At 68.7% G+C, this 115,343-nt stretch carries 89 protein-coding genes and 1 riboswitch (2 of these 90 only partly in view); of the genes, 65 read left to right on the forward strand and 24 right to left on the reverse strand.

Translation table 11 applies throughout. The annotated features are described in order from the left end of the window. From IAE60_RS05335 to IAE60_RS05350, 4 genes are all read left to right on the forward strand, one after another. On the forward strand, positions 1–213 hold the 3' end of the coding sequence (locus tag IAE60_RS05335; RefSeq protein ID WP_187574141.1) for a DUF5916 domain-containing protein. 2,043 nt of this gene lie to the left of the window's left edge; only the last 213 of its 2,256 coding nucleotides appear in the window; its start codon lies off the left edge, out of view; the stop codon is at positions 211–213. 321 nt (positions 214–534) lie between these two features. After that, positions 535–1,539, forward strand: coding sequence for a glucokinase (locus tag IAE60_RS05340; RefSeq protein ID WP_187574142.1), 1,005 nt, complete (start codon positions 535–537; stop codon positions 1,537–1,539). After that, on the forward strand, positions 1,536–2,552 hold the full coding sequence (locus IAE60_RS05345; protein ID WP_187574143.1) for a glycosylasparaginase: 1,017 nt from the start codon (positions 1,536–1,538) through the stop codon (positions 2,550–2,552). The genes IAE60_RS05340 and IAE60_RS05345 overlap by 4 nt, the downstream gene beginning before the upstream one ends. Next, entirely contained in the window at positions 2,549–3,298 is a 750-nt protein-coding gene (locus IAE60_RS05350; protein ID WP_187574144.1) for a copper homeostasis protein CutC, read from the forward strand. The genes IAE60_RS05345 and IAE60_RS05350 overlap by 4 nt, the downstream gene beginning before the upstream one ends. Before the next feature lie 6 nt (positions 3,299–3,304). Here IAE60_RS05350 and IAE60_RS05355 read toward each other — a convergent pair whose 3' ends face one another. Next, the gene (locus IAE60_RS05355; RefSeq protein ID WP_244966663.1) at positions 3,305–5,656 is read right to left on the reverse strand and encodes a GH92 family glycosyl hydrolase; all 2,352 of its coding nucleotides are present in this window, start codon (positions 5,654–5,656) and stop codon (positions 3,305–3,307) included. 278 nt (positions 5,657–5,934) lie between these two features. On the opposite strand from IAE60_RS05355, the gene IAE60_RS05360 reads away from it, so the two are divergent. The 9 genes from IAE60_RS05360 to IAE60_RS05400 all read left to right on the forward strand — a co-directional run bounded on the left by IAE60_RS05360 (position 5,935) and on the right by IAE60_RS05400 (position 25,697). Beyond that, positions 5,935–8,625: a beta-mannosidase gene (locus IAE60_RS05360; protein WP_187574676.1), complete on the forward strand. Its 2,691-nt coding sequence runs from the start codon at positions 5,935–5,937 to the stop codon at positions 8,623–8,625. Continuing rightward, the gene (locus IAE60_RS05365) at positions 8,622–9,902 is read left to right on the forward strand and encodes an AGE family epimerase/isomerase (RefSeq protein ID WP_187574145.1); all 1,281 of its coding nucleotides are present in this window, start codon (positions 8,622–8,624) and stop codon (positions 9,900–9,902) included. The genes IAE60_RS05360 and IAE60_RS05365 overlap by 4 nt, the downstream gene beginning before the upstream one ends. Further along, positions 9,895–13,248, forward strand: coding sequence for a GH92 family glycosyl hydrolase (locus IAE60_RS05370; RefSeq protein ID WP_187574146.1), 3,354 nt, complete (start codon positions 9,895–9,897; stop codon positions 13,246–13,248). The genes IAE60_RS05365 and IAE60_RS05370 overlap by 8 nt, the downstream gene beginning before the upstream one ends. A 292-nt stretch (positions 13,249–13,540) precedes the next feature. Further along, positions 13,541–16,642: a TonB-dependent receptor gene (locus IAE60_RS05375; protein WP_187574147.1), complete on the forward strand. Its 3,102-nt coding sequence runs from the start codon at positions 13,541–13,543 to the stop codon at positions 16,640–16,642. Positions 16,643–16,794: 152 nt separating this feature from the next. Continuing rightward, positions 16,795–19,251, forward strand: coding sequence for a GH92 family glycosyl hydrolase (locus IAE60_RS05380; protein ID WP_187574148.1), 2,457 nt, complete (start codon positions 16,795–16,797; stop codon positions 19,249–19,251). A gap of 75 nt (positions 19,252–19,326) precedes the next feature. Continuing rightward, the gene (locus IAE60_RS05385) at positions 19,327–20,481 is read left to right on the forward strand and encodes a LacI family DNA-binding transcriptional regulator (protein WP_187574149.1); all 1,155 of its coding nucleotides are present in this window, start codon (positions 19,327–19,329) and stop codon (positions 20,479–20,481) included. A 174-nt stretch (positions 20,482–20,655) separates the two neighbouring features. Further along, complete coding sequence (locus IAE60_RS05390; RefSeq protein WP_187574150.1) at positions 20,656–21,639, forward strand: carbohydrate kinase family protein; 984 nt, start codon at positions 20,656–20,658, stop codon at positions 21,637–21,639. A gap of 73 nt (positions 21,640–21,712) precedes the next feature. Next, positions 21,713–23,236, forward strand: coding sequence for a tryptophan halogenase family protein (locus tag IAE60_RS05395; protein ID WP_187574151.1), 1,524 nt, complete (start codon positions 21,713–21,715; stop codon positions 23,234–23,236). 328 nt (positions 23,237–23,564) lie between these two features. Then, a complete protein-coding gene (locus IAE60_RS05400; protein ID WP_187574152.1) occupies positions 23,565–25,697 on the forward strand; it encodes a TonB-dependent receptor family protein in 2,133 nt (710 codons plus the stop codon). Positions 25,698–25,718: 21 nt separating this feature from the next. Here IAE60_RS05400 and IAE60_RS05405 read toward each other — a convergent pair whose 3' ends face one another. Next, the gene (locus tag IAE60_RS05405) at positions 25,719–27,185 is read right to left on the reverse strand and encodes a glycoside hydrolase family 30 protein (protein WP_425504457.1); all 1,467 of its coding nucleotides are present in this window, start codon (positions 27,183–27,185) and stop codon (positions 25,719–25,721) included. Positions 27,186–27,477: 292 nt separating this feature from the next. Here IAE60_RS05405 and IAE60_RS05410 point away from each other — a divergent pair, with 292 nt between their 5' ends. Together IAE60_RS05410 and IAE60_RS05415 are read left to right on the forward strand one after the other, a co-directional pair. Beyond that, positions 27,478–28,488, forward strand: a complete 1,011-nt coding sequence (locus IAE60_RS05410) for a LacI family DNA-binding transcriptional regulator (protein ID WP_187574153.1) — start codon at positions 27,478–27,480, stop codon at positions 28,486–28,488. A 61-nt stretch (positions 28,489–28,549) separates the two neighbouring features. Beyond that, on the forward strand, positions 28,550–29,404 hold the full coding sequence (locus IAE60_RS05415) for an NAD-dependent protein deacetylase (protein WP_222937209.1): 855 nt from the start codon (positions 28,550–28,552) through the stop codon (positions 29,402–29,404). Here the strand turns inward: IAE60_RS05415 and IAE60_RS05420 are convergent. Continuing rightward, positions 29,376–31,583 (reverse strand): sensor domain-containing protein, encoded by a 2,208-nt coding sequence (locus tag IAE60_RS05420; RefSeq protein ID WP_244966666.1) that lies wholly within the window; start codon positions 31,581–31,583, stop codon positions 29,376–29,378. The two genes, IAE60_RS05415 and IAE60_RS05420, sit on opposite strands and share 29 nt — an antisense overlap. A gap of 335 nt (positions 31,584–31,918) precedes the next feature. Here IAE60_RS05420 and IAE60_RS05425 point away from each other — a divergent pair, with 335 nt between their 5' ends. The 4 genes from IAE60_RS05425 to hemC all read left to right on the forward strand — a co-directional run bounded on the left by IAE60_RS05425 (position 31,919) and on the right by hemC (position 35,385). Beyond that, the gene (locus IAE60_RS05425; protein ID WP_187574155.1) at positions 31,919–32,890 is read left to right on the forward strand and encodes an energy transducer TonB; all 972 of its coding nucleotides are present in this window, start codon (positions 31,919–31,921) and stop codon (positions 32,888–32,890) included. 36 nt (positions 32,891–32,926) lie between these two features. Continuing rightward, positions 32,927–33,613: an alpha/beta hydrolase gene (locus tag IAE60_RS05430; RefSeq protein ID WP_187574156.1), complete on the forward strand. Its 687-nt coding sequence runs from the start codon at positions 32,927–32,929 to the stop codon at positions 33,611–33,613. Between the two features lie 94 nt (positions 33,614–33,707). Next, positions 33,708–34,439 carry a LytR/AlgR family response regulator transcription factor gene (locus tag IAE60_RS05435; RefSeq protein WP_162111465.1) on the forward strand — a complete coding sequence of 244 codons (732 nt, stop codon included), beginning with the start codon at positions 33,708–33,710 and terminating at the stop codon, positions 34,437–34,439. Positions 34,440–34,476: 37 nt separating this feature from the next. After that, a complete protein-coding gene (hemC, locus tag IAE60_RS05440) occupies positions 34,477–35,385 on the forward strand; it encodes a hydroxymethylbilane synthase (protein WP_187574157.1) in 909 nt (302 codons plus the stop codon). A gap of 16 nt (positions 35,386–35,401) precedes the next feature. On the opposite strand, the gene IAE60_RS05445 is transcribed toward hemC, so the two are convergent. Next, positions 35,402–36,139 carry a DUF481 domain-containing protein gene (locus IAE60_RS05445; RefSeq protein WP_187574679.1) on the reverse strand — a complete coding sequence of 246 codons (738 nt, stop codon included), beginning with the start codon at positions 36,137–36,139 and terminating at the stop codon, positions 35,402–35,404. A gap of 687 nt (positions 36,140–36,826) precedes the next feature. Between IAE60_RS05445 and IAE60_RS05450 the strand changes: the two genes are divergently transcribed. After that, complete coding sequence (locus IAE60_RS05450; protein ID WP_187574158.1) at positions 36,827–37,798, forward strand: helix-turn-helix transcriptional regulator; 972 nt, start codon at positions 36,827–36,829, stop codon at positions 37,796–37,798. A 104-nt stretch (positions 37,799–37,902) separates the two neighbouring features. Here the strand turns inward: IAE60_RS05450 and IAE60_RS05455 are convergent, their stop codons facing one another. Then, a complete protein-coding gene (locus IAE60_RS05455; protein ID WP_244966668.1) occupies positions 37,903–38,487 on the reverse strand; it encodes a lipocalin family protein in 585 nt (194 codons plus the stop codon). A gap of 142 nt (positions 38,488–38,629) precedes the next feature. Here IAE60_RS05455 and IAE60_RS05460 point away from each other — a divergent pair, with 142 nt between their 5' ends. The 11 genes from IAE60_RS05460 (at position 38,630) to IAE60_RS05510 (ending at position 49,473) form a co-directional block, all read left to right on the forward strand. Continuing rightward, complete coding sequence (locus IAE60_RS05460; RefSeq protein ID WP_187574159.1) at positions 38,630–38,947, forward strand: hypothetical protein; 318 nt, start codon at positions 38,630–38,632, stop codon at positions 38,945–38,947. Between the two features lie 76 nt (positions 38,948–39,023). Next, the gene (locus IAE60_RS05465; RefSeq protein WP_187574160.1) at positions 39,024–41,129 is read left to right on the forward strand and encodes a prolyl oligopeptidase family serine peptidase; all 2,106 of its coding nucleotides are present in this window, start codon (positions 39,024–39,026) and stop codon (positions 41,127–41,129) included. Between the two features lie 62 nt (positions 41,130–41,191). After that, positions 41,192–43,363, forward strand: coding sequence for a S9 family peptidase (locus IAE60_RS05470; protein ID WP_187574161.1), 2,172 nt, complete (start codon positions 41,192–41,194; stop codon positions 43,361–43,363). A 216-nt stretch (positions 43,364–43,579) separates the two neighbouring features. Next, on the forward strand, positions 43,580–44,014 hold the full coding sequence (locus IAE60_RS05475) for a YbaN family protein (RefSeq protein WP_244966708.1): 435 nt from the start codon (positions 43,580–43,582) through the stop codon (positions 44,012–44,014). Between the two features lie 40 nt (positions 44,015–44,054). Further along, positions 44,055–44,264 (forward strand): LPS translocon maturation chaperone LptM, encoded by a 210-nt coding sequence (lptM, locus tag IAE60_RS05480; RefSeq protein ID WP_185895027.1) that lies wholly within the window; start codon positions 44,055–44,057, stop codon positions 44,262–44,264. Then, entirely contained in the window at positions 44,257–45,120 is an 864-nt protein-coding gene (dapF, locus tag IAE60_RS05485; protein ID WP_244966669.1) for a diaminopimelate epimerase, read from the forward strand. The genes lptM and dapF overlap by 8 nt, the downstream gene beginning before the upstream one ends. Beyond that, positions 45,117–45,791 (forward strand): DUF484 family protein, encoded by a 675-nt coding sequence (locus IAE60_RS05490; protein WP_187574162.1) that lies wholly within the window; start codon positions 45,117–45,119, stop codon positions 45,789–45,791. The genes dapF and IAE60_RS05490 overlap by 4 nt, the downstream gene beginning before the upstream one ends. Positions 45,792–45,925: 134 nt before the next feature. Beyond that, positions 45,926–46,804: a tyrosine recombinase XerC gene (gene xerC / locus IAE60_RS05495; protein WP_187574682.1), complete on the forward strand. Its 879-nt coding sequence runs from the start codon at positions 45,926–45,928 to the stop codon at positions 46,802–46,804. 185 nt (positions 46,805–46,989) lie between these two features. Continuing rightward, positions 46,990–47,541, forward strand: a complete 552-nt coding sequence (gene hslV / locus IAE60_RS05500) for an ATP-dependent protease subunit HslV (RefSeq protein WP_162108025.1) — start codon at positions 46,990–46,992, stop codon at positions 47,539–47,541. A gap of 97 nt (positions 47,542–47,638) precedes the next feature. Further along, positions 47,639–49,027 carry an ATP-dependent protease ATPase subunit HslU gene (gene hslU, locus IAE60_RS05505; RefSeq protein ID WP_187574163.1) on the forward strand — a complete coding sequence of 463 codons (1,389 nt, stop codon included), beginning with the start codon at positions 47,639–47,641 and terminating at the stop codon, positions 49,025–49,027. 104 nt (positions 49,028–49,131) lie between these two features. Further along, complete coding sequence (locus tag IAE60_RS05510; protein ID WP_187574164.1) at positions 49,132–49,473, forward strand: zinc ribbon domain-containing protein YjdM; 342 nt, start codon at positions 49,132–49,134, stop codon at positions 49,471–49,473. A gap of 16 nt (positions 49,474–49,489) precedes the next feature. Here IAE60_RS05510 and IAE60_RS05515 read toward each other — a convergent pair whose 3' ends face one another. Then, entirely contained in the window at positions 49,490–49,936 is a 447-nt protein-coding gene (locus IAE60_RS05515) for a nucleoside deaminase (protein ID WP_187574165.1), read from the reverse strand. Between the two features lie 146 nt (positions 49,937–50,082). Between IAE60_RS05515 and IAE60_RS05520 the strand changes: the two genes are divergently transcribed. The 6 genes from IAE60_RS05520 to IAE60_RS05545 all read left to right on the forward strand — a co-directional run bounded on the left by IAE60_RS05520 (position 50,083) and on the right by IAE60_RS05545 (position 58,251). Further along, the gene (locus tag IAE60_RS05520; RefSeq protein ID WP_187574166.1) at positions 50,083–51,702 is read left to right on the forward strand and encodes a metallopeptidase domain-containing protein; all 1,620 of its coding nucleotides are present in this window, start codon (positions 50,083–50,085) and stop codon (positions 51,700–51,702) included. A 267-nt stretch (positions 51,703–51,969) separates the two neighbouring features. Continuing rightward, entirely contained in the window at positions 51,970–53,610 is a 1,641-nt protein-coding gene (locus IAE60_RS05525) for a metallopeptidase domain-containing protein (protein WP_187574167.1), read from the forward strand. Positions 53,611–53,674: 64 nt separating this feature from the next. Further along, on the forward strand, positions 53,675–54,436 hold the full coding sequence (gene ubiE / locus IAE60_RS05530) for a bifunctional demethylmenaquinone methyltransferase/2-methoxy-6-polyprenyl-1,4-benzoquinol methylase UbiE (protein ID WP_185895036.1): 762 nt from the start codon (positions 53,675–53,677) through the stop codon (positions 54,434–54,436). 189 nt (positions 54,437–54,625) lie between these two features. Further along, positions 54,626–56,539, forward strand: a complete 1,914-nt coding sequence (locus IAE60_RS05535; RefSeq protein ID WP_187574168.1) for a M1 family metallopeptidase — start codon at positions 54,626–54,628, stop codon at positions 56,537–56,539. Positions 56,540–56,542: 3 nt separating this feature from the next. Continuing rightward, the gene (locus IAE60_RS05540; RefSeq protein WP_187574169.1) at positions 56,543–57,520 is read left to right on the forward strand and encodes an alpha/beta fold hydrolase; all 978 of its coding nucleotides are present in this window, start codon (positions 56,543–56,545) and stop codon (positions 57,518–57,520) included. A gap of 8 nt (positions 57,521–57,528) precedes the next feature. Beyond that, positions 57,529–58,251 (forward strand): hypothetical protein, encoded by a 723-nt coding sequence (locus IAE60_RS05545; protein WP_425504464.1) that lies wholly within the window; start codon positions 57,529–57,531, stop codon positions 58,249–58,251. A gap of 32 nt (positions 58,252–58,283) precedes the next feature. On the opposite strand, the gene IAE60_RS05550 is transcribed toward IAE60_RS05545, so the two are convergent. After that, on the reverse strand, positions 58,284–58,694 hold the full coding sequence (locus tag IAE60_RS05550) for a hypothetical protein (protein WP_187574171.1): 411 nt from the start codon (positions 58,692–58,694) through the stop codon (positions 58,284–58,286). A 110-nt stretch (positions 58,695–58,804) separates the two neighbouring features. Between IAE60_RS05550 and IAE60_RS05555 the strand changes: the two genes are divergently transcribed. Further along, positions 58,805–59,590, forward strand: coding sequence for a helix-turn-helix transcriptional regulator (locus IAE60_RS05555; protein ID WP_187574172.1), 786 nt, complete (start codon positions 58,805–58,807; stop codon positions 59,588–59,590). 21 nt (positions 59,591–59,611) lie between these two features. Here IAE60_RS05555 and IAE60_RS05560 read toward each other — a convergent pair whose 3' ends face one another. Together IAE60_RS05560 and IAE60_RS05565 are read right to left on the reverse strand one after the other, a co-directional pair. Continuing rightward, positions 59,612–61,054, reverse strand: a complete 1,443-nt coding sequence (locus tag IAE60_RS05560; RefSeq protein WP_187574173.1) for a GGDEF domain-containing protein — start codon at positions 61,052–61,054, stop codon at positions 59,612–59,614. A 146-nt stretch (positions 61,055–61,200) separates the two neighbouring features. Further along, on the reverse strand, positions 61,201–62,133 hold the full coding sequence (locus tag IAE60_RS05565) for a carbohydrate kinase family protein (RefSeq protein ID WP_185895043.1): 933 nt from the start codon (positions 62,131–62,133) through the stop codon (positions 61,201–61,203). Positions 62,134–62,448: 315 nt separating this feature from the next. Here IAE60_RS05565 and IAE60_RS05570 point away from each other — a divergent pair, with 315 nt between their 5' ends. From IAE60_RS05570 to IAE60_RS05605, 8 genes are all read left to right on the forward strand, one after another. Next, on the forward strand, positions 62,449–63,495 hold the full coding sequence (locus tag IAE60_RS05570; RefSeq protein WP_055937350.1) for a rod shape-determining protein: 1,047 nt from the start codon (positions 62,449–62,451) through the stop codon (positions 63,493–63,495). Between the two features lie 118 nt (positions 63,496–63,613). Then, positions 63,614–64,807, forward strand: coding sequence for a rod shape-determining protein MreC (mreC, locus tag IAE60_RS05575; protein WP_187574174.1), 1,194 nt, complete (start codon positions 63,614–63,616; stop codon positions 64,805–64,807). Then, on the forward strand, positions 64,804–65,289 hold the full coding sequence (gene mreD / locus IAE60_RS05580; RefSeq protein WP_185895045.1) for a rod shape-determining protein MreD: 486 nt from the start codon (positions 64,804–64,806) through the stop codon (positions 65,287–65,289). The genes mreC and mreD overlap by 4 nt, the downstream gene beginning before the upstream one ends. A 3-nt stretch (positions 65,290–65,292) precedes the next feature. Next, positions 65,293–67,494 (forward strand): penicillin-binding protein 2, encoded by a 2,202-nt coding sequence (gene mrdA / locus IAE60_RS05585; protein WP_187574175.1) that lies wholly within the window; start codon positions 65,293–65,295, stop codon positions 67,492–67,494. Next, the gene (rodA, locus tag IAE60_RS05590; protein WP_187574176.1) at positions 67,491–68,627 is read left to right on the forward strand and encodes a rod shape-determining protein RodA; all 1,137 of its coding nucleotides are present in this window, start codon (positions 67,491–67,493) and stop codon (positions 68,625–68,627) included. The genes mrdA and rodA overlap by 4 nt, the downstream gene beginning before the upstream one ends. Before the next feature lie 61 nt (positions 68,628–68,688). Then, positions 68,689–69,828, forward strand: a complete 1,140-nt coding sequence (gene mltB, locus IAE60_RS05595) for a lytic murein transglycosylase B (RefSeq protein ID WP_187574177.1) — start codon at positions 68,689–68,691, stop codon at positions 69,826–69,828. Beyond that, positions 69,825–71,006: a septal ring lytic transglycosylase RlpA family protein gene (locus IAE60_RS05600; RefSeq protein ID WP_187574178.1), complete on the forward strand. Its 1,182-nt coding sequence runs from the start codon at positions 69,825–69,827 to the stop codon at positions 71,004–71,006. Before mltB ends, IAE60_RS05600 begins: the two co-directional genes overlap by 4 nt. A gap of 121 nt (positions 71,007–71,127) precedes the next feature. Continuing rightward, the gene (locus IAE60_RS05605) at positions 71,128–72,327 is read left to right on the forward strand and encodes a D-alanyl-D-alanine carboxypeptidase family protein (protein ID WP_187574179.1); all 1,200 of its coding nucleotides are present in this window, start codon (positions 71,128–71,130) and stop codon (positions 72,325–72,327) included. 65 nt (positions 72,328–72,392) lie between these two features. Here IAE60_RS05605 and IAE60_RS05610 read toward each other — a convergent pair whose 3' ends face one another. After that, complete coding sequence (locus IAE60_RS05610; protein WP_338052625.1) at positions 72,393–73,271, reverse strand: EamA family transporter; 879 nt, start codon at positions 73,269–73,271, stop codon at positions 72,393–72,395. A gap of 225 nt (positions 73,272–73,496) precedes the next feature. Between IAE60_RS05610 and IAE60_RS05615 the strand changes: the two genes are divergently transcribed. The 4 genes from IAE60_RS05615 (at position 73,497) to glnE (ending at position 78,483) form a co-directional block, all read left to right on the forward strand. Then, positions 73,497–74,444 carry a CsgG/HfaB family protein gene (locus tag IAE60_RS05615; RefSeq protein WP_185895051.1) on the forward strand — a complete coding sequence of 316 codons (948 nt, stop codon included), beginning with the start codon at positions 73,497–73,499 and terminating at the stop codon, positions 74,442–74,444. Positions 74,445–74,545: 101 nt separating this feature from the next. Further along, complete coding sequence (locus IAE60_RS05620; RefSeq protein ID WP_162108047.1) at positions 74,546–74,824, forward strand: DUF493 family protein; 279 nt, start codon at positions 74,546–74,548, stop codon at positions 74,822–74,824. After that, positions 74,812–75,480, forward strand: coding sequence for a lipoyl(octanoyl) transferase LipB (gene lipB, locus IAE60_RS05625; RefSeq protein ID WP_187574180.1), 669 nt, complete (start codon positions 74,812–74,814; stop codon positions 75,478–75,480). Before IAE60_RS05620 ends, lipB begins: the two co-directional genes overlap by 13 nt. Before the next feature lie 189 nt (positions 75,481–75,669). Next, positions 75,670–78,483 (forward strand): bifunctional [glutamate--ammonia ligase]-adenylyl-L-tyrosine phosphorylase/[glutamate--ammonia-ligase] adenylyltransferase, encoded by a 2,814-nt coding sequence (glnE, locus tag IAE60_RS05630; RefSeq protein ID WP_187574181.1) that lies wholly within the window; start codon positions 75,670–75,672, stop codon positions 78,481–78,483. 155 nt (positions 78,484–78,638) lie between these two features. Here glnE and IAE60_RS05635 read toward each other — a convergent pair whose 3' ends face one another. Next, positions 78,639–79,616 carry a mitochondrial fission ELM1 family protein gene (locus tag IAE60_RS05635; protein ID WP_187574182.1) on the reverse strand — a complete coding sequence of 326 codons (978 nt, stop codon included), beginning with the start codon at positions 79,614–79,616 and terminating at the stop codon, positions 78,639–78,641. A 120-nt stretch (positions 79,617–79,736) separates the two neighbouring features. On the opposite strand from IAE60_RS05635, the gene IAE60_RS05640 reads away from it, so the two are divergent. The 6 genes from IAE60_RS05640 (at position 79,737) to IAE60_RS05665 (ending at position 84,648) form a co-directional block, all read left to right on the forward strand. Then, a complete protein-coding gene (locus IAE60_RS05640; RefSeq protein ID WP_187574183.1) occupies positions 79,737–80,324 on the forward strand; it encodes a malonic semialdehyde reductase in 588 nt (195 codons plus the stop codon). A gap of 25 nt (positions 80,325–80,349) precedes the next feature. Continuing rightward, positions 80,350–80,928 (forward strand): YceI family protein, encoded by a 579-nt coding sequence (locus IAE60_RS05645; protein ID WP_187574184.1) that lies wholly within the window; start codon positions 80,350–80,352, stop codon positions 80,926–80,928. 157 nt (positions 80,929–81,085) lie between these two features. Beyond that, on the forward strand, positions 81,086–81,283 hold the full coding sequence (locus IAE60_RS05650; RefSeq protein ID WP_162108052.1) for a zinc-finger domain-containing protein: 198 nt from the start codon (positions 81,086–81,088) through the stop codon (positions 81,281–81,283). A 36-nt stretch (positions 81,284–81,319) separates the two neighbouring features. Further along, positions 81,320–82,459, forward strand: a complete 1,140-nt coding sequence (locus IAE60_RS05655) for a glycosyltransferase (RefSeq protein ID WP_187574185.1) — start codon at positions 81,320–81,322, stop codon at positions 82,457–82,459. Then, positions 82,431–83,753 (forward strand): O-antigen ligase family protein, encoded by a 1,323-nt coding sequence (locus IAE60_RS05660; RefSeq protein ID WP_187574186.1) that lies wholly within the window; start codon positions 82,431–82,433, stop codon positions 83,751–83,753. Before IAE60_RS05655 ends, IAE60_RS05660 begins: the two co-directional genes overlap by 29 nt. Continuing rightward, entirely contained in the window at positions 83,743–84,648 is a 906-nt protein-coding gene (locus IAE60_RS05665; protein WP_187574187.1) for a lysophospholipid acyltransferase family protein, read from the forward strand. The genes IAE60_RS05660 and IAE60_RS05665 overlap by 11 nt, the downstream gene beginning before the upstream one ends. On the opposite strand, the gene lpxL is transcribed toward IAE60_RS05665, so the two are convergent. Continuing rightward, positions 84,639–85,571 carry an LpxL/LpxP family Kdo(2)-lipid IV(A) lauroyl/palmitoleoyl acyltransferase gene (gene lpxL, locus IAE60_RS05670; protein ID WP_187574188.1) on the reverse strand — a complete coding sequence of 311 codons (933 nt, stop codon included), beginning with the start codon at positions 85,569–85,571 and terminating at the stop codon, positions 84,639–84,641. The two genes, IAE60_RS05665 and lpxL, sit on opposite strands and share 10 nt — an antisense overlap. Positions 85,572–85,610: 39 nt before the next feature. Here lpxL and waaA point away from each other — a divergent pair, with 39 nt between their 5' ends. Both waaA and IAE60_RS05680 read left to right on the forward strand, forming a co-directional pair. Further along, positions 85,611–86,912 carry a lipid IV(A) 3-deoxy-D-manno-octulosonic acid transferase gene (gene waaA, locus IAE60_RS05675; RefSeq protein WP_187574189.1) on the forward strand — a complete coding sequence of 434 codons (1,302 nt, stop codon included), beginning with the start codon at positions 85,611–85,613 and terminating at the stop codon, positions 86,910–86,912. Then, a complete protein-coding gene (locus IAE60_RS05680; protein ID WP_187574190.1) occupies positions 86,909–88,129 on the forward strand; it encodes a CaiB/BaiF CoA transferase family protein in 1,221 nt (406 codons plus the stop codon). Before waaA ends, IAE60_RS05680 begins: the two co-directional genes overlap by 4 nt. Before the next feature lie 176 nt (positions 88,130–88,305). Here the strand turns inward: IAE60_RS05680 and IAE60_RS05685 are convergent, their stop codons facing one another. The 3 genes from IAE60_RS05685 to IAE60_RS05695 form a co-directional block, all read right to left on the reverse strand. Then, entirely contained in the window at positions 88,306–89,652 is a 1,347-nt protein-coding gene (locus tag IAE60_RS05685) for a TolC family outer membrane protein (RefSeq protein WP_187574191.1), read from the reverse strand. Positions 89,653–89,673: 21 nt separating this feature from the next. Continuing rightward, complete coding sequence (locus IAE60_RS05690) at positions 89,674–90,330, reverse strand: protein-L-isoaspartate O-methyltransferase family protein (RefSeq protein ID WP_187574192.1); 657 nt, start codon at positions 90,328–90,330, stop codon at positions 89,674–89,676. A 147-nt stretch (positions 90,331–90,477) separates the two neighbouring features. Beyond that, positions 90,478–91,149, reverse strand: coding sequence for a TetR/AcrR family transcriptional regulator (locus tag IAE60_RS05695; protein ID WP_185895064.1), 672 nt, complete (start codon positions 91,147–91,149; stop codon positions 90,478–90,480). A 79-nt stretch (positions 91,150–91,228) separates the two neighbouring features. Here IAE60_RS05695 and IAE60_RS05700 point away from each other — a divergent pair, with 79 nt between their 5' ends. The 3 genes from IAE60_RS05700 (at position 91,229) to IAE60_RS05710 (ending at position 98,600) form a co-directional block, all read left to right on the forward strand. Continuing rightward, positions 91,229–92,368, forward strand: a complete 1,140-nt coding sequence (locus IAE60_RS05700) for an efflux RND transporter periplasmic adaptor subunit (protein ID WP_187574193.1) — start codon at positions 91,229–91,231, stop codon at positions 92,366–92,368. 4 nt (positions 92,369–92,372) lie between these two features. After that, on the forward strand, positions 92,373–95,549 hold the full coding sequence (locus IAE60_RS05705) for an efflux RND transporter permease subunit (protein ID WP_187574194.1): 3,177 nt from the start codon (positions 92,373–92,375) through the stop codon (positions 95,547–95,549). A gap of 84 nt (positions 95,550–95,633) precedes the next feature. Continuing rightward, the gene (locus IAE60_RS05710; RefSeq protein ID WP_187574195.1) at positions 95,634–98,600 is read left to right on the forward strand and encodes a ligand-binding sensor domain-containing diguanylate cyclase; all 2,967 of its coding nucleotides are present in this window, start codon (positions 95,634–95,636) and stop codon (positions 98,598–98,600) included. A 22-nt stretch (positions 98,601–98,622) separates the two neighbouring features. On the opposite strand, the gene leuB is transcribed toward IAE60_RS05710, so the two are convergent. From leuB to ilvC, 8 genes are all read right to left on the reverse strand, one after another. Continuing rightward, positions 98,623–99,711: a 3-isopropylmalate dehydrogenase gene (gene leuB, locus IAE60_RS05715; RefSeq protein WP_187574196.1), complete on the reverse strand. Its 1,089-nt coding sequence runs from the start codon at positions 99,709–99,711 to the stop codon at positions 98,623–98,625. After that, entirely contained in the window at positions 99,701–100,282 is a 582-nt protein-coding gene (gene leuD, locus IAE60_RS05720; RefSeq protein WP_185895069.1) for a 3-isopropylmalate dehydratase small subunit, read from the reverse strand. Before leuD ends, leuB begins: the two co-directional genes overlap by 11 nt. Then, the gene (gene leuC, locus IAE60_RS05725) at positions 100,282–101,703 is read right to left on the reverse strand and encodes a 3-isopropylmalate dehydratase large subunit (RefSeq protein ID WP_187574197.1); all 1,422 of its coding nucleotides are present in this window, start codon (positions 101,701–101,703) and stop codon (positions 100,282–100,284) included. The genes leuD and leuC overlap by 1 nt, the downstream gene beginning before the upstream one ends. Positions 101,704–101,824: 121 nt before the next feature. Next, on the reverse strand, positions 101,825–103,378 hold the full coding sequence (locus IAE60_RS05730) for a 2-isopropylmalate synthase (protein WP_187574198.1): 1,554 nt from the start codon (positions 103,376–103,378) through the stop codon (positions 101,825–101,827). Next, positions 103,375–104,508 (reverse strand): threonine dehydratase, encoded by a 1,134-nt coding sequence (locus IAE60_RS05735; protein WP_187574199.1) that lies wholly within the window; start codon positions 104,506–104,508, stop codon positions 103,375–103,377. The genes IAE60_RS05730 and IAE60_RS05735 overlap by 4 nt, the downstream gene beginning before the upstream one ends. Before the next feature lie 72 nt (positions 104,509–104,580). After that, the gene (locus IAE60_RS05740; protein WP_187574200.1) at positions 104,581–104,853 is read right to left on the reverse strand and encodes an ACT domain-containing protein; all 273 of its coding nucleotides are present in this window, start codon (positions 104,851–104,853) and stop codon (positions 104,581–104,583) included. Further along, positions 104,837–106,585, reverse strand: a complete 1,749-nt coding sequence (ilvG, locus tag IAE60_RS05745; RefSeq protein WP_187574201.1) for an acetolactate synthase 2 catalytic subunit — start codon at positions 106,583–106,585, stop codon at positions 104,837–104,839. Before ilvG ends, IAE60_RS05740 begins: the two co-directional genes overlap by 17 nt. Continuing rightward, positions 106,582–107,589 (reverse strand): ketol-acid reductoisomerase, encoded by a 1,008-nt coding sequence (gene ilvC, locus IAE60_RS05750; protein ID WP_187574202.1) that lies wholly within the window; start codon positions 107,587–107,589, stop codon positions 106,582–106,584. Before ilvC ends, ilvG begins: the two co-directional genes overlap by 4 nt. Before the next feature lie 366 nt (positions 107,590–107,955). Between ilvC and ilvD the strand changes: the two genes are divergently transcribed. Next, positions 107,956–109,797 carry a dihydroxy-acid dehydratase gene (gene ilvD, locus IAE60_RS05755; RefSeq protein ID WP_187574203.1) on the forward strand — a complete coding sequence of 614 codons (1,842 nt, stop codon included), beginning with the start codon at positions 107,956–107,958 and terminating at the stop codon, positions 109,795–109,797. A 7-nt stretch (positions 109,798–109,804) separates the two neighbouring features. Then, a complete protein-coding gene (locus IAE60_RS05760) occupies positions 109,805–110,656 on the forward strand; it encodes a phosphate/phosphite/phosphonate ABC transporter substrate-binding protein (protein WP_187574204.1) in 852 nt (283 codons plus the stop codon). Between the two features lie 24 nt (positions 110,657–110,680). Here the strand turns inward: IAE60_RS05760 and IAE60_RS05765 are convergent, their stop codons facing one another. Next, positions 110,681–112,624, reverse strand: coding sequence for a S9 family peptidase (locus IAE60_RS05765; protein WP_338052628.1), 1,944 nt, complete (start codon positions 112,622–112,624; stop codon positions 110,681–110,683). Between the two features lie 109 nt (positions 112,625–112,733). Continuing rightward, positions 112,734–112,834, forward strand: a riboswitch (TPP riboswitch). A gap of 128 nt (positions 112,835–112,962) precedes the next feature. On the opposite strand from IAE60_RS05765, the gene thiC reads away from it, so the two are divergent. Next, on the forward strand, positions 112,963–114,849 hold the full coding sequence (gene thiC, locus IAE60_RS05770; RefSeq protein ID WP_187574206.1) for a phosphomethylpyrimidine synthase ThiC: 1,887 nt from the start codon (positions 112,963–112,965) through the stop codon (positions 114,847–114,849). 100 nt (positions 114,850–114,949) lie between these two features. After that, positions 114,950–115,343: the 5' portion of a DUF4136 domain-containing protein gene (locus IAE60_RS05775; RefSeq protein ID WP_187574207.1), read on the forward strand. 206 nt of this gene lie beyond the right edge of the window; 394 of the gene's 600 nt are visible here — the first part of the coding sequence; its start codon is at positions 114,950–114,952; its stop codon lies off the right edge, out of view.

Raw genomic sequence — 115,343 nt, forward strand, 5'->3', positions numbered from 1 at the left:
GAGGCTCTCCCAGCGTTCGACATCAACCGCTTTGGCATCCAGCTACGCTACCGCTATCTGCTCGGACCGCAGTCGGACGTCTACCTCGCGTGGTCGCGCGGTGGCCTGGGTGAACACGAGCGCCGTCGCCCGGGTACTGCCCAGCTGTTCGAGGAGGCGCTTTCGCTGACCGATACCGATCAACTGGTAGCTAAGCTGCGCTATCGGTTCTGAAAGCAATCGAGACACCCCTCCACTAAAAACTTGATCTGAGTCGTACCGGGTCCAGTAGACATCTTCGAGCAGTACTGCAATCACGGAGGTGTGCATGTACACGGACGAGTTCCGGGCCGCCGAACGCGGCCCTGGCCTGGACCGATGACGCGTCGCCGTACAGGCCGCTCATGCGTGCATCAAGGTCCTGTCCCCGCGTCGGAAGACACGAGGCCGAGAGGGCGGCCGTCGTGACCTGGCACGATGTTGCGTTCGTGGAATAGATCGATTTAATGCGATGATTCTGGACGGGCTCGACTACGCTGCCCGGGAGGATCATTGATGGAGGTTGCGGCAAGCGCCCGTGCCTGTCTGGTGGCCGATGTCGGTGGCACGAACGCGCGCGTGGGTTGGACCCTTGACGGGCAGAGCGTGCAGGACGTGGTGGTGCTGCGCTGCAGCGACAACGCTTCGCTGGCCCACATCCTGGGCAGTTATGTTGAGCGGATGGCGCGAAGCCACCCGGGGATGGCGCTTCGCGAAGCCGTCGTGGCCATCGCCGGATATCTCCAGGGCGATCGTCTGGTCAACGCCAACCTTCCGTGGGAGGTCTCCGTGGCCCGGACCGCGGATGCCGCACGCCTTGAATCCCTCGTCCTGATCAACGACTTTGGCGCCGTGGCCCATGCCATTCCCGGGGTGCAGCGGCAGACGCTTGTTCCGTTGCTGCCAGGGCAGCGGGACCCTGGCATGCAGGTGCCGGCGTTGGTGCTGGGCCCGGGGACCGGCCTGGGAGCCGCCCTGTGCCTGGACCGCACGGGCGCGGAGGTGCTTCTGACCGAGTCCGGCCACGCCGCTCTGGCCGCAGGCAATCCGCTGGAACTGGCGGTGCTGCAGGACCTCGCCACGCGCTGGCATCACGTGGACAACGAACGGGTGCTGTCGGGCACCGGCATGATGCACCTCTACGAGAGCCTGGCCCGGATGAAGGGGGAGACGCCCCTGCATCGGCGGGCGGAACAGCTCGTCGCCGCGGCGGACGCCGGAGATGCGACCGCCCGACAGACGCTGGATGTCTTCAGTGGCTGGCTCGGCAGTCTGGTGGCAGACCTGTTACTGACATTGGGCGCGCGTGAGGTGTATCTGGCGGGCGGCGTGACCGCGCACATCGCGCCCTTCCTGCACGCCGGGCCGTTCCAGCAACGCTATGCCGCGAGATTCGGTTCGCCGCGGGTGCCACCCCCCGTCTGGCGCATCGATCATGGGCACCTGGGCCTGATAGGTGCCGCGATTCACTGGCGGAGCCGGACTTCCTGTTCCGTTCGATCCATCGAGGAGCACGCATGAAAGGCAGAAGAAGGTTCCTGGGGCACATGGCACTGTCCGCCGGTGCGATGTCGCTGGCCCGTGGCGTCATGGCGGGGCCGGCAGAGAGTGCTGTGGTCCGTGGGGGGCGCGTGGTGTCCACCTGGGATTTCGGTGTCGGGGCCAACCAGGCGGCGTGGCAGCGGCTGTCGACAGGAGCGAGCGCCCTTGACGCGGTCGAGCAGGGCGCGCGCTGGGCCGAGAGCGAGTTGTGCAATCCCACGGTCGGGCGTTGCGGCAATCCCGACAGGGAGGGAGTTCTGACGCTCGATGCCAGCATCATGGACGGGGACGGGCGCTGCGGCGCCGTGGCTGCGCTCGAGGACATCGACCACCCCATCAGCGTGGCGCGACGGGTGATGGAAGACACTCCTCATGTGATGCTGGTGGGCAAGGGAGCGCAGCAGTTCGCCATGGCGCAGGGTTTCCGCAGGCAGCGGCTGCTGACGCCGGAAGCCGAACAGGCGTGGCGGGAATGGCGCGAACGGGCGAAGTACGAACCGCAGATCAATGTCGAGCGGAACCTGACACCGGGCAACAAGGAAAACCACGACACGCTGGGGATGCTGGCGATCGACCGCGACGGCCGGCTGGCCGGGGCCTGCACCACCAGCGGCATGGCGTGGAAGATGCACGGTCGCGTGGGCGACAGTCCCCTCATCGGGGCGGGGTTGTACGTGGACAACGAAGTCGGCGCCGCAACGGCATCGGGTGTCGGCGAAGAGATGATCCGCAATGCCGCGAGTTTCCTGGTCGTGGAACTGATGCGGCAGGGGAGGACGCCGATGGAGGCCTGCCGAGAGGCCATCGCGCGCGTCGTCCGCAAACGTCCCGAGGCCAGCAGGTCGTTGCAGGTGTGCTTCCTGGCCATGAACAGACATGGAGAGGTCGGCGCCTTCGCCCTGAATCCGGGCTTCGTCTATGCCGTCTGCGATGCCGACAAGCAGGACACATTGCGCGCGGCCGATGCCGTCTACGACGGCGCGGCGGCATGAGTCGCCGCGCGTCCCTGTTGCTCGAGATCGCGGCCGGATCGCTGGTGTCCGCGCTCGCCGCGCAGCAGGGAGGGGCCGACCGCGTAGAGCTGTGCGAGGCACTCGAAACCGGAGGCACCACGCCCTCGTACGGAACGCTGGCGCTGGCCCGCGACCGCCTGCGCATCCCGCTGTTCGTCCTGATCCGCCCCCGTCCAGGGGATTTCCTCTACGACACGCTTGAAGCCGAGGTGATGCTGCGCGACATCGAAACCTGTGTGCGCCTGGGATGCGACGGGATCGTGGTCGGAGCACTGGATGCCGACGGCGATATCGACGAGCCCCTGTGCAGGCAGCTGGTGGCGGCGGCAGGGCCGCTGCCGGTGACGTTCCACCGGGCATTCGACGCGGTCCGCGAGCCTTCGGCGGCCCTGGAGCGGATCGTCGCGCTGGGATTCTCGCGGCTGTTGACTTCCGGAGGTCGCGCGACTGCCGAGGAAGGCAGCGCAGCCATCGCGGCATGCGTGCACCAGGCCCAGGGACGCCTGGAGGTCATGCCCGGCGCCGGCATCGACGCGGACAACATCGCGCGGGTCGCCTCGCGCACCCTCGCGCACGAATTCCACGCATCCGCGAAAGTGCAGCGCACGTCCGCGATGCGCGCGCCATCGTCTGCGCTGCCGGGCCTGTCCACGAGTTGGAACGAGACCGATCCAGCCCGCGTGCGCGCTCTGCGCGATGCATTGGATGCGCTGGGCGCAGCGTAGCGCTGCTCAGCGCGACATGGAGTACGGAAGCCCAAGAAGGTCGCCGGCCCGCGCCTTGTCCGGTGCGGCCTGCATCGTGAAGCGCAGTTCGCCACCGGCGAGAATCTCCTCGTGCTCCAGATAGGTGCGTTCCAGTGGCCGGCCATTGAGCGTGACGCTTCCCACATAGGCATGGGCTTCGTCCAGCGCGTCGGCGACGACGGTGAAGCGCTTGCCATTGGGGAGGTGAAGCGTGGCTCGGGGCAGGAACGGGCGGCCGAGCACGTACTGATTGCTGCCCGGCGTGACCGGGTAGAAGCCGAGCGTGGTGAACACGTACCACGCTGACATCTGCCCCAGATCGTCGTTGCCGGCCAGGCCATCCGGCCGCGGCGCGTACTGCGTATCCATGATCTGCTTCAACCGCGCCTGCGTGCGCCAGGGCTGACCCGCATACGCGTACAGGTAGGCGACATGGTGGCTGGGCTCGTTGCCGTGCGCGTACCAGCCGATCAGTCCGGTGATGTCTTCCATGTGCGCGAACACCGACGGATCCACGTTGGCGTCGAACACGGCGTCGAGCCGGTCCAGCAGCGCGGCGCTGCCGCCGTGCATCGTCGCCAGGCCGGCGACGTCCTGCGGCACGTACCAGGAGTACTGCCAGGCGTTGCCCTCGGTGTAATCCGTGCCGTAGCCGCTGGCGGCCGGGTCGAACGGCTCGCGGAACGCGCCGTCGCGCCTGCGCGCGCGCATGAAGCCGGTGGCGGGATCGAACGCATGCTTCCAGTGGCCCGCCCGCCGGGTGAACTCGGTAGCCACGTCGGTCTTCCCCATCGCCTGCGCCATCCGTGCGATGGCCCAGTCGTCGTAGGCATACTCCAGCGTCTTGCTCGCCGCCTCGCCTTCTTCGTCGATGGGCACGTAGCCCAGTTCGCGATAGGCGGCGATGCCGTCATAGGGGCCGTAGTTGGCGCTGGCCACCATGGCCTGCAGCGCCTCTTCGGCGTCATAGCCGCGTATCCCTTTCATGTAGGCATCGGCGATCACGGGCGCCGCGTGGTAGCCGATCATGCACCACGTCTCCAGGCCGTGGAACGACCATACCGGCAGCACGCCATATGGGCTTTCGCGACGCGAGGCGAGCAGCGAGTTGACGAAGTCGTTCGTGCGCTGTGGCGGCTGCACCAGCGTCGCCAGCGGATGCAGGGCACGGTAGGTGTCCCACAGGGAGAAGGTGGAGTAGTTCGTCCAGCCGTCGGCCTGGCGGACGGCATTGTCGGGTCCGCGATAACGGCCGTCGCTGTCCATGAACAGCGTGGGGCCGAGCAAGGTGTGGTACAGCGCCGTGTAGAAGCTGGTGAGTTGTGCCTGGTTCCCGTGCGCCTCCACCGCTCCCAGCGCGTCACGCCACTGCCGCTTCGCCGATGCACGCAGGCCATCGAAGTCCCAGCCCGGCGACTCCGCATCGAGGTTGGCGATGGCGTTGTCCTCGCTCACCGGCGAGATGGCGACTTTCACCAGCACCGGCTGTCCGGCGGCCGGGGCGACGTCGAAGGCGGCAACCAGCTGGCGTCCCTCGATCTGCGCGCGCTGTCGCGGATCTTTCTCGCCGGGAGGCGGAAATCCCCTGTAGGGAATGTCCTGCTCGGTGTTGTGCAACTGGTGACCCGTGAAGGGTCGGGAGAAGCGCACGGCGAAGTACAGCTGCCGGCCCGGCGCCCAGCCGCGCGTTTCGCGGAAGCCCGTGACCGTGCCATCGGGCCGCACGCGCAGCCGCGACCACGAAATCTTGCCGAGGTAGTCGTACATGCTGGTGCGCAGGTCAAGCACGATGTGGCCCGGCTTGCCTGCGGGAAAGGTGTAGCGGTGCATGCCTACGCGCGCGCTGGCGGTGAGCTCGGCGCGTACCTGGTGGTCGTCCAGGGTGACGGCGTAGTAGCCGGGCTGGGCCGTCTCGGTGGCGTGGCGGAAGCGCGAGGTGTATCCGCTGCGGGGTTGGTCGGGATCGCCCCGCTCGAGCTGCAGTTCGCCGGTGGTGGGCATCAGCAGCAGGTCGCCGAGATCGGAATGGCCGGTGCCGGAGAAGTGGGTGTGGGAGAAGCCGACGATCGTGGTGTCGTCGTAGCGATAGCCCGCTGCCCAGCCGTAGCCGTCCTTGCGTGGCTGGATGCGCGTATCCGGCGACAACTGGATCATGCCGTAGGGCACGGTGGCGCCCGGGAACGTGTGGCCTTCGCCACCGGTACCGATGAAGGGATCCACCGCGCGGAAAGCGGCTTCCCCGACGTCGGCAGGGGCGGCGATCACCCCATCCGGGACGGTGAAGCCTGCGCCTGCGATCCCCGCCAGCATGAGGACCTTCGTGCCGAGTCGCTTCATCCGCGCACCTTTTGGATCGGTTGAATGCGAGGAAAGCTAGCACACCGCCGGCATGGCCACGCGGGACGGCCGGGCGGGTGGGCGGGCGCGTCCGTTTTTTCCCGGAGGCACGGCGCCTGCTGCGGAGCAGCATGCAAGGCGGTGAGCGGCGTGATAAACCTGTCGCTATTGGATCGATCCAATTTTGCCCCTTCCCTGTCATGGAGCCGTGGCATGGAAGGAGCGATCGCCCGCGCTCGTCCGCCCCCGACACTGGAACCCACATGCATACCCGCGCCATGCCGGTCACGCCAGTCCAGGGAACGCGCAGCCTGTTCGTGTTGCGTGCGCTCTGCTTCATCGCGCTGTTCGCCGTGCTTGCCGGTGCGCAGGCGGTAGAACAGCGGCAGCTGGACCAGGGTTGGGAGTTCAGGCGGATATCCGCCGGGGCGGGTGACGAGGATCCTGCCGGCATCGGGTCTGCATGGCGTCCCGCCTCGATGCCGGGCACGGTGCATACCGACCTGCTGGCCCATGGCCTGATTCCGGACCCCTATGTCGGTGCGCCGGAAGCGGGCCTGCAGTGGATCGGCCTGGCGGACTGGGAATACCGCACCACATTCCAGGTCAGCGAGCGCGTGCACCGAGCTGCGCGCAGCGAACTGGCGTTCGAGGGGCTGGATACGTTCGCCGAGGTGTTCCTCAACGACGAGAAGGTGCTGGACGCCGACAACGCCTTCCGTACCTGGCGCATTCCCGTACAGGGGCGTCTGCGTGAAGGCGCCAACGAGCTGCGCGTGGTCCTGCGTTCGCCGATCAGGCGCCTGCTGCCGGGCGTGCAGGCCATGCCGCATCGCATCGCCGGCAACTACCCCTCGCCCTACGGCGACGAGCCGAAGGACGCCATGACGGCCAACTTCGCACGCAAGCCCGGTTACCACTATGGCTGGGACTGGGGCCCGCGCTATGTCACGGCCGGCATCTGGCGCGCGGTGCGACTGACCAGTTGGGATGTGGCCCGCGTACAGGACCTGCAGGTGCGCCAGGACCATGTGGCCGGAGACGTCGCCGAACTGACCGCCATCCCGACCGTGGACGTCGCCCGGCCCGGCCGCTACCGGGTGCGCGTGTGGCAGACCTCGCCCGACGGCCGCAGGACGCTTGCGAGCGAGCGTGAGCTCGCGCTGTCCCCGGGCATCGGGCGGGTACCGCTGTCTTTCCGCATCCGGCACCCGCAGCGCTGGTATCCGGTCGGGTACGGCGCCCAACCGCTGTATGCGTTCGCGGTGGAGCTGGCGCAGGGCGGGAAGGTCGTTGCTACGCGTAGCGTGCGCACGGGCCTGCGCAGCGTCGAGCTGCGCCGCGAGCGGGACGCTGCAGGGCGCAGTTTCGCGTTCGTCGTCAACGGCATTCCGGTTTTCGCCAAGGGTGCGAACGCGATCCCCTTCGACATGTTCCCGTCGCGTGTGACGCCAGCGCAGCTGCGGCGCGTCCTGCAGTCGGCGGTCGACGCCAACATGAACATGGTGCGCAGCTGGGGCGGGGGCTACTACGAAAGCGATGCGTTCTACGACATCGCCGACGAGCTCGGCCTGCTGGTGTGGCAGGACTTCATGTTCGGCGGCGGCATGCAGCCTGCCTACGATCCCGTGTTCCGGGCCAATGTGGTGGCCGAGGCGGAGGACCAGGTGCGGCGCCTGCGCAACCACCCGAGCATCGTGCTGTGGTGCGGGAACAACGAAGAAGAGATCGCGTGGAAGTACTGGGGCCATGGCAAGGCGCTGAAGGACGCCGATCCCGCCTTCGCCGCCCGGGTCTGGGACGGGTATGTCCAGCTGTTCGACCGCGACCTTCGCCGCGTCGTGGCCGAGGAGGCGGGCGGCATCGCCTACTGGCCCAGTTCGCCCAGCGACGACATGGCGGAAGCGGCCAACACGCCTGCCAGCGGCGACATGCACTACTGGGAGGTGTGGGGCAATCCGGCGCGCCCGCCCTCGGCCTACCTGGACGTCACGCCGCGCTTCATGTCCGAATATGGACTGCAGGCCTGGCCGGTGCGCAGGACGATAGACCGGGTGATCGGTCGCGACGAACAGCGCATCGATTCGCCGCAGGTCGAAGCGCACCAGAAGTTCCTGGCGGGCAAGGGCAACGAACGGCTGCTGCACTACATCCGCATGGAGTTCGGCGAGCCGCGCGACTTCGACGACTTCGTCTACCTCAGCCAGGTGATGCAGGCCGAAGGCATCGGCTTGGCCGCGCGGCATCACCGCGCCAGCCGGCCGCATACGATGGGCTCGCTCTACTGGCAGCTCAATGACGTATGGCCGGGCGCCTCGTGGTCGGGCGTCGACTGGTTCGGGCGCTGGAAGGCGCTGCAGTTCCATGCGCGCCGCTTCTTCGCGCCGGTCGCCGTAAGCGCGCTGCGAAAGGACGGAAGGACGACCGTCTCCGCGGTGTCGGACCGCACGGTGCCCCGCCGGGGCGAATGGCGATTGAGAGTGATGGACCTGCGTGGGCGCGTGTTGCGCGACGAGCGCAAGGCGATCGAGGTGGCGCCGCTGTCGTCCATGCGGCTGGCCGCCTACGACGATGCCGACCTGCTTGCCGGTGCCGATCCTGCCCGCACCGTGGCGGTGTTCGATCTGAGCGTGGAAGGCGAACCGCCTTCACGGCAGGTGGTCTATTTCACCGAGGCCCGGAACATCGCCTGGCCCGCGTCCGCCGTCCGCGCGGAGCTGCACGCCGACCGCCGTGGCGCGAGGCTCGAACTCACGGCCGATGCGGTGGCGCGCGCGGTCTGGATCGACTTCGGAGAGTTCGATGCCGAACCGGCCGACAATGAGCTGACGCTGCTTCCCGGCGAGCGCGTGGCGCTGCACGTTTCCTCGGACGCCGCACCTGATGCCCTGCGCCGAGCGCTTCGCATCACCACCCTGGCGGACGCCCTGTCCGAACCGTCATCTTCCCGGAGTACCGCGACCCCATGAGTTCCGCCCTTCCCCCGCATGCCGCTTTCCGCAGCGAGACCTTCCTGCGCGGCCACATCCGCCGCACGATGGCCTTCTACCACCCCCGCTGCATCGACCCGGCGGGCGGGTTCTTCCATTACTTCAAGGACGATGGGCGCATCTACGACGCGTCGCACCGCCATCTGGTCAGCAGTACGCGGTTCGTCTTCAATTACGCAACGGCGGCGTTGGAGTTCGGCGACGAGGATCCCGGGCTGCGCCAGGCCTACCTGGATGCGGTACACCATGGTTTGACGTTCCTGCGCGAGCGGCATCTCGATCCGGTGAGCGGAGGCTACTTCTGGACGCTGCGCGATGGCGCGCCGGAAGACACCACGCAGCATTGCTACGGTGCGGCCTTCGTGCTGCTGGCGTACGCCATCGCGTTGAAGGCCGGGGTCGAAAGCTGCCGTGGGTGGATGGACGCGCACTGGGACCTGCTGGAAACGCGCTACTGGGAGCCGGACTACGGCCTGTACCGCGACGAGGCCACGCGCGAGTGGCAATTCAGCGACTACCGCGGCCAGAACGCCAACATGCACATGTGCGAGGCAATGCTGGCCGCGTACGAAGCCAGCGGCGAGACGCGCTACCTGGAGCGCGCGCTGCTGCTGGCCGATCACATGACACGGCGTCAGGCCGCGCAGACCGAGGGACTGGTCTGGGAGCACTACGACGCGCAATGGCGTGTGGACACCGACTACCACCGCGACGATCCGAAGCACCTGTTCCGCCCCTGGGGGTTCCAGCCCGGGCACCAGACCGAATGGGCCAAGCTGCTGTTGATCCTGCAGGGACACCTGCGTGAAGCGGGACGGGGTGAGGCGTGGCTGGTGCCGCGTGCGCAGGAACTCTTCGATCGTTCGATGGAAGCGTCGTGGGATGGGGAGTACGGCGGACTGGTGTACGGCTTCGCACCCGAGTCATTGAGGAAGGACATCGCCGGGCCTTCTTTGCCGGATGGCCGGCACTTCATCTGCGACGACGACAAGTACTTCTGGGTGCAGGCCGAATCGCTGGCCTGCGCGGCCCGCCTGGCGCAGGCGACGGGCGACGATGTCTACTGGCAGTGGTACGACCGGCTGTGGGAGTACGCCTGGGCCCACATGATCGATCACGTCCACGGCGCGTGGTTCCGCATCCTCGACCGGCGCAACCGGAAGTACGACGAGGACAAGAGCCCGGCGGGCAAGACCGATTACCACACCATGGGAGCGTGCCATGACGTCCTGTCCGTCCTCCGCGCGCATGACTGAGCCAGCGCGCCACCGTCGGGCGTCCCTTGCCGCGACGCTGCTCCTGCTGGTCGGTGCACTGCCGGTGCAGGCACGCGATGCGGACTTCGCGACTTCGTTCGAGCGGGGCGAACCCGTACCCGCAGACGCGGAGCAGGCCGACATCAGCATCGCCGTGGGCGAGGGTCCGGAGCGTCCGTATGCCGCCAGGGCGAAGATGGGCTACACGGGGCAGCGGGCGCTGCGCTACCGCGCCGATGCGGCGGGCAGCGCGCCATTGTTCGCCGTCGATCTCGAAGTGCAGAAGGACACCGTCCTGTCGTGGAGGGTGCTTCCGGAAATCGTCGACGGCGATACTGCGGCCTCGACCGGCGTTTCGGTCGACCTGGTGTTCGATGACGGGCGCAGGCTGTCCCAGCTGGGGCTGACGGATCATCACGGTGCGCCGGCCACCGCCGCCGGACAGGCGGCATCGAAGACGCTGTATCCGCAGCAATGGGCGCACAAGCAGGTCCGCGTGGGCGACCTTGCGGCGCTGCGCGGCAGGCGCATCCGTGCGATCGAGCTGCAGGTCCAGCCCGGACCGGCCGCGGCTTCGACCGGCTGGATCGACGATGTCGCCGTGCGCCGCCAGGCGCCGCAGGCGGTCCGCCGTCCCAGCGACTACGTGATCACCACCCGCGGCACCCAGTCCAACAGCACGTTCTCGCGGGGCAACAACATTCCCGCCACGGCCATGCCGCATGGCTTCAACTTCTGGGTACCCGTGACCGACGCCGGCTCGCTGGGCTGGCTGTACCGATGGAACGAGCAGAACGGCGACGACAACCGGCCGCGCCTGCAGGCACTGTCGATCAGCCATCAACCCAGTCCGTGGATGGGCGACCGCCAGACTTTCCAGGTCATGCCATCCTCGACGCGCGGCGTGCCGGAGGCCGACCGCGCGAAGCGGGCGCTTTCGTTCTCCCACGACCACGAGGACGCCAAGCCGCACGCCTACCGCGTGGACTTCGATAACGGCATCCGTGCAGAAATCGCGCCGAGCGAACGCGCGGCCATCTTCCGGTTCCGCTTCCCGGAGGGCGCCGACGCCAACCTGCTGTTCGACAACGTCGACGCGCGCGCCGGGCTGACGCTGGATGGGGCCACGCAGACCGTGCGCGGCTATTCCGATACGCGCAGCGGCCTGTCCAACGGCGCCACGCGCATGTTCGTCTATGCGCGCTTCGACCGGCCCTGGCTCGACAGCGGGATGATCGACACGGGACGACCCACCGGTTACGTGAAGTTCGCGCCCAGCCAGACACGCGAAGTCGTCATGCGCATCGCCACCTCGCTGATCTCGGTGGAACAGGCGCAGCGCAACCTGGAGCAGGAGATTGGCGACGCCGGCTTCGATCTGGTCCGGTCGCGCGCGCAGGAGGCTTGGGACGCACTGCTGGGCCGGGTGAACGTGGAGGGCGCAAGTCACGACCAGCGCGTCACGCTGTACTCCAACCTGTACCGCCTCTTCCTGTATCCCAACATCGCGCACGAGAACGTCGGCAGTGCCGCGTCCCCCGACTGGCGCCATGCGGACCAGAACAGCTGGTCCAAGGAGAGCACAGGCGGCGATGCCGAGCGGACCTCCGCGCCGGTGAGACCCGGCAGGATCTACGTCAACAACGGCTTCTGGGATACCTTCCGCACCACGTGGCCGGCTTACGCCCTGTTCGCCCCCGAGCGCGCGGGCGAGATGATCGATGGCTTCCTGCAGCAATACCGCGACGGTGGTTGGGTCGCCCGCTGGTCGTCGCCCGGCTATGCCGACCTGATGGTCGGCACCAGTTCCGATGTGGCGTTCGCCGATGCCTGGCTGAAGGGTGTGGAAGGCTTCGATGCCCATCAGGCGTACGAAGCGGCGCTGCGCAATGCCACCGTGGTGCCGCCGGTGTCGAATGTCGGCCGCAAGGGGCTGGCGCGCTCGATGTATCGCGGCTATGCGGACAGCGACATGCATGAGGGCCTGTCATGGACGCTGGAGGGCGCGCTCAACGATTTCGGCCTTGCGCAGATGGCGGGCGGACTGGCGGCCCGGGAGAAAGACCCTGCACGCGCACGGCGCTATGCGGAGGAAGCGGAATACTTCCAGGCCCGCGCGACGGACTACGTGCACCTGTTCGACCCCGCCAACCGGTTCTTCCGCGGCCGCGCGCCGGACGGCCGGTGGCACTCGCCGGCGTCGGCATTCGATCCCCGCGTCTGGGGCGGCGACTACACCGAAGCCAATGCATGGACCTTCGCCTTCACCACGCCGCACGATGCCGCCGGTCTGGCCGGCCTGCTGGGCGGTGAAGCTGCGCTTGCGCAGCGGCTGGACGAGTTCTTCGCCACGCCCGAGACGGCGGAGAAGAAGTTCGCGGGCTCCTACGGCAACACCATCCATGAGATGACCGAAGCACGCGACGTGCGCATGGGCATGTACGCGCACAGCAACCAGCCTTCCCACCACATTCCCTGGATGTACGTGGCGGCGGGACAGCCGTGGAAGACGCAACGCATCACCCGCGACATCCTGGCCAGGCTGTATCTGGGCAGCGAGATCGGGCAGGGCTATCCCGGCGACGAGGACAACGGCGAGATGTCGGCGTGGTACCTGTTCGGCATGCTCGGCCTGTATCCACTGAGGATGGGGGCGCCGGAGTACGTCATCGGGTCGCCCGCATTCCCGTACGCGGAGGTGGACCTGGGCGGCGGACGCACGCTGACCGTGATCGCCCGCAACAACGACGCACGCAACGTGTACGTGCAATCGCTCAAGGTCAACGGAAAGCCCTGGACGCGGGCATGGATCCGACACCAGGACATCGCCGCAGGCGCCACGCTGGAGTTCGTCATGGGCGATGCGCCCTCGGCATGGGGCAGCGGCACCGAGGCACTGCCGCCGTCGCTGACGCCGCGGGGCGAGGCGCCTCGTGGCCTGGCGGACCTGACATCGAAAGCTCTCAGCGTGGCGTTGGGCGGACGCGGCAGGGCGGCGGCACTGGTCGACGACGATGCGTCCACCGCGCTGCCGTTGCAGGGAGACGCCAGTCTCGACATCCGCTTCGCAGCGCCGGTGCGCGCCACGTACTACACGCTTACCAGCGCGGACGACGCACTGCCGGGTCTGTCATGGACGCTGGAAGGCCGTTCCGGCAACGGGGCATGGACGCTGCTGGACCAGAGGCGCGAGCAGGCATTCCCGTCCGGCCGGCAGTTGCGTCCGTTCCGCATCGAGCGCCCGGGCGACTACGGCGAGTACCGGTTGCGACTGGAGGCGCCGGCAGGCATGGCGCTGGCCGAGGTCGAGCTGCTGCAGCCCGTGAAGCGGCAGGCCATTCCTTGAGCAGGAGAGCACCGGTGCGCGCACCGCCTGGTGCCGGGGGTTGCACGCCGTAACGTGATTGGTGCGTGGCAGCATGCAACCCGGGAACCGCTGTGCTAATTATGCTTTCCGTGGATTAGACCGATCTAATTCGGTCTTTCGTGAAGGGGAGGGGCCAGGAAGGGAGCCTGGGGTGCCGTCATGGCGCACGGACCTTCCTGCAGTGACAGGTTCTTTTTATTTCCTTGTGTTTTAGATCGATACAAAATCCATCGCGCCAGCAGCTGATCAATCTTGGGAGAGGGTGATTGAAATGAAATGCACGCCATACGCACGCAACCGCAGCACGCTGTATCTGGGGATCGCCATCGCGTTGTCCGCGACCGTCGCATCCGGTAATGCGCTCGCCCAACAGGCGGAAAGCGCGCCCGCCACGTCGGGCCAGGCCGAGGTGCAGGCCACGGACCTGGACACGGTGACGGTCAAGGGCTACCGCTACTCGATCGAGCAGAGCCTCGAGCAGAAGCGCAACGCGAACGCCGTGGTGGAAGTGATCACAGCGGAGGATGTAGGCAAGTTCCCCGACAAGAACGTCGCGGATGCGCTGCAGCGCGTACCGGGCGTGCTCATCAGCCGTGATGGCGGTGAGGGCAAGAACGTCAGCGTGCGTGGCCTGTCCTCGGAGCTGGTCCTGACCCAGTTGAACGGCAACTACATCGCCAGTGCCGAATCCAACGGCGACCCGACCCGTTCGTTCAACTACGCACTGCTGCCGTCGAACATGCTGGGCAGCGCCGAGCTGTTCAAGACGCCGGAAGCGCGCATCGACGAGGGCGGCATCGGCGGCACGGTCATCCTGCATACGCGCCGTCCGCTCGAACTGGAGCCCAACTCCGGCTTCGTCAATGTCGAAGGCACCTGGGCGGACACCACCAAGAAGACGGATGGACAGATCTCCGGCTCGTACTCCTGGCACGACAAGGAGGACCGGTTCGGCGTCTTCGTCGGCTACACCCAACAGAAGCGCACCGTGCGCACCATGGGGGCCAGCACCGAAAGCTGGCAGTGGTACGGCCGCGACGAAGGCGGCACCGCGGTCGACGTCAACGGCAAGCCCTCGGACTTCAACTCCAACTGGTGGGGCGGTACCGGCTTCTGGGACCAGAACGGCAACTACTACACCGGCTTCATGATGCCGACGTCGGTCAACTTCAACGTCAAGGAAGAAGAGCGCGAGCGCAAGGGCGGGCAGCTGACCTTCCAGTTCAAGCCGACCGACAACCTGACCCTGACCGCGAACTACTTCCGCTTCGACCTGTCGCAGGATTCGCAGACCAATACGCTGAAGGTCCCGGAGTGGAACATCGCGCGCTACTACGGCGACGGCAACTGGCGGGGCGGCCGTCTGCTCGACGGGCTGACCTTCGATCCCAGCGGCACCATCGTCACCGGCGCGAACTACAGCCTGCACCCGGGCAAGGCCTATTACTGCAGTGAGGAAGAGGCTGCCGCCGCCGGCATGGCACCTGGCGGCTGGGGTTCGGACGACTGCACCGTGCCGACGCCGCAGATCACCGGCAGCTACAACATCGAGAAGTCGCTCTCGCAGACCGCCGACTTCGGCGGCGAGTGGCGCGGCGAGAAGCTGGACGTGTCGTTCAAGGTCGGCCGCACGTGGGCCAAGGGCGGGCCCGAGCTGCAGTTCTCGCTGCCAATCAAGCCGCGCCGGCAGAATGCGGACGGCAGCTGGACGAATGGCAACTACGCCAGTGCGTGGGACCTGACCGGCACGCCGACGATGACGTTCTCGCCGGAGCTGCTGCAGAACCTGCAGAACGGCATCCTGCAGGTCGACCTGGGTTCGACCGGCTCGTCGTGGACCCGCAACGACACCCGGCAGAAGTACGGCCAGGTCGACGGTACCTGGCACTTCGACGGCGATGTGTTCGAATCGCTGCAGTTCGGCGTCAAGGCCCGCGACGGCGGCATCCACCGCAGCACGGGCAACAGCTACTGGGTGTGCCCGGGCACCGACCCGAGCGACTACGACAACCGGTACTGGGCCGGCCGCTGCAACAGCGTCGCCACCCAGTTCTCGCCTGGCCTGATCACCTCGTTGGGCAACCTGCCCGGCGGCATCAACGCCAGCGCGTACCCGGCGATCAACTTCCCGGGCTACATCGCCTACCTCAACAGCACCTACGGTGCGATGCAGACCCGCGAGGAGGACAATTTCGTCTACAACGTCGACGAGAAGATCTACTCCACCTACCTGCAGGCCAACTTCCGCACCGACCGCCTGCGCGGCAACGTCGGCGTGCGCATCGCGCGCACCCGGCAGCATGCCGACTCGACGGACAAGATCACGTCCTACAACGACTACTTCTTCGATGGTGCCGATGGCAACCCGCTGGCCTGCGTCCAGGGTGATGCGACGCCGACCGGCGCGCCTGCCGACACTTTCTGCGGCAGCGAGGGCTATTGGAGGCTCCACGAGCGCGTCGCACGGCCCGAATCGTACGAAGTCGCCGCGCTCGATCGGACCTATACCGACGTGCTGCCGAGCTTCAATCTGGCCTACGACCTGACCGATGACCTGGTGCTGCGCGCGGCCGCGTCCAAGGTGATGTCGCGTCCGAGCTACGGCGACATCGCCTCACCGGGCAGCCTGGCGTACTACAGCCAGGAGTACGTCGACGACCGCCGTTTGACCGGTGGCGCCGGGGAGCTGGGCTGGTACGGGTCGGGCAGCAACAAGGGACTGGAGCCGTACCAGGCCAACCAGTTCGACCTGGGTCTTGAGTGGTACTTCCACCCGGGCTCGGTCGCCGGCGTGGGCCTGTTCCGAAAGAACGTCCAGAATTTCGCCGTGAACGTCATCACCGACGTGAACATGCTCGTCGGCGGCGAAATGGTCACCGTACAGAACTACAGCACCCAGGCCGGCGGACGGGATGCGGTGTCGCAGGGCGTCGAACTGTATGCGCAGCACACGCTGGATTTCGGCCTGGGCTTCCAGTTCAACTACACCTACAACGACGCCAGCAAGGCGGCCGTGACGCTGGAGGACGGCACGGAAGTCGGCAAGACGTCAATGCCCGGCAGTGCGAAGAACCAGACCAACTTCACGGTGTTCTACGAAACGCAGGACCTGTTGCTGCGCGCCTCGTACAACCGTCGCGGTGAAGTGGTGCAGGGCCTCGTCAACGGGCTGAATGTCTACCAGGAGCCGTACTACCAGGTCGATCTGAACGCGGCCTACAACATCACGCCCGCCCTCAGCATCAGTGCGTCGGTACTCAACCTGACCGAGGAAGAGACGCGCTCGCACCTGGGCAACGACACCAAGGACCGCTTCTACACCAACGGGTATGCGGGCCGGATGGCATACCTGGGTTTGACGTACAAGTTCTGAGGTCGTGCCGTGTGTTTTGGCCCCATGCTTTCTCTCCCGCCCGGCGACGGGCGGCATGGGGCCGACGGCCCGGCTACGGCCGGGCCACTTTTCTCCTCGTGTGCGGTGATCCATCCGGATGCCGCACGCGCTGAATCACAGGACTGGAACGCATGAAGTCGACCTCCCCGCATTCGCTGCTCCGTACCGTACCGCTGCTGTTCGCGCTGGCGGTTTCCGCCGCGCTGCCGGTGGCAGCGGCCACGCCGGGCCTGAGTGCCGAGGTCAACACCTTCATCGGCAGCAAGGATGACGGCAACACGTTTCCCGGCGCATCCGCGCCGTTCGGGATGATCCAGGTCAGCCCGATCGGTTCCCACTATTCGGGATGGCGCTACGACGACCCGCAGATCCGCGGTTTCGGGCACTCCTTCCTTTCCGGGGCGGGATGCTGGGAACAGGGTGGGCAGGTTTCGGTGTTGCCGGTGACCGGCCGCATCGGTCACGGCGGCGACTTCGACACGGCCGATCCGAAGGCGTTCGACCAAAAGCGCTACGGCTCGCGCTACCGCCATGACGGCGAAAGCGGGCAGGCCGGCTACTACAAGGTGCGGCTGACGGATTACAGCGGGATCGATGCGGAAGCCACGGCGCTGACCCGCGCGGCGGCCGAGCGTTACACCTTCACCGCGACGGGGGAAGGCCATGTGCTGGTCAATATCGGCCAGGCCAACGAACGCCACGCCGTGACCGGCAGCACGCTGACCGTGGTCGGTGACCGCGCGGTGGAAGGCAAGCTGGTGACCAAGAGCTTCTGCGGCGGCCACCAGTACACCACGTGGTTCCGTCTGGAGTTCGATCGCCCGTTCACGTCGTTCGGTACCTGGGGCGAGGCCGGCGGCGTGCCGGGATCGCGCCACGGGATGGAAGGCGAAGGCAAGCCCAGCGGCGCCTGGCTGACCTTCGATCTGGGCAGCGACCGCAGCGTCACCGCCGTGTCGGCGATCTCGCATGTCGATGCCGAAGGTGCGCGCAACAACCTGCGAAGCGAGGGCATGACCGGAGGCAGGCTGCTCCGCTTCGACGAGATGCGCGCACGTGCGCAGAAGGCCTGGGACAACGAGCTGTCCAGTGTGCGCGTGCACGGCGGCGGGCGCGATGATCGCGTGGTCTTCTACACCGCGCTCTACCATGCGCTGCTGCAGCCGATGACCGGCAACGACGCCGATGGCCGTTACCGGGGCTACGACGACCTCATCCATCGCGCCGACGGATGGACCTATTACGAATACTTTTCGCTGTGGGACACGTACCGCTCGCAGAACCAGCTGATCGCGCTGTTGCGGCCGCAGCGGGCCATGGACATCGCGCGTTCGCTGCTGGCCATCGACCAACAGGGAGGCTGGCTGCCACGCTGGGGCTATGCCAGCTTCGAAACCAACATCATGACCGGCGATCCGGTCACCCCGTTCCTGGTGGATCTGTGGCGCTTCGGTGCGCTGCAGGGGCGTGAGGCCGAGGCATACGCCGCGCTGCGGAAGAATGCGTTCGACGTGCCGCCGCTGAATTCGCGCCATGCCGGCCGTTCCGGCAATCCCAACTACCTGGCGCAGGGCTTCGTCCAGTACGACCGTGCATTTCCTTCCAAGGGCATGGACGTGGATCCCCATCATGGCGGCTCGGCGACCCTGGAATACGCGCTCGCCGACTGCTCACTGTCGGTGATGGCCGGTGCGCTGGGGCATGGCGACGATGCCGTCGTACTGAAGCGCCGCGGACGCAACTGGCGCACGCTGTGGGATGCGTCGGTACGCGACGAGGCGGCGGGTTTCACCGGCTTCCCGCGTCCGCGCACCGAAGACGGGCAGTGGTACACGCCGTCGGACGGCCATTACAGCCCGCGTTCCCACCACGGCTTCCACGAGGGCACCGCCTGGCAGTACCAGTGGCTGGCACAGCAGGACGTGCCGGGACTGGTGGAGGCGATGCAGGGGCCGCAGGAGGCGGCGCGGCGCCTGGACGACTTCTTCGCATACGACGCGCTGCTGGCCGATCCCGCCGGCGCCGCGCGCAAGGAGTGGGTGGTCGGGCCCTACAGCTACTACAACCAGTTCCGCTACAACCCCAACAACGAACCGGACCTGCACGTGCCGTGGATGTACACGCTGATCGGCCAGCCGTGGAAGACCTCCACGGTGCTGCATGCCGCGCAGCAGCTGTTCACGAATGCGCCCAATGGCGTGACGGGCAACGACGACCTGGGCACCATGTCGGCGTGGTATCTCTTCAGCGCGATGGGCCTGTATCCGGTAGTGCCCGGGACCGGGCAGTTCGTGCTGCACGCACCGCGTTTCTCGCGCGTCGATGTGGACATGGGCAACGGCCGCACGCTGCGGATCGAAGCGCCCCAGGCCGGCGACGGGAAGCCGCGCTACATCCGCGACGTATCGCTGGACGGCCGCGACCATGCCGCCGTCTGGCTGGACTGGGAGCGCCTGCGGCAAGGCGGTCGCCTGCGCTTCGACCTGACTGATGCACCGCAGCCGCAGGGTTGGGGCACGCGGGCGCAGGACCTGCCGGCATCGCCCTGCGCCGTCGAGCCGGCATCGTCGTCGGGAGCCGGTCGTTGAACCCGTGCTCCACCCGCGCATCGAAGTCCGCATGATGGTTTACGCTGGGCGCATTGTCGGAATGGATCGATCCAGATGAGCCAGAAACGCCCACCTCGAGCAGGCTCCAAGCGCGCGCCCGCGGCCGCCCCTTCCAAGACCGCGAAGGCGGCTGCCGGCGCCGCCCCGGGCGCCAAGGCTGGCAAGGCGAAGCCAGCGGCGCGCGCGCGCGGCCCGCAGCGGGTGGTGACCGTCACCGATATCGCCAATGCCATCGGCGTATCGCGCGCCACGGTGTCGCTGGTGTTGCGTGGCAGTCCGCTGGTCCACGCCGATACGCGTGCCCGGGTGGAAGCGGAACTCAAGCGCCAGCGCTACGTGTACAACCGCGGCGCGGCCAACCTGCGCCGGCGTACCTCGTCCAGCGTCGCGCTGGTCATCAACGATCTGGCCAATCCGTTCTTCGCCGAGTTCGCGGCCGGCGTGGACGAAGCCCTGGGTGAGAAGGGCTACGTGACGCTGCTCGGCAGCACGGGCGAGTCGCCCGAACGCCAGCAGGCCGTGCTGGCGTCGCTGATGGAGCACACGCCGGCAGGCGTGATCCTGTCGCCTGCCGAGGGCAGCGATGCGGCCCAGCTGCACAAGGTGCTGGACGCGCGCGCGAACGTGCTGCTGTTCAATCGCGAACTCGCCGGCGCCGACGACTGGGGCTTCCTGGGGCTGGACAACCAGCACGGCGCGCAGCTGGCCACCGAACACCTGATTGCCCTGGGCCATCGCCGCATCGCGTTCTACGGCGGACATGCCGATTCCAGTTCCTGCCGCCAGCGCCGCGCCGGCCATGCGCAGGCGATGAAGCGGGCGGGCCTGCCCGTCGATCCAGCGTGGCTGATCGAGTCCGCGCCCAACCGCCTGGAAGCGGCCGCGCGAACCGGCGAACTGTTCGGCGACCAGGCGCCGCCGACGGCCGCCGTCTGCTACAACGACACGGTGGCGCTGGGCCTGATGCTGGGCCTGCTGGCGCGCGGCATCCAGCCGGGCAAGGGCTTCGCCGTGACCGGCTTCGACGACATTCCCGAGGCGGCGGTGACCACGCCACCGCTGACCACGCTGGCCGCCAATCCGCGCGAACGTGGACGACAGGCGGCGCAGCTGGTGCTCGCGCAGATAGACGAGGGTGCCGTGCCCCGCAGGACCATCGCGCCGGTCACGCTGTCCGTGCGCGAGAGCAGCGGGGTGACGCTGAAATGACCCTGTTGCCGCCCATCGTCGTATCGACGTGTTGCGTTACCGCGCGACGACGTCCGTACCCCGTCTCTCCTCTGATGCTTCCTTCGCCATGAAACCCATCGCTCCACATCACCCTCTCCATCGCCCTGCCGATCCCGTGCCGGCGCCGTGCGTCTTCCTGCGGGGTGGCTTCGCATGAGTCCTCCCTCGCGCAAGATCGTCTGCTTCGGTGAGGCCCTGATCGACATGCTGGCGCAGCCGCCGGCATCGCCTGAAGCCCCGCGCAATTTCCTGCAGTACGCGGGCGGCGCGCCAGCGAACGTAGCGGTGGCGGCCGCGCGACTGGGTGCGGATGTGCACTTCGCCGGCATGCTGGGCGAGGACATGTTCGGCGACTTCCTGTTCGACAGCCTGGCGTCGGTGGGCGTTTCCACGGACTGCATCGTGCGCACCGGGGAGGCGAAGACGGCACTGGCCTTTGTGGCGCTGGACGAGCACGGGGAGCGCAGTTTCAGTTTCTACCGGCCGCCGGCCGCCGACCTGCTGTTCCGGGCCGCGCATTTCACGCCGGCGTGCTTCGAAGGCACGGGCGTATTCCATGTCTGCTCGAACAGCCTGACCGGAGCGGAGATCGCCGACGCCACCTACGAGGGCATGCGTCGCGCGCGCGCCAGCGGCGCCACCGTCAGCATCGACCTGAACCTGCGCCCGGCCCTGTGGCCGCAAGGCGAGGACCCCACGCCGCGGCTGTGGCTGGCGCTGGCCGAGGCCGACCTGGTGAAGCTGTCGCGCGAGGAGTTGGAGTACCTGGCGCGGCCGTTGGGGGGAGAGGAAGCGGTCCTGCAGCGCCTCTGGCAGCATCGGGCGCAGCTGCTGGTCGTGACGGACGGCGCCGGACCCATCGCGTGGCATACGCGTGCGGCCAGCGGGACGGTGGAGACGTTCCAGGTCACCACGCTGGATACCACCGCGGCGGGCGATGCGTTCGTCGGCGGGCTGCTGTTCCATCTGACCCAGCACGACAGGCTTGGCGAAGGCGTGGCCGCGTTCGTCTCCCGTCACGACGATGTCGCCGCCGCGATGCGCTTCGCCGCTGCCGTGGGTGCGTTGGCGGTCACGCGCAAAGGCGCGTTCGCCGCCATGCCGACCGTGCAAGAGGTCAACCAGCTGCTGTCGTGACCGTCCCGCGCTTGGCGGGACCACGTGGTCACGACGTGTGGCAAGTCCCGTATAACGAGGAACAGGATCGAGCATGACGGCTACCGGCAACCCTATCCGATCCATCGTCGTCGTCGGCGGAGGCAGCGCGGGCTGGATGGCAGCGACCGCGCTGGCGACTTACCTGGGCAAGCAGGCATCCATCCGCCTGGTCGAGTCCGAGGAAATCGGGATCGTCGGCGTGGGGGAGGCCAGCGTCCCCTACATGAAGCAGTTCAACGCCGGCCTGCTCGGCATCGACGAGTTCGATTTCGTCGCCCGCACGCAGGGCACCTTCAAGCTCGGCATCCAGTTCAACGACTGGGGGCAGATCGGCGACTCCTACGTCCACGGCTTCGGCAGGATCGGCCAGGGCATCGGGCCACTGCCTTTCCACCAGTTCTGGCTCAAGCTCTTCCTCGCCGGCCGCGCGCGGCCCATCGGTGAGTACTCGCTGCCCACCCTGGCCGCCCCGCTGGGGAAGTTCATGTCCAGCCCGGGCAACGCACCGCCGGATTCGCCGCTGGCGGACATCGCCTACGCCTATCACTTCGACGCGGGGCTGTATGCGGGCTACCTGCGTGAGCTGGCGGAGCGGCGTGGCGTGCAGCGCATCGAGGGGAAGATCACCCATGCCGTGCAGCGCAGCGAAGACGGCTTCATCGACGCTGTGATGCTCGAAAGTGGCGAACAGGTCGCCGGCGACCTCTTCATCGACTGCTCCGGCTTCCGTGGCCTGCTGATCGAACAGACCCTGGAGACCGGTTACATCGACTGGACGCACTGGCTGCCCTGCAACCGGGCCATGGCGGTGCCGTGTGCCACGGCAGGTCCGCCAACGCCGTACACCCGTTCCACCGCCCGCGCCGCGGGATGGCAATGGCGCATTCCGTTGCAGAGCCGGATCGGCAACGGCTACGTGTACTCCAGCGAGCACATCAGCGACGACGAAGCCGCCGCCACGCTGCTGGCCAACCTCGACGGTCGTGCGCTCGCCGATCCGCGCCCGCTGCGCTTCACCACCGGCATGCGCAGGAAGCTGTGGAACAGGAACGTCGTCGCCCTGGGGCTCGCCAGCGGCTTCATGGAGCCACTGGAGTCGACCAGCATCTACCTGGTCCAATCGGGAATCCAGCGACTATTGGGCCTGTTCCCCGACCGTGGTTTCGACCCCCTGCTCGAGCGGCAGTTCAACGAGGAGTCCGCGTTCGAGTACGAAAGCACGCGCGACTTCCTGATCCTGCACTACTGCGCCACGCGGCGGAACGACAGCGCGTTCTGGGACTACTGCCGGACGATGTCGATCCCCGACACCCTGCAGCGGAAGATCGACATGTTCCGCAGCGGAGGGCGCTATTTCCGCACGGGCGACGAATTCTTCGCGCTGCCGAGCTGGGTGCAGGTGATGCTGGGGCAGGGGATCGTCCCTGCCGGCTACCATCCGATCGTCGACGACATGCCCGAACAGGCCCTCGTCGAACATGTCGCGCGCGTGCACCGATCGATCGCGGACAGCGTGGCGGCCATGCCACGGCACCAGGATTTCATCGATCGCCATTGCCGGGCGCCGGTGGGATGACGGGGCCCCGCGTGGCGGCTGCCTCGCGTTGACGCTGCGCGCAGTCCAACCGCCGAGTGTGCGTGGACGTATATCCTTCGCGCAGCTGCCGGCGCGACAGGCCTCGGACAGTCCTCCGCCGCAACCGAAGCAGTCGGGATGCGGTCGCGTCGGACTCGCCGACTGAGGAGATGTTGGAATCCGCGCGTGGTATATGCTGCCGGCCAGTTTCCATTTCTTCATTTCGGGCTCAACGTCGGCGCCCGGCGACAACCGACCGGTGCGATGCGACGACGTCGCTGGTGCGCGGTCGCGGTTTGCGCAGGCGTCCTGCCGACCGGTTATCTGCATGCATGCGATCTCGCGATTCTGTTGGATGGTGAGTGGTGCCGCACTGACGCCCGCGGCGCTGGGCGAAGAGGCCGGCGCATCCGGCGCGGCCGAGACCCTGGACCGTGTAGTGGTGACCGCGACGCGGCTGGAAGCGGTCACCGCATTCGATACGCCCGCCTCGATCAGCGTGGTGCCGATGGGGGATGGGGGCGCACGCACGCAGGCCGCGCTTTCGGAAGTGCTGGACGGCATACCGGGCGTGCAGGCGCGCGAACGGCAGAACTTCGCGCAGGACACCCAGTTGTCGATCCGCGGCTTCGGCGCGCGGTCCACTTTCGGCGTGCGTGGCGTGCGGCTGTACGCCGACGGCGTGCCGGCGACCATGCCCGACGGGCAGGGCCAGGTATCGCACTTCAGCATGCTGGCTGCGGACCGCGTGGAGGTGTTGCGGGGCCCGTTCTCGGCCCTGCATGGCAATTCCTCCGGTGGCGTGATCCAGGCATGGAGCGATATCCCGGACGAAGGCCATGACGCCCGGCTGCAAGCGAGCCTCGCCAGTCACGACACGTTCGTGCTCGGCGCGCGCCTGCGTGGCGCCGGCGATGCCGTGGGTTACAACGTGGCGGCATCGGTGTTCGATACGCGGGGCTATCGCGATCACGCGGCCGCGCGGCGCGAGTCGTTGAACATCCTGCTGCGCGTTCGCCCCGGCGCCGGCACGCTGGACCTGGTCGCCAATCATTTCGATGCGCCCGATGCGCAGGATCCGCTGGGCCTGACGCGGGCGCAGGCCTGGTCGTCGCCCCGGCAGGCTGCGTCCGTCGCCACGGCGTTCAACACGCGCAAGTCGGTGGGCCAGGATCAGCTGGGTGCGGTGTATGCGCGGCCATTCGGCGACGGACACCAGGTGCGGGTGATGGGCTATGGCGGCCGGCGCGATGTCGAGCAGTTCCTCGCGCTGCCGGTCGGCGCGCAAAGCAATCCCTTGAACTCGGGTGGCGTGATCGACCTGCGCAATACCTATGGCGGCGCCGACCTGCGATGGTCGTGGACCGGACACCTCGGGGACCAGCCTGTCGAACTCGCGGCCGGCTTCAATGCGGACCGGCAACGGCAGCATCGTCGCGGCTACGAGAACTTCGTCGGGCCCGCACTCGGTGTGCGCGGTGCGCTGCGGCGCGACGAGCGCAACACGGTGCGGAACGCGGACCAGTACCTGCAGGCGTGGTGGCGGTTCGCGCCGCGCTGGTCGCTGCTGGCGGGCGCGCGCCGCAGCCGCATCACCTTCACGTCTCGGGATGCCTACGTCACCGCGACCAATCCCGACGACAGCGGGCGCGTCGTCTACGACCGCGCCCTGCCGGTGGCGGGACTGGTGTTCGCGCCGGGCGATGCGTGGCGCCTGTACGCCTCATGGGGGCGCGGCTTCGAGACGCCGACCTTCAATGAGCTGGGTTACCGTGCCGATGGCGCCGCCGGCCTGGCGTTCGACCTGCGTCCGGCCGTCAGCCGCAATGTCGAGCTGGGTACGAAGTGGCGGGCGTCGGGCGGGACGACGCTGGAGGCGGCGGTGTTCCGTGCCGATACCGGCGACGAACTCGCCGTGGCGCGCAATGTCGGCGGACGCAGCAGCTACCGCAACGTCGGTGCCGCGCGCCGGCAGGGACTCGAACTGCAATCCGACGTGCCGCTCGGCGATGCGTGGCGCGTGCAGTTCGCGTACACCTGGCTGGACGCGACATTCCGCGACAGCTTTCCGATCTGCACGGCCGCCGGCTGCATAACGCCCGGGGTGCAGGTCGCCGCGGGCACGCGCATTCCCGGCATCGCGCGCCAGCAAGCGTCACTGCGGCTGCGTTGGCAGGGTGAGCGGTGGCACGCGGCGGCGCACCTGGTGGGCATGGACGATGTCACAGTCAACGACACCGGCAGCGAGCGCGCGCCCGGCTACGGACTGCTCCACCTGGAAGCAGGCCGCGAGTGGGCGTGGGCGAGCGGCCGCCTGCAGGCGTTCGCCCGCATCGACAACGCGCTGGACCGGTTCCACATCGGCTCGGTGATCGTCAACGAAGGCAATGGCCGGTTCTACGAACCCGGCGCAGGGCGCACCTTTACCGTGGGCGCGCGCTGGCACTGGGAGACGCCGTAGGTCGACGCTCGGCGCATCGGATCAGTTCACCAGCGTCTGGATCGCGCGCGCCGGGATGGTGACCACGGCCGAGGCCTGGCCCACGTAGAAGTTATAGGCGATCTCCTTGTCGGTGGGATTCATCACCACCGTCGCCAGGCGACCGTCGGGATTCACGAAGGACGTGGCCAGCAGGGTGCTGCGGCTGGTGGCGGTGCTGACGCGGCGCGCCTGGGGCCGGATGAACTTCGAGAAGTGGCCGATGTAGTAGTAGCTGGGCGTGTAGATCAGCTCGCCGGCGCGCGTGTCGGCATGCAGCGGCGCGAAGCAGTAGTTGCCCACATGGTTGGGGCCGCCCTTCTCATCCAGCAGCATGTTCCAGTCGGTCCAGCCCACGGCGCCGTTGTTGAGGTCGTGGATCATGGAGGTGCCGTAGCCTTCGGCGTTGGGCCAGTGCTGGTAGCGCGCGGGGTCGAACTTCTCCACCGCCGCCTCGGTCAGCAGCACGGGCTTGTCGGGGAAGGCCTCGGTCACGGCCGCGACGTTGCGGAACATGGGGTCGAAGCCGGCCCAGGTCTCGTACCAGTGGAAGCCCAGTCCCCATGTGTACTTGGCGGCTTCCGGGTCGCCCAGGATCACCTGCGCGCGGTACAGCATCATGTCGCGGTTGTGGTCCCACACGATGATCTTCTTGTCGGCGTAGCCGGCGGCGTGCATCGTCGGGCCGAGGTAGTCCTTGAGGAAGTCGCGTTCCTCCTCGGCCGTGTACAGCATCGACTCCCAGGTCTGGGTGGCCATCGGTTCGTTCTGCACGGTGATGCCCCAGATCGGCACGCCTTCCTTTTCGTAGGCCTGGATGAACCTGACGAAGTAGTTCGCCCATGCCTGCCGGTACTCGGGCAGCAGCGCGCCGCCGCGCAGCATGTTGCCCGTGGTCTTCATGAAGGCCGGCGCGCTCCATGGGCTGGCGAACAATGGCAGCTCGCCGCCCGCGGCCGCGATGGCCTGCTTGATCATCGGCAGGCGGGCCCGGCGGTCGTGGTCGATGGAGAACGAGGCCAGCGCCTTGTCGCCTTCCTTAACGTACGTGTAGCTGGCCGAGCTGAAGTCGGAACTGTGGATCGTGGTGCGGGCCAGTGAATATCCGATGCCGGCTTCCCTGTCGTAATAGGCGCGCATGAACTCGGCGCGTTTCTCCGGTGCGAGCGTGGCGTAGACCTCCGCGGTGGAGTCGGTGATCGCACCGCCGATGCCCAGCAGCGACTGGAAGCGCCGCGTGGGATCGACGAACACCGAGTTCTCCACTTCGGTGAGCGCGTGGCCGCCTTTCAGGGTGACGGTCCCGGCCTGGCTGAGGCGTTGCCCGGTGTCCTGCGCGGTGGTGTAGATCGTCACGGTGGCCGATGTCGGCATGGGGCGCTCCTGAGATGGTGCGGCATCGGCGTACGTCAGGCCGGCGGCCATCGTCGCGCCCAACGCGACGGCGGTGAACAAGCGGGTGGAATGCATCGTGTGCCTCGTGAAGAAGTGCGTGGAGCGGCCAGGTGGGCCTTGTTCGCCGCGCTGTTGTTGACAGCGCTGTCATACCGCTGCTACATCTTGCTGTCAATGGAACGCGCGCTCGGTGGCGTGACAGTGTGACGCCTTGCCTGCCCACGGCGGACAGGACGCCCGGGCGTGCTGCCCTGCAGCAGGATCGACATGACGTCGCAGGCCCCCGGTCGCGGTATCCAAGGAGCGGCCGGGGCTGTCAGAATCCGGCGTCGTGCCGGGAGCGTGGTCGGGAAGGGAGCGGGAGCGCATGCGTAGTCGGATCGAAGATGTGGCCGCTGCCGCTGGCGTGTCGATGAAAACCGTGTCGCGGGTGCTGAACAACGAGCCCAACGTGCGGGACGAAATGCGGCAGCGAGTGATGGCGGTCGTCGAGAAGCTGCAGTACCGCCCCAACCTGTCCGCGCGCAGCCTGGCAGGGCAGCGCTCCTACGTGATCGCGCTGGTCTACAACAACCCGTCGCGCAACTACCTGATGGAAATCCAGAACGGCATGCTGGAAGCCTGCCGCGACAACCACTACAACCTGGTGCTGGCGCCGGTGGGGGCCTCGCGCCAGCGCAAGGTAGACGACCTGAAGGTGGTGTTCGAGCACTTCGCGCCGGACGGCGTGGTGCTCATTCCGCCCCTGACGGACGATCCGGTGGTGCTGGAATTCCTTGAAGCGAACCATGTGGCCTTCGCCTGCATCGCCCCCAAGCATCCGGACGGCCGCATCGGCGTGATGATGGACGAAACCGCGGCCGTGCGTGAGCTGATGGCCGGCCTGGTGGCCCAGGGCCACCGCCGCATCGGCCACATCAAGGGCCCACCCGCGCACGGCGCATGCCAATGGCGTTTCAAGGGCTATCGCGAGGCGCTGCGAAAGGCAGGGATCGAGTACGACGAGGACCTGGTGGTGCAGGGGGCGTTCTCGTTCGAGTCCGGCATCGAGGCCGGCAACCGCCTGCTCGACCTGAAGCGGCCTCCCACGGCGATCTTCGCCGCCAACGACGACATGGCGGCCGGCGTCATCCGCGCCGCGTGCGAGCGCGGCCTGGTGGTGCCGCGCGACATCTCCGTCTGCGGCTTCGACGACACGCCGATCGCCCGCCACATCTATCCGGCGCTGACCACGGTGCGCCAGCCCACCTCCGACATGGGACGCCTGGCCACGATGCAGTTGCTGGCGCGCATCCGCGCGGCGGACGCCGGCGGCATGGTGCATGTCGAACACGAGGTGCTGTTCCGGGAATCGACGCAGCCGCCCGTGAGGCATTGAAGCGCCTGACGGCGGCGCAGGCCGCGGGCACGCCGAGGGCGGCATGGCCTATGCTGCGGTCATGAGCGACTCCCGGCTCGAAGACTTCATTGCGGCGCACAGGCGCCTGTTCGTGCTGACCGGTGCCGGCTGCAGCACCGGGTCGGGCATTCCCGACTACCGGGACGAGCAGGGCGCCTGGAAGCGCACGCCGCCGGTGACCTACCAGGCCTTCGTCGGCGACGGGATCACCCGCCGGCGCTACTGGGCACGCAGCCTGGTCGGCTGGCCGCGCATCGCGCAGGCGCAGCCGAATGCGGCGCACCGCGCCTTGGCGGCGCTGGAAGCGCAGGGGCGCTGCAGCCAATTGCTGACGCAGAATGTCGATGGCCTGCACCAGGCCGCGGGGAGCCGCGCCGTGATCGACCTGCACGGCCGTCTGGATGCGGTGGTCTGCCTCGGGTGCGGTGCATCGTCATCGCGCGCGGACGTCCAGCGGCGGTTGGCGGAGGCAAACCCGGCCTGGGCCGGCCTGGCGGCCGGTGCGGCGCCCGACGGCGATGCGGACTTGGAAGATCGCGATTTCGCCACGTTCCAGGTCCCCGCGTGCGACGCGTGCGGCGGCATGCTGAAACCGGACGTGGTGTTCTTCGGCGAGAACGTGCCGCGCGCCCGGGTCGACGCCGCGATGGCGGGGCTCGCGCAGGCCGATGCGATGCTGGTGGTGGGTTCGTCGCTGATGGTCTATTCCGGCCTGCGGTTCGTGCACGCGGCGGTGCGCGCGCAGATCCCGGTGGCCGCCGTCAACCTGGGCCGCACCCGTGCCGACGACCTGCTGCGGTTCCGGATGGCGGCGCCGTGCGGGGATGCGCTGCGCTTCCTGCTCGCTGCCGACGTGCCGGCGCCGGTCATGCCGCCGGCGGCGGCTGCAGGCTGATCCAGCGTTCCAGCGAGTGCGGCGACAGCGGGCGCGAGACGTAGTAGCCCTGCAGCAGGTCGCAGTCCAGCGAGGCCAGCACAGCGCGCTGCGCGGCGTTTTCCACGCCTTCGGCCACCACCTTCAGCGACAGGCTCTCGCCGATGCGCAGGATGGAGGTGGTCAGTGCGCGCGCGGATTCGCTGTGCTCCAGGTCGCGGACGAAGCTCATGTCCAGTTTCAGTTCGCTGATGGGGAGGCGGTGCAGGTGGCTCAGGCTGGAGTAGCCGGTGCCGAAGTCGTCGATCGAGAGACTGACGCCCATCCGGTGGATCGCGTCGATGTTGGCGAGCACTTCCGGCTTCTGCGCCAGCATCACGCTCTCGGTCACCTCCACCATCAGCTCGTGCGGCGCCAGCCCGCACTTGCCCAGCACGTTGCCGATGAAGGCGGGCAGGTCCTGCTGCTCGAAGTTGATCGCCGACAGGTTCACCGACACCCGCGGCACCGGCACGCCGCGACGGCGCCAGTCGGCCATCTGCGTGCAGGCCTCCTCCAGCGTCCAGCGGCCCAGCTCGTCGATCAGGCCGCATTCCTCGGCCATCGGCACGAAGGTGGCCGGCGAGATCTCGCCGATCTCCGGATGCCGCCAGCGCAGCAGCGCCTCCACGCCGTGCAGGCGCGCGTCGTCGTCCAGTACCACCTGAGGCTGGTAATGCAGGCGCAGCTGGCCGCTGCGCACGGCCTCGCGCAGCGCGTTCTCCAGCGCCAGGCGCTCCTGCATGGCCTGGTTCATCTCCAAGCTGTAGAACACGATGCGCGCGCCGCCCTCGGACTTGGCGCGGTACATCGCGATGTCGGCGTGGCGCACCAGCGAGTCGACGTCCCAGCCATCGGCGGGAAACATGGCCACGCCGATGCTGGCCTGCGGCGTCAGCATCATCCGGCCGGCGATGACCGGTTCGGCCAGCCGCGCCATCAGGCGGTCGGCGAGGTTGGCGGCTTCCTCTGCGCTGCGGTCCGGCACGGCCAGCACGAATTCGTCGCCGGCCAAGCGCGCCACCACGTCGCCTTCGCGCAGTTCGCCGCCGAGCCGCTTGGCGAGTTCGCGCAGCAGGGTGTCGCCTGCGGAATGGCCCTGGGTGTCGTTGACGATCTTGAAGCGGTCGATGTCGATGAACAGCAGGGCCACCGCGCTGTCGCGGCGCGCGGCGCCCAGCAGCATCTGTTCCACCTTGCTGTTGAACAGCGCCCGGTTGGGCAACCCGGTCAGGGTGTCGAAGAACGACAGCTGGTGCATGCGCGCACGCGCGCGATCGCGCTCGATAGCCAGGGCGCACAAGTGCAGGCAGACATCGACCACGCGCTGGTGGAACTCGTCCGGCGCGCGGTTCTCCCAGTAGTACAGGGCGAACGTGCCCAGCACGCGCCCGTCGTGGCCCTTCACCGGATTCGACCAGCAGGCGCGGATCCCCAGCGCCAGGAAGGGCGCGTTGTAGGCCTGCCAGCGCGGATCGCGTTCGATGTCGCTGCATTCGACCGGTTGCCCGCTCCAGGCCGCCGACCCGCAGGCGCCGACCATGGGGCCGGCCAGTTCGCCGTCGATGATGGCGGCGATCTGCTCGGGCAGGCTGGGGGCCGCCAAGGGGCGCAGGCGACCATAGTCGTCCAGCCCGATCACCGACGCCACGGCCTCGGGCATCACCTTTTCCACTTCGCGGCAGATCAGGGTCATCACGTCCTGCAGCGGCTGTTCGCGAATGATCGCGCCCAGCACCTTGCGGTGCAGCTCTTCGTGCAGCTTGCTGTGGGTGATGTCGGTGTAGACGCCCAGCAGGTAACGGACGTTGCGGTCGGGGTCGTATACCGGGTTGACCACCGCCGAGATCCACAGCGGCACCCCGTTCTTGGCGTAGACCAGCAACTCGGTCCGGTAGCCCTGCTGTGTGTTCAACTGCCCGCGCACCCATTCGACCGTTTCCGGGTCGGTATGCGGGCCGGCCAGGAAATCGCTGGGCCTGCGGCCGGCGGCCTCTTCCAGCGTATAGCCCAGCATGCGCGTGAACCCCTGGTTGATCCAGGTGATGCGGGCCGCCTCGTCGCAGACGACGACCGCGTTGTCGCTGTGGTCGATGACCCACGATACGTCGGGAGCGTCATCGGCGAAGTGCGACGGCATGGCGATGGCAGTGGGCCTCACGGTCGGTCCTTCCCCAAGAACGGTTTCTGCCTGATGGTCCGGGTTCGCCACGGCGTTCTCTGCTCAGCCACCCCCGAAACGGGGCTGTACGGAACGGTATCGGCCCCTGATCGCCGCACTTTACCTGAACTTCAAGCGCGCGCGGGGTGGCCGTAGGGGCTGCAAACGCTTTCAGCGCCGCTACCGGACACCGCGTCGTCGTGCGCGTGGGCGCCTGCACGCTCGGCGGGCGGTGTCCAGTGTCGGAAAGGGAGCGCGTGCCGCGTGGACGCACACCTGACGCATCGGCGTCATGAACGCGCCCTAGCCTTGCCGCCCGCATGACAGGGGTAGCCATGAAAGCAAGGTGGATCGGACTGGGGATCGGGGCGGCGCTGTGCCTGGCGGCATGCGGGGACGCAGCTCGTCCCGCGGTGGTGGAGGGAAGCGCATCGCCGGCGGACGGGATGGTGGGCGCAGGCGTCGTCGCTGCCGCGACCGCACCGTATGCACGCGCCGAGCGCGCGTTGGCGGAGGGCCGGATACTGGCCCCGGCCGGCGACAATGCGATCGAGCACTATCTGGACGCGTACGCGCAGCCGTCGGAACGCGTCCGCGCCCGGGCGGCGCTGGCCGAGCTACAGCCGTACGTGCTGATTGCCGCCGAGCAGGCGATCGCGCGGGGTGATGGCCGTGAAGCGGCGCGTCTGCAGGCACTGATCGCCCGCATCGATCCCGGTGCGCCCGCATTGCCGCGGCTGCGTGCCGGCTTGGACGCACTGGTGCGCGCACAGGAGGCGCGTGATGCGGACGGGGTCGCAGCCGCAGCCGCCATGCCGTCGCCCGCGGCGGGTGCACCGGCGGCCGCGGTGGAGCGCATCATCGCCGCGACGGCCGCGACGGCCGCGACGGCCGCGACGGCCGCGACGGAGCCGGTGACATCGCCCGCACATGCGCCGGAGCCGCCACCTGCGGCCGCCCCCGCCACGGCCACCGTGCAGGCGCCGCCGCCTTCCTCCCTGCCCACCCCGCCGGCGTCGCGCGGGGTGGAGGCGCGCACGCCCCGCCTGCTGCAGGATGCACAACCGCGGTATCCATTGCCGGCGCTGCGCGCGCGCATCGAGGGGGAAGCGCAGGTCGCCTTCACCATCCAGCCCGACGGCAGCGTGCGCAACGCGCGGCTGCTGTCGTCGACGCCGCCCGGCATGTTCGAGGCCTCGGCGCTGGCCGTCGCGCAGCGCTGGCGGTTCGAGGCCACGGGGCGCGCGCACGATTCCAGACGCACGGTGCATTTCCGCCTGCCGCCCGAAGCCGCCCGCGATGGCTGATTGGTGTCCACCGGCGTCTGCGGCGACAATGGCCGCATGACCATCACCACCGACACTCCGCTCCTCGACACCGTCGAACACGAAACCGGCGCATCGCCGCAATGGTCCGTGCTGTGGCTGCACGGGCTGGGCGCCGACGGCCATGACTTCGCGCCCCTCGTCCCGGAACTGGTGCGGCCGGACTGGCCCGCGCTGCGGTTCGTGTTTCCGCACGCGCCCGTGCGCGCGGTGACGATCAACAACGGCGTGCGCATGCGCGCGTGGTACGACATCGTGGGCATGGACTTCCCCACCCGGGCGGACAGCGCCGGGATAGAGGAGTCGCTGGCGCAGGTGGATGCGCTGATCGCGCGCGAGCAGGCGCGCGGCATCGCGCCGGAGCGGCTGCTGCTGGCCGGATTCTCGCAGGGCGGCGCCATCACGCTGGCGGCCGGCCTGCGCCGGCAGGTCCCGCTCGCCGGCCTGATCGCGTTGTCGACCTACCTGCCGGGCGCGTCGCAGGCGGCGCGGCATCGGGTCGCGGCGGCGACTGCGCAGCCGGTGTTCATGGCCCACGGCACGGGCGATCCGGTGATTCCGCTGATCCATGCCGAGCAGAGTGCGCAAGCGCTCGGCGAACTGGGCTTCGATGTCGAATGGCACCGCTACCCCATGGCCCACCAGGTCTGTGCGGAGGAAATCCGTGACCTGGGTGACTGGATGGGCCGGCGGTTTGCGTTGTAATGGCCGTGCGTCCCCGACGGGTGACGCAGGGCGCCGCCATGGGTAACCTACGCCGCGGGGGATCACGCCAACGTTCATCGAGGACGCCTTTGCCGTGAAAGTGGTCATCGCCGACGACGAACCCCTTGCGCGCGAACGCCTGCGCGCGCTGCTCGCCGAACATCCCGGCATCGAGGTGGTCGCCGAGGCCGAGAACGGCCTGGATGCGCTGCAGGCCTGTTCGCAGCACCGTCCCGACATGGTGCTGCTCGACATCGCCATGCCTGGCGTGGATGGCCTGGAAGCCGCCCGCCACCTGGCGGCCTTCGATCCGCGGCCGGCGGTGGTGTTCTGCACGGCCTACGACGAGCACGCGCTGTCCGCGTTCGAGGCGGCCGCCATCGACTACCTGATGAAGCCGATCCGCTCCGAGCGCCTTGCGGCGGCACTGGAGCGTGCGCGCACCTTCATCGCCGGGCGCGAGACGCATGCGCCGGCGACGTCGAACCAGCAGCCGCGCACGCACCTGTGCGCGCGCCTGCGCGGCAGTCTCCGCCTGATTCCGGTCGACGAGGTGCATTACCTGCAGGCCGAGGAGAAGTACGTGGTCGTGCACCATGCGCGCGGCGAGGACCTGATCGAGGAGTCGCTGAAGTCGCTGGAGGAGGAATTCGGCGGGCGCTTCGTGCGCATCCACCGCAACTGCCTGGTGGCGCGACACGAACTGGTCGAGATCAAGCGCGTCGGGGACGGCCATGTACAGGCCATCCTGCGCCACGGCAAGGCACCGCTGGAAGTCAGCCGGCGCTGCGTGGCCGGCCTGCGCGAGACGGTCAAGGCGCTCTGACCTGCGCAGTGGTCGTGGCATGCGGGATAATGCCCGCATGACCACGCTGCGCATCGCCACCCGCAAGAGCCCGCTCGCCCTCTGGCAGAGCGAACACGTCGCCGCGCGCCTGCGCGACGCGCATCCCGGCCTGGCCGTGGAACTGGTGCCGATGAGCACGCGCGGCGACGAAGTGCTGGACCGTTCGCTGGCCGCGATCGGCGGCAAGGGCCTGTTCCTCAAGGAACTGGAACTGGCCATGCTGCGCGGCGAGGCCGACTGCGCGGTGCATTCGCTGAAGGACGTGCCGATGGAGCTGGAGGGCCCGTTCGCGCTGCCGGCCATCCTGACCCGCGCCGATCCCGCCGACGCTTTCGTGTCCAACCACTACGACGGCATCGCCGCGTTGCCGCATGGCGCGCGGGTGGGCACGTCCTCGCTGCGCCGGCAGGCGCAGCTGCGCGCACTGCGCCCGGACCTGCAGCTGCTGGACCTGCGCGGCAACGTCAATACGCGTCTGGCCAAGCTGGATGCGGGCGACTACGACGCCATCGTCCTGGCCTGCGCGGGCCTGCAGCGGCTGGGTTTCGCGGCCCGCATCCGCGCGCGCCTGGACGCCCCGGACTGGCTGCCGGCGCCGGCGCAGGGCGCGGTGGCGGTGGAATGCCGTGCGGAGGATCCCGCCATGCACGCATTGTTCGCGGCACTGGACGATGCCGCCACCCGCACCTGCGTGGAGGCCGAGCGCGCGATGAACCGGGCGCTGCACGGCAGCTGCCACGTACCGGTGGCGGCGTTCGCGCAACGCGACGGTGATGCGCTGGTGCTGTCGGGCCTGGTGGGCTCGGCGGCGGAAGGGCAGGTGATCCGGGCCGATGGCAGGGGCCCGCTGGACGATCCCGAGGGTCTGGGCCGTTCGGTCGCCGCGCGCCTGCTGGAACAGGGCGCAGGCGCGTTCCTCGCCTGAGCCCTGCGCGATCGGTCTACTTGAAGCGGTAGACCACGTTCATCGTGGTCAGTGTGTCAGTGCGTTTCCGGTCCGGTGCCACGTCGCTGTTGTGGCGCGCCTGCCAGCCCGCCTTCAGGGCCAAGTGCGAGTTCATCGTCACCGACACGCCCAGATCGTTCTGGGCGAACGTGTTGTATTCGCCCGACTCGACCAGCAGCTTGTTGACGATCTCGGTGTTCTCGCTCAACGCGTAGCGCAGGTCGATCAGGCCGCGACCGATGAAGCTGGCTTCGTTGCGCTCGTCCAGCGTGTCGTAGGCGCGTCGATAGCCGGGCCCCACCTGCAGGTCCAGATGCGCGCGCTCGTTCTCGATCACGCGGTTGCCGTAGCTCAGGCTGAGCGACTGTTGGCGGCTGTAGGTGCCGAAATCGTCCTCCTCGTGGCGCAGCGAGGTGTTCAGCGTGCCGCGGTCGTCCATCAAATAGGCGCTGTTGGCGGTGACGGTGTAGCGGTTGGCGGTGGTGCGCGTGTCGCGCACCTGGCTGCCGTCTTCGTGGGTCCGGAGGTATTCCGAGCGCGAATGCAGGCCGAACAGGCTGGCGCTGTGCCGCCAGGCGCCGCCGTCGGTGTAGGTCAGGTCCAGGCGTCCGTTGAAGCTTTCGGTATTGCTGTTGCCGCTGGCCGCGGCGAAGCCCAGCTCGCCTCCGCCGGTGAATGTGGGGGCGGGCGGCGTGGGTTCGGGAGCGGGTTCCGGCACCGGGCGCACGGCCATGGCGACCACCGGCAACGCGGTACTGCTTTCCTTGCCGAAGCCCTTGCCCGCGTGCGGGGCCTCCACCTTGTCGTTGCGCGGCAGCAGCACTTCGGTGGCCCGGGCGGGGCCTAGGCCTGCCGCCAGCAAGGCGGACGCGAGCAGGGAAGCGGAGATCGGGCGGGGCATGGTGGGTCTCGGGGCGGGATGTAAGCGGTTACATGGTAGACAGCGGCCGTCGGAGCAACAACCCAAGTACTTGTTCCGATTCAGGTTTGCGCCATGCATTCTGCCACGGCCGGGCGCGTGATTCAGGATCGTCGTCACGGTCGGCAGGGCCTGAGGGTCGCTTCGGTGCCCCTGCAGGCTTGAATGGCCGCTGTATCCGGGATTCGGCGGTCCGGACAAGGTCCCGGTCCACGGTCGCGTGGGGCGGATGCAGTGCTTCCAAGCATGGCGGTGCGTCGGCAGCGGATCGGTCATGGCGGCCGTCGGGCGACGACGCATTGAGGTGGTGGCACGGAGGAGGCGCCTGGGGTCCGTGCGTTGAGGGCGCCGCAGCGGCGTGGACACGCCGTGGCGCCGGGCACCGCACGGGCCCCAGGCGCCGTCGGCGCAGCGCCCCCTGTATCACTTCCAACGGCAGGCAGGCGATGAAAACGGCCATGCCTCGGCGATAATCCGGACACGCCCGCTGCTGTGCCGCCCATGGACAAGATCGAACGCATCACCGCCCTGCACCGCATCCTGAAGGCTGCCCGTTATCCGGTCACGGTGAAGCGGCTGCAGGAGGAACTGGGCTGTTCGCGCGCGACGGTCTACCGCGACCTGGCCTATCTACGCGACGCGCTGATGGCGCCCATCGAGGGCGATGGCGAGGCCGGCTTCCGCTATCACGCCGCGGAGAGCGAGCGTTTCGAACTGCCCGGCCTGTGGCTGAGTTCGGAAGAACTCTACGCGCTGCTGGCCGCGCAGCAGCTGCTGGTGCGCACGGGCGGTGGCGTGCTGTCGGGCGCGCTGGCACCGTTGCAGAAGCGGATCGAGGGCCTGCTGGCCGACCACGCCGGCGTGTCGCAGTGGCCGGTCGACCGGGTGCGCGTCATCCCGCACCGCGGCCGCAAGCTGGACGAGGCCAGCTTCCGCACGGTCGCCTCGGCCGTGCTGGAACGCAAGCAGCTGCAGTTCGAATACCGCGCACGTTCGACCGACGAGCGCACGCGCCGCACGGTGTCGCCGCAGCGCATCACCCACTATCGCGACAACTGGTACCTGGACGCGTGGGACCACGAGCGCAACGCCCTGCGCAGCTTCGCCGTGGACCGTATCGGCAATGCACGGCTGGGCGAAGAGCCTGCGCGCGACCTGCCCAATGACGAACTCAACCAGCACCTGGCCTCGAGTTACGGCATCTTCTCCGGCGAGCCCAAGGGCTGGGCGACGATCGTCTTCAGCGCCAAGGCTGCGCGCTGGGTCGCCGACGAGCAGTGGCATTCCAAGCAGCAGGGCCGCCACCTGCCCGATGGCCGCTACGAGCTGAAGATCCCTTACAGCGTTTCCCGCGAGCTGCTGATGGATATCCTGCACTATGGCGCCGACGCGGAAATCGTCGAGCCGGCGGTGCTGCGCGAACAGGCGAAAGCGCTGCTGGAACTGGCGCTGTCGAACTACGAGAAGAAGTAGCGCCGTTGCGCGCGTGGGAGCGACGTGAGTCGCGAAGCTTCGCGGATCGCCTTTAGTCCGTCATCGCGACTGATGTCGCGGCCACAGCCCGCCATTCTGGCGGTCTACGGCGCCTTCGGTTCCCCGAACCCCGGCTTGCCCACCTGTTCCGGCACCTGCGGTATGCGCACGAGCTGGCGGGCATTGATGCCGTGGTCGCGCGCGCGCTTCACCAGGTCCTGGTAAAGCGTGTCGTCCATGATCGGGTCGCGGGCCAGGACCCAGCCCATGTCGCGACCCGGATAGTCAGCCAGCGCCCAAGAATAGTCGGGCGCCACTTCGACGATGCGCCACTTGGCCGGCACCACGCCGACGAACCACAAGGTCCATTCGCGGTTGCCGGAGGCTTCCTTCACCGACGCGCGCGCTTCGCGCACCTGCTCGGGCTGGTCGAAGCCTTCGCGATAGTGGTACGCAACCCCGACCTTGTCGCGGTCGCGGAAGGCGTATTCGTAACGTGCCGCGACGTGCCCGCGTTCGGCGAAATAGGGAATGTGCGCCACCACGTGCCAGGTGCCCATGAAGCGGGGCAGGTCCACGGCCGCCGGTCCCTTCTGCACCTCGCCCCGGCTCGCGCAGCCGGCGGCCAGCACCAGCAGCAGGGCGATCAGGGCACATCGGGCGACACGGGGAAACAACGGCATGGGCATGTGGGACTCCTTCCTCCCCGTCATACGGACACGCTAGTCATCAGGATGCGACGGCGATGTTAACCGGGGATGTCGCAATCCGTGAGATGCGCGTGAGCGAGTGTGACGGCGTACCGACATCAACCCATGGGAGTCCGCCGCCATGTCCGCCGCATCGTTCGACTTTTCGTCCCCCGCTTCCCAGGATCGTCCCGACGCCGGCCTGGACCGTGCGTTGCGCAGGGTCGTGCTTGCGGGCCTGGCACTGGTGTTGCTGGTGCCGCTGGCCCGGGCCAGCACCGACGCCCTCGGATGGCTGCCGCTGTGGCTGGTCGGCATGCCGGTGGCGGCCTGGTGGGCGCTGCACCGGTTCCGCGTGCCGACGGTGTTGCGCCGGGTCCGCCCGGCGGCTGCCCGCCGTCGCGCACCGCAGGCCCGGCGGTTACGCACCCGCGGCACGGGTCCGGCCCGGGCGGCCTGACCTTCGGCAGGGGGTGGCCTCCGGGCCTTGTGCTAGCGTGGCATGTTCATGAACTGCACCTCCGGAGCCACTCCCGATGCCCAGACTTACCCACGCCTGCCTGGCCGCCGGCCTTGCCGTTGCGGGCGCCCTGTCCGCTCCTGTCCACGCGAAGGAGGCTGACGTGTCCAACGACCCGTACGCATGGCTGGAAGAGGTCGAAGGCCAGAAGCAGCTCGACTGGGTGAGGGGCGTCAACGCCAAGGCCGAGGCCGAGATCGCGGCCACGCCGGCATTCAAGCAGCTGGAGTCGGACATCCGCGCCATCCTCGATTCAGACGCCAAGATCCCGGGCGTGCAGAAGATCGGCGACTACTACTACAACTTCTGGAAGGACAAGCAGCACGAACGCGGTGTCTGGCGCCGCACCACGCTGGCCGAGTACCGCAAGGCACAGCCGCAGTGGGAGACCGTGCTGGACCTGGACGCGCTGAACAAGGCCGAGGGCAAGAACTGGGTCTGGCACGGCGCCGATTGCCGCAAGCCCGACTACACCCGCTGCCTGATCGCGCTGTCGCGCGGCGGCGCCGACGCCGATGAGACCCGCGAGTTCGACCTGGTCAACAAGAAGTTCCTCGCCGACGGGTTCTACCGTCCCGAGGCGAAGGGCGGCCTGGGCTGGAAGGACGCCGATACCGTCTACGTGTACACCGACTTCGGCGACGGCAGCATGACCAGCTCGGGTTATCCGCGCATCGCCAAGGAATGGAAGCGCGGCACGCCGCTGGAGAGCGCCACCGTCGTCTACGAAGGCAAGCCGGACGACATGTACATCGCGGCGTTCCACGACGACACGCCGGGCTTCCAGCGCGATTTCGTCAGCCGCACGCTGGCCTTCTACAACGACGAGCTGTACCTGCGCCGCGCCGATGGCACGCTGGCCAAGATCGATGCGCCCAACTCGGCCAACAAGGGCGTGCACAAGGAGTGGCTGACCCTGGAGCTGCGCGAGCCGTGGACGGTCGGCGGCAAGACCTATGCGGCCGGCAGTCTGCTGGCGGCCAGGTTCGACGATTTCATGGCCGGCAAGCGCGCGTTCGACGTGCTGTTCGCGCCGACCGACAAGACCTCGCTGGCCGGCTTCACCTGGACGAAGAGCCACCTCGTCCTCAACGTACTGGAAGACGTGAAGAACCGCCTGAGCGTGTTGACGCCGTCGGCCTCGGGCTGGACCACCAGCGCTTTCGTTGGCGCACCGTCCTTCGGCACCGTCGGGGTCGGCGACGTGGACAGCGACGAAAGCGATGCGGTGTGGCTGACCGTCACCGACTACCTGACCCCGACGACGCTGTCGCTGGCCGAGATCGGCCAGCCGCCCGAGCAGCTGAAGTCGATGCCGGCGTTCTTCGACGCTTCGGGCAAGAAGATCGAACAGCACTTCGCCACCTCCAAGGACGGCACCAAGGTGCCGTACTTCCTGGTCCGCCCCGAAGGCCTGAAGTACGACGGCAGCACGCCGACCCTGCTGTACGGCTACGGCGGCTTCGAAATCTCGCTGACCCCCGGCTATTCCGGCGGCGTGGGCAAGGGCTGGCTGGAGAAGGGGGGCGTCTATGCCGTCGCCAACATCCGCGGTGGCGGCGAGTACGGCCCGCGCTGGCACCAGGCGGCGCTGAAGGCCAACCGCCACAAGGCGTACGAGGACTTCGCCGCGGTCGCGCAGGACCTGATCGCCCGCAAGATCACCTCGCCCAAGCACCTGGGCATCCAGGGCGGCAGCAATGGCGGTCTGCTGACGGGCAACATGCTGACGCAGTATCCGGAGCTGTTCGGCGCCGTCGTCGTGCAGGTGCCACTGCTGGACATGAAGCGCTACAGCCACCTGCTGGCGGGCGCGTCGTGGATGGCCGAGTACGGCAATCCCGATACCGCCGACTGGGAGTTCATCCGGACCTTCTCGCCGTACCACCTGTTCGATGCGGAGAAGGACTATCCGCCGACCCTGTTCATGACCTCCACCCGCGACGACCGCGTCCATCCGGGCCATGCCCGCAAGATGGCCGCGAAGATGCTGGAGGCGGGCAAGGACGTGCGCTATTACGAGAACATCGAAGGCGGCCACGGCGGTGCGGCCAACAACGCCCAGGCCGCGCACATGAGCGCTCTGGCCTACACCTTCCTCTGGCAGCAACTGACCAAGTAAGCGTCCGACGCCCCTCTCCGGAGGGGCGTCGCCATTGCATCCCGCGTCCCCGGACCCCATCCATGAAGCCGACCTCCCTTCTGCTTGCCGCCACCGTCCTGATGAGCACCCCGATCACCTCCGCCCTGGCCGCCAGTGCCACCCCGCCCGACGTGGCGAAGAAGCCGCACGTGGTGAAGGCGCCGCACGGTGCCGAACGCAACGACGAGTACTACTGGCTGCGCGACGACAAGCGCGAGAACAAGGAGATGCTGGCGTACCTCAACGCCGAGAACGCCTACACCGATGCGGTGATGGCGCCGCTGAAGCCGCTGGAGGACAAGCTGTACGACGAAGTCGTCGCGCGCATCAAGCAGGACGACGCCAGCGTGCCGTACCGCGAGCGCGGCTGGTGGTATTACGCGCGCTTCGTCACCGGCAAGGACTATCCGGTGCATGCGCGCCGCAAGGACGGCCCGGGCGTGGATGCCGTGTCGATCCAGGCCGCCAACGCCGCCGGCGACTTCACCGGCGAGCAGGTGCTGCTGGACGTCAACGCGCTGGGCGAAGGCAAGGACTACTACAACGTCGGCGACTACGAGGTCAGCCAGGACAACCGACTGCTGGCCTATGCCGACGACACCAACGGCCGTCGCCAGTACACCATCCGTTTCAAGAACCTGGACACCGGCGAACTGCTGCCGGACACCGTCACCAACGCCGAGCCGAACCTGGTGTGGTCTGACGACGGCCGCACGCTGTTCTACGTGGACAAGGACCCGGAGACACTGCTCAGCAAGCGGGTGAAGGCGCACGTGCTGGGCACGCCGGCCAGCCAGGACGCGCTGGTCTACGAAGAGGAAGACGACAGCTTCTACATGGGCATCGGCCGCAGCCGCGACGACAAGTTCATCTGCATCAGCGTCGAGAGCACCGTGTCATCCGAGATGCGCTGCACGCCGGCCGCCAGCCCCGGCGTGTTCACCGTGCTGGCCCCGCGCGAGCGCGACGTGGAATACCAGGCCGACCACCTGGGCGACCGCTGGGTGATCCGCACCAATGCCGATGGCGCCACCAACTTCAAGATCGTGACCGCGCCGACCGACTCGACTTCGCGCAAGGACTGGAAGGACTGGGTGGCGCACCGCGACGACGTGTTCGTCGAGGGTTTCGAACTGTTCGACGGCTTCAGCGTGGTGGCCGAACGCGCCAACGCGCTGGAAAGCCTGCGCGTGATCAAGGCCGACGGCAGCAGCGACTACGTCAAGGCCGACGAGCCGGCGTACTCGATGGGCCTGTCGGCCAATCCGGAAACCGGTACCGACTGGCTGCGCTACAGCTACACCTCGATGACCACGCCGGCCACGACCTACGAGATCAACACCAAGACCGGCGAACGCCGCCAGCTGAAGCAGCAGCCCGTGCCCGGCTACGATGCGTCGAAGTACGTCACCGAGCGCGTGTGGGCGCCGGCGCGGGACGGCAAGACGAAGATCCCGGTGACGCTGGTGTACCGCAAGGACGTGGCGCGCGACGGCAAGGCGCCGATGCTGCAGTACGCCTACGGCAGCTATGGCGCGTCGATGGACCCGAACTTCAGCATCACCAACGTCAGCCTGCTGGACCGTGGCGTGGTCTACGCGCTGGCCCACATCCGCGGCGGCCAGGAAATGGGCCGTGCCTGGTACGACGACGGCAAGCTCTACAACAAGATCAACACCTTCACCGACTTCATCGACGTCACCGATTACCTGGTCAAGGAAGGCTACGCGGCCAAGGACCGCGTGGCGGCGATGGGCGGCAGCGCCGGCGGCCTGCTGATGGGCGCGGTGTCGAACATGGCGCCGGAGAAGTACAAGGTCATCCTGACGCTGGTGCCGTTCGTCGACGTCGTCACCACGATGCTCGACCCCACCATTCCGCTGACCACCAACGAATACGACGAGTGGGGCAACCCGGAAGAGAAGGGCTACTACGACTACATCCTGACCTACTCGCCCTACGACAACCTGCAGGCCAAGGCCTACCCGGCGATGTTCGTCGGCACCGGCCTGTGGGATTCGCAGGTGCAGTACTGGGAGCCGGCCAAGTACGTCGCCCGCCTGCGCGACCTCAACACCGGCAAGGGCCCGGTGGTGTTCCGCACCAACATGGAAGCCGGCCACGGCGGCAAGTCCGGCCGTTTCCGCCAGTACCGCGAGCGTGCCGAGATGTTCGCCTTCATGCTGGACCAGCTGGGCGTCGCTTCGAAGTAGGCTGCGTTGCAGGACAGGAAGAAAGCCGGGGAAACCCGGCTTTCTTCGTTTCCGGTATCCCCGCCAGCGAGGGGCTCCAGCGCCGCCGGCAACGGCCGATAACGGTGGGGACGAGTTCGTCGGCGGAGGCGCGGCATGGCAGGGTGGGGTGCGGTGATCCGCGTCGGGCATCGGCTGTTCGCGCCATCGGCTGTCGATTTGGGGTACAAGGTCGCCGTGCACGATCCGTCGCCGCCACCGCGCGAACTTCCCGAGCCGAGGCCAGCCCGCTTCCGCTGGGCCTGGTGGCTGCTGGCCTACGCCAGCCTGGGGGTGGGCATCGTCGGCGTGTTCGTCCCCGGGCTGCCGACCACCGTGTTCATCCTGGTCGCGGCATACGCCGCGTCGCGCGGTTCGGAGCGCCTGCACCGTCACCTGGTCACGCATCCGCGCTTCGGCCCGATGATCCACGACTGGCATCTGCACCGCGCGGTGTCGCGGCGCGCCAAGTGGGCGGCCACGTGGACGATGCTCTTCAGTGCCGTGATCCTGCTCGCGCTGATGCGGTGGACCGGCTCGCACCGCTGGTGGATGGTCGCCTTGCCGATGGCCTGCATGGCCGTGGTGGGGGCCTGGCTGTGGATGCGTCCGGAGCCGCCACGCAGCGACTGAGCGGCCGCCGCGTTCATCGGGCTGTGGCTATACTCTCGGCATGAACCGGAACGCCCGTCTTTTCCTTGCCGCCGCCCTGATGGCGGCCCTGTCCGCCTGCGGTGCCAAGGGCCCGCTGTTCATGCCGGAGAAGCCGGTCGAAGAGGCGCCCGTGACGCCCGCCGATGCCGTGCCACCCGCGGCCGACGCCGTGCCGGCCGAACCGCCGATCGATCCCGCCACGGTGCCTGCCACCGACGGGAATGGCTGAGTCCCCGTACCCGCGGGCCACGGCGATGCGTTTCACCAAGATGCATGGGGCCGGCAACGATTTCGTCGTGCTGGACCTGCGCGACGGCCTGCCGCCACCGGATGCCGCGCTGGCCGCGGCGCTGGCGGATCGCCACCGGGGCGTGGGCTGCGACCAGATCCTGACCATCGAAGCGCCGCGCAGCGCCGCGGCGGTGGCGGCCTACCGCATCTGGAACTCGGATGGTTCGCCCTCGCAACAGTGCGGCAACGGCGCGCGCTGCGTGGCGGCGTGGCTGGTGCGGGACGGTGCGGCGAGGGGCAGCACGTTCGACGTGGACAGTCCGCTGGCGACGCACGCGGTGGAACGTCTGGGTGAGGATCGCTATGCCATCGCCATGGGCGTGCCGGAGTTCACGCCGGCCCGCATCCCGATGCGGGGATTCGACGCGCCGCGCGCGGAGTACGACGCCGACGTGGACGAGGGCGTCAGGCTGCGGTTCGGTGCCGTATCGATGGGCAACCCGCATGCCGTGATCGAAGTGCCGTCCGTCGACGCTGCGCCCGTGCTGCATTACGGGCCACTGCTGCAGCGGTCGCCGCACTTCCCGGAGTCGGTCAATGTCGGCTTCGCCGAAGTGGTCGCGCCCGACCGCGTGCGCCTGCGCGTCTACGAGCGCGGCGTGGGCGAGACGCTGGCCTGCGGCAGTGGCGCGTGCGCGGCCGCCGCCGTGCTGATGCGGCGCGGCCGGGTGGACCGCGACGTGGCCATCGCGCTGCCGGGCGGCGAACTGCGCATCCGCTGGCCGTCCGACGACGCGCCGGTCATCATGTCCGGGCCGGCGGCATTCGTATTCGAAGGGGAATGGAAAGCATGAGCGATACGCAAGAGAAGCTGGGCGCCCACGAAGTCGCGGCCTGGCTGCGACGGCACCCGACGTTCCTGAAGCAGTTCCCCGACCTGGCCCTGAGCCTGGTGGTGCCGCGCGACGAAGGCCCCACGGCCTCGCTGGCCAGCTACCAGCTCGAGGTGCTGCGCGACAAGAACCGTGAACTGTCCAAGCGGCTGGGCGACCTGTTCGCCAATGCGCAGGAGAACGAACGCCTGGCGGTGCGCACGCACCAGCTGGCGCTCACCCTGATGAAGCAGGGCAGTGCCGCGGATACGGTGCGCGCGATGGCGGCCTCGCTGGCCGAGGATTTCAACGGCGACCGCGTCAGCATCGTCCTGCTGGAACCGATCGCCGGCCTGGAAGAGAACGACTGGCTGCAGGTGGTGCCGGCGGACAATCCGCACATGGCCCCGTTCCGCGACTGCCTGCGCGACGGCGAGCCGATCTGCGGCCGCCTGCAGCCCGAGAAACACGTGCTGCTGTACGGCGCGCGCGCGGATGAGGTCGCCTCGTCGGCGCTGCTGCCGTTGCCCGGCATCGGTTTGGTGGCCGTGGGCAGTCGCGACGGCAACCGCTTCTATCCGGGCATCGGCACGCTGTTCCTGCGCATGATGGGCGAGACGCTGGCGACGGCGTTGAAGCGGTTCGATGGTTGAGGCGAGGCGCGCGTCTCGTGCCGTTATTCGGGCGAATGCCGGAATCCATCGCGCTCTTGTCCTGACGGGCGGCCTGAGGCAAACGCCCAGGCCGCCCGGATTCCGGCGTTCGCCGGAATGACGGGGAGGGGAGGATCTTGTCCGTCACCGACTTCCTGGCGTATCTCGACGTGGAGCGCCGTGTCTCCGCGCACACGCTGGATGCCTACCGCCGCGATCTTGCCGCGCTGACGGAGTGGGCGCAGGCGCAGGGCATCACCGAGCTGGCGGATGTGCAGGCCGAAGCGTTGCGCGGCTTCGTCGCCGCCGAGCATCGTCGCGGGCTGTCGCCCAAGAGCCTGCAGCGCCGCCTGTCGGCCTGTCGCAGTTTCTACCAGTGGCTCCTGAAGCATGGCCGCATCGCGGCCAGTCCCGCGGTTGCGCTGCGTGCGCCGAAGGCCCCGCGCAAGCTGCCTCAAGTGCTGGATGCCGACGAGGCCGTCCGGCTGGTGGAAGTGCCCACCGACGCGCCGCTCGGCAAGCGCGATCGCGCGCTGCTGGAGCTGTTCTACTCCTCCGGCCTGCGCCTGAGCGAGCTGTGCGCGCTGCGCTGGCGCGACCTGGACATGGCCGGCGGCCTGGTCACGGTACTGGGCAAGGGCAGCAAGGAGCGCAAGGTGCCGGTCGGCTCGCATGCACGCAACGCGCTGGCCGAATGGCATCAGGAACGCCCCGCCGGCAACGACGGCTTCGTGTTTCCAGGGCGCGCTGACGGTCCGATCTCGCAACGGGCGGTGCAGATCCGCATCAAGCAGCTGGCGCAGCGGCAGGGTCTGTTCAAGCACGTCCATCCGCACATGCTGCGGCACAGTTTCGCCAGCCACATCCTCGAATCCTCGGGCGACCTGCGCGGCGTGCAGGAACTGCTGGGCCACGCCGACATCGCCACCACCCAGATATACACACACCTGGATTTCCAGCACCTGGCCAAGGTCTACGACGCGGCGCACCCTCGGGCGAAGCGAAAGAAATAGGCAAGCCGTAGGCTGGGATGAAGCAACGCGCAATCCCAGCGCATGGCGGTCGATATCCCGGGGTTGCTGGGATTCCGCTGCGCTGCATCCCAGCCTACGGCCGGTGTTCAGGGCGTCCTCCCAAAGGTCATGCTTGAACCGAGGAGCGGCGTCCCCACCTCTGGGGGAACACCCCGGAGGCCTCCATGGACCCCAGCCAGAACCCCCACGTTTTCCACGCCACCACCATCCTGTCCGTGCGCCGCAACGGCCGCGTCGCCGTCGCGGGCGATGGCCAGGTGACGCTGGGCCACACGGTCATGAAGGGCAATGCGCGCAAGGTGCGCCGGCTCGGTCGCGACGGCCAGGTGCTGGCCGGCTTCGCCGGCGCGGCGGCCGATGCGTTCACCCTGTTCGAACTGTTCGAAGCCAAGCTGGAGAAGCACGGCCAGCTGACGCGCGCCGCCGTGGAACTGGCCAAGGACTGGCGCACCGAGCGTCGCCTGGGCAAGCTCGAGGCGCTGCTCGCCGTCGCCGACCGGGAAACCTCGCTGATCATCAGCGGTACCGGCGACGTGATCGAGCCGGAGGACGGCATCATCGCCATCGGTTCCGGCGGTTCCTATGCCTTGTCCGCTGCACGCGCATTGCTCGCGCATACCGAACTGGACGCGAAATCCATCGCCGTCGAGTCGCTGAACATCGCCGGCGACATCTGCATCTACACCAATCGCAACGTGGTGGTCGAAGAGCTGTGAGAGGAGCCGTGACTGGCGACTCGTGATCCGCAAAGCGAACGCCAAGCCGAAACCTCCCAGCTTCCCTGAATCCGCTCTTACGAATCCCGAATCTCTTATGACGAATCCCGGATCTTCCACCATGACCCCGCGCGAGATCGTGCAGGAACTGGACCGCCACATCGTCGGCCAGCAGGCCGCCAAGCGGGCGGTCGCCATTGCGCTGCGCAACCGTTGGCGCCGCATGCAGCTCGACGACGGCCTGCGCAACGAAGTGATGCCGAAGAACATCCTGCTGATCGGTCCGACCGGTGTGGGCAAGACCGAGATCGCGCGCCGCCTGGCCACGCTGGCCAACGCGCCGTTCGTGAAAGTCGAGGCCACGCGCTTCACCGAAGTCGGCTATGTGGGCAAGGATGTCGAGCAGATCGTCCGCGACCTGGCCGACACCGCCGTCAAGATGTACCGCGAGCAGGCCAAGGCGCGCATGCGCACCCAGGCGGAGGAGCGCGCCGAGGAACGCATCCTGGATGCGCTGCTGCCGCGGCGCGAAGGCGCGGGCGGCAACGGCTTCGGTTTCGGCGCCGGCACGACCACCGTCGACATCGGGGCCGAGCCGTCGTCGAAGGAGTCGGAAACGCGCCAGAAGCTGCGCCGCCAGCTGCGCAGCGGGGAGCTGGACGGACGCGAGATCGAACTGGAGCTGTCGGCCAACGTCGGCGTGGACATCATGACGCCGCCCGGCATGGAGGAGATGGGCCAGCAGCTGCGGCAGATGTTCTCCAGCCTGGGCGGGCAGAAGACGCACAAGCGCACGGTGACCATCAAGGCCGCGCGCCCGCAGCTGATCGAGGAAGAGGCCGCGAAGTTGGTCAACGAGGACGACATCCGCGCCGCCGCCATCGAGGCCTGCGAGCAGCATGGCATCGTCTTCATCGACGAGATCGACAAGGTCGCCAAGCGCAGCGGCAACATGAGCGGTGCCGACGTCAGCCGCGAGGGCGTGCAGCGCGACCTGCTGCCGCTGGTGGAAGGCAGCAACGTGTCGACCAAGTACGGCACGGTGAAGACCGACCATATCCTGTTCATCGCGTCCGGCGCGTTCCACCTGGCCAAGCCCAGCGACCTGATCCCCGAACTGCAGGGCCGCTTCCCGATCCGCGTGGAGCTGTCCGCGCTGAGCAAGGAGGACTTCATCCGCATCCTCACCGAGCCCAAGGCCGCATTGACCCGGCAGTACGTGGAGTTGATGAAGACCGAAGGCGTGGCGCTGCGGTTCGCCGACGATGCCGTGGATCGCCTGGCCGAGATCGCCGCGCTGGTCAACGAGCGGCAGGAGAACATCGGTGCGCGCCGGCTGCATACGGTGCTGGAGCGCCTGCTGGATACGCTGAGTTACGAGGCGCCCGACCGCGACGGCCAGAGCGTCACCATCGACCGCGCCTACGTCGATGCGCACCTGGGTGAACTGGTGCAGGATCCGGATCTCAGCCGCTACATCCTCTGAGGTGACGAACCCGCCGCGAGGCGGGTTCTTCCTTCATGGGGCATGGGGACTTTGGGCTGCCGGTTACAATGACGGCCCGTTCCCGTTCTGCCCGAGCCCTGTTCATGAGCACGCTGCCGCCCTGCCCGCAATGCCAGTCCGAGTACACCTACGAGGACGGCGCGCAGCTGGTCTGCCCGGAATGCGGGCACGAGTGGTCGGTCCAGGCGCCCGTCGTCGCCGATGAGGGTCCGCGCGTGGTCAAGGACGCCAACGGCAACGTGCTGCAGGACGGCGACAGCGTCACCGTCATCAAGGATCTGAAGATTAAGGGCTCGTCGCTGGTGGTCAAGGTCGGTACCAAGGTCCGCAACATCCGCCTGGTCGACGGCGACCACGACATCGACTGCAAGATCGACGGCATCGGCGCGATGGGGTTGAAGTCGGAGTTCGTGCGCAAGGCCTGATCCGCGAGGCCGGGGCTCAGTCCTCGCCGATGTCCTCGTTCCACACCTCGGGATTGGCGCGGATGTAGTCGCCGAGCATCGTGATGCATTCCTGGCTCTGCAGGTCGATCACGTTGACGCCGGATTCGCGCAGCCAGTCCAGTCCGCCCTGGAAGTTCACCGATTCCCCCACCACCACGGTCCCGATGTTGAACTGGCGCACCAGCCCGCTGCAGTACCAGCAGGGCGCCAGCGTGGTGACCATGATCGTGTCGCGGTAACGACGTTGCCGGCCGGCCTTGCGGAAGGCATCGGTTTCGCCGTGCACGGACGGATCGCCTTCCTGCACGCGGCGATTGTGGCCGCAGCCGAGCAGGCGTCCGTCGTTGTGGTAGAGCGCGGCGCCGATGGGAATGCCGCCTTCGGCCAGTCCCTGGCGGGCCTCGGCAATGGCGGTGTCGAGCAGGGCACGGTAGTCGATCATGGGCTTCTCGGGCGAGGGAGCGTGACGCGTCTCTAGGAATCCAGCTTCACACATCGCCTACTGTGACGCTACTCGCAGCACGGACAGGGACCCTCTGGCATCCAGGGGCCGTGGACTGCGTCGCTACGTCAGGGAGCCAGGGGACCATGGACATGAAGACAAGCACGACGACGGGTCGAGCGAGGGCGATCGTCGCCACGCTCGTGCTGGGCATTGCCGGCACCGCTTCCACACATGCCCAGACCATCGAGCAGGGGCTGCTCCAGCTGGAGTGGGGCGACCCGGCCCCGGCGGCGCCAGGTCAGGCGAAGTCGAAGTCCCGTTTCAACGCCCGTCTGGTGAAGGACGACGGCAGCCGGATCGCGCTCGATCCTGCGCAGGCGCGCAAGGCCGCGGGCGATCTGTACGTGTTGGCCAACCGTCGCGTGGCGATCGCCTTCGGGGCCCCAGGCAAGACCGCGTCGTCGGCACCGACGATCGAGGCCATCGTGCCCGCGGACCGGACCGCCCAATCCGCGCCGGTCACGGCAGCCAGTGCACGCGTGGCGGCGGCCGCGCCGGTGAACGGCGTCACCCGCTGGGTCACGCTGATGTGCAAGTTCAGCGACATCGGGACCGAACAGAAGACCCAGGCGTTCTTCCAGTCGCAGTATGGCGAGGGCGTCGGCCAGTTGGGCCACTACTGGCGCGAGGTGTCCTACAACAAGATCAACCTGGCCGGCAGCAGCGCCCATGGCTGGTTCACCCTGCCGCAACCGCGCAGCCATTACGTCACCGAGGAGAACGGGGAGGATAAGGCCGACCTGAAGAAACTGTTCGCCGACTGTGGCGCCGCGGCCGATGCCACGGTCGACTTCAACAGCGTGCAGGGCGTGAACATGATGTTCAATGGCGACCTGGACGGGTACGCATGGGGTGGCGGCATGTGCGCGCCACTGGAGGGGCGGAGCAACTTCTGCACGCGTGCGACCTGGAATCCACCGTGGTCCTTCAGCAACCTGGCGCCGCTCGCGCACGAGATGGGGCACGGCTACGGCTTGCCGCATTCGGACAATTCCGACGGCGACAGCGACACCTACGACAATCCCTGGGACGTGATGAGCGATGGCTGGTACAACGCCGTATCCGACAGTACTTACGGTACCCGGCCCAAGCACATCAACGTGTTCCAGCGGCACCGGCTCAGCTGGGTGGACGGCGCGCGCCAGCAGGTCATCGTGCTGGGCGACCTGGCCACGCGCGACATCGCACTCGACTACGCGCACTTGGCCGGATCCGGCAATGTGCAGATGCTGGTGCTGTCGCTCTCGCCGCAGGCCGACCCCTATGCCACCGTGGTGTACACGCTGGAAGCACGCAAGCGGGAAGGCCCCTACGAAGGCGCGCTGGCCGGCGATGCGGTGATCGTCCACAAGGTCCAGGCATCGGGTACGGCTTACAGCATCGATGCGGACGTGCCGCCTGCCAATCGCGCCAACAACGAGGGTTCGATGTTCAAGGTGGGCGAGCGCTGGGTCACTCCGGAAGGCTCGCACGCGGTTAGCGTGAAGGCGCAGACGGCGACAGGATTCGTGGTGACCGTCGGACCCCCACGCGCGATGAGCAGCCCGCTGCCACCCCTGGTGCGGCCCGCGCAGGTGTCTGCGTCGTCGTCGTCGCCCACACGATCGACGCCGGCGATCCCCGTGAGGGGGCGCAAGCCGCCGGAGCGATGCGGTGGCGTGCGTGGCGCAACATCGCCGCAGTGCGCCATGCGCGAGCGCTGACGCGTAGGGATTTTCCTGACGGCGTACGGGGCGGACCCGATCCCGTGCGCGGGTCATGTGCCTACACGGGACATGACAAGATCGGCTACGAATCCTGACCTGCATCGCAGTTCGGAACATCCGCAACGCGAACGTGGCATTTGACGCCCGAATCCGCTCAAGACCCGTGCGTGCCGGCCGACACGACGGGCATGGCGGCGTCATCTCGACCCGCCCCCTTGAGTGGGGTCTTGCGTGTTCGAGCAACGAACTTTCGGTGCGTGGCGCATGGACGTCCGGACGTTCTTTGTCGGTTGTCTGTTCGTTCTGGCATGCGTCGTCCCGGTCCTGTCTTCGCAGGCGGAGACCGTGGTCCAGGGCGTGCTGCAGCTGCAGTGGGCGGATCCCCCGCGCGCGCTGCCGGGGCGTGTGCAGAAGGCGCCGCAGCTCGATGCTTGGCTTGAGATCGGGCCGGGCCGGCGCATCGCGCTGGACGTGAACCAGGCACGGCGTGCCGCTGGCGACCTGTATGCACTGGCGAACCGGCGCGTGGCGGTCTCCTACGGCGCGCAGGCCAACGTGGCGTCGTCCTCCAGGGTGATGGCCGCATCGCAGCCCACGCAGGTCATCCAGGCCATCGTGCCCACCGATCGGCTGCCGCAGCGCGCATTGGCCGCCGGTGCGGACGGACGCGTGATGGCGTCGGCGCCGGTGCTAGGTGCCACGCGCTGGATCACCCTGATGTGCAAGTTCGCCGATATCGCGACCGAGCAGAAGCCGCGCGAGTACTTCCAGGCGCAGTACGGGAATGCACCCGGCCAACTGGGGCACTACTGGTCGGAGGTGTCCTACGGCCAGGTCAATCTGGCCGGAAGCTCCGCCCATGGCTGGTACACACTGCCGCAGCCGCGTGCCGCGTACATGGCCACGGTCAACGGCAAGGAGAAGGCGCAGCTGTCGACGCTCTTCGCCGACTGCGCGGCCGCGGCCGAAGCCGAGGTCGACTTCAGCGGCATCCAGGGCGTCAACCTGATGTTCAATGGCGAACTGGATGGCAATGCCTGGGGCGGCGGCGCCTGCGCCACGCTCGACGGCGTCTATACCTGCACGCGGGCGACATGGAGCCCGCCGTGGTCGTTCATCAACCTGGCGCCGCTCGCCCACGAGATGGGGCACGGCTACGGGCTGCCGCATTCCAACAACAGCGATGGCGACGGCGACACCTACGACAATCCCTGGGACGTGATGAGCGACGCCTGGCGCAACGCCGCCAGCGACACGGTCCTTGGCACGCTGCCCAAGCACATCAACATGTACCAGCGCGAACGCCTGGGTTGGCTGCCTGCCGCGCGCAAGCGCGTGATCGCGGCAGACAACCGCGAAACGCAGGAATTCGTCCTCGATGCCGGCAGCCTGGTGGGCAGCACGCAGGTGCAGCTGGCGGTGTTGGCGATGCCGGCGCAGGCCGATCCCTACAAGACCGTCATCTACACGCTGGAGGCACGGCGACGCACGGGACCCTACGAGTCGAAGCTCGCCGGCGACGCGGTGATCATCCACAAGCTGGAGGATTACGGCATCGCCTACAGCATCGACCGGGATGTCCCGGCCGCCAACGTTTCCAACAACGAGGGCTCGATGTTGAAGGTGGGCGGACGCTGGAACACCCCTGACGAGCGGCACTGGGTGGAAGTGGTATCCGCCACCGCGAATGGCTTCGTGGTGCGCGTGGGGCCGCGCCCGCGCTCGATGAGTTCGCCGGCCCCGATCCTGGAGCGCACGGTCACGGTCGCGGCTTCCTCGTCCTCCGCACCGGCGCCGCGCGTGCCGGCGCCGCGGACGGCACCGCAGGCGACGGCAAGGACGGGCTGCCGCGTGCTGCCCGAGATCCTGCGTGTCCGTGCACTGTGCGCGTTGATGGAGCGCTGACCGCCAGCCTGACGCGTTCGGCTCCGGCATGCGACCGGGGCGCCGGGAGTGCGATAATCCGGCCATGAGCGAATCCCCCTACGAACGCGGCACCACCCATTTCGGCTTCCGCGACGTCGCCGCCAAGGACAAGCAGAAGCTGGTCGGCGAGGTCTTCACGTCGGTGGCCGGCAAGTACGACCTGATGAACGACCTGATGAGCCTGGGCATCCATCGGGTCTGGAAGCGCTATTTCGTGGGCACCTGTCAGGTGAAGCGCGGCGACCGCGTGCTCGACCTGGCCGGCGGCACCGGCGACATCGCCGCGCTGTTGAAGGACCGCGTGGGCGATGCCGGGCAGATCGTGCTGGGCGACATCAACGCCGGCATGCTGTCGGTAGGCCGCGACCGCATGACCGACCGCGGGCTGGTGCAGGGGCTGGAATACGTGCAGTGCAACGCCGAAGCGCTGCCGTTCCCGGACGCCAGCTTCGACCTGGTCACCATCGCCTTCGGCCTGCGCAACGTCACCGACAAGGACGCCGCGCTGCGCGAAATGCACCGCGTGCTGAAGGTCGGCGGGCAGGCCCGCGTGCTGGAGTTCTCGGAAGTGACCGTGGACTGGTTCAAGCCGGTCTACGACTTCCATTCGTTCAAGGTGCTGCCGAAGCTGGGCCAGCTGTTCGCCCAGGACGCCGGCAGCTACCAGTACCTGGCCGAAAGCATCCGCAAGCACCCGCCGCAGGCCGAACTGCAGGGGATGATGGATGCCGCCGGCTTCGCCCGGACCGGTTTCCGCAACCTGTCCGCGGGCATCGTGGCCATCCACACCGGCTACAAGGTCTGAAAAGGGCGCCCAGCGCCCTGTAGGAGCGCCCCATGGGCGCGATGCTTTCCATCACCCCGCGTGAGAGCATCGCGGGCATGGCCCGCTCCTACAAGGTGCCACGGAATGGGCGCCGGACGGCCGCCGGCAAGGCAGCCCCAGCCCGGCGCGGTAAACTAGGGACTTCCCCCGATCGCTGGAAGTCCCCTGATGCGTTCACTGGCTTTGCTGTTGTCCTGCGCCGCCGTGCTGGCGGCCGGGTGCTCCAAGGAACCCGAGTCCACCCCCGTGGCCGCGCCCAAGAAACCCGCCGTCGCCCAGGTCGCCGACCACGACGAGCATTCCTACGCCGAGCCGCAGAAAGTCGCCATTGCCGACCTGGCGCTGGACATCGCGGTCGATTTCGACGCCAAGACCATCGGCGGCACCGCGACCTACACCCTGGACTGGAAGGACAAGGCCGCCACCCAGCTGGTGCTGGACACGCGCGACCTGACCATCTCCAAGGTGGAAGGCGAGGCCGATGGCGCCTGGTCGCCGCTGCAGTACGCGCTGGCCGCCAAGGACCCGGTGCTGGGCAGCAAGCTGACCATCGAGACGCCGGCCCGCAACGCCAAGGTCCGCGTCACCTACACGAGTTCGCCGGAGGCCTCGGGCCTGCAGTGGCTGACGCCGGAGATGACCGAAGGCAAGCAGCTGCCCTTCATGTTCAGCCAGTCGCAGCAGATCCACGCGCGCAGCTGGGTGCCGCTGCAGGACACGCCGCAGGTGCGCTACACCTACACCGCGCACGTGACCTCGCGCCCGGACGTGATGGTGCTGATGAGCGCCGACAACGATCCGGCGGCCGCGCGCGACGGCGACTACAGCTTCAAGATGCCGCAGAAGATCCCGTCGTACCTGATGGCGATCGCCGCCGGCGACCTGGTGTTCAAGCCGATCTCCGCGCGCAGCGGCGTGTGGGCCGAGCCGGCGATGGTCGACAAGGCGACGAAGGAGTTCGAAGACACCGAGAAGATGATCGCCACCACCGAGCAGCTGTACGGCCCCTACCGCTGGGACCGCTACGACATGCTGGTGCTGCCGCCGTCGTTCCCCTACGGCGGCATGGAGAACCCGCGCCTGAGCTTCATCACGCCCACCGTGATCGTCGGCGACAAGACGCTGGTCTCGCTGATCGCGCACGAGCTGGCGCATAGCTGGTCGGGCAACCTGGTGACCTTCTCCAGCGCCAAGCACGGCTGGCTCAACGAGGGCTTCACCAGCTACGTGGAGAACCGCATCGTCGAATCCCTGTATGGCAAGGAACAGTCCAGCATGGAGTACGCGATCGCGCGCAACGCGCTGAAGAAGGAAATCGCCACCATGCCGGAGGCCACCCAGGCGCTGGCGGTGAAGCCGGGCACGAAGCTGGATGCCGACGACGCGCTCAGCGCCGTGTCGTACGACAAGGGCGCCTGGTTCCTGCAGATGCTGGAGGAACGCTTCGGCCGTCAGGAGTTCGACGCCTTCCTGCGCGGCTACTTCGACCACTTCGCCTTCCAGAGCATCACCACCGAGCAGTTCCTGGCGTACGCCAAGAAGCACCTGTTCGACAAGCACCCCAACCTGGTCAGCGACGCGGAGATCCAGGAATGGATCTACGCGCCGGGTATTCCCGCTGGCGCGCCGCAGGTGCAGTCGCGCGGCTTCTCCAACACCGACACCGCGCGCATCGCCTGGCAGGGCAGCGGCCAGCTGCCCAACCCGCAGCTGACCGATGCCTGGATCACCCAGCAGTGGGTGCATTTCATCGAAGGCATGGGCGACAAGCTGACCGTCGAACAGGTCAAGCAGCTGGATGACGCCTACCACTTCACCGGCACCGCCAATGGCGAGATCGCCATGCGCTGGTATCCGCTGACGATCCGCAGCGGTTACGTGGACGCGCGGCCGGAGATCGCGAAGTTCATCGAGCGCGTCGGCCGTCGCAAGCTGATCATGCCGATCTACGAGGAACTGGTGAAGACGCCGGACGGCCTGGCCTTCGCGCAGGAAACCTTCGCCCGCGCCAAGCCCGGTTACCACCCGATCACGACCGGTTCGGTCGAGGCCGTGCTGGCCAAGGCGTCGGCGGGCCAGTAAGGCATGGTGGTCCGCCTGACCCGCGCAAGGACGGTCGCCCTGGTGGCGGCCGTTCTTGTCTGCGCGATCGCCGCGTGGATCTGGCGCGAGCCCATGGCGCCGGTGCGCGCCGGCATGGCGCTGCAGGGGTGGTGGATCGGGCTGTGGGAGCAACGCCTGGTGGTCGGAGACCACCGGTGGGTCTACGACGAGCGCGAGGCCGCCGATCCCGCGGCGCCTACCGTGGTGATGGTGCACGGCTTCACCGGCAGCAAGGAGAACTGGTACCCGCTGGCCGAGCGGCTGGGGGGGCACTACCGGCTGGTGATCCCCGACCTGCCGGGCTGGGGCGAAAGCCAGCGCATCGAGGGCGCCGACTACGGCTTCAGCGCACAGGCCGACCGCCTGGCGCAGTTCCTGCAGCGCGTCCGCCGCGAGGGCAGCCCCATCGTCCTGCTGGGCCATTCGATGGGAGGCGGCATCGCCGCGGTCGCGGCGGCGCGGCATCCGCATGTGGTGGCGCGCGTAGGCCTGATCGATGCGGCCGGCGTGCGCTTCCGCGACAACCGTTTCGGCATCGACGTGCTGGCCGGTGAGAATCCTTTCGCGGTGGACGACGCGGCTTCGCTGCAGCGGTATCTGGATACCGTCTTCCACGACCGCAGCGTGCAGCCCGCCATCCCCTGGCCCGCCTCGCGGGCGGTGATCGACTGGCGCATCGCGCAGGCGCCGTTCGAGCAGCGCGTGCTGGACCGTATCGGTCGCGGCGGGGAGCGCTTCCTGCCCGGCGAGATGGCCGCCGCGATCCGGCAGCCGGCACTGCTGCTGTGGTGCCGGCAGGACCGCGTGATCGATCCCAGCGCGATGGCGCTGTACGCCCGGCAGATGCCGCAGGCGATCCAGGTTTCACTGGATGGATGCGGCCACATGTCCATCATGGAAAAACCCGACGACGTGGCGGCCGCGGTCGCCCTGTTGATCCAGCGAGGCACATCCCGATGAAGCACACGATCAAGCCCCTTCTGCTGGCCTTCGCCTGCGCCGCGGCGGTCGCCGCCTGTGGCGACCGCGAGGCCGAGCGCGCGGCGCAGGCCGCCGCCCAGGCCGCCGCCATCGAGCAGCAGGCCGACGAAGTGGCGAAGAAGTACGACAGCGCGCTGGCCTCCAACGACTGGGACATGGCGCGCATCCACGGCGTCGCCCTGCTCGACCAGTACCCGGACAGTGCCGCCGCCCGACGCATCGGGCCAGGGTTGCAGGAGGTCAAGGCCAAGGCCGAGGCGGCGCGCGAGCAGCGCCGGATGGAATCGCTGTGGGACTATGCCCAGGTTTCCGCCGACGGCGGCACGCAGCGCTCGGCCGCGATCCTCAGCAAGGACCCCGTGGACGTGGACGGCACCGGCGCCAAGCCGGTGCAACTGGTGTTCCGCGACCATCCCAAGTGGAAGCGCAGCAGCTATCTGGTGCTGCAGGCCAGCGACTTCGCGAAGGCGTGCTACCGCCGCTGCCAGGTGACCGTGATCGCCGATGGCGGTACGCCGAAGCGGATGTCGGCCAACCGGCCGGACACCGACGAGGCCACCGCGATGTTCATCGACGACCACAAGGCGCTCTGGCGCCTGGCGCGCGAGACCAAGGTCCTGGAGATCGAGTTCCCGGTGAAGGACGGCAGCATGCGCAAGGCCGTATTCGAGACGGGTGGGTTGGATGGCAAGCAGATGGCCGGGTGGTGACCCGGCCACGGTGAGGGTGCGACGCGTCGGGATCAGCGCATGGCGGCACGCTGCACCGGCGCGCGCAGGACGCGTGTGCCGAGCAGGGCGAAGCTGCCCACCACCACCGCCTGCACCAGCAGGAAGGCCCATCCCAGGGCATTCGGGGCGATCCAGCCCAGCAGCGGCAACAGCATGCATTCGATCGCGTAGAGCGCATTGATCGCCACCATCGTCCATGCCGTGCCTCGCGGGACGGCTGGCCGGCGTGCCAGCCAGAGCAGCCACGCCACATAGGGCAGCAACGCCAGGCCGACGCTGCGCAGCAGCATCTCGGGCACGCCGGTGACGGCGGCCAGCGGTGCCGCCAGCAGGGCCATCCCAAGGCCGACGGGCAGGGTCATGGCGACATCCCAGCGGATGAGCGTGCGCAGGCGGGTGGCGGGTGCAGGATGCGGATTCATGGTGGTGCCTCATGTCGTCAGGGTGGGCATCATGGTCTGCATGCGTCCGCACACCGTCGATTACCCGATGGGTAAAGCGGGCAGCGAAGGGCGGGTGCTAAGGTCGCTGCATGGACCCCGCCACGCCCTTTGGCCACCTGCTGCGCGACTGGCGCCAGCGCCGCCGCCTGACGCAACTCGACCTGGCCGATGCGGCGGGCGTCTCAACGCGGCACGTGAGCTTCCTGGAAACCCATCGTTCGCTACCCAGCCGCGCGCTGCTGATGCGGCTGGGAGCCGTGCTGGACATGCCGCTGCGCGAGCGCAACCGCATGCTGGTGTCCGCGGGTTTCGCGCCGATGTACCGCGAGCACCGCTGGGACGAGCAGGCACTCCAGGTCGCGCGCGAGGCCATCGAGCGCCTCCTGGCGGCGCATGAGCCGTACCCGGCGCTGGCGATCGACCGGCACTGGAACCTGGTGACGGCCAACGCCGCCGCGCAGCGGTTGATGGCAGGCCTGCCGGAAGCGCTGCTCGCGCCCGTCCCGAATGTCCTGCGTGCGAGCCTGCATCCGGATGGCCTGTCCTCGCGCATCGCCAACCTGCCGCAGTGGCGCGCGCACATCCTCGAGCGTCTGCAGCATCAGCACGAGGCAACCCAGGACCCCGTGCTGGACGACTTGCGGAAAGAACTGGCGGCGTATCCCGGTGGCGAGGCCGAGGACCCCGGCGCGGCGGAGGCGATCATCGTGCCCCTGCAGCTGCGCGGTCCCGATGGCCAGGTGCTGTCGTTCCTCGGCACGACGACCGTGTTCGGAACACCCAACGACGTGACCCTGGCCGAACTCGCGATCGAGTCCTTCTTTCCGGGCGATCCGGGCACCGCGGCCCTGCTGCATGCGATGGCGCAGGCCTGAGCGCACGCGGCGCCGGTCAGCTCATGCGCCGACCACCCGGTTCCGCCCCATCGCCTTCGCGCGGTACAGCGCGACATCGGCCTGGCTGAGCAACTGTTCCAGCCCGGTCATCCGTGCGGGCGCCGACGCCACCCCGACGCTGACGGTGATGTCCAGCAGGCGGCCATCCTCGAGAGGAATGAGCTCGCTGGCCAGCAGGCGCAGTCGTTCCGCGACGACGAGGGCGGCCGCGGCGTCCACGCCCGTGAGCAGCACGGCGAACTCTTCGCCGCCGAATCGCCCGAACAGGCCGTCCTCGCGCAGGTGATCGCGCATCCGGCTGGCGAACGTCGTCAGCACCGCGTCGCCCGCGGCGTGGCTGTGGCGGTCGTTGACCGATTTGAAGTGGTCGATGTCCAGCATCATCGCCGCCACCGTGCCGCCGGTCCGCTGCATGTGTTCCGCCAGCTCCAGGCCGCGCCGCAGGAACGCGCTGCGGTTGAGCACGCCAGTCAGTGGGTCGTGGTCGGCGGCATGGTTCAGGGTGGCCAGCAACCGGTTGCGCGCCGCGTTCACGCTGGCCACGGTAAGCGGCGCCACCGCCAGCAGCGCCATCCCCATGCGCAGCGAGATGACGGGCTGCACGCTGGCGTCCTGCAGCTGCAGGTCGATCCATCCGGCGGCGATGGCGATCAGCGTCCACATGCACAGCAACGCGGTGACGAGCGCGGTGGTGAACAGGCGGTAGGCGAGCGCGCACCACAACAGTGCCGGCACCGGGAAGGCGATGGCGCCCGGGCCGCCGACCGCCACCCCCAACACGAGGGCCAGTGCAAGCGCGGTGAGCGGCATGAGCACGCGTGGACGTTTCCGGGCACGCGCGAGCCCGGCGCGAACGTCACGCCAAGCGCCGGCTGGCGATGGCGCCAGCAAGATCACGGGCAGCAAGGCGACATAGCTGACCAGTTCGGCGGAGAACCAGAAGCCGCTGGCGGTCAGGAACCCCATCCGCATCAACGCATGCGAGGTCAGGCTGCCGACCAGGCTGGCGCAGACCGCCGCAGCGGCCGACGCCGCCAGGACCCACAGCATCGACAGCGGGTGCAGCAGGCGGCGGTCTTCCTCGCGCAGGTGCCGGAATACCAGATAACCGGCCAGCACGCCGGCCAGGTTGGCAGCGGTCAGCCGCAGCGTGGTGGGCAGCGAAGTGCCCGTCAGCAGGTCGGCGGCGACGTAGCCCAGCGCGGCCGCGGCCCAGCCGGCCGGCGAGGCCAGCGCGGGGCGGCGTGCGAGCAGGCCCAGCAGCAGGGCATTGGTGGGCCAGAACGTGGCCAGCTGGGATTCGGGGCGGGTCAGGATGCCCAGGCCGCTGGCGAGGAGGACCACGCCCGCCACGAGCAGCGCCTGCAGGAGGAGTTGGCGTGCGGTCGCGAGCGTGGACGCGCGGAAGTCCTGCGGAGTGGAGTGCGGATGCTGCGCGACCATGTTGCCCCTGCCTGTTGCCGACTGCGCGGGGCAGGCCTCCGGGCCGATCCCCCGGAGTTACCTTACGTCACAAAGCCGAGCGGGGGGGGGCGCTCGCCGAACGGCAGCCGGACAGGACATCGCCGGCCGCACCTTTCGGCTCACATTTACAGTGCGTAGCCGAACTGCTGCTTGAACTGTTCGTTGAACTCGTCGAAATCGAAGCGCTGGTTCTGCGTGCCCGGATGTTCGACCTTCAATGCGCCCATCAGGTTGCCCATGCGGCCGATGGTCAGCCAGTCGTAGCCCTTCTCGATGCCGTAGATCAGGCCGGCGCGGAAGGCGTCGCCGCAGCCGGTGGGATCGGTCACGCGGCGCTCGTGCGCCGGCGGGATGTCGTAGGTCTTCTCCGGCGTGTGGATCTGCGAGCCGTGCGGGCCGCGCGTGGTGATGTAGGCCTTCACCCGCTTGACGATGTCGGCCTCGCTCCAGCCGGTGCGCTCCTGCAGCAGGTTCGACTCGTAGTCGTTGACCGTCACGTAGTCGGTCAGTTCGATGAAGTGGCGCAGCTCCTCGCCGTTGAACAGCGGCATGGCCTGGCCCGGGTCGAAGATGAAGGGGATCCCCGCCTCGGCGAACTCGGCCGCGTTCTGCAGCATGCCCTCGCGCCCGTCGGGACTGACGATGCCGAAGCTCACGCCGGGCACGTCCTTCACGTGGTTCTCGTAGCTGCGCATCATCGCGCCCGGATGGAAGGCGGTGATCTGGTTGTTGTCGTGGTCGGTGGTGATGAACGCCTGCGGGGTGAACAGTTCGTCGATCACCTTCACCTGGGACAGGTTGATGCCCTGTTCGACGAAGTGCTCGCGGTAGGGGCCGAAATCCTGGCCCACCGTGGCCATCGGGACCGGGTCGCCGCCCAGCAGCTTGAGGTTGTAGGCGATGTTGCCGGCGCAGCCGCCGAACTCGCGGCGCATGCGCGGCACCAGGAACGACACGTTCAGGATGTGCACCTTGTCCGGCAGGATGTGGTTCTTGAACTGGTCCGGGAACACCATGATGGTGTCGTAGGCAAGGGAACCACAGATCAGTGCGGACATCGGCAGACTCGGCTGGAGGCGGGTGCGGCCGCCCCGGGCCGCAGGAAAATCGGGACGTGCGCCCCATTCCCGGCGCGCCGGTGCGAAGGTTACCGGCTGGGGCCGGTGCCGACCAGCCTTGCCCGGGCGATGGCGGCCGCGCGATCGCCGGGGGCATGCGCGTGGACAGGCGACGTGGACAGCGGTTTTCGCCGGGGATTCACGAGATTTTTCCTTGCCCGCACCATGCCGGATTGTTAGGCTAGCTGACTTCGTTTTTTGCCCAAAAAATCGCCATTTCAAGGCGATCCGCCCCCAGCAGGAACCCGTCCCCCGATGTTCAAGAAGCTCCGCGGCATGTTCTCCAACGACCTGTCCATCGACCTGGGCACGGCCAATACCCTGATCTACGTGCGCGGGCAGGGGATCGTGCTGAACGAGCCCTCGGTGGTGGCGGTGCGCCAGGATCGCGCCATCGGCGGTTCGCGTTCGGTCGCGGCGGTCGGCGCGGAGGCCAAGCAGATGCTGGGCCGCACCCCCGGCCACATCACCACCATCCGCCCGATGAAGGACGGTGTGATCGCCGACTTCACCTACACCGAGGCGATGCTGAAGTACTTCATCAAGAAGGTGCACAAGTCGCGCTTCCTGCGCCCCAGCCCGCGCGTGCTGGTGTGCGTGCCGGCCGGCTCCACCCAGGTCGAGCGCCGCGCCATCAAGGAATCGGCCGAGGAGGCCGGCGCCCGCGACGTCTACCTGATCGAGGAGCCCATGGCGGCCGCCATCGGCGCCGGCATGCCGGTGACCGAGGCGCGCGGTTCGATGGTCATCGACATCGGCGGCGGCACCACCGAGGTGGCGGTGATCTCGCTGAACGGCATCGTCTACTCGCAGTCGGTCCGCATCGGCGGCGACCGCTTCGACGAGTTCATCACCAACTACGTGCGCCGCAACCACGGCATGCTGATCGGTGAAGCCACGGCCGAGCGCATCAAGCTGGAGATCGGCTGCGCCTACCCGCAGGCCGAGGTGCAGGAGATGGAAATCTCCGGCCGCAACCTCGCCGAGGGCGTGCCGAAGATGATCAAGATCAATTCCAACGAAGTGCTGGAAGCCCTGCATGAACCGCTGTCCGGCATCGTCAGCGCGGTCAAGCTGGCCCTGGAACAGACCCCGCCGGAACTGTGCGCCGACGTCGCCGAGCGCGGCATCGTGCTGACCGGTGGTGGCGCGCTGCTGCGCGACCTGGACCGCCTGATCAGCGAGGAAACCGGCCTGCACGTGCAGGTCGCCGACGATCCGCTGACCTGCGTGGCGCGTGGTGGTGGCCGTGCGCTGGAACTGGTCGACATGCACGGCAACGAGTTCTTCGCGCCGGAATGATGAGGCAGGAACGAGCGGGGAGGAGTGAGAAGTGAGTCGGGGCGACTCCCCTGCCATGGCCTGTGTTGCACCCCTCACTCCTCACTTCTCGTTCCTCTCCACTCGCTCCTAGCCCTCCGTGCCCTCCTACGCCGGCCCTCCCGTTGCCTCCCGTCCCGGCGAAGTCGCCAGCACCTTGCGGCTGCTGGCCTATCTGGCGCTGACCATCGCCCTGGTGATCCTGGATCATCGCGGTGGCTGGCTCTCGCAGGTGCGCGCGCAGGCCAACGTGGTGACGCAGCCCCTGTGGTGGCTGGCCGGCCTGCCCGGACGGCTGACCACGCGCGTGCAGGATGATGCCGCCACCCGTACCGGGCTGATCGAGGAAAACAGGCGCCTGCGCAACGAGATGCTGGTGGCCAATGCGCGGCTGGCCCGTCTGCAGACCGCGGCGGCGGACAATGCCCAGCTCCGCGCCCTGCTGGGGGTGAAGACCGCGCGCGGGCTGGACGTGCAGCTCGCGCCCATCCTGGACATCGACCTGGCGCCCGGCCGCCAGCGCCTGGTGCTGGATGCGGGCAGCCGCGCAGGCGCCACGGTCGGGCAGGCGGTGATCGATGCCGGTGGCCTGATGGGCCAGATCATCGAAACCACCCCGGCCCACGCCACCGTCCTGCTGCTCACCGACCCCGACCATGCCGTGCCCGTGGTGGTGGCGCGCAACGGCGTGCGCCTGATCGTCTATGGGCGCGGGCGCAGCGACCTGCTGGAGCTGGCCGACGTGCCGCTCAACAGCGGTGTGCAGGTCGGCGACATGCTGGTGACCTCGGGCCTGGGTGGGCGGTTTCCGGCCGGTTTCCCGGTCGGCAAGGTGGCCGCGCTGCGGCCCGACGACAGCCATGCGTTCCTCGTCGGCGACGTGACCCCGGCCGCGCGCCTGGACCGCGGCCGCGACGTCCTGCTGCTGAAGTCCGCGCCGCCGCAGCCGCTGCCGCCGGCGGATCCGTCGCGCTTCTTGCCTGAGGCTGCCACTCCTCCCCAGGCTGCCGAAACGCAGGCGCCTGCCGCGCCGACGACTCAAGGCCCCTCTCCCGTCGGGAGAGGGGTTGGGGAGAGGGGCAACGAAGGCGGAAATGGCGTGGGCAACCCCAGCGTATCCGCGCCCGCGACGGTTTCCCCGCAAGCTCCGCGCCCCGCGAACGCCCCGACCCTCACCCCAACCCCTCTCCCGAGGGGAGAGGGGCTCAACGGCGGTGCGCCCGCCACCGCAGAGGGGGTCAATCGCGGAGCTCGGCCTTCGCCCCGCCCGACCACGCAGGAGCCCCAGCGATGAGCCGCGCGCGCACCGGCTGGCTGATGCCGCTCAGCTTCATCGTCGCGCTGCTGCTGGGGCTGCTGCCGTTGCCCGATCTGCTGCAGCCGCTGCGCCCGTACTGGCTGGCGCTGGTGCTGGCGTACTGGGTGATCGAGGCGCCGGACAACGCCGGGCTGGGCCTGGCGGTGATCGTGGGGCTGGTGGCGGACCTGATGTTCGGCACGCTGCTGGGCGAACAGGCGCTGCGGTTGCTGATCATGGCCTTCATCGTGCAGCGCTTCCGCGCGCGCCTGCGCTTCTTTCCGGTTTCGCAGCAGGCACTGGCCATCGGCGGCCTGCTGCTCAACGACCGCATCGTGACCACGGTGGTGCATCTGGCGCTGGGCGAGCCGACGCTGCCATGGCCTTACTGGTGGGCGCCGGTGCTGGGCATGCTGTTCTGGCCCCCGCTGTTCGTGTTGATGGATGCGCTGCGGCTCGGTCGCCGCAAGCGGGGCTGAGCGATGGCAGGCCTGCGCCGGCGGGGCAAGAATCCGCATGCCGAGGCGGACCAGTTCCGTCGTCGCGCGGTGATCGGCTTCGCCGTGGTCGGCGCCTGCCTGGTCGCGCTGGCGGCCTGGTACTTCAAGCTGCAGGTGATCGATCACGACGACTACGCGACGCGCTCGGAAGCCAACCGCATCCGGCCACGCCCGGTGGTGCCCGGCCGCGGCACCATCTACGACCGCAACGGCAGGCTGCTGGCGGAGAACGTGCCCGCGTTCCGGCTGGACGTCACCCCCGACAAGGTGAAGGACCCGGCGAAGCTGGTCGCCGACCTGGGCAGGATCATCGCGCTCTCGCCCGAGGACATCGAACGCTTCGAGGCCACGCGCAAGACCTCGCGCGGTTTCCGCCCGATCACGCTGAAGCTGCGCGTGTCCGAGGAGGAGATGGCGCGCTTCGCGGTGGACCGCTGGCGCTACCCGGGCGTGGAGCTGGTGCCCTACCTGACCCGGCGCTACCCCTACGGCGATCTGTTCGCGCACATCGTCGGCTACGTGGGGCGCGTGGACGAAAAGGACCTGGAGCAGCTGGGCGAGATCAACAGTGCGCTGACCCACATCGGCAAGACCGGGCTGGAGCGCTACTACGACGAACAGCTGCGCGGGAAGATCGGTTACGAGAAGGTCGAGACCAACGTGGAAGGGCGCGCGCTGCGCGTGGTCGGCCGCGTGCCCGCCCAGGCCGGCACCGACCTGCGGCTGAGCGTGGATGCCACGCTGCAGCAGGCGATCGTCGACGCTTTCGGCGAGCTGGAGGGTTCGGCGATCGCGGTGGATCCGCGCACCGGCGAGATCCTGGCGATGGTCAGCCTGCCCAGTTACGACCCCAACCTGTTCGTCAACGGCATCTCCAGCAAGGATTTCCGGATCCTCAACGAAGACCCCTCGCGGCCGCAGTTCAACCGGCTGGTGCTGGGCGGCGTGGCGCCGGGGTCGACACTGAAGCCGCTGATCGCGCTGGCCGGCCTGGACAGCGGCAAGCGCAGGCCCGAGGACACGGTGGTATCCACCGGCATGTTCTACCTGCCCGGGACCAGTCGCGGCTGGGGCGATGCCAGCCGGCGTGGCCACGGCGTGACCGACCTGCGCAAGTCGATCTCGCAGTCGGTGAACACCTATTACTACCGGCTGGCGCTGGACCTGGGCATCGCGCAGTTCGACGAGTACATGGCGCACTATGGCTTCGGCCAGCCCACCGGCATCGATCTGCGTGGCGAGATCGGCGGCATCCTGCCGTCGCCGCAGGCCAAGCTGAAGGCGCGCAGGGAGCGCTGGTATCCGGGCGACACCGTCAATGCGGCCATCGGCCAGGGCGACTGGAAGGTCACCCCGCTGCAGCTGGTGCGCGCCACCGCCGGCCTGGCCGACGGGCAATTGCGCCGGCCGCATCTGGTGGCGCAGACGCGCGTGGGCTTCGATCGCCCGTGGGAGCCGGTGCCGCAGCCGCCACCGGTCCCGATCAGTCCCAACCCGGCGAATGTCGAAGTGGTGCGCCAGGGCATGCAGGACACCATGCGGCCGGGCGGCACCGGCTGGCGCGTGGCGCTGGGCGCGCCTTACCTGATGGCGGGCAAGACCGGCACCGCCCAGGTGATCAGCCGGCGCGGCACCGCCGCGGTCGATCCACGCAGCCTGCCCATGCATTTGCGCCACCGTTCGCTGTTCGTCGGTTTCGCCCCGGCTGACAACCCGACCATCGCCATCGCCATCGCGGTGGAAGGCGGCGGTTACGGCGGCAGCACCGCCGGGCCGATGGCACGCAAGATCTTCGATGCGTACCTGCTGGGGAAGATGCCGGAGAAGGATGGCGAGGAAGGGGTTCCCGTCGGCACTACGCCAGCGACACCGCCCGCTGCGCCGACACCGGCCGCACCGACGCCGCCGCCTGCGAATTCGGTGCCGGGCACAAGTCCGAGCCAGGGCACTAGCCCCTCTCCCACCGGGAGAGGGGTTGGGGTGAGGGGTAACGAAGGTCGTGTGGGTGCGAGCTCCAGTAACTCGACCGCGCTCGCACCGCGCTCCTCTCCTATCCCCGGCATCGCGCCTGTCCTGACCCTCACCCCCACCCCCACCCCCACCCCTCTCTCCCACGGGGACTTCCTTCGGTCGCCGCAGGGAGAGGGGCTTGAAGCCGCCTTTGCGTCGAGGAGGTCGGCATGACCGAACTCCTGCGCTGGGGCGTCGATCTGCTGCGCCACCTGCTGCGCACGCTCGACTGGCCGTTGCTGGGCGCGCTGCTGGCGCTGATGGCGATCGGCCTGGCCGTGCTGTACAGCGCGGGAGGCGAAGCCCTCGGTTCGCACCTGGTGCTGGCGCAGGGCGTGCGCTTCGGCGTGGGGCTGGTGGCGATGTGGGCGCTGTCGCGGATCACCCCGGTGCGCCTGCGCGCATGGACGCCCGGCGTGTTCGCGGTGGCGCTGGTGCCGCTGGTGCTGGTGCTGTTCATCGGCACCGGCAAGCACGGCGCGCACTGGATCGACCTGAAGTTCTTCTACCTGCAGCCCTCGGAGCTGCTGAAGATCGCGCTGCCGATGATGCTGGCCTGGTACCTGCATCGCGAGCCGCTGCCACCAGGCTGGCGCACGACCTTGGTGGCGGCGCTGCTGATCGGCCTGCCGACCGGGCTGATCCTGCTGCAGCCGGATTTCGGTACCGCCATGCTGGTGGCGGCCAGTGGGGTGTTCGGCCTGTATCTGGCGGGCCTGTCGTGGTGGTGGTTCATCACCGCCGGCGTGCTCGGCGGTACTGCGGTGGGACTGGTGATGTTCGCGCCGATCTCGTGGTTCTCGTTCCTGCGCGAATACCAGCAGAACCGCATCCTGACCTTCCGCGACCCGGAGAACGATCCGCTCGGTGCAGGATGGAACATCCTGCAGTCGAAGATCGCCATCGGCGGCGGCGGCTGGACCGGCAAGGGCTGGGGCCAGGGCTCGCAGTCGCACCTGGATTACCTGCCCGAACACACCACCGACTTCATCTTCTCGGTGTTGTCGGAGGAGTTCGGCTGGGTGGGCGTGGCCGTCGTGTTGCTGCTGTACCTGTTCGTGGTGGGGCGCTGCCTTTGGATCGCGATGGATGCGCGCGACACCTACTCGCGCCTGCTCGCGGGCACACTGGGGATGGCGCTGTTCGTCTACGTGATCGTCAACGGCGGCATGGTGTCCGGCCTGCTGCCCGTGGTGGGTGTGCCGATGCCGCTGCTCAGCTACGGCGGCACGTCCGCGGTGTCGCTGCTGGCGGGCCTGGGCCTGGTGATGGCGGTGCGCGCGCATCGGCCGGTGCATGGGTACTGATGCCCCATTGGCACGTGCTCTGTTCACCCTGCGCGGAAAGTCGCGTGCTACCCTCGCGCCGATGATGCGACGCGTAATTCCCTGTCTGCTGGTGCTGACCCTTGCGTCCTGCGCCACTCCGCAACCGCCGCCGTCGGCTTCCTCGGCGACGCCTTCCGCCGCCGCAACGACGACGCCCGCCGAGACCTCGGTGGAGCGTGTGGCCGAGGTGCCGCCCGAAGCGCTGGCGCCGGTCGACTTCCCCACGGCGCGTGCGCAGTTCGTGCGCGACACCGCGGCCAAGTACGGCATCGCCCCGGCCGAGATCGAAGCGACGCTGGCCAAGGCGCAGTTCCTCGACAGCGTGGTCGCGGCGATGTCGCGCCCCGCCGAGCGCGTGAAGCCGTGGAGCGAGTACCGCGTGGGCTTCCTCACCCAGGCGCGTATCGACGGTGGCCGCAGGTTCATCGCCGAGCACCGCGACGAACTCACCCGCGTCGAGCAGCAGTACGGCGTGCCTGCGGAAGTGATCGTGTCGATCATCGGCGTGGAGACCAACTACGGCGGCTTCACGGGCCGGCACAAGGTGCTGGATGCGCTGTATACGCTGGCCTTCCGCTATCCGCGCAGCGGCAATCCCGAGCGCGCCGCCTACGAGTACCGCCGCGAGCAGTTCTTCCGCGATGAACTGGCGCAGCTGTTCGCGCTGGGTCGCGAGGAACGGCTCGACATCGCCACGCTGACCGGCAGCTATGCCGGGGCGATGGGGTTGGGCCAGTTCATGCCGTCGAGTTACCGCGAGTTCGCGGTCGACGGCAACGGCGATGGTCGTCGCGACCTGTTCACCACGTATCCGGACATCTTCGCCTCGATCGCCAACTACTTCCGCAAGAAAGGCGGCGAGCGCGGCGGCTGGGTGCCGGGCGGTGCGGTGGTCGCCCGTGCGCAGCTGCAGGACGGCTTCGCCGAGTTCAATCCGGAAACGTGGACGCCCGACTACACGCTGGCGCAGCTGGCCGAGAAGGGCTATCGCCCGCTGGAGCCGGTGGCGCCCGACGCCACCGCGACGCTGGTGCAGCTGGATGGGGCCGATGGCAAGCAGTACTGGCTGGGCTTCCAGAACTACTACGCCATCACCCGTTACAACAACTCGAAGATGTACGCGATGGCGGTGCACCAGCTGTCGCAGGCCATCGCCGGCCGCGAGATCCCGCCGGCATGAAGCGGCTGGCCCTGCCGCTGCTGGCGATGGCGCTGGCCGCATGCAGCACGGCGCCGAAGAAGTCTCCGCCGCCACCGACCGGCGGCACCGCCTCGCCGCCGACCGCATCCTCCGGTGCCGAAACCGGCAAGGACTGTTCGCGCTACGCGCCGGCACAGGAAGACCCGAGCACGCGCGGCCACTACACCGCCGGCGGCCTGTACAAGCCCGGCGTGGCGGACAGCACGCCTGACCACCTGCCCGACCTGGACTGCATCCGCGAGCCCCAGGTCACCGCCGAGCCGCGCTCGCGCGTGGGCAACAAGTCGCCGTACTCGGTGCTGGGCAAGCAGTACCGCGTACTGGACCGCGTCGACGGTTACGTGGAGCAGGGCACCGCGTCGTACTACGGCAACAAGTTCCATGGCCGTCGCACCTCCAACCAGGAGGTGTACGACATGTACGCGTACAGCGCGGCGCACAAGTCGCTGCCGCTGCCCAGCTTCGTGCGGGTCACCAACCTGGACAACGGCAAGTCGGTCGTGGTGCGCGTGAACGATCGCGGTCCGTTCCATGAGGGCCGCGTGATAGACCTCAGCTACGCCGCCGCGGTGAAGCTGGGCATCACCCAGCGCGGTACCGGCCGGGTGGAAGTGCGCGCACTGACCCCCGATGGCGCCTCGCTGGCGGCGGCGCCGGCCCCCGTAACCGCGCCCGTCGCCCCGTCGGCGATGGATCAGCTGGTCGGCGCGCTGCCGAAGGACGCGGCGCGTTACCACGTGCCGGCCAAGGCGGGCGACACGCCCAGCGCGGCCGGATTCGAGGCCTGGATGAAGGCCAACGGCGTGCGCGTGGCATCGGGCAGGCCGGCAACACCCATGGCGTCCTCCACCGCCAGTGCCGTCCTGTCCGCACCGGCCACGCCGGTACGGGAGACCGCGCCAGCCCCGGCGTCCATGCCCCTGCCGCCGGCCCTGCAGCTGCAGGTCGCCAGCTTCTCCAGCCGCGACAACGCCGATCGCGCACTTGCGCGACTGGTCGCTGCGGGCATCGCCGAAGCACGCCTCAGCGATGTGCCCGGCGCGGCGCGTCCGCTGTGGCGCCTGCGGGTGGGCGCGGCCGATGCGGCCTCGGCGGAAGCACTGGCAGGCAGGATCGCCAGCCTGGGCTTCGGTCGTCCGCAGATCGTCCGCGAATAAGCCGATCGCAGCGTATTCCCGGCCGTTTTTACGTCTTTCCAACCCCAGCCACGGCCGGCCTCCCTACAATATCCGCCTTGAACCGTCAGGCCCACACGGCCTTGCCAGGAGTTTTCCGCCAATGAAGTTCCGTTTCGCTCTCGCCGCGCTCGCGACTACCGCCATGGGCCTGGCCATTGCCCAGACACCCGCGCCGACCCCCGCGCCCGCCGCGCCGGCGGCCCCCGCCGTCGAGATCCCGCCGCCGCCCAAGCCCACCGCCACGGCGTGGGTGCTGATGGACCACATCACCGGCCAGGTGCTGGCGGGCGAGAACTACACCCAGCGCGTCGAGCCGGCCAGCATCACCAAGGTCATGACCTCGTACGTACTGGCGGCCGAGCAGAAGAACGGCAAGATCAAGCCCGACGACCAGGTGATGATGAGCGAGCGCGCCTGGCGCGAGGGCGGCGCCGGCACCGACGGCAGCTACAGCGGCTTCGCCGTCAACAAGACCGCGCCGTTGATCGACATGGAAAAGGGCATGGCCGTGCAGTCGGGCAACGACGCCGCCATCGCGCTGGCGGAACATGCCGCGGGCAGCCAGGAAGCCTTCGCGTCGCTGATGAACAACTACGCCGCGCAGATCGGCATGAAGGGTTCGCACTTCGTCAATGCGCACGGCCTGTCCGCGCCGGAGCATTACTCCACGGCATATGACCTGGCGCTGCTGGGCCGGGCCTTCATCCGCGACTACCCCGAGCAGTACGCGTACAACAAGATCAAGGAATTCACGGTCGGCGCCATCACCCAGCCGAACCGCAACCTGCTGCTGTGGCGCGATGCCAGCGTGGACGGCATCAAGACCGGCCACCATTCCGCCGCGGGCTACTGCCTGATGAGCTCGGCCAAGCGTGGCGACCAGCGCCTGATCGCCGTGGTAATGGGGTCCACCTCCGAGAAGCAGCGCGCCGACGACAGCCTGGCGCTGCTCAACTGGGGCTTCCGCTTCTACGAAACGCACCGCCTGTACGAACCGGGCAAGGCCATCGCCACCCAGCGCGTGTGGAAGGGCAAGGCCAAGGAGGTCCAACTGGGCGTCGCGCAGCCGATGCTAGTCAGCGTGCCGCGCGGCCGCTACGACAACCTGAAGCCGACCATGGACGTGCCCAAGACGCTGGTGGCGCCGATCGCCGCCGGCCAGGCCATCGGCACGGTGAAGGTCACGCTGGACGGCAAGGTCGTGGCGGAGTCGCCGCTGGTGGCGATCACCGCCATCGAGGAGGCCGGCTTCTTCAAGCGGCTGTGGGATGCGTTCTGGATGTGGTGGGAGTCGGAGTGATCCGCCCCGTTCCATGAGAATGCAGATGAGGAAGCCGGCGCATGCCGGCTTCTTCGTTTCGCGCGTCAGCCGATGCCGGCGGCGATCAGGCCGATGGCGATGATCGCCAGCGGAATGGCCAGCAGGTTGAGCCGGCCCAGGCGCTCGCCGAAACCGAGCACGCCCACCAGCGTGCCCAGCACCACCACGCCGATGTTCATCATCGAGAACACCACCGCCGGATGATCCGGCAATGCACGATGGGCTTTCACGTAGAACAGGATGTTGGCGAAGTTCAGCGTGCCCAGTAGCAGGCCGGCGCCGAGCGCGGCACCCGTTAACGCGACCCGCGTACGCCAGGCGCGTGCTCCCTGCATGCACAGCATCACCGTGAATGCGGCCACGAACGCCACCTGCAGCGAGGCGGCGAAGGGCGTGCCGGCCGCGGCCAGCCGCTTGAGCAGCACGTCCACGCTCGCGTAGCCGACCAGCACCACCAGCGGCAGCGCCCAGGCCTGCCATCCGCCGCCGCGCGGACCGCGTTCCGGCCGCGCCACCAGGCAGGCGATCGCGACCACGCCAAGCACCAGTCCGGCGACGCGCAGCGCGTTGGCCTGCTCGCCGAACCACAGGAAGGCGGCCAGCAGCGACAGCACCAGCGACATCCGTTGCGCGATGTCGGTGCGCACGATGCCGGCGGCGCGCACCGAGGCCGACAGCGCCAGGAAGATGCCGGGCAGCAGCAGTGCGAGCAGCGCCAGTTCGGCCCAGGGCGTGTCCGCGTGGCCGAGAGCCGCCAGCGGCGGGTCCAGCAGGCCGAAGCACAGCAGCGAGGCGGCCAGATAGTTCCAGGTGATGCCCTGGGCCGTGTCGATCCCGCGCCGCTGCATCAGTTTGAGCAGCACGGAGACCAGCACGCTGCAGGCGACGCTGATGAGCAGGTAGGCCACGGCACAGCTCGACACGGGGGGCGGGCGATTATCGCGCAACCGGCGGTGGCCCTATTGCCGGAAGAACGCGGCGGATGGCCTGTTGAGTTCACATTTCCCGTGCTTGCCAGCATGGCGGCCGCCATGGCCTATCATCCGCACGGGCGACACCGGCATCCGCGCCGCGGTCGCCCGTGCCGATGGAACGCTCCCGCTTCGGGAGCGACAACCTTTCAAGGAGTGACTTCAGTGAGCAGGGGAATGAACAAGACCGTACGTATCACCGCCGGCATGCTGGCGCTCGTGGCCACGTTGCCGGCGCTTGCCCAGCGCCAGAGCGCGCAGGACCAGCGCAAGCAGCAGATGGCCGAAATCCCGACCTGCAGCAAGCCGCTGGGCACGATCTCGGTGATCGAGCCGGAGGACGGCGTGAACTGGTGGAGCGGCCAGCAGCTGCCGGCACCGTCGAAGCTGATCAAGGTCTTCGTCAACAAGTCGCGCTGCTTCACGCTGGTGGACCGTGGCGTGGGCATGGGTGCGGCGATGGCCGAGCGCGACCTGGCCGCCAGCGGCGAGCTGCGCAACCGCTCCAACATCGGCAAGGGCCAGATCCGTGCGGCGGACTACGTGCTAGTGCCCGACCTGATCTCGCAGAACAGCAACGCGGGCGGCAACGCCATCAGCGGCCTGCTGGGCGGGCTGATGGGCGGCAACGTCGGTCGTGTGGTCGGCGGGCTGGACTTCAAGAAGAAGACCGCCGACGTGGTGCTGACGGTCACCGACGTGCGTTCGTCCGAACAGGTCGCCATGGCCGAGGGCAGCGCCAAGAAGACCGACATCGGCTGGGGCGCGGGCGGCAGCTTGTTCACCGGCAGCCATTGGGGCGGCGGTGGCGCCAGCGGCTACGCCAACACCGAGATCGGCCAGGTCATCACGCTGGCCTACCTGCAGGCCTACACCAACCTGGTGACCGAGCTGGGCGGCCTGTCCGGCAACGCATCCGCGTCCAACGCCCAGCAGGCGGTGGAGATGACCAAGCCCGGCCGCCTGTTCGCCAACCCCAAGGGCACCGGCAAGGCCGTGCGCGACCTGGACCCCGGCATGATGCTGTACCCCACCGGCAACAAGGAGGGCGTCATGTGGGAAGTCGAGGACGAACTGGGCAACAAGGGCTGGGTCTCGTCCAGCCTGGTGCAGCTGGCGCGCTGAGCCATCTGTCGCATGTGCACGAAGGGCCGCGAAAGCGGCCCTTCGTCGTTCCGGAATGGCCGCGGCTTGGCTTTCGCGCCCGGCGTCCCAATAATTCCCGCATGGAAATCAAATCCGACAACCCCGAACACGGCTTCCAGTTCCCCGGCACCTTCGAGCTCAGCGCGATGGGCACGGCCGGCACGGGGCTGGAGACCGAACTGCCGCGCCTGCTGGAATCGGCCGGTGTGGAGGTCCTGCACGAGGACATCACCTGGAAGCACTCGGCCAACGGCAAGTACGTGTCGGTGCGCATCCGCTTCCGCGCGGAAGACCGTGCCCAGTACGACGCCGCCCACCAGTCGCTGCGCGATCACCCGGAAGTGAAGTGGACGCTGTGAGCGCGCCTTGCATCGTCCGCGAACTGGGTCGCCAGCCGTATGAGCCGGTGTGGCGCGCGATGCAGCGCTTCACCGACGCGCGCACCGACGCCACCGTCGACGAGCTGTGGCTGGTCGAGCACGATCCGGTGTTCACCCTCGGGCAGGCCGGCAAGGACGAGCACGTGCTGGCGCCGGGCGACATCCCGGTGGTGCACGTCGATCGCGGCGGGCAGGTGACCTATCACGGGCCCGGTCAGATCGTGGCGTACCCGCTATTCGACCTGAAGCGCCTGAAGGTCGGCGTGCGCGACTACGTCTGCAGGATCGAGCAGGCGATGATCGACACGCTGGCCGAATGGAACATTCACGCCGATCGCAAGGACGGCGCCCCCGGCGTGTACGTGGCCGGTGCCAAGATCGGCGCGCTCGGCATCCGCGTGCGTCGCGGCTGCACGTTCCATGGCCTGGCCTTCAACATCGCCATGGACCTGGAGCCCTTCCATCGCATCAACCCCTGCGGTTACCAGGGCCTGCAGGTGGTCTCGCTGGCGGACCTCGGCGGTCCCGGCGGCATGGACCAGGTGAAGCCGGTACTGCTGAAGCACATGGCCGACCAGTTCGGCCTGTCGCTGAGGCACGAGGCCGCATTGCCGGACCTGTCGCAGGCGGCGTGATCCAGCGTGTCGTAGGAGCGATGTCAGTCGCGACCGCACGGCCGGCCTGCTGGCGCGTGTGGAGGGAGTGCAAATGCATGCACCCTGACAACAAGCATCCTGACCACGGTTCAATGCCGAGTCGTGGTCCGCGGTCGCGACTGACGTCGCTCCTACAAAAGCCGTTGGCCCGTGCCACAATCGGCCGCGATGAACGACGCGACCCTCTCCCTCGATGCAGAGCTTGAAGCACTGACCGAACGCGGACTGGCGCGCTTGCGATCCGCGTCGGTGAACGTGGATGCGATGCTGGCCGACGCGCACGCCATCGAACGTGTTTCGCACGTGATCGCCACCAGTGATTTCGCGCTGGAAACATTGCGCCGGCAGCCCGAACTTCTCGCAGCCCTGCTTCGCGACGATGGCGCTGCGCCGTGGCCGGTGCCCGCGTTGGTCGCGGACAACGCCGCGCAATGGCCGGAGCTGCTTCGCCGCTATCGCGCGGCCGAATCCACGCGCCTGGTATGGCGCGACGTGCATGGCCTGGACACGGTCGACGACACGCTGGCCGGCACCACGCGCCTGGCGGAAGTCTGCCTGCAGACCGCACTCGACGCGCTGGAAGCCGAGTTCGCGCAACGCCATGGCGTGGTGCGCGCGACCGATGGCAGTGTGCAGCGCCTGGTGGTGTTCGGCCTGGGCAAGCTGGGCGGCGGCGAACTGAACTTCTCCTCCGACATCGACCTGGTCTACGCGTATCCGCAGGGCGGGGAGTCGGATGGCGTGCGATCGCTCGCCGCCGAGGACTACTTCATGCGGCTGGGCCAGCGGCTGGCGAAGCTGCTGGACGAGCCGACCGTCGACGGCTTCTGCCACCGCGTCGACCTGCGCCTGCGCCCGTTCGGCAACGCCGGACGGGTGGCGCTTTCGTTCGCCGGCATGGACCAGTACTTCCAGCGTGAAGGACGCGACTGGGAACGTTATGCCTGGCTGAAGGCACGTGCCGTGGCCGGCGACATCGACGCGGGCGAGCGCTGGCTGGAGTCGCTGCGGCCGTTCGTCTACCGCCGCTACCTGGACTACACCGCGCTGGACGGCCTGCGCGAGATGAAGGCCGCCATCGCCGCGGAGGTCGCGCGCCGCGAGCTGGCCGACGATATCAAGCGGGGGCCCGGCGGCATCCGCGAAATCGAGTTCCTGGTCCAGGCCCTGCAGCTGATCCGTGGCGGGCGCGAAGCCGCGCTGCGCGAGCGGAGGCTGCGCATGGCCTTGCCCGCGCTGGTCGCTACGCGGCAGATGTCGGAAGAGGAGGGCGATGCGCTGGCGCAGGCCTACCGATTCCTGCGCCGGCTGGAGAACCGTCTGCAGATGTTGCGCGACGCGCAGACGCATGCGCTGCCGGAAGACGCGCTGGACCGCCATCGCATCGCGCGCGGCCTGGATCATCCCGACTGGGACAGCCTTCGCGTGGCATTGGACCTGCAGCGCGCGCGGGTGTCGGCCGAGTTCGCCGAACTGCTCGCGCCCCGCCAGCGCGACACCGCGCCGGATGCGCTGGCGCTGTACTGGCGGGCGCTGCCCGATGGCGGCGATGTGGAAACGCTGGCCGCGTCCGGATTCGCCGATGCGGGCAGCGCCGATGGTGCGCTGCGCGAGTTCGCCCAGTTCAGCGGCGTGCGCGCGCTGTCGGATGCGTCGCGTGCGCGGCTCGACCGCGTGCTGCCGGCCCTGCTCGATGCCTGCGCCCGGTCGTCGCAACCGGATGCGGCATTGCGGCGCGTCCTGTCGCTGCTGCAGGCAATCCTGCGCCGCGCCAGCTACCTGGCGCTGCTGGACGAACAACCTAGTGCGCTGGGCCGGCTGGTCGACGTGCTGGCGCGTAGTGCGCTGCTGTCCGAGCGGTTGGCGCAGTATCCCTTGCTGCTGGACGAACTGCTGGACACCCGCGTCTCCGGCCCGATGCCCGACCGCGACGAGCTGCGCATCGAATGCGAGGCGGCGCTGGTGGAAGACGACCCGGAAACCTGCCTGCGGGTACTGAACGAACGGCGGCTCGCGCTGAGCTTCCGCGTGGCGCTGGCCGCGCTCGACGGTCGCCAGGCGGCGCGCGACAGCGTGCGCCAGTTGGCGTGGCTGGCCGACGAAGTGGTCCGCGTGGTCGTGCAGGTCGCCATGCGCGATGTCGCGTCTGTCCATGGCCTTGTCGCCGGCGGGCGGTTCGCGGTGATCGGCTACGGCAGCCTGGGCGGCGAGGAACTCGGCTTCGGTTCGGACCTGGATCTCGTCTTCCTGTTCGATGCACCGCCGGGGGCGGAATCCGACGGCGCACGCCCGATGGAGGCCGGTCGCTGGTACGCGCGGCTGGCGCAGAAGATCGTCGCGCTGCTCGGCGCGGTAACCGCGGCGGGCCGGCTGTACGACGTGGACGTGCGCCTGCGCCCGGATGGCGCCAAAGGGCTGTTGGTCTCGTCGCTGGCCAGCTTCAGCGAGTACCAGCGCGAGCGCGCGTGGACGTGGGAACACCAGGCGCTGGTGCGCGCGCGCGGCGTGGCCGGCGACGCCACGCTGCTGCAGGCGTTCGAGGACGTCCGCACGGCGACGCTGGCACGTTCGCGCGAGGGCGGCGTGTTGCGCGACGAGGTGGTGAAGATGCGGGCCCGCATGCGCACCGAACTCGATCGCAGCGACGTCGCACGCTTCGACCTGAAGCAGGGAGCGGGTGGCCTGGTCGACCTGGAGTTCCTGCTGCAGTACCTGGTGCTGCGCGATGCGGAAGCGCAGCCGGCGCTGCTGCAGCCACGCGCCACGCCGGGCCTGATCGCCGCGCTGGCGACCGAAGGCGCATTGTCCGCGGAGGAAGCAGGCGCGCTGGATGCGGTCCACGCGACCTTCGTCGCCGACGGCCTGGCCTGCACGCTGGACCGGCGCCCGCGGCTGGTGGTGGAGAACGCGACGCTGGCGACGGCGCGCGCCGTGGTGATGCGGGCGACCCTCGCGCACGGACTCCCCTTCGACACGCCGTAGGCGCGGGTGGGTACTGCTCGCTGTCATCCCCTGTAGGAGCGGGCCATGCCCGCGATGCTCTTGATTCGGCATCCAAAGCAAAGGCATCGCGGGCATGGCCCGCTCCTACAAGCGAGCGCTTCGCAGCCTTGCGAGCGTTTCGGAGGCGCCCGCTGCTAGCGGTCGGGAAGGTCCAGGCGCGCGCGTACTTCGGCGGCGATGCGCGCGGTCTCGCGCAGGGGTTCGCCGCCGAACGGTGCCCGCCCGTCGGCGAGATCGCGGACGCGACCATGCCGCAGCAGCGCATCGATGAAGCGGCGGGGGCGTCCGCTGACGCGCTCGGGTTCGAACACCTGCACCGGCGCGCGCGTACCGCAGGCCTCCGACAGCATGTTGACCGAGTCCGGCGTGCAGACGATGCGGTCGGCCCAGGCCAACAGGCCCGCATAGGGATTCGGGCCATCGGGGGCGCCGCACCAGAGCAGGGTGTTTGCGCGTGCCGACCATCGCTGGCGCAGTGCATCGATCACCCCGGGCGGCGTGCGACGCGACGTGGTGACCATCAGGCTCTGCGTGGCAGATGCGGTGTCGAGAAGGGTCGCCAGTCGCCCCAAGGCCGCGGCATCGAACCGGTAGTGCGCGCTGTCGCCGCCCAGCAGCACCGCGGTACGCGGCGAGGGCAGGGCGGCTAACGAGGGAAAGGCGGCACGCGCGTCCGCGAGCCAGGCGTCGTCGACCGGATTCAGGCTGCCCAACAAGGTGAGGACGTTCGGCCCGGTGAGGCCATCGTGCTGGGGTGCGATGACGAGATCCCAGTGCGACGGATCGATTCTGGGATCGAGGATCTGGATGGCGCGGCTGCCGCGCATGCGCAACAGGCGCGTCGCCAGTGCCGCCTGCCGGCCGCAGCCGATCGCCAGCGCGGGTGGCTGCATCTGCAGGTGGTGGAATGCCGTACCGAAAGCATGGGTTGCGCCCGGCAGCAGGCGGGGCGCGACCCAGCGCCACGGCGCGCGTGGCGCGAGCACTGCCTCGCGCGCCTCGCCGCCGAGTGCACGCGCCAACGACTGCGCCTGGCGTGCGTTGCCGGCGTGGCCATCGGTCAGTGTGCAGAGGCCGCGTGAATCGGCCGGGGCGGGGCTTGTTCGTTCCACTGGTTAAAACAATCCGTTCCGGGGCGGTTGGATGTTGCCATAGTCAGGACACTCTACACTGCCCCCTCGCGCCGCCGGCCCCGCCGCTGCAGCGGCTCCCTTCCTTGCGACAGGTAACCCATGTCCCACGCTCTCGATGCCGCCTCGCTCGACCAGTTGTTCCGCACCGCCCGCACCTACAACGCCTTCACTGGCGAGGTCAGCGACGACACCCTGCGCCAGCTGTACGACCTGTTGAAGTTCGGCCCCACCCAGGCCAACACCACCCCGGCACGCTTCGTGTTTGTGAAGTCGGCCGAGGCCAAGGCCAAGCTGGGTCCGGCACTGGACGAGGGCAACTACGCCAAGACGATGGCGGCGCCGGTGACCGTGATCATCGGCCGCGACGAGGATTTCCACGAGAAGCTGCCGTTCCTGTTCCCGCATACCGACGCCAAGGCCTGGTTCGAGGGCCCGCGCGAGAACCGCTTCAAGCCCGCGCTGCGCAATGCCAGCCTGCAGGCCGCTTACCTGATCATCGCCGCGCGCGCGCTGGGCCTGGATGCCGGCCCGATGACCGGCTTCAACGCCGCCAAGGTCGATGAGGCCTTCTTCGCCGGCACCGCCATCAAGTCGGACATCCTGGTCAACCTGGGCCATGGCGACCCGGCCAGCATCTTCCCGCGTTCCCCGCGACTGGGCTTCGACGAAGCCGCACGCATCCTCTGATATCCCCACCACCCGGAGATTCCCCATGCGCAAGACCCTGATCGCTGCCGCCCTGTTCGCCTTCGCCGGCGCCGCCTTCGCCGCGCCGGTGACGTACAAGCTCGACCCCGGCCACACCAATGTGCTGGCCAGCTGGAACCATTTCGGATACTCGAACCCGAGCATCAACTTCGGCCAGGTCGATGGCACGCTGGTCTATGACGCCGACCAGGTCTCCGCCTCCAGCGTCCAGGTCACCCTGCCGCTGACCGGCCTGAGCGCGCTGGCCGACCAGTTCTACGACCACCTGACCAGCGACAAGTGGTTCGACGCCGCCAAGTATCCCGCTGCCACCTTCAAGAGCACCCGGGTCGAAGCCGCGGGCGAAGGCAAGCTGAAGGTCACCGGCGACCTGACCATCAAGGGCATCACCAAGCCGGTGGTGCTGGACGTGACCCTGAACAAGGCCGGCGAGCATCCGATGAAGAAGGTGCCGGCAATCGGCTTCGACGCCACCGCCACCGTCAAGCGCAGCGACTTCGGTGTGGGCGCCTACGCCCCGATGGTCAGCGACGAGGTGGCACTGAAGATCACCACCGAAGCGACCGCCGACGCCGCGAAGTGATTCCTTGCGATCCGGCGCGCCTCCCTCCGCCGGCATCGCCAGAAGGACGCGCCGCCCCGCTGATGCCGGGCGGCGTTTTTTTGCCGGCCCGTTCGTTGGGCGCCGGTGGCGCCGGCTGCTAGACTGACGACCTTGTTCCACCACCGCCTGCACCGCCATGAGCCAGACCGCCACCGCGCCCGCCAACGCCGAGAAGCGCTACACCGTGAGCCGCGCGGACCTGCCGCTGAGCTGCCCGCTGCCGTCGATGGCGCTGTGGAATTCGCACCCGCGCGTCTACCTGCCCATCGAGGATGCCCCGGGTGGCGAGGTGCAGTGCCCCTACTGCGGTTCGCACTTCGTCCTGGCCGACTGACCGGCGGATGCGGTCGCGCCGCATCGACGATCGACCATGCGCCGGCTGACCGTCGTCCAGCTGCTGCCGGCGCTGGAATCCGGCGGCGTCGAACGCTCCACCCTCGAGATCGCCGGGGCGCTGGTGCGCGCCGGGCATCGCGCCGTCGTGGTCTCGGCCGGCGGTCGCCTCGTGCCGGCACTGCAGGCATCGGGCGCAGAACACGTCACCCTGGACATCGGCCGCAAGTCGCTGCTGACGCTGCGCCACGTGCCCGCGCTGCGGCGGCTGTTCGCTGAAGTCGGGGCCGACATCGTGCATGCGCGTTCGCGGCTTCCTGCATGGATCGGACTGCGGGCGCTGCGCGGCATGCCGGCACCATCGCGCCCGCGTTTCGTCACCACCATGCATGGGTTGAATTCGCCCGGGCGCTACAGCGCGGTGATGACGCGCGGCGAACGGGTGATCTGCGTGTCGGACACCGTGCGCCGCTACCTGCTGCAGCACTATCCGCGCACGGATCCGGACAGGCTGGTGGTGATCCCGCGCGGCATCGATCCGGCGGAGTTCCCGCGTGCGCCGTCGCCCGATCCCGCCGCGCGGGCGTGGGCGGCCGCGCAACATCCCGCGCTCGCCGGTGCGGGCCCGCTGTTGCTGTTGCCCGGGCGCGGTACGCGCCTGAAGGGCCATCACGATGCCATCGCCCTGCTCGCGCGCCTGCAAGGGGCCGGTATCGAAGCGCGCCTGTGGATGCCCGGTACGCGTGAGGCGGGACGCGAGGCGTACCTCCTGGAGCTCGAAGCGGAAGCGCGACGTGCGGGCTGCGCCCAGGCGCTCGTCATCACGCCCCCGACCCCGGACATCGCACGCGCCTATGCCGCCAGCGATCTGGTGCTGCAGCTGTCCCGCAAGCCGGAAGCATTCGGTCGCACGGTGATCGAGAGCCTGTCGGTGGGCCGTCCGGTGGTCGGGTGGGCGCATGGCGGCGTGGGCGAGTTGCTGGCGGAACTGCAACCGCAGGGTGTCGTACCGGCGTTCGACGAAACCCGCCTGTTCGACACGACGCGGGCCATGCTCGCCCATCCGCCGCCGCCATTGGCTACGATGCACGCCTACACCCTGCGCGCCATGCAGGACGCCACGCTCGCCCTCTACCACGATCTCGCCGATGACCGCCGACACGCCATCGCTCACTGACACGCAAGACCAGCGACGCACCCACGGGTGGCGCTGGGCGCCCGCGTGGGTGCTGACGTTCGTCGCGCTGTGGCCGGCACCGGGCTATGCCGAGGCCGTGATGGTGCTGGGTGCGCTGGCCGCCATCGTGCGCCTGCTGCTGGACCGTTTCCGCGGAGGCACGCGGTTGCTGAGTGGCGCGGCCTGGGCGCTGACCAGCGCGCTGTTCGCCGCCTACTGGCTGCCGCAAGCCATCTCGGCCGTCGATGCCGTCGATGCGGGGCGCGCGCTGCGCGAGGCGGCGGTGGATCTTCGCTACCTGCCATTCCTGTGGCTGGTCGCGGCATCGGTTGCCAATGCGCAGGCGCGGCGCGTTACGTTCAATGGCCTGGCCGTGATCGTGGGCATCTGGACCCTGGATGCGCTGGCGCAGGTGGTGTCCGGCACCAGCCCGCTGTTCTGGGGCCTGGACCAGCTGAAGCAGCTCATCAGCGGGCGGCCGATGTGCACGGTCGAGCAGATTGCCGGCATCGACCGATTGAGCGGCTTTCTCGGCCCGTGCAACCGCAAGCTCGGCGTGGTGATGGCCAGCCTGTCGCCCTTCCTGCTGTTTGCCGCAGCCGCGCGCCTGCGAGTGGCCGGATGGCTGTTGGCGTCTGCGGCGATCGGCGTGGTGGTTCTCCTGGCCGGTGCGCGCGCCGCGTGGATCACCTATGCGCTGGTGCTGGTCTTCTCCGGCTGGAAGCTGCTGGGCTGGAAGCGGCTCCTGGGCGTGTTCGGCTTCGGTCTCGTGGTGCTGGGCGTACTCGCCGTCGCCTCCACGCAGGTGCGCGAGCGCATCCTGTTGACCACGCATGTGCTCACAGCCGACGAAGCAGGCGTGGACACCGCGTTGTCCGGCCGCGCGCAGATCTGGTCCGCCGCCGGTTGCATGATCGCGGAGCATCCGGTCAACGGCGTCGGCGCGCGTGGCTTCCGCCAGGCATACCCGGACTGCGATGCCAGCCCGGGGTCGCGCCCGGCCTGGGGCCAGGGACCGGCGTTGCACGCACACCAGCTGGTACTGGAGGTGCTCAGCGAGACCGGCATCATCGGCCTGCTGCTCTGGCTGGCAGGCGCCGCGCTGGCATGGCGCGCATGGCGTTATGCCGCACCGCAGGCGAAGGAACGTGCGCGGCCGGCGATGCTGGCGCTGGCGGTGACCGTCTTCCCGTTCAACACCCACCTGGCGTTCTACTCCACGTTCTGGGGCGGGCTGACGCTGATGCTGGCGGCGCTGTACGCCGGCAGCCTGCTGGCGCGCGATGACGACTGAGCCGCGGCGTGTGCCGCGCTGCGCGTTCGTCGCGCCCGCGAACCTGCTGGGGATCGTGATTGCGGCCCTGCCGCAGCGCATGCTGCTGGCGCTGGGCGCGATGGCGACGTGGCTGCTGTGGCCGGCGCTGGGCAAGCGGCGTCGCTATGCGGCCACCAACATCGCCCTGTGCTTTCCCGAACTGGACCCCACGGCGCAGGCGCGGTTGCTGCGCGCCAACCTGCGTGCGACGGTGACGGGCCTGCTGGAGCTCGTGCGCGGCTGGTTCGCCTCGTCGCACCGGCTGCAGGGGCTGGCCGAGGTGGAGGGCCTTGAACACCTGCGCGCCGCGCGCGCGCGCGGGCAGGGCGTCCTGCTGTTCGGCGGCCACTTCCCGCACTCGGAACTGTGCGCCCGCCTGTTGGGCGAAGCGCTGGGCGAGCGCCTGGCCATCGTGGCGCGCCACAACAACGATCCCTGCGTCGAGCGCTGGCTGGATGGCGCGCGGCGTCGCGCGTTTGCCGACGTGATCGGCAAGAAGGACGTGCGCGGGCTGCTGCGCACGCTCTCGCGCGGCGGCATCGTGGCGTACTCCGCCGACCAGGACTTCAACTACCAGAATGCTTTCGTACCGTTCTTCGGCATCCCCGCCGCCACGCTGACGGCCACGCCCGACCTGGCACGGCGCGGCAACGCCGCGGTGCTGCCGTTCTGGTTCCACCGCGATGCGGATGGGCGCTACAAGCTGCGGGTGGAGCCCACCTGGGACGGCTGGCCCAGCGGCGATCCTGCGCAGGACGCCGCGCGCTACATGGCCGAGCTCGAGGCGGTGGTGCGCCAGCATCCGGAGCAGTACCTGTGGGTGCACCGGCGCTTCAAGACACGGCCGCCGGGCGAGCCGGACCTCTACCGGTAGAGCTCGCCGCGCCCGTCCGGCTGCCGCTTGAAGCGGCGATGGATCCAGAGGTATTGCGTGGGCGCTTCGCGCACCATGGCTTCGATCGCGGCGATCACGCGCGCGGTGTCCGCAGTGGCGTCGCTCGAGGGGAAGTCCTCGAACGCCGGCGACAGCTTCAGCGTGTAGCCGCCATCCGCGCGCCGCACGTGCGAAAACGCGATCACCGCCGCGCCGGACAGGCGCGCCAGCTGGTGAGTGGAGGTCAGGCTGTAGGCGGGATGGCCGAAGAACGGCACGAACACGCTTTCGCCGCGGCGCGTGTCCTGGTCGGGCGCGAACCACAGCAGCCCGCCCTGCTTGAGGTGCTTCAACGCCGGGCGCAGCTCGTCGCGGGTGAACATGGCGCTGGCGTAGCGCAGGCGGCCGCGCTTCACCGCCCACTCCATCGCGCCCTGGTCGTGCGGGCGGTACATGCCGGCCAGCGGCGCGTAGTCGCACATCAGGCGGGCCGAGATCTCCAGCGTGGTGAAGTGGCCCGACACGACGATCACGCCGCGCCCGCCGGCCTGTGCCGCCTTCAGGTGTTCCAATCCCTCCACTTGGACGCCGCCGCGCATCGGCGCCACGCTGCCCCACCAGGCGCGTGCGAACTCGAACAGGCCGATGCCCAGTTCGCCGAAGTTGGCGCGCGCCAGCGCCTCCTGGCGCGACGCGTCCAGTTCCGGGAAGCACAGGGCGATGTTGCGCCGGGCCACGTGCCGGCGGTCGCGCAGCAGCCGGTACAGCAGGGCGCCGATGGCACGGCCCAGCGGGCGCTGCAGGCGCCACGGGATGCGCGCGGCCAGCCATGCCAGGCCGATGCCCAGCCACGCGGGCCATTGCCGCGGTGCCATGGGCGGACGCTCGCCGGCGTCGGAGGATCGCTTCTCGGGTTCGGCCATGGCCCATTGTAGCGGCGCCCCCGGTTATCCTTGTGGCCCATGTCCGACCGCACCGCCGAACGCCTGCTGCGCGCCCTGTATTCGGCGGTGCTTTACGTACTGACGCCGATCACCGTCTACCACCTGATCTGGCGCGGTTTCCGCTATCCGGAATACTTCCAGCGCTGGAACGAACGCTACGGCAGCTACGGCACGCCCGGCGGCGCGGTCGATGTCTGGTTGCACGCGGTGTCGGTGGGCGAAGTCAATGCGGCCGCACCGGTGGTCGATGCGTTGCTGAAGCGGCATCGCGGCCTGCGCGTGCTCGTCACCACCATCACGCCGACCGGATCGCAGCGCGTCCAGGCGCTGTGGGGCGAGCGCGTGCTGCACGTGTATTCGCCCTACGACCTGCCCGGCGCGGTGGCGCGCTTCCTCAGCCACTACCCGCCACGCCTGGCGCTGATCATGGAGACCGAGTTGTGGCCCAGCCTGCTGTTCGGCTGCCACGACCGCAAGGTGCCGGTCTACATCCTCAATGCGCGGCTGTCGGCACGCTCGCTGCGGGGCTACAGTGTGCTGCGCCCGCTGATCGCGCGCACCCTGCGCACCGTGCGCAAGGTCGCGGCGCAATCCGGCGACGACGCCGACCGCTTCGTGCAGCTCGGCGCGCTGCCAACGCAGGTGCGCGATGTCGGCAACCTCAAGTTCGACATCCCGGTGCCGGACAACGTGCGCGAGGTGGTGCACGGGTTCCGCCAGCATCTGAGCGGCGGCCGGCGCGTATGGATCGCCGCCAGCACGCATGAGGACGAAGAAGCGCCGGTGCTGGCCCTGCACGCACGCCTGCGCCGCCGCTGGCCCGACCTGCTGCTGCTGTGGGCGCCGCGGCACCCGGAACGGTTCCCGCGTGCGGCGGCTGCCGCGCGCGAGACGGGCTGGACGGTCGGCACGCGGCGCGCCGATCGCTGGCCTTCCGCGGGCGACGACGTGTTCGTGCTCGACACGCTGGGCGAACTGATGGCGTTCTACGCCTGCGCGGACGTGGCCTTCGTCGGTGGCAGCCTGCAGGCGATCGGCGGCCACAACATGCTGGAGCCGGCCGCGGTGGGGACGCCTGCGGTCACGGGCCCGCATCTGCACAACTTCAGCGAGATATCCCGCCGCCTGAAGGAGGCCGATGCGCTGGTGATCGCGCCCGACGCGGCGGGTGTGGGCGATGCGATCGAGACCCTGCTGGCCGACGATGCGCGACGGCAGCAGATGGCCGACCGCGGCCGCGCGCTGGTCGAACACGGGCGTGGCGCGCTGGCCCGCACCCTGGCGATGATCGCGCCGCACCTGCCGGCGCCGGTGGCATGAGCGCGGGGGTGCGGCAGTCGCTGGCCGGCGTGCGTGTGCTGGACCTGACGCGCGTGCTGGCCGGTCCGTGGTGCACGCAGGTGCTCGCCGACCTGGGCGCGGACGTGATCAAGGTGGAACGCCCGGGCAGCGGCGACGATACGCGGGGCTGGGGGCCGCCCTTCCTGAAGGATGGCGAGGGCAACGAAACCCCGGAATCCGCGTATTACCTGTGCGCGAACCGCAACAAGCGCTCGCTGACGGTGGATCTCTCCACCGCCGAGGGCCAGGCCGTCATCCGGCGGCTGGCGATGCGGAGCGACGTGCTGGTGGAGAATTTCAAGGTCGGCGACATGGCCCGCCACGGCCTGGACGCCGCCACGCTGCGGGCCGCCCATCCGCGGCTGGTGTACTGCTCGATCACCGGCTTCGGCCAGGACGGCCCGTACGCGCAGCGCGCCGGCTACGACTTCGCGGTGCAGGGGCTGGGTGGATTGATGAGCGTCACTGGGGCCGCCGACGGCGAGCCGCAGAAAGTCGGCGTGGCGGTGGCCGACCTGTTCACCGGCATGTACGCCACCGTGGCGATCCTCGCCGCGCTGCGCCATCGCGATGCGACCAGCGAAGGGCAGGTGATCGACATGGCGCTGCTGGATGCGCAGGTCGCGATGCTGGCCAATCTGGGCAGCCACTACCTGGTGGGTGGCGAAGTCCCTGCGCGCCAGGGCAACGCGCACGCCAACATCGTGCCGTACCAGGTCTTCGCGGTCGCCGACGGCCACATCATCGTCGCGGTCGGCAACGACCGGCAGTTCGCCCGGCTTAGTGAACTGCTCGGTCTCGCAGCGCTCGGGCAGGACGCGCGCTTTGCGACGAACGCGGGACGCGTGCGTCACCGCGATGCGTTGATCCCGGTCCTGCAACAGGCGTTCCGCACGCGCGACCGGCACGCGTGCCTGGCCGCGCTGGAGGCGGCGGGCATTCCGTGCGGGCCGGTCAACGATCTGGCCGAGGTATTCGCCGATCCGCAGGTGCGGGCGCGCGGCATGATCGTCGACGCCTCCCATCCGCATGCCGGCACGTTGCCGCTGGTGGGTAGTCCGATCAAGCTGTCGGTCACACCGGTACAACCGCCATGCGCGCCGCCGATGCTGGGCGAGCACACCGATGAGGTACTGCGTGAAGCGGGATACAGGGATGACGAAATCGCGGTGCTGCGTGCGCGCGGCGCGATCTGAGTCCTGACTGTAGGAGCGACGTAAGTCGCGACCGGAAACCTTCTGTCTCCAGCCAGATATCCGATATCGTTCGGGCGTGCGGTCGCGACTTACGTCGCTCCTACAGGACACCCGAGTCCAGACACGACAACGGCGGGCCGAAGCCCGCCGTCGTGCTCGCGCGTGGTGCGCGAGAGTTACTGCGAAACCGGCTGCGACGACAGGCGCGACTCGGCGTCGGCGGTCAGCAGGCGGTTGATGTCCTGCACGTCGGTGCCGTCCAGCGTGCCCGCGGCCTGTTCCAGCACCAGGCGGTTCTGCAGGAAGTTGTAGCGGGCCTGGGCGTACTCGACCTGCGCCTGGAACAGCGTGCGCTGGTTCTGCAGCACGTCCAGCACGGTACGGGTACCTACTTCCAGGCCGACCTGCGAGGCGTCCAGCGCGCTCTGCGCGGAGACCACGGCCAAGCGGCGGGCTTCCACTTCGCTGACGCCGGCCACCAGCGCCTGGTAGGCGTTGCTGGTGTTGCGGATCAGCGCGCGGCGTGTCTGTTCCAGACCGTCCGAGGCGCGGTCGCGCTGGGCCAGCGCCTGGCGCACGCCCGACTGGGTGGCGCCACCTGAGAAGATCGGCACGGTCAGCGTCACGCCCCAGTTGTAGCCCTCGCCATCGCGCGACAGCGTGCCGGGCACGCTGTCCCAGCTGGTGCCGTTGGAGTAGCCGCCGCTGAAGTCGAGCGTGGGATAGTGGCCGGCGCGCGCGCTGGACACGCCATGCTGCGCCGATTCCAGCGTGTACTGGGCGGCCTTCAGGTCAGGGTTCTGCTCCAGCGCGCGGTCCACCCACGCCTGCGCGTTCTGCTCCGGCGGCAGTTCCGGGCGGAAGTCGTCCGGCAGGCCCTTCAGGCCGCTGATGGGCTGGCCGGTGAGCTCGGCCAGCGCGCGGTAGCTGTCGTCCAGCGCATTGCGGGCCAGGATGGTGTTGGCACGCGCGCTGTCGTACTGCGCGCGGGCTTCGTGCACGTCGGTGATCGGGGCCAGGCCCACGTCCAGGCGCTTCTGCGCGTAGTCGAACTGCTTCTTGGACGCCGCCTCGTTAGTCTCGGCCGCGGCCAGCGACTCGATGCCGATCAGCACGTTGAAGTAGGCGGCCGAGGTGCGGGTGATCAGGTCGTTGTTCGCCGAGGCCAGGTCGTAGTCGGCCGCCTGGCTGAGCGCCTTCTGGCCGCGCAGGTTGGCGATGCGGCTCCAGTCGAAGATCGTCTGGCTGACCCTGGCGCCGTAGCTGCGGCTCTTGCCGTCGCCCAGCGGGTCGCCCGGCCGGCTGTTGTGCTCCAGGTCGTAACCGACGCTGCCGGTGATCTGCGGCAGCAGCGCGGCGCGGGCCTGCACCGCGCCTTCCTTGTCGATCAGCCGGGTGGATTCGGCGATGGACAGCGTGGTGTCGCCGGCGCGCGCCAGCTCATAGGTCTGCATCAGGTCGGTGGCACTGGCCGCGGACGGCAGGGCCAGGGCGAGCGCAAGTGCGAGGGGGCGACGGCTCATGCGGGTTCCTTTTTTGAATCTTCAGAAGACGAACTGGGGCGCCGGCGCGGCGCCGACCAGGTAGGGGAGGTCGGTCTCGAACAACGATTCGATGCGCGGACCGTTGACATCGTTGACGTGCAGCACGGCTTCCATCACGGGCGAAACGCCGCGCACAACGAACAGGCGGCCACCGGGACGCAGCCATTGCAGGAAGCGGGCCGGCACGACGGCGACGGCGCCGGTCACGCACACCACATCGAAGCGACGGTCGGTGTCCCAGGCCAGCGCGTCGGCGGTGTCGATGCGGACGTTGCTGCCCAGGCCGGTCGCGTCCAGGCGCGCGCGCGCGGCGGCGGCAAGTTCGGGATGGATCTCCAGGCTGACCACCTCGCGCGCCAGATTGCCCAGGCAGGCGGTCAGGTAGCCGCTGCCGGTGCCGATCTCCAGCACATCCTCGCCGGCCTGCGGCTTCAGCGCCTGCAGGGTGCGGCCCTCGACGACGGGTTTCATCATCGACTGGCCATGGCCCAGCGGCAGATCCAGGTCCGCGTACGCCAGCGCGCGGTGCGTTTCGGCCACGAAGGCCTCGCGCGGCAGCGTGGCCAGCGTCTCCAGCACGCGCGCATCCAGCACGTCCCAGGGACGTACCTGCTGCTCGACCATGTTTTCGCGGGCCTGGGTGTAGTTGATCGTCATGGGGGTGGTCATCCGACGCGGAGGGCTGGGCCGGGCATTTTAGCGGGCCGGCTGCCTCCGCGCTGGGCAAGGATCGGGGCAGCCCCGCCGACAGGCGCAGTGCCGGAAGTCACCGCGACCTCCGTCGCCAGGGGACAGGCTTCAGTTTCAGCGGCGGCCATACGCCCTCAGGAACATGTCCACCGTGGCGTCGATGTGGCGGCGCCGGTCGAGCGGGCCGGGCTGGCTGCACAGGCCGCAGGTCATGCGCGCATGCACTTCGCCCTTGATCAGGGTGAAGAACTGCACCGAGGCGATGGCCACGTCGGGCACGTCCAGTTCGCCCTTGGCCACCAGGGCCTGCAGCAGCGCCGCGAACGCATCGTGGGTGCGCTGCGGGCCGGCTTCCCAGAAGGTCTGCTTCAGCCTGTCGTCGATGTTGCCCGGCACCATCATCATGCGGTGCGTGCTGATGGCTTCCTCGCTGGTGATCAGTGCGAAGAAGGCCTCGCCGATCGCCTTGAGCTGGTCGCGCACGCTGCCGGTCAGTTCGATCTCGAACAGGGCATCGGGCAGCATTTCCGCGCACTTGGCCTGCACCGCCGCCGCGAACAGCGCGTCCTTGTCGCCGAAGTGGCTGTAGACCGTCAGCTTGGACACCCCCGCCTCGGCGGCGATCTGGTCCATGCTGACGCCGTTGAAGCCCTCGCGGGCGAACAGTTGCTTGGCGGCCTCCAGGATGGCGGCACGCTTGCCCAGGTCCTTGGGTCGGCCCGGGCCGCTGGCGGCGGGCTTGGCGGGGGACTTGCGACGGGATGGTGAAGGAGGCGGACTGGCCATGGCGTAATACTAGACTACCCGGTTCGATATTTATACTATACCGTCAAGTCCATTAATTGATGCCGCAACGGGAGCTGTCATGCGCCAGACGCGCTGGAACGGAGTGTTCGTCGTCCTGATGGCCGGCCTGGCCGCCTGCAGTGCGGACAAGCCTGCCGAATCGCCGCGGCCGGCCCTGGTGGTCCAGCCCGGCGGTGGCGCGGACGCCGCGTTGTCGGCGTACGCGGGCGAGGTGCGCGCCCGCGAGGAGAGCCCGCTGTCGTTCCGCGTGGGCGGCAACCTGATCCGCCGCAACGTGGACGCCGGTGCCCGCGTGCAGAAGGGCGAGGTACTGGCGCTGCTCGACCCGGGCGACTTCGCGCTGCAGGCGCAGGCCGCGCAGGCCCAGCTGGCCGCGGCCGAAGCCGACCTGGCCCGCGCGCGCGGCGACCGCGACCGCTACGCCAAGCTGGTCGGCGACCAACTGATCAGCCGGTCCGCCTACGACGCGCAGGTCGCCGCCTACAAGGCGGCCGAAGGCCAGGCACGCGCCGCGCGCGCGCAGATGGACGTCATGCGCAACCAGGAAGGCTATTCGCAGCTGCGCGCGCCGCGCGATGGCGTGATCGCCAGTCGCCAGGCCGAAGCGGGGCAGGTGGTCGCCGCCGGCCAGACCATCTTCACCCTGGCCGCCGATGGCGGCCGCGAAGTGGCCATCGGCCTGCCGGAAAACCGCATCCGCGAATTCAGCGTGGGCCAGCCGGTGATGATCGAGCTGTGGAACGCGCCGGGGCAGCGCTTGCCCGGCACGATCCGGGAAATCGCGCCGGCGGCCGACGCACAGACGCGCACCTATGCCGCGCGCGTCAGCCTGGTCGGCGAGGCGCAGCAACAGGTCGAACTGGGCCAGAGCGCGCGCGTCTACGTGCAGGAAAGCGGAACCAAGGCGGCCCTCAAGCTGCCATTGTCCGCCGTGCAGCGCGGCGAGGACGGCAAGACCTCCGTCTGGATCGTCGATCCGGCCACCGGCAAGGTGCGCGCCCAGTCCGTGCAGCTGGGCCGCTATGGCGAATCCTCGGTGCCCGTACTCGGTGGCCTGAAGGCCAGCGACTGGGTGGTCGCCGCCGGCGGCCACCTGCTGCGCGAGGGCCAGGTCGTTTCGCCGGTGGACCGCAACAACCGGCCACTGAAGCCCGCGGCCGGCGGTGGCGCGGCCAACATCGCCTCGCGGGCGGAGTAACGGCATGCGCCGATTCAACCTCTCCGAGTGGGCGCTGACCAACCGCAGCCTGGTGCTGTTCGCGATGATCCTGCTGGGCATCATCGGCGCGTGGTCGTACCGGCATCTGGGCCAGTCCGAGGATCCGCCCTTCACCTTCAAGGCGATGGTGGTGCGCACGGTGTGGCCGGGCGCGACGGCCGACGAGGTCGCGCAGCAGGTCACCGAGCGGATCGAGAAGGCGGTGATGACCACCGGCAACTACGAATACATCCGCTCGTACTCGCGGCCGGGCGAGTCGCAGGTGATCTTCGCCGCGCGCGACAGCCTGCGCTCGCGCGACATGCCGCAGCTCTGGTACCAGGTGCGCAAGAAGGTCGGCGACATCCGGGCGACCCTGCCGGCCGGCGTGGTCGGTCCGTTCTTCAACGACGAGTTCGGCGACACGTTCGGCAACATCTACGCGCTGACCGGCGAAGGCTTCGACTACGCGGTGATGAAGGACTACGCCGACCGCATCCAGCTGGAACTGCAGCGGGTGGACGATGTCGGCAAGGTGGAACTGGTCGGCCTGCAGGACGAGAAGGTCTGGATCGAGCTGTCCAACACCAAGCTGGCCACGCTCGGCATTCCGCTGAATGCCGTGCAGCAGGCGCTGGAGGAGCAGAACGCGGTGACGCCGGCCGGCTTCTTCGAGACCGCCAGCGACCGCGTGCAGCTGCGGGTGAGCGGCGAGTTCACCTCGGTGGACGAGATCCGCGAGTTCCCGATCCGTGCCGGCGGGCGTACGGTCAAGCTGGGCGACATCGCCCAGATCAAGCGCGGCTTCGCCGATCCGGCCGCGCCGCGCATGCGCTTCATGGGCCAGCCCGGCATCGGCATCGCGGTGGCGATGAAGGACGGCGGCGACATCCTCAAGCTGGGGTCGACGCTGGAGGCTGAGTTCCACCGGCTGCAGAAGACGCTGCCGCTCGGCATGGAGCTGCGCAAGGTGTCCGACCAGCCGGCGGCAGTGGAGGCGTCGGTGGGCGAGTTCGTGCGCGTGCTGGCCGAAGCCGTGGTCATCGTGCTGCTGGTCAGCTTCTTTTCGCTGGGCCTACGCACGGGGCTGGTGGTGGCGGTGTCGATCCCGCTGGTGCTGGCGATGACGTTCGCGGTGATGCACTACTTCGGCATCGGCCTGCACAAGATATCGCTGGGTGCGCTGGTGCTGGCGCTGGGCCTGCTGGTCGACGACGCGATCATCGCGGTGGAGATGATGGCCATCAAGATGGAGCAGGGCTTCGACCGGCTGAAGGCGGCCAGTTTCGCCTACGAATCAACGGCGTTCCCGATGCTCACCGGCACGCTGGTGACGGCGGCGGGGTTCCTGCCTATCGCGACGGCCGCCTCCAGCACCGGCGAGTACACGCGTTCGCTGTTCCAGGTGGTGACCATCGCGCTGGTGGTGTCGTGGATCGCCGCGGTGCTGTTCATTCCGTACCTGGGCGACAAGATGCTGCCCGACCTGGGCAACCCGCAACCGCCGAAAGCGGGATCGCTCGCCGCGCGCTGGCACGCTGTCCGCGCCCGGCTGGCGGATCGTTGGCCGCAGTACGCCGGCATGCTCGCGCCGAAGGCGCACGACGCGCACGACCACAATCCCTACCACACGCCGTTCTACAACCGCTTCCGTCGCTGGCTGGCGTTCTGCCTGCGGCGTCGCTGGCTGGTTATCGGCGTGACCGCGGCGGCCTTCATCGCTTCGATCGCGCTGTTCCGCTTCGTGCCGCAGCAGTTCTTCCCGGACTCGGTGCGCCCCGAGCTGATGGTGGACCTGGAACTGGCCGAAGGCAGTTCGCTGAAGTCCACCGATGCGCAGGCGCGCAAGCTGGAGAAGCTGCTGGCCACGCGCGAAGGCATCCAGAACTACGTGGCCTACATCGGCACCGGCTCGCCGCGGTTCTACCTGCCGCTGGACCAGCAGCTGCCGCAGGCGCACTTCTCGCAGTTCGTGGTGCTGACCGACGATACCCGGGCGCGCGAGGCCACCCGCCGCTGGCTGATCGAGGAGGTCGCGCCGCAGTTCCCCGAACTGCAGTTCCGCGTGACCCGGCTGGAGAACGGGCCGCCGGTCGGCTATCCGCTGCAGTTCCGCGTGTCCGGCGAGCACACCGATCGCGTCCAGGCGATCGCGCGCCAGATGGCGGAGAAGGTGCGCGCCAATCCGCACGTCGCCAACATCAACCTGGACTGGAGCGAGCCCAGCAAGATCGTGCGCCTGCAGATCGACCAGGATCGCGCGCGCGCGCTCGGCGTCAGCACGGCGCAGGTGTCGCACTTCCTGTCCGGCTCGCTGTCCGGCCTGAGCGTCAGCACCTACCGCGAAGGCAACGAACTGGTCGAGATCCTGCTGCGCGGACCGGAAGAGGAACGCACGCGACTGGACCTGCTGGGCAGCCTGGCGGTACCCACCAGCAACGGCGGCAGCGTGCCGCTGTCGCAGATCGCGGACCTGGAGTACGCCTTCGAGGACGGCATCATCTGGCATCGCGACCGCCTGCCGACGGTGACGGTACGCGCCGACCTCAACAGCGACGACGTGACCGCGCCGACGGTGGTGGCGCAGATCCTGCCCACGCTGGAGGACATCCGCTCCGCGCTGCCGCAGGGATATCTGCTGGAGACGGGCGGCACCGTGGAGGATTCGGCGCGCGGTCAGAAGTCGATCGCCGCCGGCATGCCGCTGTTCCTGCTGGCCGTGACCACGCTGCTGATGCTGCAACTGCGCAGCTTCTCGCGGATGGCGCTGGTGCTGCTGACCGCGCCGCTGGGCCTGATCGGGGTGACGCTGGCGCTGCTGGTGTTCCGGGTGCCGTTCGGCTTCGTCGCCATGCTGGGCACCATTGCGCTGGCCGGCATGATCATGCGCAATTCGGTGATCCTGGTGGACCAGATCGACCAGGACATCCAGGCCGGCCACGATCGCTGGCACGCCATCATCGATGCGACCGTACGCCGGTTCCGTCCCATCGTGCTGACGGCACTCGCGGCGGTGCTGGCGATGATTCCGCTGTCGCGCAGCGCATTCTTCGGGCCCATGGCCGTCGCCATCATGGGCGGCCTGACGGTGGCCACGGTGTTGACCCTGTTCTTCCTGCCGGCGCTGTATGCGGCGTGGTTCAAGGTCAAGCCCGAGCCGGACACGGGCGCCCGCGGCTAGCCCCGATACGCGGCGGGGGATTCAAGAAGGCCCCCGCCGCAGCCGATACTGGGAGGGTTGAAGCCCTCCGGACTCCGCTCCCCCGTGCGCCGCCTGTCGATCCCCGGCCTTTGCCTGCTGGCGCTGCTCGCCGCGATGCCCGCGTGGGCGCTCGATCCTGGGCGAAGGGTGGACGAGTACACGCTCGCGCACTGGACGATGGAAGGCGGTCTGCCGCACAACCTGGTGCATACGATCAGCCAGGACGCCGAGGGCTACCTGTGGGCGGGGACCTGGGAAGGCGCCGCGCGTTTCGATGGTCGCCGTTTCACGCCTTACGACGCCGGCACCGTGCAGGGGCTGGAAGTGGAGGGCGTGCGCGCCATCGTGCCCGACCCGCGCGGCGGCATGGTGCTGAGCCTGGGTCGCATCGGGCCGGGACTGGTGCGTGTCCATGAAGGTCGCTGGGAACGCCTGCCCGGAGAGGCGGGTGCGTTGCCGGACGTGTCCGTGCTGAGGTTCGGGCCGGATGGCACGTTGTGGATCGGCACGGACCACTCGCTCTTCAGCCTGCAGCGCGATGGCCGGCTGCGCGACGTCGGCGGCATGCATGCGGGGCTGGCGAACGAACGCGTGCAGGCCATCCTCCCGCTGCCGGACGGGCAGGCCCTGGTGGGCAACCGGCATGGCCTGTTCCGGGTCGCCGGCGGTCGCGTGCAGGACTGGGGACGCGCGCAGGGCCTGCCCGACACGGCCGTGCTGGCGATCCAGGCCTCGCGCTGGGGCGGTGTGCTGGTGGGTGGCAGCGCCGGCGTATGGCGGCTGGAGCATGGGCGCGCCCGGCAGATCACCGCCGAACGCGCCGAGGCCATGCTGGAAGACCGCAATGGCAACCTGTGGATCTCCACGCTCGACGGCCTGCGCCGGTACGTCCAGGGGCGCTACGAGACGCTGGGCGAACGTAACGGCCTGATGGGGCGCCTGGCGCCGGCGCTGTTCGAGGACCGCGACGGCCTGCTGTGGGTGGGCACCACCAACGGCCTGTTCCGGCTGTCGGACGGTCCCGTGTTCGGGCTGGGCCGCAGCAGCGGCCTGCGCGACATCTACGTGCGCAGCATCATCGAACGGCCCGGGCAGGGTGTCTGGATCGGCCATCCGATGGGGGTCGATGTCTGGGATGGTGGAACGGCCAGGGCGGTATCGCTGGCGTTCGATGGCAAGGCCGACCCCTCGGTGCTGTCGCTGGCCAATGCGCGCGACGGCGGGTTGTGGGTGGGGACGTACGACCAGGGCGTGATCCACCTGCCGGCGGCGTCCGGCACGGTGCAGGGCGTTCCCTGGCGCATCGACGAGGCGCGCGGCCTGCCCTCCAACCATGTGCGGGCTTTGCTTGAACGTGCGGACGGTTCCCTGTGGATCGGCAGCAACGAAGGCGTCACCGTCTATCGGGATGGCCGCATCGCACGCCACTACGCCGCGGGCGAGGCATTGCCGGAAGGCAACGTGTACGTGCTCCACGAAAGCGGCATCGGCGAACTGTGGATCGGCACCAGCAATGGCATGGCGGTGATACGCCGGGACGGGACCGTGCGGACGTGGAAGCCGAAGACGGGATTCCCGGCGGTGGCGGCGTTCGATTTCCTGTCCGATCCGGACGGCAGCCTGTGGATCGCCACCGACCGCGGCCTGCTGCACTGGCGCGATGGCCGCTTCGTGCAGTTCGACCACCGCCAGGGTCTGCCGAACAACCGCCTGTTCCGGCTGCTGGAAGACGAGAACGGCGACTTCTGGGCGTCCAGCAACCGTGGCGTGTTCCGCATCTCGCGACCGGCGCTGACCGCGGTGGAGAATGGCCACCTGGCGCGGCTGCCGGTGGAGGCTTTCACCCACGCCGACGGCCTGCCCAGCAGCCAGGCCAACGGGGCCAGCGCGCCGGCCGGCTGGCGCATGCGCGACGGCAAGCTGTGGTTCGCCACCGCCAACGGCGTGGGCGTGATCGATCCGGACGACGCCCGCCGCCAGCGCGCCAAGGGGATCACGCTGGTGGTCGAGGCCGTCGAGGCCGATGGCCGCGTGCTGCCCCTGCAGTCGTACCACGCACTGCCGGCCGACACGCGGCGCGTGGTCATCCGGTTCACCGGCCTCAACCAGCGCGCCCCCGAGCGCCTGCGCTACCGCTATCGCATGGTCGGCTTCGACCACGACTGGATCGAGACCGACAACGGCATCGCCCACGACGCGGTGTACACCAACCTGCCCTCGGGCCAGCTGCGCTTCGAGGTGCAGGCGATGAACGCACCCGCGGACTGGGCGCGCAAGGAGGGCGTGGCAACGCAGACGGTGGCCTTCGACAAGGCCGCACCGTGGTGGATGCGCGCCTGGGCGATGGCTGCCTATCTGTTGTTGCTCGGACTGGCGGGATGGGGCGTATTGACGCTGCTGATGCGCCGCCAGCGCCAGCGCCAGCGACGGCTGGAAGCGCTGGTGGACACCCGCACGTCCGAGCTCAGCGAGAAGAACGCGCAACTGGAGCAGGCCAGCGAGGCGCACGCGCGCCTGCTGGAACAGCTGGCCTACCAGGCGCGCCACGATCCGCTCACCCGCCTGGCGAATCGCCGTGCCGGCGATGCGTTCCTGGCCGAAGCGCGTGAGGCCAGCCTCCGCGAAGGCCGTCCGCTGTGCGTGGCGCTGCTGGACATCGACCATTTCAAGTCGGTCAACGACCGCTACGGCCATGCCTTCGGCGACGAGGTCCTGTCGCAGGTGGCGGCCGTGGCCGAACGGCTGGCCGGTGGCCACGACGGGGTGCTGATCGCGCGCTACGGCGGCGAGGAATTCCTGGTCTGCCAGCAACTGCCATGGACGGTGGCGCGTGCGCGACTGGAAGTGCTGCGCGAGGGCATCGCACAGACGGCCATCGACGCGCCCGATGGCAGCCAGCTGCACTGCACCGTCAGCATCGGCATGGCGGACCTGCAGCCGGGCCAGGCGCTGCGCGACCTGCTGCGCGAGGCCGACGAGCGCCTATACCGCGCCAAGCAGCAGGGACGCAACCGGCTGGTGTCGAACTGAGCGGGCCCCCTGCGGCGGGCGATCAGTCGCGCAATTCGGCCACGTAGCAGTGCGCCTGCATCTGTTCGATCACCGCCTGCGCCGCGACCTGCGTGGACACGCCGCGACCGCCGGTCGCCAGGTCGTTGGTGAACACCTGCGCATTCAGGGCGGCATCCACCGCGCGTTCGATGCAGTCGGCTTCTTCGTGCAGGCCCAGCGAGTGGCGTAGCAGCAGCGCGCAGCTGAGGATGGTGGCGTAGGGGTTGGCGACGCCCTTGCCGGCGATGTCCGGCGCGGAGCCGTGGATGGGTTCGTACAGCCCGACCTTGCCATCGCCCAGCGAAGCGGACGGCAGCAGGCCCAGCGAACCGGCCAGCATCGAGGCCTCGTCGGTCAGGATGTCGCCGAACATGTTCTCGGTGACGATCACGTCGTACTCGCGCGGCTTGGCCAGCAGGTGCATGGCCATCGAATCGACCAACTGGTGCTCCAGCTTCACGTCGGGGAACTCTTCGCGTCCGATCCTGGAGGCGACATCGCGCCACAGGCGCGAGGTTTCCAGCACGTTCGCCTTGTCCACCGATACCAGGTAGCTGCGGCGCTGGCGGGCCAGCCTGAACGCGCTGCGCACCACGCGCTCGATCTCGGTGACCGAATAACTGCACAGGTCGCTGGCGCCGCGCGCATCGCGGGTCTTCTCGCCGAAATAGATGCCGCCCGTCAGCTCGCGTACCACCACGATGTCCACGCCGGTCAGCAGGTGCGGCTTGATGGGCGAGGCGTTCAGCGCGGCCGGGTGCGGACGCACCGGGCGCAGGTTGGCGAACAGGCCCAGGCCCTTGCGCAGTGCCAGCAGGCCCTGCTCGGGGCGCACGGTCGCGTTCGGATCCGACCATTTCGGTCCGCCGACCGCGCCCAGCAGCACGGCGTGTGCCTGCTGGCAGCCCTGCAGCGTCGCCTGCGGCAGCGGTTCGCCGTGGCGGTCGATGGCGATGCCGCCGATGTCGTATTCGTGGAAGTCGAAGCTGTGCCCGTGGCGGCGCGCCAGGGTGCGCAGGACAGTGACGGCGGCGGCGGTGACTTCGGGACCGATGCCGTCCCCGGGCAGTACGGCGATGTCAGCGTGCATGGTGGGTGGCCTCGTAGGTTTCGATGTCGGTGTGGCGGGCCAGCAGGTAGCCCAGTTCGTCCACGCCCTCCAGCAGGCAGGTCTGCGCGAAGGCGTCCAGCGGGAAGCCGAAGACGGAGCCGTCGGGTGCGCGCAGTTCGCGCGCGGCGACATCGATGGTCAGCTCGTCGTCCGGCCGCTCCATCAGCGACTGCACGATCTCCTCGGGCAGCACGATGGGCAGCAGGCCGTTCTTCAGGCTGTTGTTGCGGAAGATGTCGGCGATCTCGCTGCTGACGATGGCGCGCAGGCCCAGATCGGTCAGCGCCCAGGGGGCATGCTCGCGCGAGGAGCCGCAGCCGAAGTTGCGGCCGGCCAGCAGGATGCTGCGGCCCTGGTTCTCGGGCTGGTTGAAGGGGAACGCCGGGTTCGGCGAACCATCGGCCTGCCAGCGCCAGTCGTTGAAGGCGTTGCGTCCCAGGCCCGCGCGCTCAGTCGTGGACAGGAAGCGCGCGGGGATGATCTGGTCGGTGTCGATGTTGGTCTGCGCCAACACCACGCTCTTGGAGCGCAGTTCGCGGAACCCGGCCATCACGCCACCTCCTTCTGCGCGTCGAACAGCTCGCGCGGATCGCTGACGCGACCGTTCACCGCGGCCCACGCCGCCGTCAGCGGCGATGCCAGCAGGGTGCGGGCACCGGGCCCCTGGCGGCCTTCGAAATTGCGGTTGCTGGTGCTCACGGCCAGTTGGCCGGGCGCGACCAGGTCGCCGTTCATGGCGATGCACATCGAACAGCCGGGTTCGCGCCATTCGGCGCCGGCCTCGCGCACGATGCGGTCGATGCCTTCGGCCTCGGCTTCGCGCTTGACGATCTCCGAACCCGGCACCACCAGCATGCGCACGCCCGCGGCGACCCTGCGGCCACGCAGCACCTGCGCCACTTCGCGCATGTCGCGCAGGCGGCCGTTGGTGCACGATCCCACGAACACCACATCCACCGGCGTGCCCGCCACCGCCTGGCCGGCGCTCAGGCGCATGTAATCCAGTCCCTTCTGGTCGGCGGCATTGGCGGGCGCGGGAATCGGCGCATCCACCGCGATCGCGGTGCCCGGATGCGTGCCCCAGGTCAGGGTGGGGCGGATGTCGGCGGCATCGATGCGCACTTCGGCGTCGAACGCGGCGCCGTCGTCGCTGCGCAGCGTCTTCCAGTAGGCGACGGCCGCGTCGAACGCCTCGCCCTTCGGGCCGCGTGGCGTCTTCGCCACCCAGTCGAATGTGGTCTGGTCCGGGGCCACCATGCCGGCGCGCGCGCCGGCTTCGATGGACATGTTGCACAGGGTCATGCGCTGCTCCATGTCCAGCGCCTCGATGGCGCTGCCGCGGAACTCGATGACATGGCCTGTACCGCCATTGACGCCGATCACGCCGATCGCATGCAGCACGATGTCCTTGGCGCCCACGCCGGCGGCGAGCGTGCCATCGACGGTGATGGCCATCGTCTTCGGCCGGCGCTGCAGCAGGCACTGCGTGGCCAGCACATGGCCGACTTCGCTGGTGCCGATGCCGAAGGCCAGTGCACCGAACGCACCGTGCGTGCTGGTGTGGCTGTCGCCGCAGACGATGGTCATGCCCGGCAGGGTGAAGCCCTGCTCCGGCGCGATCACATGGACGATGCCGCGGTTGGGCGACGCCATGTCGAACAGCTCGATGCCGTAGTCGGCGCAGTTGCGCGCCAGCGTGTCCACCTGCGTCTCGGCCGCCTTCGTGTAGTACGGCAGCTTGCCGTCGGCGCCGGCGGGCAACGTGGGCGTGGAATGGTCCATCGTCGCCTTGGTGCGGTCCGGACGGCGCGGCGACAGGCCGCGCGCCTTCAGCTCGGTGAAGGCCTGCGGCGAGGTGACCTCGTGGATCAGGTGCAGGTCGATGTACAGCACGGCGGGGGCGGCGTCGGTCTCGGGGACCACGACGTGGGCGTCCCACAGCTTGTCGAACAGGGTGCGTGGTGCGGTCATGCGGGGGGTTCCGGTGATGCGTTGGAAAAAGGAGAAGTGGGTCGGGAGGAGTGAGGAGTAAGGAGTGAGCGAGAGAAGTGTTTTTACTCACGCCTCACTCCTCTTCACTCACGCCTGCCACTCACGCGGCGGCCGCTTCCTGCTTCTCGGCGCGGCGTTGGCGGAGCAGCCGGTTGGCCACGTCCAGCCACGCCAGCGCGCTGGCTTCGATGATGTCCTTGCTGGTGCCGGTGCCTTCGTACTCTTCACCGTCGCAGCGTACGGACAGGCTGGCTTCGCCGCGCGCGTCCGCACCGATGCCCACGCTGTGCACCTGGTAGCTCTCCAGCTGCAGCTGCACGCCGGTGGCGGCCGCCAGCGCACTGAACAGCGCATCGACCGGGCCGTTGCCCTGTGCGGTTTCCGAAATGCGGTTACCGTCCGGATCCGACAGTTCGACCAGCGCGTTGGCACGGCTGCCGACGTCGCTGATCGTCATCGACGACAGCCGGTAACCATCGCTGACCGGTGCATCCTGCATCAGCGCCTGCAGGTCGGCGTCGCCGATCACGCGCTGCTTCTCGCACAGCGTCTTGAACTGCTCGAACACCAGCTTCAGCTCGTCCTCTTCCAGCCAGTAGCCCAGCGCACGCAGGCGCTGTTCGACCGCCGCGCGGCCGCTGTGGCGGCCCAGCACCATCTGCGACGACGGCCAGCCCACATCCTGAGGCTGCATGATCTCGTAGGTGCCGCGGTGGCGCAGCATGCCGTGCTGGTGGATGCCGGATTCGTGCGCGAACGCGTTGGCGCCGACGATCGCCTTGTTGCGCTGGACAGGCATGCCGACCAGGCGCGACAGCAGCTGCGACGTCGGTACGATCCGGCGCGTGTCGATGCGCGTATCCAGGTTGTAGAAGGCGTTGCGGACCTTCAGCGCCATCACCAGCTCCTCGATGGCGCAGTTGCCGGCGCGCTCGCCGATGCCGTTGATCGAGCCTTCCACCTGGCGCGCACCGCCTTCGATGGCGGCCAGCGAGTTCGCGACTGCCAGGCCCAGGTCGTTGTGGCAGTGCGCGCTGAATACCACTTTGTCGGCGCCGGGCACGCGGGCGATCGCGCGCTCGAACATGCCGCGGATCTCTTCCGGCGTGGTGAAGCCCACCGTATCCGGCAGGTTGATGGTGGTCGCGCCGGCCGCGATGGCGGCGGCGATCGCCTGGTGCAGGAAATCCTCCTCGGTGCGGGTGGCGTCCTCGGCGGAGAACTCGATCTCGTCGATGTGGCCCCGGGCCAGGCGCACGTGCCTGTCGATGGACTCCAGCACCTGCTCGCGGCTCATGCGCAGCTTGTGTTCGCGGTGCAGCGGGCTGGTGGACAGGAACAGGTGCAGGCGGGGCTTGGCGGCCGCGGTCACGGTGCGCAGCGACGTCTCGATGTCCGCCGCGAGGCAGCGCGACAGCACGACCAGGGTGGTCTCGCGCAGTTCGCGCGCGATCATCGCGTGCGCTTCGCGGTCGGACTGCGAGCTGGCGGGGAAGCCGGTTTCGATGGCATCCACGCCCAGCTCTGCCAGGCCCCGCGCCATGACCAGCTTCTGTTGCGGCGTCATGCTGCAGCCGGGGGATTGCTCGCCATCGCGCAGGGTGGTGTCGAAGATGCGGATATGCGGGAGGGACGGATGGGTGGGCGTGTTCACCAGATGGGTTCCTCGTGTACTTCTGTTTCCATGGCGGGGGCCTCGTATCGGCGCGCACCGGTCTTTGCGGGGGAGGGGAGGACGGCCGCGCGCGGCGCGCGGCCCTTGGCAAGCGAGGGCTCGCCCTCGGCGTTGCGGCGGCGTGGCTTGCGCGGCGGACGCGGGCGCACGTCGGACAGCAGCTGCGCCAGCACGGTGGCGTCGATGTTGCCTCCGGACACCACCGCACACTTGCGCCTGCCGGCCACGCGCCGGCCCGCGGCCAGCGCCAGCGCCCCGGCGCCTTCGGCGATCAGGTGCTCTTCCAGCGCCAGCCGCACCAGGGTCTCGCGCAGCTCGGCTTCGCGCACGGTCACCACGTCGTCCAGCAGCTGCGTGCACAGGCGGCGGGTGATGAAGCCGGGCACCTTCACCCGCACGCCGTCGGCCAGCGAAGCGACCGGGTTGACCGGCGTGACGTCGCCCTTCATCGCGCGGATCATCGAATCCACGCCCTCCACCTGGGCGCCGACCACGCGCACGCCCTGCGACTTCAGCGCCAGCGCGACGCCCGACGCCAGGCCGCCGCCGCCGATGGGCACGATGACGACATCGGGCGTGTAGGGCGCGATCTCGATGCCCACGGTGCCCTGGCCGGCGATCACGTCCGGATCGTCGAAGGCGGACAGGAAGCGGTAGCCATTCTGCTCGGCCAGCTCCTTCGCGAAGGCGAAGGCTTCGTCGTAGCTGTCGCCATGCTGGCGCACGGTGGCACCCCAGTGCGCCACCCCGGCGATCTTGGTCGCCGGTGCGCCGTGCGGCATCACGGTGATGGCCTGCACGCCCAGCCGGTAAGCGGCCCAGGCCAGGCCCTGCGCATGGTTGCCCGCCGAGGCCGCGATCACCGGGCGGCGATCGCCGCGCTCGCGCGCGGCCAGCAAGGCATTCAGTGCACCCCGCACTTTGTACGAACCGGTGCGCTGCAGGTTTTCCAGCTTCAGCATCACGCCGAAGCGTTCGGCGTGATGCATCGGCGTGGGCGGCAGGTAACGGCGCAACCGCGCCTGCGCCGCCAGCACGTCGGCCACGGTGACGACGACGTCGCCTACGTCCGGTTCGTTGCTGGCGGGGGCGCGGCCGGCATCAGGCATTGCGGCACGCGAACGGCTGATGTCGAAGAAGACGCCTCCGGACCACGACGTCCGCGTTGGCGGGCGTGGCATTCATGCGGCGCGGTCCTGGTGGCGACGGTCCCGGGTCAGCTCCTGGACGGCGCTGAAGGACAGTTCCTCCACGTCGTAGATTTTCAGCAGCTGCTGGCGCAGCGTCTCCGGCGCGCGGGTGCTGTCGATCACCAGCGCCAGCGCCCAGTAGCCGTCGCCGTCGTGGGTGGCATGGACCGCGTGGGGCGGAAAGCCTCGACGCTCGATCATGCCCAGCACGCGCAGCAGGGCGCCCTCGGCAGGTTTGAGCTTGAGTTCAAGCCGGTAACGCATTCTTCTTCTCCGGACCGTCGGTCGCGACGGCAGGCTCGGCGGATGGTGTTGCGGGACTGGCATCCAGCATCGAGCTGTTGGCATGGTTCGGCGGCACCAGCGGCCAGACGTTGGCCTTGATGTCGATGGTGACGTGCAGCAGCGCAGGGCCCGGCTGGGCCAGCAGGTCGGCCAGGCCATCCTCGACTTCGTCGCGCCGGCTGATGTGGCGGGCCGGTATGCCGAACACGCGCGCCAGCGCGGCGAAGTCCGGATTGTCGGACAGGTCGATCTCGCTGTAGCGCTCGGCGAAGAACAGTTCCTGCCACTGCCGCACCATGCCCAGCGCGCTGTTGTCGATCAGCACGATCTTCACCGGCAGCTTGCAGCGGGCGATGGTCGCCAGCTCCTGCACGTTCATCATGAAGCCGCCATCGCCGTTGACCAGGACGACGGTGCGGTCGGGGCAGGCGAACTGCGCACCCATCGCCGCCGGCAGGCCGAAGCCCATCGTGCCCAGCGCGCCGCTGGTCAGGTGGTTGCGCGGGTGGGTGAACCGGCAGTGCTGCGCCACCCACATCTGGTGCTGGCCCACGTCGCAGGCGACGATGGCGTCCGCTGGCGCCACTTCGCCCAGCCGTTTCAGCAGGCCGGGCGCGTAGATGTCGTTGCCGGGCGCGTCGTAGCGGAAGCCGAAGCGCTCGCGGTTGCCCACGCAGCGCTTGCGCCACTCGTCGCAGGTGCTGCGTGCCGCCGTCAGTGCCTTCAGGCTGGTGGCGACATCGCCGGGGACGGCGATGTCGGCCGTGCGCAGCTTGCCGATCTCGTAAGCGTCGGCGTCCACGTGCAGGACGCGGGCAAACGGGGCGAACTCGGCCAGCTTGCCGGTGGCGCGGTCGTCGAAGCGCGCGCCCACCACGATCAGCAGGTCACATTCCTGCACCGCCATGTTGGCCGCGCGCGTGCCGTGCATGCCCAGCATGCCCAGGTAGTGCGGGTGGCCGGCGGGCAGGGCGCCCAGGCCGCGCAGGGTCAGCACGGTGGGGATCTTCGTCGCGTCGACGAACTGGCGGAAGGCGTCGACCGCATCGGCGATGCCGATGCCGCCGCCGCCGTAGATCACCGGCTTCTCGGCACCGGCGATGGCGGCCAGTGCCTCGGCCAGCTTCGCATCTTCCGGGGCGGGTACCGGATCGAGGCTCGCCGGCACGTGGTCGGGCAGGTGCGAGGCATCCGACATCTGCACGTCCTTGGGCAGATCGATCAGCACGGGACCGGGGCGGCCTTCGCGCGCGATGCGGAAGGCTTCGCGCACCATGGTCGGCAGGTCTTCCACGCGCCGGGCGACGAAGCTGTGCTTCACGATCGGCAGGGTCAGGCCGAACACGTCCAGTTCCTGGAACGCATCGGTGCCCATCAGCGTGGTGGCGACCTGGCCGGTCAGGCAGACCATCGGCACCGAGTCCAGCATCGCGTCGGCGATGCCGGTCACCAGGTTCGACGCGCCGGGACCGGAGGTGGCCACGCACACGCCGACCTTGCCGCTGGCGCGCGCATAGCCATTCGCCGCCAACGCCGCGCCCTGCTCGTGGCGCACCAGGATGTGCTTCAGGTTGGAATCCACCAGCGCGTCGTAGAACGGCATGATGGTGCCGCCCGGGTAGCCGAACAGCGTGTCCACGCCCTCGGCTTCCAGGGCGTGGGCCAGCCAGCGGGCGCCATTGCGTGGGGCAGTGGCCGCGGCGGCGTTCATGCGGCGGCCTGCTCGTCTGTATCGGGTTGCGCGGCGTTGGCCTGCAGCCACACCATCTTCGCGCGCAGCTCCTTGCCGACCTTCTCGATCGGATGGTCCTTGTCGGCCTGCTGGAACTTCTTGTAGTTCGGCAGGCCGGCGTCGTACTCGGCCTGCCAGTTGCGGGTGAAGGTGCCGTTCTGGATGTCGGTCAGCACGTCCTTCATGCGCGCCTTCACCGACGCGTCGATGACGCGCGGGCCGCTGACGAAGTCGCCGTACTGCGCGGTCTCGGAGATGAACTCCAGCATGCGGGTGATGCCGCCTTCGTAGAACAGGTCGACGATCAGCTTCAGTTCGTGCAGGACTTCGTAGTACGCGATTTCGGGCTGGTAGCCGGCTTCCACCAGCGTCTCGAAGCCGGCCTGCACCAGCGAGGACGCGCCGCCGCACAGCACGGCCTGTTCGCCGAACAGGTCGGTCTCGGTCTCTTCCTTGAAGGTGGTCTTGATGATGTTGGCGCGCGCGCCGCCCAGGCCGCCCGCGTAGGCCAGCGCGAACTGCTCCGCCTGGCCGCTCTTGTCCTGGTAGACGGCGTAGATGCACGGCACGCCGCGGCCGATCTCGTATTCGCGGCGCACCAGCGCGCCCGGGCCCTTCGGCGCCACCAGCACCACGTCCAGGTCGGCGCGCGGCTCGATCATGCCGAAGTGCACGTTCAGGCCGTGCGCGAACAGCAGCACGGCGCCCTGTTTCATGTTCGGCGCCAGCACCTCGTTGTAGAGCTTCTTCTGCACCATGTCCGGCGTCAGCACGGCGACCAGGTCGGCGTCCCTCACCGCGTCGGCGACCGCCTTCACCGCGAAGCCATCGGCCTGCGCCTTCGCTTCGGTCGGACCGCCCGGACGCAGGCCCACCGTGACGTCGAAGCCGGAATCGCGCAGGTTCAGCGCATGCGCGCGGCCCTGGCTGCCGTAGCCGACGACGGTGATCTTGGGGTGCGGGAGAGCGTTGGCGGTGGTCATGGCGCGGTTTTCCTGAGGGTTGAGGGGAAATCGAAGGGGCTTAAACAAAAAACCCCGCACTTCTCAGTGCGGGGTTTTGCGAATCTGGCGTTTCTGCTGCTTACACGCCGGTCCGTCCCGCACTTGTGGGCGAGGTAATAAGGACGAGTACGAGGAGGGACGCCGCAGAGGCTGCGGCGAGGCCGGTCGTCGTGGGCGTGTGGCGCTGCAACATGCGGCAAGAGAAACACGCCGTTCCAAACCGTGTCAAGCGCTTTCGCGCCGAATGCGACGATCGGATGATTTCAGTCGAGATGGTTGCAACTGAAACCGTGGAAACGCAGCAGAATCAAGGCTTCCCACGTCATCGCTGCACTGCTGGTTTTCATGCCCGAGTACCGCTCCAGAACCTCCACCCACGGTCGCAACATGGCCGGCGCCCGCGCGCTGTGGCGCGCCACCGGCATGAAGGACGCCGACTTCCACAAGCCCATCGTGGCGGTGGCCAACTCCTTCACCCAGTTCGTCCCGGGCCATGTGCACCTCAAGGACCTCGGCCAGCTGGTGGCGCGCGAGATCGAGCGGGTCGGCGGCGTCGCCAAGGAATTCGACACCATCGCCGTGGACGACGGCATCGCGATGGGCCACGACGGCATGCTGTATTCGCTGCCGTCGCGGGAGGTCATCGCCGATTCCGTCGAGTACATGGTCAACGCGCACTGCGCTGACGCGCTGGTGTGCATTTCCAACTGCGACAAGATCACACCCGGCATGCTGATGGCCGCGCTGCGGCTGAACATCCCTACCGTATTCGTGTCGGGCGGACCGATGGAAGCCGGCAAGACGCGCCTGGCCGACCACAAGCTCGACCTCGTCGACGCGATGGTGATGGCGGCCGATCCGAACGTGTCCGACGAAGAGGTCGCCGCGGTCGAGCGCAGCGCCTGTCCGACCTGCGGGTCGTGCAGCGGCATGTTCACCGCCAACTCGATGAACTGCCTGACCGAGGCGCTAGGCCTGTCGCTGCCGGGCAACGGCACGGTGGTGGCCACGCATGCTGATCGCGAGCAGCTGTTCAAGCGTGCCGGCGTCGCGGCCGTCGAGTTGTGCCATCGGTGGTACGGCGGCGAGGACGCGACCGCATTGCCGCGCGGCATCGCCACGTTCGAGGCGTTCGAGAACGCGATGACGCTGGACATCGCGATGGGCGGCTCCACCAACACCATCCTGCACCTGCTGGCTGCGGCGCAGGAGGCGGAGGTGGCGTTCGACATGCGCGACATCGACCGCCTGTCGCGGCGCGTGCCCCAGCTGTGCAAGGTGGCGCCCAACACGCAGAAGTACCACATCGAGGACGTGCACCGCGCTGGCGGCATCATGGCCATCCTCGGCGAACTGGCGCGCGGCGGCCTGCTGCACACCGATGTCCCCACTGTGCACGCGAAGACGCTGGGCGAGGCGATCGCGAAATGGGATGTCGCGACCAACCACGACGACGCGGTCGCGACCTTCTACAAGGCGGGTCCGGCCGGCATCCCCACGCAGGTCGCCTTCAGCCAGGCTACGCGCTGGCCATCGCTGGATACCGATCGTGCCGAAGGCTGCATCCGCAGCGTCGAGCATGCGTACTCGCAGGAAGGCGGGCTGGCCGTGCTGTACGGCAACCTCGCCGTCGACGGCTGTGTGGTGAAGACGGCCGGCGTGGACGAGTCGATCCATGTGTTCGAAGGTACGGCGCGCGTGTTCGAAAGCCAGGACGCGGCGGTGGCCGGCATCCTCGGTGACGAGGTGAGGGCGGGCGACGTGGTGGTGATCCGCTACGAGGGTCCCAAGGGCGGGCCCGGCATGCAGGAGATGCTGTACCCGACCAGCTACCTGAAATCGAAAGGACTGGGGAAGCAGTGTGCGCTGCTGACCGACGGGCGCTTCTCCGGCGGCACCTCCGGCCTGTCGATCGGCCACGCATCGCCGGAAGCGGCCGCGGGCGGCACCATCGGCCTGGTGCGCGACGGCGACCGCATCCGCATCGATATTCCGCAACGTGCCATCTCGCTGCTGGTCGCCGACGACGAACTGGCGGCGCGTCGCGCCGAGCAGGACGCGAAGGGCTGGAAGCCGGCGCAGCCGCGTGCGCGCAGGGTCAGCACCGCGTTGAAGGCCTACGCCCTGCTCGCGACCAGTGCCGACAAGGGCGCGGTACGCGACAGGCAGCTGCTGGATGGTGTCTGATAGCGGGATGACCCGCACCTTCCTCGCTGTCTTCCTGTCGCTGCTGTACGTCGTTCCGGTGCATGCCCGACAGGCGCCGCCACGCGCCTGGGTGATCGCCACCTACGCGTATCCGCAGCGCGACCGCGTCGCCGCCATCCAGCCGCTGGCGGACTATCTCGGCCTGCGTGCCCGGCATCCGGTGCAGGTCCGCCTGTTCGACTCGCCCACCGCGCTGGTCGACGCGTTGCGTCGTGGCGAAGTGGACGTCGCCGTACCCAACCTGCACGGCTACCTGCAGGCGCGCCGCGCCAGCGAACCCCTGACGACCCTGCCCGTGCCGCAGGTACCGGCACTGCAGGCGGACTGTTACCGCGCCGTACTGGTCGGCCGACAGGGGCTGGAAGCGCCGGGTGAACTGGAACGGCAGGCGCGGACATTGCGTCTGGTCCTGGTCGGTCGCGATTCGGCCTCGGGCGGCTTCGTGCCGGTGCGTGAACTGCGCCGCCGGGGCCTGGAACCGACGACCGCTTTCGCCCATCTCGCTTACGCCGGTTCGCATGCGGCGGCCCTGGAGGCCGTGGCGAGCGGTCGCGCCGACGTGGCCGCGCTGGCGGCCGATGTCTACGACGCCTCGCGACCGACCGGCGTGGTGGAAGTGTGGCGCTCGCAACCGATCCCGCCCGGGCCGCTCCTGTGCCGTCCTGCCGCCGACGTACCCTGCCAGCAGTTCACCACCTGGCTGCTCGAAGCGCACGACGAGGCTCCGGCCGTGATGGCGGCGCTGCGGGCGGGCTGGCCGGAGTTCGGCGATGCGCAACGCTTCACGGTGCCGGAGCGCGCCCTCCTGGATGCCTCGACAATGCAGGTGGAACCCTAGGCGAGGATCGCGGGCGGCCGCGTGTCAGCGCGCGGCCGCACCGATGTGCCGTGCCAGGAACGCCTCGAGCTTCCGATAGAACGCGATGTTGTTCGCATCGGCATGAAATCCGTGACCTTCGCCCGGCACCGCCATCCACTCCGGCGGGTGGCCGGCACGTTCCAGCGCCGCCTGCATGGCCTTGGCCTGGGCGACGGGTGCGCGCTCGTCCAGTTCGCCGTGTACCAGCAGCACGGGCGCCGTGATCCGCGTGGCCAGCGTGGTCGGCGAAGCCGACGTCAAGGCGGCTTCGTCGCGGCCGATGGCGCGGGCAAGATAGTTGCTGCCCGCCTGCGTGGTGCGGATATCGCCCTTGGCGTACAGCATCTTCAGGTCGTACACGCCAGCCAGGCCGGCCGTGCACTTGATCAGGTCGGGTGCCCGCGCCGCGAGCATCATGGCCGAATAGGCGCCGAAACTGGCGCCATAGGCGCAGACCCGGCGTCCATCGGCGTATCCCTGGGCGATGGTCCAGCGCAGTCCGTCGAGCAGGTCGTCCTGTACCCGCGTACCCCACTTCAGGTACCCGGCTTCTTCGAACGCACGGCCACGGCCGCCCGAGCCGCGGTAGTTCACCTGCAGCACCAGGTAGCCACGGCTGGCGAGGAACTGGGCGTCCTGGTCGAATGCCCAATCGTCGCGGACCGCATGAGGACCGCCGTGCGGCACGATCACCGTCGGCAGGCCGGCAGGCGTGGCGACCCCCGCCGGCAGGGTCATGAAACCTTCCAGCTCCATGCCGTCGCTCGCGCGGAAGCGGATCGCGCGGCGCTCGCCCATCCGGGCGGCATCCAGGCCTTCGCGACTCGAAAGCAGCAGTGAGGCCTTGCCCTGCGCACGATCGAACAGGTACCAGCTCCCCGGGTCGCGATCGCTGAAGGCGTACAGCAGCGACCGGTTGCCGTCGCGACTGTGGTCCACATAGGCGACATAGTGGTCGGGGAAGCTGTTGGACAGTGCATCGTGCAGTTGCGCATCCGGCGACTGGGGGTCGAAGTAGATCGCGCGCGGTTTTCCATCGGCGATCACGGCGGCGAAGGGCTGAAGGAGCCCCGCGCCCCATTCGATGTCGGAGACGCTGCGCATCGGGTGCTGGGCCAGCACCCGGTGATCGCGGCCGTCCGGCGAAGACGCCACCAGTCTCGAAGGCCCGCCGTTCACCGACTGCAGTGCGTATACCTGCGTGCCATCGACGCTGAATGCGTAGGGCGTCCATACGGTGCCCGCGGCATCGGCGGCGACGGGTGTCCAGTGGCGGCCCTGCGCATCGGCGATGAACAGGACCTGCCGGTCGTTGTCGTCGACGCCCGTAGCGAACCGGGGCGCACCCTGCCGGTCCAGCGTGAAACGGAGATCCTTGACGTCGATGTCGGCGACCAGCCTTCCGGTGGCGTTGCCGGCGTCCACGTCGTACAGCTGGGACCGTTGCGTGTCGCGCGACAGCCTGCGCATGTAGAAGCGCCCGTTGGGCGTCGCGGGCAGGCCCTCGATGTAGCCGAAGCCGGCTTCGATGCCGGCGGTCCGCAGCGATTGCTGGTAGCCGAACAGGTACTTCTGGTTCTTGCCGTCGGCGTCCGTGGCGATGATGTCGCCCGTCGGGAGGGGCGCCTCCCGCGATCCCACCTGTCGTCCTTTTGCCAGCACCAGCCGGGTGTCGCTGACCCATGCGACCTGGGTGGGAAGTTCGTAGCGCGGCAGCCGCAGCAGGGCGGTGCGCTGCATGTCGTCGGTACGGTGCACCGCCAGCGCATGATGGCCGTCGCCCAGGTCGGCGGTGATCGCGAGATGGGCGCCGTCCGGAGAGAGCCGCGGCGAATGGAGCCTGTTGGCGGCGGCGAACGCTTCGACCGGCACGGGGGCCTCGGCGTCTGCAGGTGCGACATATGCCGTCAGCAGGGCCGCTGCGAAGGCCCACGTCCTGAGTTCCATCATCCCCTTGTCCCTGTCCCGTCCCGTGGCCCCGGCGCCAAGAATATCCCGGTCGGCGCCTGGACGTGTCAGATGGGCGGCACCCGCCCGTAAGGTTGTGGTCTAATTCGCCCTGAAGCGGGGGTATCGCCGGCCAGGCCGGTGATTGAGACAGACCCTTCGAACCTGATCCGGTTGAGACCGGCGTAGGGAAGCTTCGCAGGCTGCGCTGTGTTGCCGTGTCGTCCTTCGTGGGCCCGCCATCCGTCCGCTGCCGCGCCGCCGCTTCGTCCCCGTGATGCGAATCCCTCGCAAGAGCCCGCACATCCCTGTGCGGGGATTCAGAAAGGACGATGCCGATGAATGCCATTCCCAAGCCCGCCGCCGATCTGCTGCAACAGACCGGGCAGCTCTCCGAATCCGTGACGCGCCCGATTCCGGGTTCGCGGAAGATCTTCGTCGAGGGCTCGCGGGCGGACATCCAGGTGCCGATGCGCGAGATAGCGCTGACGCAGACGCCGACCATTTTCGGCGGCGAGGAGAACCCGCCCGTCACGGTGTACGACACGTCCGGTCCCTACACCGATCCGGGAGCGCGCATCGACCTGGCCGCGGGCCTGCCGGCGTTGCGTGCGAAGTGGATCGAGGAGCGCGGCGATACGGAGCCGTTGGAAGGACTCAGCTCGACCTTCGGCCGCGCGCGTGAGCACGATCCGAAGCTGGATGCCGTGCGCTTCCCCAACCGCGTGCTGCCGCGCCGTGCCAAGGCGGGCGCCAACGTCAGCCAGATGCATTACGCCAGGCGCGGCATCGTCACGCCGGAGATGGAGTACGTCGCCATCCGCGAGAACCAGCGGCTGGACGCGGTGCGCGATGCGATGCTGCTGAAGCAGCACCCGGGCGAAGCCTTCGGCGCCAGCATCCAGACGTTCATCACCCCGGAGTTCGTCCGCGACGAGATCGCGCGCGGTCGCGCCATCCTGCCGAACAACATCAACCACCCGGAAAGCGAGCCGATGATCATCGGCCGCAATTTCCTGACCAAGATCAATGCCAACATCGGCAACAGCGCCGTTTCCTCCGGCATCGCCGAGGAAGTGGAGAAGCTGGTGTGGGCGATCCGCTGGGGCGGCGACACGGTGATGGACCTGTCCACCGGCAAGCACATCCACGAGACCCGCGAATGGATCATCCGCAACTCGCCGGTGCCGATCGGCACGGTGCCGATCTACCAGGCGCTGGAGAAGGTCGATGGCCGCGCCGAGGCGCTGACGTGGGAGATCTTCCGCGACACGCTGATCGAACAGGCCGAGCAGGGCGTGGACTACTTCACCATCCATGCCGGCGTGCTGCTGCGCCACGTGCCACTGACGGCCAAGCGGGTGACCGGCATCGTCAGTCGCGGTGGCTCGATCATGGCCAAATGGTGTCTGGCGCACCACAAGGAGAACTTCCTCTACACGCACTTCGAGGACATCTGCGAGATCATGAAGGCCTACGACGTGGCCTTCAGCCTCGGCGACGGCCTGCGTCCGGGCTGCATCGCCGACGCCAACGACGCCGCACAGTTCGGTGAGCTGGAGGCGTTGGGCGAGCTGACCAAGATCGCGTGGAAGCACGATGTGCAGTGCATGATCGAAGGGCCCGGCCACGTGCCGATGCAGCTGATCAAGGAGAACATGGACAAGCAGCTGCGCGAGTGCGGCGAGGCGCCGTTCTACACGCTGGGGCCGCTGACCACCGACATCGCGCCGGGCTACGACCACATCACCAGCGCGATCGGCGCGGCGATGATCGGCTGGTACGGCACCGCGATGCTCTGCTACGTCACGCCGAAGGAACACCTGGGCCTGCCCAACCGCCAGGACGTGCGCGACGGCATCATGGCGTACAAGATCGCCGCCCACGCGGCCGACCTGGCCAAGGGCCATCCCGGTGCGCAGGTGCGCGACAACGCGCTCAGCAAGGCAAGGTTCGAGTTCCGCTGGGAGGACCAGTTCCACCTGGGCCTGGATCCGGAGAAGGCCAAGGAATTCCACGACGAGACCCTGCCCAAGGAGGCGCACAAGCTGGCGCATTTCTGCAGCATGTGCGGGCCGCACTTCTGCAGCATGAAGATCACCCAGGACGTGCGCGACTACGCGGCCGAGCACGGGGTGGACGAGGCGCGGGCGCTGGAGACCGGCATGGCCGAGAAGTCGGCCGAGTTCCTGGCCCAGGGGGCGCAGGTGTATCGTCAGGGCTGAACGAAGGGACGGGCGATGCAACGGATCGGCCCGGATCCACGTATCCACGGGCATGGGCCGCCTTCCGGGCCGGCCTGCGCCCCACTTCCGGAGACTTGCCATGTCCGCGATCGTCCGTTCCGTCCGCCATCTCTTGGCCGCCGCCGCCGTGCTGGTGCTTGCGGCCTGCGCCACTGGTCCGCGCATCACCAGTGATGTCGATCCGTCCGCTGACTTCGCCCGGTACCGCACGTTCGCGTTCTACTCGCCGCTGGCGATCGAGAGCCAGGGCTACGCCACCCTCACCAGCGGGCGTACCAAGGACGCGGCGCGTCGGCAGATGGAGGCGCGCGGCTACGTGTACGACGAGAAGTCCCCGGACCTGTGGGTCAATCTGAACGCCTACATGCAGGAAAAGACCGACGTCTACAGCACCCCGGAAGTGGACTACGACTACTACTACAGCTACCGCGCGCGGCGTTACGTCGCCGTGCCGTACTGGCGCGACCGCACCG

Origin of the sequence: Pseudoxanthomonas mexicana, from assembly GCF_014397415.1 — a bacterium.
Lineage (GTDB): Bacteria > Pseudomonadota > Gammaproteobacteria > Xanthomonadales > Xanthomonadaceae > Pseudoxanthomonas_A > Pseudoxanthomonas_A mexicana.

What these genes read in the sequence shown, in the direction of transcription:
- IAE60_RS05640 (WP_187574183.1), top strand. Translation starts at nt 79,737, where the DNA reads ATGTCCCACGCTCTCGATGCCGCCTCGCTCGACCAGTTGTTCCGCACC.
- IAE60_RS05390 (WP_187574150.1), top strand. Translation starts at nt 20,656, where the DNA reads ATGAGTCCTCCCTCGCGCAAGATCGTCTGCTTCGGTGAGGCCCTGATC.
- mrdA (WP_187574175.1), top strand. Translation starts at nt 65,293, where the DNA reads ATGGCAGGCCTGCGCCGGCGGGGCAAGAATCCGCATGCCGAGGCGGAC.
- ilvG (WP_187574201.1), bottom strand. Translation starts at nt 106,585, where the DNA reads ATGAACGCCGCCGCGGCCACTGCCCCACGCAATGGCGCCCGCTGGCTG.
- IAE60_RS05515 (WP_187574165.1), bottom strand. Translation starts at nt 49,936, where the DNA reads ATGATCGACTACCGTGCCCTGCTCGACACCGCCATTGCCGAGGCCCGC.
- leuD (WP_185895069.1), bottom strand. Translation starts at nt 100,282, where the DNA reads ATGGCCGGGTTCCGCGAACTGCGCTCCAAGAGCGTGGTGTTGGCGCAG.
- IAE60_RS05765 (WP_338052628.1), bottom strand. Translation starts at nt 112,624, where the DNA reads ATGGAACTCAGGACGTGGGCCTTCGCAGCGGCCCTGCTGACGGCATAT.
- IAE60_RS05620 (WP_162108047.1), top strand. Translation starts at nt 74,546, where the DNA reads ATGGAAATCAAATCCGACAACCCCGAACACGGCTTCCAGTTCCCCGGC.
- IAE60_RS05695 (WP_185895064.1), bottom strand. Translation starts at nt 91,149, where the DNA reads ATGGCCAGTCCGCCTCCTTCACCATCCCGTCGCAAGTCCCCCGCCAAG.
- IAE60_RS05470 (WP_187574161.1), top strand. Translation starts at nt 41,192, where the DNA reads ATGAAGCCGACCTCCCTTCTGCTTGCCGCCACCGTCCTGATGAGCACC.
- IAE60_RS05645 (WP_187574184.1), top strand. Translation starts at nt 80,350, where the DNA reads ATGCGCAAGACCCTGATCGCTGCCGCCCTGTTCGCCTTCGCCGGCGCC.
- IAE60_RS05370 (WP_187574146.1), top strand. Translation starts at nt 9,895, where the DNA reads ATGACTGAGCCAGCGCGCCACCGTCGGGCGTCCCTTGCCGCGACGCTG.
- IAE60_RS05565 (WP_185895043.1), bottom strand. Translation starts at nt 62,133, where the DNA reads ATGTCCGCACTGATCTGTGGTTCCCTTGCCTACGACACCATCATGGTG.
- IAE60_RS05555 (WP_187574172.1), top strand. Translation starts at nt 58,805, where the DNA reads ATGGACCCCGCCACGCCCTTTGGCCACCTGCTGCGCGACTGGCGCCAG.
- IAE60_RS05405 (WP_425504457.1), bottom strand. Translation starts at nt 27,185, where the DNA reads ATGCATTCCACCCGCTTGTTCACCGCCGTCGCGTTGGGCGCGACGATG.
- IAE60_RS05600 (WP_187574178.1), top strand. Translation starts at nt 69,825, where the DNA reads ATGAAGCGGCTGGCCCTGCCGCTGCTGGCGATGGCGCTGGCCGCATGC.
- hemC (WP_187574157.1), top strand. Translation starts at nt 34,477, where the DNA reads ATGACCACGCTGCGCATCGCCACCCGCAAGAGCCCGCTCGCCCTCTGG.
- IAE60_RS05455 (WP_244966668.1), bottom strand. Translation starts at nt 38,487, where the DNA reads ATGCCCATGCCGTTGTTTCCCCGTGTCGCCCGATGTGCCCTGATCGCC.
- leuB (WP_187574196.1), bottom strand. Translation starts at nt 99,711, where the DNA reads ATGCACGCTGACATCGCCGTACTGCCCGGGGACGGCATCGGTCCCGAA.
- IAE60_RS05385 (WP_187574149.1), top strand. Translation starts at nt 19,327, where the DNA reads ATGAGCCAGAAACGCCCACCTCGAGCAGGCTCCAAGCGCGCGCCCGCG.
- IAE60_RS05400 (WP_187574152.1), top strand. Translation starts at nt 23,565, where the DNA reads ATGCATGCGATCTCGCGATTCTGTTGGATGGTGAGTGGTGCCGCACTG.
- IAE60_RS05365 (WP_187574145.1), top strand. Translation starts at nt 8,622, where the DNA reads ATGAGTTCCGCCCTTCCCCCGCATGCCGCTTTCCGCAGCGAGACCTTC.
- thiC (WP_187574206.1), top strand. Translation starts at nt 112,963, where the DNA reads ATGAATGCCATTCCCAAGCCCGCCGCCGATCTGCTGCAACAGACCGGG.
- dapF (WP_244966669.1), top strand. Translation starts at nt 44,257, where the DNA reads ATGGCTGAGTCCCCGTACCCGCGGGCCACGGCGATGCGTTTCACCAAG.
- lpxL (WP_187574188.1), bottom strand. Translation starts at nt 85,571, where the DNA reads ATGGCCGAACCCGAGAAGCGATCCTCCGACGCCGGCGAGCGTCCGCCC.
- mltB (WP_187574177.1), top strand. Translation starts at nt 68,689, where the DNA reads ATGATGCGACGCGTAATTCCCTGTCTGCTGGTGCTGACCCTTGCGTCC.
- IAE60_RS05350 (WP_187574144.1), top strand. Translation starts at nt 2,549, where the DNA reads ATGAGTCGCCGCGCGTCCCTGTTGCTCGAGATCGCGGCCGGATCGCTG.
- mreD (WP_185895045.1), top strand. Translation starts at nt 64,804, where the DNA reads ATGAGCCGCGCGCGCACCGGCTGGCTGATGCCGCTCAGCTTCATCGTC.
- IAE60_RS05445 (WP_187574679.1), bottom strand. Translation starts at nt 36,139, where the DNA reads ATGGCCGTGCGCCCGGTGCCGGAACCCGCTCCCGAACCCACGCCGCCC.
- ilvC (WP_187574202.1), bottom strand. Translation starts at nt 107,589, where the DNA reads ATGACCACCGCCAACGCTCTCCCGCACCCCAAGATCACCGTCGTCGGC.
- hslU (WP_187574163.1), top strand. Translation starts at nt 47,639, where the DNA reads ATGACGAATCCCGGATCTTCCACCATGACCCCGCGCGAGATCGTGCAG.
- IAE60_RS05465 (WP_187574160.1), top strand. Translation starts at nt 39,024, where the DNA reads ATGCCCAGACTTACCCACGCCTGCCTGGCCGCCGGCCTTGCCGTTGCG.
- IAE60_RS05490 (WP_187574162.1), top strand. Translation starts at nt 45,117, where the DNA reads ATGAGCGATACGCAAGAGAAGCTGGGCGCCCACGAAGTCGCGGCCTGG.
- IAE60_RS05535 (WP_187574168.1), top strand. Translation starts at nt 54,626, where the DNA reads ATGCGTTCACTGGCTTTGCTGTTGTCCTGCGCCGCCGTGCTGGCGGCC.
- IAE60_RS05450 (WP_187574158.1), top strand. Translation starts at nt 36,827, where the DNA reads ATGGACAAGATCGAACGCATCACCGCCCTGCACCGCATCCTGAAGGCT.
- IAE60_RS05550 (WP_187574171.1), bottom strand. Translation starts at nt 58,694, where the DNA reads ATGAATCCGCATCCTGCACCCGCCACCCGCCTGCGCACGCTCATCCGC.
- IAE60_RS05615 (WP_185895051.1), top strand. Translation starts at nt 73,497, where the DNA reads ATGAACAAGACCGTACGTATCACCGCCGGCATGCTGGCGCTCGTGGCC.
- IAE60_RS05460 (WP_187574159.1), top strand. Translation starts at nt 38,630, where the DNA reads ATGTCCGCCGCATCGTTCGACTTTTCGTCCCCCGCTTCCCAGGATCGT.
- IAE60_RS05355 (WP_244966663.1), bottom strand. Translation starts at nt 5,656, where the DNA reads ATGAAGCGACTCGGCACGAAGGTCCTCATGCTGGCGGGGATCGCAGGC.
- IAE60_RS05425 (WP_187574155.1), top strand. Translation starts at nt 31,919, where the DNA reads ATGAAAGCAAGGTGGATCGGACTGGGGATCGGGGCGGCGCTGTGCCTG.
- IAE60_RS05705 (WP_187574194.1), top strand. Translation starts at nt 92,373, where the DNA reads ATGCGCCGATTCAACCTCTCCGAGTGGGCGCTGACCAACCGCAGCCTG.
- IAE60_RS05650 (WP_162108052.1), top strand. Translation starts at nt 81,086, where the DNA reads ATGAGCCAGACCGCCACCGCGCCCGCCAACGCCGAGAAGCGCTACACC.
- IAE60_RS05665 (WP_187574187.1), top strand. Translation starts at nt 83,743, where the DNA reads ATGACGACTGAGCCGCGGCGTGTGCCGCGCTGCGCGTTCGTCGCGCCC.
- IAE60_RS05660 (WP_187574186.1), top strand. Translation starts at nt 82,431, where the DNA reads ATGACCGCCGACACGCCATCGCTCACTGACACGCAAGACCAGCGACGC.
- IAE60_RS05760 (WP_187574204.1), top strand. Translation starts at nt 109,805, where the DNA reads ATGACCCGCACCTTCCTCGCTGTCTTCCTGTCGCTGCTGTACGTCGTT.
- leuC (WP_187574197.1), bottom strand. Translation starts at nt 101,703, where the DNA reads ATGACCGCACCACGCACCCTGTTCGACAAGCTGTGGGACGCCCACGTC.
- IAE60_RS05680 (WP_187574190.1), top strand. Translation starts at nt 86,909, where the DNA reads ATGAGCGCGGGGGTGCGGCAGTCGCTGGCCGGCGTGCGTGTGCTGGAC.
- IAE60_RS05520 (WP_187574166.1), top strand. Translation starts at nt 50,083, where the DNA reads ATGGACATGAAGACAAGCACGACGACGGGTCGAGCGAGGGCGATCGTC.
- IAE60_RS05345 (WP_187574143.1), top strand. Translation starts at nt 1,536, where the DNA reads ATGAAAGGCAGAAGAAGGTTCCTGGGGCACATGGCACTGTCCGCCGGT.
- IAE60_RS05525 (WP_187574167.1), top strand. Translation starts at nt 51,970, where the DNA reads ATGGACGTCCGGACGTTCTTTGTCGGTTGTCTGTTCGTTCTGGCATGC.
- IAE60_RS05375 (WP_187574147.1), top strand. Translation starts at nt 13,541, where the DNA reads ATGAAATGCACGCCATACGCACGCAACCGCAGCACGCTGTATCTGGGG.
- hslV (WP_162108025.1), top strand. Translation starts at nt 46,990, where the DNA reads ATGGACCCCAGCCAGAACCCCCACGTTTTCCACGCCACCACCATCCTG.
- IAE60_RS05655 (WP_187574185.1), top strand. Translation starts at nt 81,320, where the DNA reads ATGCGCCGGCTGACCGTCGTCCAGCTGCTGCCGGCGCTGGAATCCGGC.
- waaA (WP_187574189.1), top strand. Translation starts at nt 85,611, where the DNA reads ATGTCCGACCGCACCGCCGAACGCCTGCTGCGCGCCCTGTATTCGGCG.
- IAE60_RS05700 (WP_187574193.1), top strand. Translation starts at nt 91,229, where the DNA reads ATGCGCCAGACGCGCTGGAACGGAGTGTTCGTCGTCCTGATGGCCGGC.
- IAE60_RS05415 (WP_222937209.1), top strand. Translation starts at nt 28,550, where the DNA reads ATGAGCGACTCCCGGCTCGAAGACTTCATTGCGGCGCACAGGCGCCTG.
- IAE60_RS05740 (WP_187574200.1), bottom strand. Translation starts at nt 104,853, where the DNA reads ATGCGTTACCGGCTTGAACTCAAGCTCAAACCTGCCGAGGGCGCCCTG.
- ubiE (WP_185895036.1), top strand. Translation starts at nt 53,675, where the DNA reads ATGAGCGAATCCCCCTACGAACGCGGCACCACCCATTTCGGCTTCCGC.
- IAE60_RS05560 (WP_187574173.1), bottom strand. Translation starts at nt 61,054, where the DNA reads ATGGTCGCGCAGCATCCGCACTCCACTCCGCAGGACTTCCGCGCGTCC.
- IAE60_RS05685 (WP_187574191.1), bottom strand. Translation starts at nt 89,652, where the DNA reads ATGAGCCGTCGCCCCCTCGCACTTGCGCTCGCCCTGGCCCTGCCGTCC.
- IAE60_RS05410 (WP_187574153.1), top strand. Translation starts at nt 27,478, where the DNA reads ATGCGTAGTCGGATCGAAGATGTGGCCGCTGCCGCTGGCGTGTCGATG.
- IAE60_RS05510 (WP_187574164.1), top strand. Translation starts at nt 49,132, where the DNA reads ATGAGCACGCTGCCGCCCTGCCCGCAATGCCAGTCCGAGTACACCTAC.
- IAE60_RS05540 (WP_187574169.1), top strand. Translation starts at nt 56,543, where the DNA reads ATGGTGGTCCGCCTGACCCGCGCAAGGACGGTCGCCCTGGTGGCGGCC.
- IAE60_RS05395 (WP_187574151.1), top strand. Translation starts at nt 21,713, where the DNA reads ATGACGGCTACCGGCAACCCTATCCGATCCATCGTCGTCGTCGGCGGA.
- ilvD (WP_187574203.1), top strand. Translation starts at nt 107,956, where the DNA reads ATGCCCGAGTACCGCTCCAGAACCTCCACCCACGGTCGCAACATGGCC.
- rodA (WP_187574176.1), top strand. Translation starts at nt 67,491, where the DNA reads ATGACCGAACTCCTGCGCTGGGGCGTCGATCTGCTGCGCCACCTGCTG.
- IAE60_RS05690 (WP_187574192.1), bottom strand. Translation starts at nt 90,330, where the DNA reads ATGACGATCAACTACACCCAGGCCCGCGAAAACATGGTCGAGCAGCAG.
- IAE60_RS05380 (WP_187574148.1), top strand. Translation starts at nt 16,795, where the DNA reads ATGAAGTCGACCTCCCCGCATTCGCTGCTCCGTACCGTACCGCTGCTG.
- IAE60_RS05605 (WP_187574179.1), top strand. Translation starts at nt 71,128, where the DNA reads ATGAAGTTCCGTTTCGCTCTCGCCGCGCTCGCGACTACCGCCATGGGC.
- IAE60_RS05570 (WP_055937350.1), top strand. Translation starts at nt 62,449, where the DNA reads ATGTTCAAGAAGCTCCGCGGCATGTTCTCCAACGACCTGTCCATCGAC.
- lptM (WP_185895027.1), top strand. Translation starts at nt 44,055, where the DNA reads ATGAACCGGAACGCCCGTCTTTTCCTTGCCGCCGCCCTGATGGCGGCC.
- IAE60_RS05735 (WP_187574199.1), bottom strand. Translation starts at nt 104,508, where the DNA reads ATGCCTGATGCCGGCCGCGCCCCCGCCAGCAACGAACCGGACGTAGGC.
- glnE (WP_187574181.1), top strand. Translation starts at nt 75,670, where the DNA reads ATGAACGACGCGACCCTCTCCCTCGATGCAGAGCTTGAAGCACTGACC.
- IAE60_RS05340 (WP_187574142.1), top strand. Translation starts at nt 535, where the DNA reads ATGGAGGTTGCGGCAAGCGCCCGTGCCTGTCTGGTGGCCGATGTCGGT.
- IAE60_RS05360 (WP_187574676.1), top strand. Translation starts at nt 5,935, where the DNA reads ATGCCGGTCACGCCAGTCCAGGGAACGCGCAGCCTGTTCGTGTTGCGT.
- IAE60_RS05430 (WP_187574156.1), top strand. Translation starts at nt 32,927, where the DNA reads ATGACCATCACCACCGACACTCCGCTCCTCGACACCGTCGAACACGAA.